The organism is Cytobacillus firmus DS1, from assembly GCF_000565285.1.
Lineage (GTDB): Bacteria > Bacillota > Bacilli > Bacillales > Cytobacillaceae > Cytobacillus > Cytobacillus firmus_A.
Genome location: NZ_APVL01000016.1, coordinates 1 through 85323 on the forward strand (window position 1 = coordinate 1; position 85323 = coordinate 85323).

An 85323-nucleotide genomic window follows, 5' to 3' on the forward strand; every position below is an offset into this window, starting at 1 on the left:
TAAACGTTGACGTTTTGTTCGTTCAGTTTTCAAAGATCAATCAGTAAGTTTGGAGCGGGTGAAGGGAATCGAACCCTCATCATCAGCTTGGAAGGCTGAGGTTTTACCACTAAACTACACCCGCATATAGAATTGTTATTTCCCGAATGGTCGGGAAGACAGGATTCGAACCTGCGACCCCTTGGTCCCAAACCAAGTGCTCTACCAAGCTGAGCTACTCCCCGTATAATGGCGCGCCCGAGAGGAGTCGAACCCCTAACCTTTTGATCCGTAGTCAAACGCTCTATCCAATTGAGCTACGGGCGCATCTATTAAAGCAACTCTTATATTATAACGATCTTAAATTCAAATGTCAATAACTTTTTTGGTGCGGCCGAGAGGACTTGAACCTCCACGGGGTTGCCCCCACTAGGCCCTCAACCTAGCGCGTCTGCCATTCCGCCACGACCGCTTAATAAAGCGACAAGCAACATCGTATCAAAACGAAATGCTTAATTCAATGGTAATTAATGGTGCGGGTGAAGGGAGTCGAACCCCCACGCCTTGCGGCGCCAGATCCTAAGTCTGGTGCGTCTGCCAATTCCGCCACACCCGCAATATGAAAATTAAAATGGTGAGCCATGAAGGACTCGAACCTTCGACCCTCTGATTAAAAGTCAGATGCTCTACCGACTGAGCTAATGGCTCATAATAATGATGTTCCTAAAATTCAATACTGCTGAGTCAGATGTTCCAAAGCACTTTGTGCTTTGTCACAGATTTCTATTCGGGTGAAGAAATTCACTGAAGCTGCAATCTGCTCTACCGACTGAGCTAATGGCTCATTAAAAATGGCTGGGCTAGCAGGATTCGAACCTGCGAGTGACGGAGTCAAAGTCCGGTGCCTTACCGCTTGGCTATAGCCCAATAATAAAATGGCGGTCCCGACGGGAATCGAACCCGCGATCTCCTGCGTGACAGGCAGGCATGTTAACCGCTACACCACGGGACCATCCACAAAAACCGTCGGAAATAAAAAAAGTGACCCGTACGGGATTCGAACCCGTGTTACCGCCGTGAAAGGGCGGTGTCTTAACCGCTTGACCAACGGGCCATTGTTAGAATTTTCTGGCGGAGAAGGAGGGATTTGAACCCTCGCGCCGCTTACGCGACCTACACCCTTAGCAGGGGCGCCTCTTCAGCCACTTGAGTACTTCCCCAAATATGGCTCCGCAGGCAGGATTCGAACCTGCGACCGTTCGGTTAACAGCCGAATGCTCTACCACTGAGCTACTGCGGAATAAAAATAAACTAGATCAATAAAACAGTTAACATCTTATCGACTCTTCATATTATAAGGACGCGGACTATAAAAGTCAAGCATCTTTTTAGAAGAATTTATTATCCGTTTGTCCTGTATTGACCTGCGACAATTAATAAATATAATGCGTACTTAATCTAATGTCAATTCTTTTTTGAACACTAATTTCCCTTTACATTTACCGCAGACAAATTTCTTCGTATCTACTTTTCTTTTTCTCTGAAAAATTTGGCCGCATTCTTTGCAAACATAAACAAGAATCTTAACGGATTTATTTGTTTTAGGGCGATCAGGCAAAGCTGAACAAAATCGGGGTGCTCCCACTTTCTTCATTAGCAGTCTGAAATCCTGATCACGATGTTTATATCCTTTTCCCTCTAAGTGCAAATGATAATGACAGAGCTCATGCTTAATAATTCCCACTAATTCCTCATGCCCAAGCTGCTCATAATACTTTTTGTTTATTTCAACATGATGGGAATTCAGCATATATCTTCCGCCAGTGGATTTTAGGCGTGAATTAAAATATGCTTTGTGGCAAAAGGGCTTGCCGAAGCTTTCTAATGATATCTTTTCAACAAGTTTCTGAAGCTCCTGGTCATTCATCGCAATTTTTTTCCTCTCTTATCGTAAACCTGACAACCTATTATAGCATACATTATATATACCTTTTACAGCTCTGAACTCCTTGCAGAACGAGGGAGCCATTAGCAGATTCCAATTAACGGGAGGTAAATCGTATGCCTGTATGGTTTCAAAATCAAATCCAGCGTGCTTTTTATGAAAAAGACCGCTATCAGATCAAACTGCTGAATCAGTGCTGGTTTTTCTATAGAAAAAAACACTGCTCATAAAAAATCGGTGAGACGAAGGTCAATTCAGCTAAACCCGGCCGCACCATCCTGGACATATGCCGAAATGCCCTTAGTCCAGCGAAACTCATTCATTTCATCCATCATAAGCATAAGCCAAATCACGCTAGAAATAGTGATTTCCGGTGTGATTTGACTTATGACTCGAAATGAACTGTGAAGCTATTAATTTCTATTAATTAGAATGTCCCAGCATTGTTAAGGCGACTCTTCCCTTGTGTTTATCTACAGAGTCAACCCAGACTGTTACCACATCACCTACGGAAACGACGTCCAGCGGGTGTTTGACAAATTGACGGCTGAGTTTGGAAATATGAACAAGGCCATCCTGTTTGACTCCAATATCGACAAAGGCGCCAAAATCCACAACATTCCGCACTGTCCCTTGCAGTTCCATTCCTTCCTGCAGGTCCTCAAGCTTTAGAACTTCTTTTTTCAAAAGAGGCTTCGGCAGCTCATCACGCGGATCCCTTTCCGGTCTCATTAATGCGTCTATGATATCTTTCAGTGTCAGCTCTCCAATTTCAAGCTCCCGGGCTGTTCGGCTGATATCTATGCCTTTGAGCGCTTCTCTTAGCGATGGTGAACCAAGGTCATTTGATTTAAAGCCGAGATTAGCCAGCAATTTATTTACTTCTGCATATGTTTCCGGATGAATTCCCGTCCGGTCCAGAGGCTCTTTTCCATCGATAATTCGCAGGAAGCCTATTGCCTGTTCATAGGTTTTGGCACCAAGTCGGGGGATTTTTTTCAATTGCTTGCGGTCCGTGAACTTTCCTTCCTCATCCCGTTTTCTGATTATATTTATGGCAACTGTTTTTGACAGGCCTGCTACATGCTGCAGCAATGAAGATGATGCTGTATTTACATTGACACCCACCTGGTTTACCGCTGTCTCTACAACAAAAGAAAGGGATTCGGACAGCTTTTTCTGGGATACGTCATGCTGATATTGACCAACCCCAACTGACTTCGGATCAATCTTAACCAATTCTGCAAGAGGATCCTGGAGGCGTCGGGCGATTGATACGGCACTTCTTTCTTCCACTTGATAATCAGGAAATTCTTCTCTGGCAAGATCCGAGGCAGAGTAAACGCTCGCTCCCGCTTCATTGACTATCAGGTAGAATATCTCCTCTTTCATGTCCTTTAATATATCTGCGATGAACTGTTCGGTTTCCCTTGAAGCGGTACCATTACCGATAGCAACCATTTTTACTTTATAGGTTTTGAGAATTTGAATTACTTTCTCTCGAGCCTGATTCGTTTTAGAAACAGGCGGATGCGGATATATGACTCCGATATCAAGTACTTTTCCAGTTTCATCTACGACAGCCAACTTGCACCCTGTTCTGTAGGCAGGGTCTACCCCAAGTACGATTTTTCCTTTTAACGGAGGCTGAAGCAGCAGTTTTCTGAGGTTTTCAGAAAAAATCATTATTGCCTGTTCTTCTGCTTTTTCAGTCAACTCATTGCGTATTTCACGTTCAATCGATGGCATGATCAGACGCTTGTAGCCATCATCAATGGCTTCCTTTACAATGGTGCCTGCAGGAGAACGCTCATCCTTTACCCACTTTTTATATAAGTACTTTAAAATGAATTCGGTATTTGGCTTAATGCTAATCTTTAATACTTCCTCTTTTTCACCGCGGTTTAATGCAAGTGTGCGGTGTGGAACAATCTTGCTCACTGGTTCCTCATACTCGTAATACATTTCATAAACGCCTTTTTCGTCATTCTCTTTATTTCTCACAGAGGACTCAATGGTCCCCTTTTTGGCTGTTTCCATTCGGATCCATTTTCTGCTCTCCGCTTCATCTGATACCCATTCTGCGATAATATCTTTTGCTCCAGTGATTGCTTCTTCCGGTGTGGTTACTTCCTTTTCATCAGATAAGAATTCTTTGGCTTTTGCAGCAGGGGTTTCATTTAGCGAAAAGGTAAGAATCCACTCAGCAAAGGGTTCCAGCCCCTTTTCTTTTGCGGCAGTTGCTTTTGTGCGGCGTTTTTGCTTATATGGCCGGTATAAGTCTTCTACTTCCTGCAGCTTCACTGCTTTGTTTATTTTGACTTCTAGCTCTTCGGTCAATTTGCCTTGTTCTTCTATTAAGCGGACTACCTCTTCTTTACGCTGATTTAGGTTTTGTATGTATTGCCAGCGCTCCATGATATCACGGATTTGAACTTCATCCAGTGCTCCTGTCTGTTCCTTTCTGTATCGGGCAATAAACGGGACTGTATTTCCCTCTTCCAGTAAGCTGATTGTATTTTTTACTTGTTGGATGCTTATTGATAGTTCCCCAGCGATTAGGTTTAGTATTTGATCTTGTTTATCCAATGTTTTTTCCAAGTTCATTCCTCCAACATAGAGTCTCAATATTCATTTTATCAAAAGAACAAACAAAAAGCTTACCCTGTCTAGAGTAAGCTTCCAAGTATGAAAGTAGCATCATCTGAAGTAGATGGATACTGCTTCTTTATATCTTCCGAGATAAGATCAATAGGGAGAAATGCTTTCAGCAAAGATTTAACCCCATGGATATTAAAGCCATCCGAGTATATCAAAAATTTAGACTCCGCTTCATACGTAAACCGCTGGGTATGAAACACCTGCGGCCTTCCTGACAGATATCCTGTTACAGGCAGGGGATAAGTGAGTTTTCCTGCAGATGAATAAAGGAAAAATCGAATATTCCCTACACAGCTGTATACAAATTCCCTGGAAGCAAAATGCACTTTAAACAGCGCGACTGCCGCTCCTCTTTTTTGCAAAAGAATTTCGTTGCAGAGCTTCATAAGCGTATCTACATCTTTTTCATGATGCTGCTCTACAACGGAAACAACAGCAGAAGAAGCTTCATACGCATATTCCCCGCTACCAAGGCCATCTGCCAGTACACATACAAAATATTCATCCGTTGCGGTAAAATAATATCCATCTCCGCAGAAAGACTTGCCTTCTTTAGCTGTCTGGTGTGCAATCACTTCGATGTTATCTCTAACCAATTTGGTCATGAAAGGCACTCCGAGTTATTTGTTTCCGAGTGGATCGCTTCCTGAAGCTTTTTGATTGCACGGCGCTGAAGTCGTGAGACATGCATTTGGGAAATCCCCAGTTTATCTCCAGCTTCCTTTTGGCTCATATTCTCAAGATATGTGTATTGTATAATTAATTTCTCTCTCTCAGACAGGACATGCAGGACTTTTTCAAGCACCAGCATTTGATTTACTTTTTCAAAGCCCTCATCCACATTTCCGACGATATCCAAAAGGGTGACCGTTCCGCCATCAGAATCAGCTTCGATAGAATGGTCAACAGAAAGAGCCTGATAGCTTTTCCCCATTTCCATCGCTTCCAGCACTTCTTCTTCTGAAACACCAAGCGCATCAGCTATTTCGTCTACTCTTGGCGACCTATGAAGCTCTGTTGTAAGCTCTTCAACGGTAGCTTTAATTTTCGGGCCCAATTCCTTTATGCGGCGCGGAACATGAACGCTCCAGGTCTTATCCCTTAAGAAGCGCTTAATTTCCCCAATAATGGTAGGAACAGCAAAGGCCTCAAATGTTTTGCCGAAAGACTCATCATAGCGGCGGATGGCACCCAATAAGCCGATAATGCCTACCTGGACAATATCCTCATGATAGGATCTCCCTTTTGAGTACTTGCGGGCAATAGCTTCAACTAAATTCTGATATTGAAGAACCAGGGTATTTTGAGCATCTTCGTCCTGGTGAAGCTGGTAGGCTTTGATTAAAGCATTTGTTTCTTCTTTGGATTTTTGGTTAGGTTGAGATTGTTTTTGCATCCCTCTCCACCTGCTCCCCTTCTAGGTATTTGGTCATAAAGACCGTAACACCCTCTTTGTGATGAATTCTTACTTCATCCATCAATGTTTCAATCAGGTATAGACCCAAGCCTCCTTCACGCAGAAATTCCACAGAATCCGTCTGGTCATATGGCCCAATGCCTTGTCTGGCAGATTGGAAATCAAAGCTTTTTCCGCTGTCAGCGACCATTACCTCAAGCCGATCAGAGTATAAACCGAACCCGATGACCACTTCCCCTTGCTCATTCTGTTTGTATGCGTGTTGAACTGCATTGGTGCAAGCTTCACTTGTAGCGATCTTAAGGTCTTCAATTTCTTCATATGCAAATCCCATTCTGCTGGCAATCCCTGATAATGTCAGGCGGATTACCCCAACAAATTCCGGCTTGGCCGGAATTTTCACCTCTATATAATCAAATGGCTCGTTCATTGTACTCCACCTTCAATCCCGCTGTTAATATCGATAATATCCGCCAGGCCTGTAATTTCGAAAAGTCTCTTTAAACGGTCCGACAAGCCAACAATCTGGAATTTGCCGTTATTGGCACGGACATTTTTAAATACACCAACAAATACGCCTAAGCCGGTACTATCCATATAAGAGACTTCAGATAGGTTGACCACCATTTCTACGCCTTCCTTTTCTGTTAAAGGAAAAAGCTCTTCACGGAGTTTAGGTGCCGTATACGCATCAATTTCTCCGCTTATCATTGCTTCAATCAGCATATCATTTTCTTTTACATCTATAGTAATATTCATAACTGACCCACCTCTTTACATGTCAACTGCTTTTTACTAGTTACCCGCTTTTAAAACCCATTAAACATTTCTTTTTAAAATAATTAAGGTAAAATCATCCCGCAATTGAAAATGCTGAAGTTTTTCAAGTTCTTTGTATACACTATTAACTATTTCCTGTGCATTTAAATGAATATATTTCTTAATTAATTCCAGCAATGATTCCTTTTCTATAAACCCTTCTTCTGTACGGCATTCAGTAACCCCATCTGACATTAATATAATCATATCCCCGGGATTTACTCCTTTTTCGTACTGACGGTATTTAGTTTTTTTATCAATACCGAGAAGCAGTCCTTTCGCAGTCAGCTCGGTAAATTGCTCAGTCCCGGCATTATAGAACAGTCCCGGCTCATGTCCTGCAGAACCATATGAAAACATATGGCTGTTTGTATCATATATTCCATAAAACATGGTAATGAACATCGTTAAATCTACATTCTGTTCTACTACCCGATTAAGATTTTCAAGGACCGTTTTAGGGTCATTACGGTTTTCAGGCACACTGTCCATAGCATATTTAATCATGGACATACAAAGGGCTGCCGGAAGCCCTTTGCCGATTACATCAGCAATGGCGATGCTGATTGTACTGTTTTCATCCTGAACAAAGTGGAAATAATCACCGTTCATATGCTTGGCAGGTACACTGATTGCGCCGATATCCAGTCCTTCAACAGAAGGAACCTGCGTCCCCAGCAAGGTTTGCTGAACGTTCGCAGCTATCTCCATTTCTGTCCTGAGTTCCTGTTGAATATGTTTTAAGCTCTGATGTTCTCTATAGGCAAAACCATAGCCTATCATGACTTCCAGAAGGATATCAAAAGAATGGTGAACATACTCAGGCAAGTCCGGATAAAGTTCACCCATCAGACTTTTATGAACGCTGATAATCTCTTCAGGTGAGATTTTGTGCTCGATCGACTTCCTGCTGAACTTTTGGCCCTGATACAAGGCCTGTTCAGATTGTTCCTTAATATAATTCTCAAGAATATCCCGATACTTTGATTCCATCATTTCTCGGAAATCCATAACGCTTCCCCCTAACGAAGCCACTTAGTTGCTTTTATATCTGTTCCGGTCCCGGGATTGGAGTCAATTAAGAACTCATCCATTAACCGCTTCACACCTGGCAGGCCGGCTCCTAATCCCCCTGATGTCGAGTATCCATCTTCCATTACTTGGCGTAAATCATTGATTCCAGGGCCGCTGTCTACCGCAACTATACGCAATCCCGCTTTTCCGCCGTCGTATATTTTCTCAATACAGATTTGACCTTGTCCGGCGTATAAGTAAATATTCCGGGCAAGCTCACTAATGGCTGTAGTGATTCTAGCCTGGTCAACTGTACCAAAACCAAGCTCTTTAGCAACATTCCGCCCAAGCTGGCGGGCTGCAACGATGTCCCATTCGTTTATGATTTTAACGCAGGATTGGTTTTCCATACAGTTACTCCCCCAATTCCTGTTGTAATTTCTCCAAACCTTTTTCTAGATCTAATGCAGTAAGGACATCATCTAACCCAATACCTAACTCAATAAGCGTAATTGCTACGGCAGGCTGTATCCCGGTTATGACTACTTTTGCACCCATCAGTTTGGACATATTTATTACGTCGCCTAGAACTTTAGCGATGAATGAATCAATAAAGTCAATGGATGTTAAATCGATCACGACTCCATTTGCACTCGTCTCATGGATTTTATGGAGCAGATCCTCCTGAAACTGCAGAGCAGTCTGATCATCCAATTCCCACTGGATGGAGACTAACAGGCAATCGTTCAGCTTTAAAATTGGGATTCTCACTCTCATTCCGCTCCCTCCACATTCACAATTTTGCGGCTGGTTAACTCAAGAGCCGCTTCTACTCCCTTTTTCAAGGTGTTTTTTGTGGTAAACTGATTTAAATCAATTCCCAGGTTTACAATGGTCTGGGCAATCTCCGGGCGTATGCCTACGAGCATGCATTTCGCACCGACAAGTCTTACAGCATCTGCTGCCTGTATGATATGATGGGCTACCATCGTATCGACAACCGGCACACCCGTTATATCTATAAGGACCACTTCTGAACGGTGTTTAACTACTCCAGTTAAGAGGTTCTCCATAATCTGCTTCGCACGCTCAGTATCAATTGTACCTACAAGCGGCATAACCGTAATACCTTCGAATACAGGGATCAGCGGCGCAGATAGTTCCTGAAGGGCAATTTTTTGCAGGGACACAGTTCTTTCCCAAGTGGCCGAATACATATTTACCACTTCATTAACCATGGGAGTCATCCAGCCATCGAACTCGTAAATGACTTTCATCTGGTTTTCCTGGGTGACAATTCCGGCTTCCTGCATACCCTCGAACACAATCTTTCCGAATGTTTGAAGCCCTTTTGTCACAAAACTGAGCGGCCAGCCCAATCGCACAATTTTCTCAGAGAAATCACTCAATTTCGAAGTGAATTCCTCATTTGAACTTTTTATATTTGAAATAATCAGGTCAATGAATTCTCGGCTTGTCCCGATAAATACCTGATCAGAAACTACCTTTGTAACCCTTTCATCCGCATTTTCCTTGGTAGCCTTAAGCCAATGATTAAAAATAGAATCTTTATTATTTTGTATATAATTCAATATTGTCGAATTCATTAGTTCCTCCCTATTTTATTATATATCTATTATTAGCCTTCCAATTCCCCTTTATTGTAAAGAAGCAAAAAAATCTTCCTGTATTGTATATACCAATTAAATGATAACAATGAATGCCAGTCAAATGATACCTATATGCGTCTGCAATTAATATTTCCCATCTTTAGGCTAATTCGACAATTTCTTATGAAAACCCTTTTTCAAGTGCACTGGTTTCCCATCGAATAGGAGGTTACTCCCAGCCGGAAACGGGTATATTTACAAAACCAGACAATTTTATATATTAAACGACTTTCTTTTTTACCCTATTGAAAAGAAGCTAAACCTTTTTGGCTTAAAAAAATAAAAAACGCCCTTCAAAAGAGCGTTTGTTAAAATTCGATGAGGCCTAAGCTGATTTGCACGGCTTCATCCACTTTTTCCATCATTTCGTCATCGAGATGGGTTATTTTATCGGTTAGGCGTTGTTTATCAATTGTACGAATCTGTTCTAATAAGATGACCGAATCCCTTTCAAAACCATAACGCTTCGCATCAATTTCAACGTGAGTAGGCAGCTTTGCTTTTTGAATCTGAGCTGTGATTGCTGCAACAATTACTGTGGGACTAAACCGATTCCCGATGTCGTTTTGGATGACAAGCACTGGACGGACGCCGCCTTGTTCTGAACCAACAACAGGGGATAGGTCTGCAAAATAAACGTCACCACGTTTGACAATCAAGGGATTATCCTCCGCTAACTAGACGTTCAACTGTGTGTTCTGCCTCATATTCCGCTTGAAATGCTTCAGATGCAATCGTCAAATTTATTTTCGCCATCTCCATGTAGCCTCGCCTCATGGACTCGCGAATTTGTCTCTTTTTGCGTTCGCGCAAATACATTTTGGTTGCTTGATAAATGAATTCGCTCCGGTTAACGTTTTCCTGTTTAGCAAATCCGTCTAACTCGGTTAAAAGATGCTGCGGTAATTTTACCATTATCTCTGTTGTTGTGCTGGACTCAGACACAAACATACACCTCCACCATCACTACACACCATTTTTATATCTACCATTTTCAATATTACCATTAATACAACCCAATGCAAAGGGGATTCTTTAATTCTTCTGTATTATCGTCCAAAAAAATAGTATTTTATGCATGATTCCAGAAAAGCGGAAGCGCCTTTAGCACGAGGGAACGCTGACTAAGAACGCCACGTCCTGTGGCAGCGTCTGCATGACCCGCATCCTCCCAAAAGCTTGCTGACGAAGCCTTCCTTGTCCTGCGGGCCTCAAGCACAAGACGAGCCCTGCAAGCTTGTGACCTCGAGTGGGCAGGCGCTGGAGCTAGACAGTAAACTAACTTCAGAAATTTTCATTTTTATCTTTTCAAAAAGCCGCCGCGCTTATACCATCCCTTTCTCCGAGCGGAAGCGCTGCAGAACAGCAATTAATTTTTTTGATTATAGCAGATAGTTAATTCCCCCGATAATTTCACCATCTCTTTTATATATGCGGGGAACCCGGGAAGATACCATGCAGGTAACTTCATAGTTGATGGTTTCAAGCTTTTCAGCGATTTCGTCAACCGAAATCTTTTCTTTTCCCTGCTCGCCGATCAGGGTTATCTTTGTTCCGACAGGCATTTCATGAGGTATCTTAATCATGCATTGATCCATGCATATTCTCCCAATAATTGGTACCCTCAATCCTTCAGCAAGTACCTCCTGTCCCTGAAGCTTCCGGATCCAGCCATCCGCATAGCCAATTGGCAATGTCGCAATCCATTCTTCTTCTTGTGCTTCATAAGTCGCACCATAACTGACTTTCTCGCCTTTATGAAGCTTTTTCACATGGACAATAGCGGTATGGAGAGAAAAAGCTTCCTTTAGCTCGAATGGAAGTACAGGCTTTATTTCCAAGGATGGAGCCAGTCCATACATGCTGATCCCCATTCTGACAGCATGCAAATGCGCTTTTGGAAACCTCAGACCTGCCGCACTGTTGCTGGTGTGGACGTATTTAGGCAATACCTCAAGCCATCCGGTCATTTCTTCAAACCTGCTGAGCTGCGTTTCAAAATAAGTATTGTCCAACGAATCCGCTGTGGCGAAATGCGTAAATACTCCTTCAAGCTGAAAACGCTTGTCCTTTTTGATAACGCTCTCAATTCCCACAAGCTCATCCCGGCTGCGAATCCCCAGGCGGCCCATGCCGGTATCAAGCTTTAAATGAATATTCAGGGTTCCATCTTCTACATATTCAGTTGCTTTTGAGAGCCATTCCTGCTGAAAAACAGTGAGGGAGATATTATTTGCTGCGGCCTCGCCTGCATGCTCCGGACGGCTCGCTCCCATTACTAAAATCGGCGCTTCAATTTTTTTCTTTCTCAATGCCATTGCTTCATCCAGAGTCGCAACCGCCAGAGAGGATGCGCCGGCTTCCAGCGCCGCCTTCGCTACAGCTGCATCTCCATGCCCATACCCATTTGCCTTTACAACCGCAATGATTTTTGTTCCTTCTTTTACATGTCTTTTCATTGACTCTACATTATATGAAATATGGTCCAGATTTATCTCTGCCCAAGTGTCCCGAAACATTTTTGTCTGTTCATTCATCGATGTGCTCACGTCCTTTAGCCATTGCTTTATACATGTCGATTATCAAACTCGGCAGATGGTTTGTCAAATGGATATTTTTTTAACCGGGGTTTACTTTAGCTGGGTCTGGGAGCCTGGGCTTTTTTCGGACTTGGACTGCTTAAATCCGGGATGCTGAGTCAGAGCACGGACTCTACTTCGGACTCAGAATACGTAAACCTGTAGCGCCTTGTCCGAACCTTGGCCTACTTCTGACTCAGGATGCCAAATCACTGGCTTTGAGTCCGAACTTCAACCTTCTTCTGACTCAGAATGCCTAAACCTCAAGTCCTGTGTCCGAACCTGTATCCTGCTTCGAACTCACAAAGCTTTTAACCCGCGGGATCCAGTGTTCAAACCCATCCATCTTTCCATCCCAAACACAAAAAAAACAGGCCCCTATAGGACCTGCTTTAGGCAGTGATTTATTTCACCATTTCTCCTTGTACGGAGCGGGCAATATCGGACATTTCCTCAGGTGATAAATCGTTGGATGCGATCATATAATCCACGCCCTGGTAGGTCCAGGAGATGGTATTGTCAGAAAGTGCACCAATGGTGAAGCCAAGGTCAACCGGCTCGCCTTTAACAGATGTAACGACGGATGATGTCGGCATGACAGCAGCCTTTTCCTGTACAAGCGTAAATGATTTTTCTCCATCATATGTTAATACAACACGCTTGCCGTCTTCTGTTTGCATTTCCTGTTCATCAACCAGCTTAACATCTGCCAAATCCATCTGCGGATATTTAACTGTGAATTCCTGATCCTCCACCTCTGCCATGACCGGTACTTCGAGCTGGGCACCTGTCATGTTCTTCTGCATGTCAAAGTCTTTCTTATCGAAGCTTGCATTGAACTTTACATTTGAAAATTCTACTGTTACAAGTGCATTTTTATCAGGATCCATAACCTTAACACTGACTGGGGATAAATCGGACTTCTTGAGCTTGATTTCCTGTACAGGAAGCATCTGATTATTTTGATAGCGTGTTTTGGTTTCAAACACATAATGATCTTTTGTAGCGGAGAACTTGGCTTCCTTATCCTCCATAATGTCCTTGACTAATGATTCATATAAATAAGCCTGGCTGCTGTTCTGCGGCCAATCACTCTGGAAGCGGAAGCTTTTGTTCAGCGCAGGAGTGAGGACAAATACACCGTCATTGTTTCGGAGAATCATCTGGCTTTGTTCCTTTTGGGCGTTTTTCAGGTTTACCCGGTAAAAATCCGGATCTTTATGCCACACTTCTATTTCATATGTCTGCGGGTCAGTTCCCATCTGCAGAGTCATTTTTGCCTCTGCCTTGTATCCCTTAACGTCTTCGAGCTTTTTATCAAGATCCTTTACAACATCCTCCTGTGTTTTAGATCCACAGGCAGACAATGCAAGAACAACCAAAAGCCCGGCAAGCAGCATGAACCACTTTTTCTTCATTCCTTCAGCCCCTTTGTCTCATTTCAGTGAGATTGGCCGGACTTCCGGCCTGTCTCTCCTATCGCATTATGAATATATGAGACAACCTTAAGGAATATGCTAGGAGGAATGACAAGCTTCTGAAAATCTTCCCGCGGCATAAAGCGGGGGGCTTACTGCCCCCGTTAGACTGCGATAAAGTCATTCTTTTTCTATAACCACCTGAGCCACAGCGTAATCCCTGCTATGGGAAATCGACAAGTGAACCCCATCTTTAAATGGCTTAGAAATAAAGGGCTTACCCTTTTCATCCTTTTCAATTTCAATATCCTGAAAGGAAAGTTCTTCGCCAATCCCGGTTCCCCACGCCTTTGAAAAGGCTTCTTTAGCTGCAAATCTTCCTGCAAGAAACTCTGCGCGTCTTTTTTCCGGCAATTGCTGATAGCCATTCAACTCTTTTGCCGTTAAAATCCGTTCAGGAAACCTCTCCTGCCTGGCAATAATTTTTCGTATCCGCTCCAGATCTGCAATATCAATCCCAATACCGGAAATCATCTCTCATCTTCCTTCTATTTATATTATTCGATGCATAAAGAATACAGTAGAAGAAGGAATATGTACACTTTATCCGCTGAATAAGTGTTATGGCATGCTGAAAACCCGCTTTTCAGGCTATGATGTAGATATACGTTCAAACTATTTAAGCACGGAGGAGAGCCATGTTTACGAGAACCGAAAGCTTAAAGGAATTTATCCGCTACTACCCTGTTGTTACGGCTATCATTTGTATCCATATTATCATCTATTTATTGACTGTCATTCCCCTTTTCCCAAATTCACTTATTTTTGAGAAGCTGGCTGGTGTCAATTTATATATTGTGGAGGGTGAATACTGGCGGCTGCTGAGCCCGATCATCCTGCACAGCGGCTTTTCTCATGTTTTATTTAACAGCTTTTCACTCGTTCTATTCGGTCCTTTCCTGGAGAGGCTAATCGGGAAAACAAGATTCATTCTGCTTTATATTACCGCGGGGGCAGCCGCGAATATTGCTACCCTCATTCTTGAGCCATTAACGTATATACATGCGGGGGCAAGCGGTGCGATCTTTGGCCTGTTCGGCTACTTTGCGGCAATCCTGGTCTTTCGAAAAGAACTATTAACCAGGGAAAACTCACAAATCATCCTGACCATCACGATTATTGGGGTGATCATGACCTTCCTTCAGCCAAACATCAATGTGACGGCACATATATTCGGCCTGATTGCAGGCTTCCTGATTGGCGCAGCCTCCCTGGCAAAAGGCCGTACATCATCTTCATCCGGCATCATACGGCCAGGCGGACTTTCCGGCATCAGACCATCTTTAAAAGGAGTGCCTGCATCAAGGCTTGCTGTTTGGGGAGTCATCGTTATTTTAGCCATAGTGGGGTTTTTAGCCAGATAAGAAAAGCGAAAAGGCGCCTTCAGCTGGATAGTTAAACAAAAAAGCGCTCACGGGCGCTTTTCTTTTTGATTCAGTCCGGTATAAGAATACCATTTATAAATAGCATATACTTCTTTCCTGTCAAGATCCCTGACGGTTCCGCCTGTCCCGCCTGCCCCGGACATAGCCGCAGCTTCTATGGTAGCCAGACTGCTTTTTTTCTGAAAATAGCTTTCTTTCATGGAGAGGGACTGGATTCGATTTCTTCTCATAAAAACAGTTGTCCTCACTATTCCGCGATATCTGAGTGCTAGCTGCTGGGAGCTGATATCCCAGCCCGCATCCCTGTATTTGAGATACGACCATCCCAGCGCAAGGATCAGCAGAACCAATGAAAAATATCCCCATGGCCTGAAAAAGATGAGCGGCACAGCCACAACAGGCAGTATCCATAAAAAACCTCTCCATAAATAGCGGTTGAGCGCTCTTTTCGGAGCTTGAAAGAAGCCCGGCTGCAGTTCATACTGTGACAAGTGAGGCTTTAACAAACCGGCAATCCTTGTTTTTTTCACGATCGGCAGGATCATAAGGCGCGAGCTTTCATTGTCTTCAATGGAACCTCCCGCACTTTCAATATAGACAGTCGCCAGTCCAAATGGCTGCCTAAGCAGATTTTCCCTGATCTGAATAGCCTGTATGCGGTTCAGCGGGATCGTCATTTGCCGCTTTTCGAGCAAGCCTTTGGTGACAATCAATTCCTTCTCACTTTTTATTAATGTAAAACCTGCATATTTCAGCATGCTCCCAATAAGAGCAATCAGCCATGCCATTAGGAAAACAAAGAATAACAGTATACTCACAAAGATCATTCCATTGGCAATAAACCCTTCGAGCCCGTCAAACACTTTTTCATAGGGAATGATTTCTTCAAATTGAAATACAAAAGCAAAGACAGCTGAAATGACGACGCCTGCCCCCCCTGAAGTTGATGCCAGCAAGAACAATTCGCCAGGTGTAATTTTATAAATCACTTCCCGGATCTGCAATGCTGTTTCCGGTTCTGAAGGGTTATTTTTGGCAGCTGAAAATGCCTGCTGAATGAAATTTGCATCTTCCTTGGAAATAGCCGTCAATACCGCTTCTGCCTCACCCGCACCACTTGAGCCCGCTGTCTCCACCTTCATTTTCACAAGTCCAAAGGGCCTTTGCAGCAAGCCTTCCGATAAGTCGAGACTTTGGATTCTTTCAAGCGGAATATATCTTTTCTTCCTTACAAGAACACCATACTCGATTCGAAGCTCGCCTTCCTCCAGTCTATAGGTATATCTCCACCAGGTAAGGATCCCGATTATAAAGACCGCGATTATGACCCCTATAGACAGGACAAGCTGAACAATTTCCCCATTTCCTCCTCTGCTTCCAAAGACGACAAAAATAAGAAAAGGCACCAGGATTTCCTTTAGGTGTTTCAGGAAATTGACTGCCGCGGATATTGGGTGCAGCCGTTTCGGATTAGACATCATTTTCTGCAGCCCTTGCCAGCTGAGAAATAATAAAGCGCAGTTCCTCGGCTTCATCCACATCCAATGCCGGTATTTCATGAACGGTAGCTGCTGTCGAGATAGTGAGAGTAGCCAGGCGATATTTACGTAATATCGGCCCTTGCCTCGTATCCACATGCTGAACCCGAATCATGGGGACAAGCGTCCTTTTTATCACGAACAGTCCATTTTTAAGCTCTATTTCATTTTCCCGGACCTCATACCTCCATCTTTTCCACCTTAAAGATGGGAAAGTCATAATGACCAGGTAGGCATAGGCGGAAAAAAACATTAAAGAAGCCCCAACAACCCAAATAGGCCAATTAAACAGGATGGCAGCAGCAATAGCGCCTCCTGACAACACAAAAGGAAAAACAGAGTGGAGCGTGCCGGAGATTTTCCAGGCAAGCAGCCCCCTTGCCGGGATCCTTTTATGCGGCTCTGTAATCATGCAGTACCCCCCGCAATTCCATAAAATTAATAGCTGTTCAAAAACACCAAACCCTATCAGTGCTTTTAATCCGCTCTTTCACTTCTATTAGTATACATGACAGAAAAAAGAAGTGTCTCCCTTTTATGAAAAAAGTGGGGGTACTGGTTATATTTCAAAGCTGGATGAGTCAATAAAAGTCAGATTGGGGTTCATTTTCAAATCCTCAGCAAGCTTAAACAGGGCGCTGTCCTTCATTTTCGCTTCGATCATGCAATGAATCTCAGGCACAGACCCCTTAATATTCTGCAAAAACTCCATGAACATATCCGCATCAATATAATCTGCATGCGCTCTGAAGTCTTTGTCTGATTTGGGGCTGGAAATATGCATTTTCACAGGCAGTTCAGAATGGCCCCATGTCGCTGCGACCCTTTCCCATTGCCCTATCCAGTCATCATTCTTGAAATTGGCAAGGTGGTGGTGGTAATCAAATACAAGCGGAATCCCAAGCTTTTCACAAAGGTAAAGCGTATCATCAAGTGTAAAGGTGGTATCGTCATTCTCGAGAATAATCATCTGCTGGATTCCGGATGGCGTAAAGCCCCAATTATGGATAAATTGCTCGAGAGCTTTTTCTTTATCATCGTATCCTCCGCCTACATGCAGGACACAGCGGTGAGCCGGATTCAGACGCATGCCTTTCAGCAGGGCCTCATGCATTGCCAGCGTTTTGATGGACATATTCAATGTGTCAACTTTCGGTGTATTTAGGAGCACAAAATGGTCAGGATGAAAATCCACACGCATGGGATGTTCATCCAGAAAATCGCCGATGCCCGACAGAATTTCTTTGAGTGGACGCATATACTTCCAATCAGAAAGTTCCTCATGATTAGCAAGGGGAATCAGCCGTGAACTGAAGCGAAAAAAATGGATTTCATGGGCTGCATTGTGCTTTAGCAGCCTCAGACAATTCTCCAAATTTGAAACGGCAATCCGCTCCAGTCTTTCTATAGCAGCCTCCCGGTCTTTAAGACTTGAGAATTGTTTGAACGTCATCGTTTGCGATGGCGATGCGTTTTTCAGATTCATACTCATCGCGACATATCCAAGGCGTACAATCGTCATGTCGATCCCTCCCGTACAGCATTTCCCTTAGTATGTACGGCGGCCGCTGAGAAATTGCATGTGTGGACGGCTCTGCCTGCAGACAAACAAAAAAGGAGAGCAGAATTTCTGCTCTCCAAATTTCTTATCTATAGCTGCTGCTGTTTGAACGGTTGTTATTGTGGCTTGGGCGTTTTCCAGTGTGGCCTTGGCGGGATTTGTATGATCCTTTTTGGCCGCCCTGTCTGCCTCTTCCATTATATCCTCCGCGGCTGCGGTCATTTGGCTTTCTGTCGCGCTTAGATGGAAGCGGCTTTTCCTCTGTTAATTTAACAGGCGTAGTATCCGGTTCCTTTGTCAGCATCTTCAGCACTGCCTGAACAACTGTTGAAGCGTCCTTTTGTGCCAGAAGCTGATCCGCCGCTTCTTTATAGCTTCCAAGATTGTTTTCCTCAATGGTTTGCATGATTTTTTCCATTACCGCTTTTTGCTGGCCCTCAAGCGCCTCATCCAGTGTTGGAGCATCCATGCGTTCCATTTTTTTCTTGGTTGTACGTTCTACAACATGCAGATACGATTTTTCGCGCGGATTGATGAATGTCATCGCGACACCCGTTTTTCCAGCACGTCCCGTCCGGCCGATGCGATGAACATAGCTTTCAGGATCCTGAGGAATGTCAAAATTGTATACATGCGTTACGCCGGAGATATCCAATCCGCGCGCCGCAACATCTGTTGCCACAAGGACGTCAATGCTTCCCTCTTTGAACTTCCTGAGAACAGAAATCCGTTTAGCCTGGCTTAAGTCACCATGGATTCCTTCAGCCATGTATCCGCGAAGATTTAAGGCTTCAGCCAGTTCATCAACACGGCGCTTTGTACGTCCGAATACGATTGCCAATTCAGGTGATTGAATATCAAGAAGTCTTGTCAGCACATCAAATTTATTTTTTTCATGCACTTCAACATAGAATTGTTCAATAGATGAAACAGTCATTTCCTTAGCTTTTACTCGGACAATCTGAGGGTCCTTCATAAAGCGTTCTGCCATTCTGCGGATTGGCGCAGGCATTGTAGCAGAGAAAAGCAGTGTTTGGCGCTCTTCAGGAATTTGTGCAAGAATCGCTTCAATATCGTCAATGAATCCCATATTAAGCATTTCATCCGCTTCGTCAAGGATGGCTGTATGGACATGGTCCAAACGCAACGTTTTGCGGTTTATGTGGTCCAAAATACGTCCCGGTGTTCCAACGATAATATGCGGTTTGTTCTTTAAAGCGCGGATTTGGCGGTTAATATCCTGGCCGCCATAGATAGAAAGGACTTTCGTTCTTTTCCCGTAGCCGATTTTATATAGTTCTTCCGATACTTGAATTGCCAGCTCACGTGTTGGGGCAATAACAATTCCCTGAATGAAATCTTTCGTGTTGTCGATTTTATCGATCATCGGGATTCCGAATGCAGCCGTTTTTCCTGTTCCTGTCTGCGCCTGCCCGATCAGGTCTTTATTCTCCAAACTTAACGGAATGGTCTGGGTCTGAATAGGAGTCGCTTCTTCAAATCCCATTCGTTTCAGTGATTTCATTGTCTCCGGGCTGATGCCCAAGTCTTGAAACTTTGTCAATGTATTCATTCTCCTTCTAATCATAGAAAAATTTTGTCCCTGCAAACCTGCAGGCAGGAGTTCTCCTGAAAAATTGGCCTATGAGTCACTCTTCCGGACGATTATAAGAAATGTTATGGCACCCTGTAAGGAGCCTTTTTACCGGCAGTACCCGGCATCTAGATGCTGTAACTTCTCATTTTTATAAAAAGTGCGGTTATGTTTCGTTAAGAAGAGTCCCACTCACTATGAAACCCGCTTGAGGAAAGGATGAGGGTAAATTCTATCCAAGTTATTCACGGACAATCAGGTCTCTAAAGATGAGTTCTATCAACGAGAAAGCACTCATCTATTTATGGCCATACTGAAGTATGACATTCTCAGCAATACCTCTGTATTTAATGAAAAAAGACATTCTCCTGCTGGAGCATGTCCGGGTTCTCAAAAGAAGTTCCTGTTGGCACTTTGGTGTTTATATTACCATTTTCAAGTAAGCATTGCAAACTTGAAGGCTGGCTGAAAACCTTATTATTCCGGCCTTTTTTGAAGGAAACCAAGGATTTCCTGAAAGAGGCGTTCCCCTTCCCCGCAATGGCAGATAAGATGTTTCGAGTCCTTTATAAAAATTAATTTTTTGGCAGATGAACTTATATTATTATATAAATATCTGGCACTTCTTGGTGGCACAACACCATCACTTTCGCCTTGCGCAATTAATGTCGGCACAGTGATCTGATTTAAAATAGGTTTGATAGAGGCCACAAGCCTGCGGAATTGAAGAGTTGCCGTAATTGGTGTCGCACTTATTTTCCGCTTATATCTGACGAACATCTCATTGTCAGCCAGGTTCCCTTTAAAGGCATCCCTTGCCATCTCTTTGATATCGAAGAAAAGCTGTTTTGGATTTACGTAATAAGCAGCAGCACTAAGCAGAACAAGCTTATCCACAGGGTAATGCACTGTTAAGTAGCTGGCGATCAGGCCGCCCATCGAAAAACCGACTACATACACTTTCTCACAGCGGCTTATCAGCCTTTTCAGTTCTTCCTCTGCATGCTCAATCCATTTGTTATAGGCAATCCCTTTCAGCTTCAATTCATCGCCATGACCCGGCAATGTCGGCACGGAAACCTCCCAGTCTGTATGCTCTTTTAAATACTCTGCCAAAGGTTCTACTTCAAATGGAGCTCCTGTAAAACCATGTATGCACATGCAGCCAATCATCCTCGAGTCACCGCCATTTTTTATAATTTAAGTCAATTCTATTTTACACTTTTTCCTTTTTGCCATACTAATCAAACCTGTTGGAAGATAAAAATTACAACGAAGGAACTATTTAAAGTGAAACTTCAATCAGTGGGGTCTTTCTTTTCCCCACTGATTGTTAGTTGAGGCCCACAGGAAGTGGGTCACAAAGACGTTGCCACAGGATGTGGAGTTTTTAGTCTTTGTTCTCCCTTTTCGGGCTATTCGGACAGTTGTCCCCCCACTTATCCTCCTTTGATTCCTCTGAGTCTTGAAGTGGGGGTCCTCCTGCCCGGTAGACTGCGATAAGAATAACTTAAACCCCTGTTTCACGTGAAACAGGGGTTTATTTCCTATAATAACAGATATATACATTTGTTTGTTATTCAAAAATGAAATTGCTGAGAATCTTCAGGCTGTATCAGTCCTGCACTTCTTCTGTTAAAGCTAAAAGGCTACCTAAGATCTATTGAAGAGCTGATACAACTTCTTCAAGTTTCATGCCACGGGATGCCTTAACCAGCACAATGGTTTCCTGGTCGACATGTTTCTTCAGTTCTTGAATCAGATTCTGTTTGTCAGTAAAGGCTGCCACCCGTTCCTGAGGCAGGACTTCCTTCGCCCCCTTGGCGATAAATTCGCCAAGCTTGCCGAAAGTAAACACGTAATCAACCTTTTTTGCATCCACAGATTTTCCAATGGAGTAATGGAAATCCTCCTCCTGCGGACCAAGCTCCAGCATATCACCAAGAACGAGAACTTTCTTTTTATAACCAGGCAGATTTGCGACCAGCTCAATGGCCGCATTCATGGATGTCGGACTGGCATTATAGGCATCATTAATGATTTTTTCACCCATTTTGCCCTCGAGAAGCTCCATTCTCATATTCGTCAGCTTTAAGCTTGCAAAGCCTTCGTTCATCTTTTCGTACGGAACGCCGAAATGAGATGCTGCAATCATCGCTGCCAGGGCATTGAGAACATTATGGGTGCCCAGCACAGGGAGGTAAAATTCCTCGCTGGATGCATTGATCCCGAATGTGCTGCCGCTGTCATTCTGCTTGATATCCACCGGATATACGTCGTTTTTCCCGGTTCTCCCAAAAGTTCTTAATGCAGCCGAACCATTGTAGGTCTTCAAATTTTCATCAAGAAGAGGCTCATCACCATAATAAATAACCAGTCCATTTTCCCGAAGGCCATTTATGATCTCCAGCTTCGCTTCTGCAATTCCTTCTCTGGAACCTAAATCCTGCAGATGGGATTCACCTATATTCGTAATGATCACTGCGTCCGGCCGGGCAAGCTTCGTAAGAAAATCGATTTCTCCCCTGCCGCTCATTCCCATTTCCAGCACGGCGATTTCTGTATCATCCTCAAGTGCCAGAATGGTTAATGGCAGACCGATATGGTTGTTATAGTTGCCTTCCGTTTTTTGAACCTTATATTTTAGTGACAGAAGGTTTGCGGTCATATCCTTGGTCGTTGTTTTGCCGTTGCTTCCTGTAATTCCTGCGACCTTTACCTTTAATTCATTACGATAGCTTCTTGCCAATTCCTGAAGAGCCGTCAGGGTATCTTCGACGATCAGGATTGGAAGATGAAGAGGGGGATTAGGAACATCCTTTTGCCAAAAAGCCGCGGCTGCCCCCTTTTCAATGGCATCTTCTACAAATCGGTGGCCGTCCGAATTTTCCCCTTTGAACGGGACGAACAAATTACCCCGCCCGATTTTTCTGGAGTCAATGCTGACGCCCTGTATGGATGTATTGTGAAAAGATGAAACATCATTCTCAATCTTTATCATTTGTTCAATTTCCTGAAGTGTTTTCTTTATCATATGGCGCCTCCTATTTCGGCATTATGAGCTCATAATGCCAGTTATGTATGAACAAAAGGAACACGACAAAAATGCCGTGTTTCCTTCAACAATTATGTCTTATTACATTGTGTGTTTAATGCTTTGTTTCTCAGCATGGCGTTCGATGGCCAGATTGACCAGCCTTTCGATCAGCTGAGGATATTCTACTCCCGTATGCTTCCACAGAAGAGGAAACATGCTGAAAGGTGTAAAGCCTGGCATTGTATTGACTTCATTAATGTATAGCTTACCCTCTCTTGTTAAAAAGAAATCCGCTCTGACCAGACCTGAGCAGTCAAGGGCTTTAAATGCTTTAATGGCCATGTCCCTCAGTTCACTGTACTCAATTTCTGAGATTTCAGCAGGAATGATCAATGCAGTGTCCCCATCTTCATATTTGGCTTTATAGTCATAGAATTCAACTTTCGGGACAATCTCGCCGGCAACAGAGCATTCCGGATTATCATTCCCCAGCACGCCAGCTTCAATTTCTCTTGCAGTGACGCCTTCTTCGATAATGATTTTACGGTCAAATTGGAAAGCTTCTTTAAATGCTCCCTCAAGCTCTGAGCGGTTCATGCACTTGCTGATGCCCACACTGGAACCCAGGTTGGCCGGTTTTACGAAACACGGGTAGCCGAGTTCTTTTTCCACTTTTTCATACGCTGCCTCTGTTTCATTTTCCCACTCACTGCGGATAAACCAGACATACTTCACCTGCGGCAGGCCAGCCTGTGCAAATATATTCTTCATGATGACCTTATCCATGCCCGCAGATGAAGCCAATACTCCATTCCCCACATATGGCAGGTTTAAGAGCTCCAGCAGCCCCTGAACTGTGCCGTCTTCCCCATTCGGACCGTGAAGCAGCGGGAAGATGACATCAAATGGGCCTTTCTCCTGAGCATCCTGGAAAAGGGTCGGTGCCAATGCTGTTGGAGGAAGTGCTTCCCCATGGGAGAATTCCAGCTCCTTTACATTGGAAACAGGCCCTTGCAATTGAGGTCCTTTCACCCATCGGCCTTCTTCTGATATATAAATAGGATGAATTTCAAATTTCTCTAAATCCAATGCTTTAATGACAGCCATTGCAGTTTGCATAGATACTTTATGCTCTGCAGATTTTCCGCCGTATAAAAGGCCAACCTTTGTTTTCATAAAAAGAACCTCCAATATTCAATAACCGGCTTCTCAAGCCGTTTTATTTTTCTTAAGGATTTATATGTTCATTCAAGCTACTCTATATTGTAACACTTTCACATTTAAGAAAGGGAGTGATTACATGTTCAATTCTTCAGGAATTTTTTTCTGCACGTACGCCCATATTTCTATATGTATGACAGAGCGCTGAAAAAGGAAACTTAAACAAAATAATTTCCTTTTCTGGCAATAATTATTTTAGGAAAACGTTTACCTGCCTCCCTTAGTGCAAATCCCTTAATCCTCAAGTAATAATCAGAGTTTTTTTATTATTATAACAAAAGTTTTATCTATTAACTTTTACAGCAAAACAGGATATAATCCCCCTAACAAAAACAATTGTATTTTTTAGGAGGACAAAAATAATGAAGTTCGGTTTGCTTCCCAGAATTATTGCAGCTATTGCATTAGGTATTTTAATAGGTTCTTTTTCTCCCCAATGGCTTATTCAGGTATTTGCTACTTTTAATGGGCTGTTCGGAAACTTTCTTGGTTTCGCGATTCCGTTAATTATTATCGGGTTCATCGCGCCAGGAATCGGCAGCATGGGAAAAGGCGCAGGGAAACTGCTTGGGATTACAACCGGTTTTGCCTATGCTTCTACGATCTCTGCCGGTTTAGTCGCCTATTTTTCTGCGACGGTGTTATATCCTGTTCTATTAAAAAACCAAAGCTTCAAAGAGTTTGAGAATCCTGAGGATGCTTTGCTTGCCCCCTTTTTCCAGGTGGACATGCCTCCTGTAATGGGGGTCATGACGGCACTGCTGATTTCTTTCACCTTAGGTCTGGGATTGGCCGCAATCAAAGGAAACACTCTGCAAAATGCAATGAATGATTTCCGTGATATTATTGAAAAACTGATTGAAAAGGTCATCATTCCATTGCTTCCTGTCCATATCTTTGGGATTTTCGCCAATATGACGCAGGGCGGCCAGGTCGGCTCCATTATTTCTGTATTTGCCAAAGTCTTTGTCATGATTATTGCACTTCATCTTTTATTTTTACTGCTTCAATATTCAGCGGCTGGCAGCCTGATGAAAGCCAATCCGCTAAGGCTAATGAAAAATATGATGCCTGCTTACTTTACGGCTCTTGGAACCCAGTCATCCGCCTCCACGATTCCTGTTACGCTTAAACAAGTTAAAAAGCTTGGTGCACGCGAAAAAGTTGCGGATTTCTCTGTTCCATTACTTGCAACGATTCATCTCTCCGGAAGCACAATCACCATTGTGAGCTGTGCGATCGCCGTAATGATGCTGCAGGGTCAAACAACATCATTTGCAGAAATCCTGCCTTTCATCTTAATGCTTGGAATCACAATGATCGCGGCTCCAGGTGTTCCTGGAGGAGCTGTCATGGCCGCACTGGGTCTGCTTGAAAGCATGCTCGGATTCAATGAAACCATGCTTGCGCTAATGATTGCCCTTTACCTTGCCCAGGACAGCTTCGGAACTGCGTGCAATGTAACAGGGGACGGTGCGCTGACCCTGCTGTCTGATAAGGTAAGCGGCAAAGAGAAGAAGCTTCAGCCCCAATCGGCTGTGAAAGCTGGCTGATTGAAAAAAAGATGTCCCTGTTGGGGCATCTTTTTTTGGTGTTACTATTTTCACTGCTGAGATTTGCAGGCTTATGGTCACTTGGCGCGGCATCCGTAACTGGGGAAGTGCAAAAAATATATATATTTTCTGGATTTTACTTAACAATCAAAACAGGAGCTTTCACACGTTTGGCTATTTTATGGCTGACACTTCCGAGCACCATTTCCTGGAGCGTATTCAGACCCCGGCTGCCCACTACAGCAACATCAAAATCCATTTTGTTGGCAAATTCCACAATAGCTGGTCCAGGCTCTCCCAGCAGGATCTTTATTTCATATGAAATGTCCTTTTCTTTTAATAATTTTTCTATTGGCTCTAAACGCTTTTTCCTCACCTGGTCCACTATACTTTTATCAAAATGATGAAGGATATCTTCTTTTGAGGTCTGGCCATCAACGGCATACACTACGGTTATTTCAGAATCAGGATTCTGTTCAGCCAGTTGAATGGCTTTAGCGGCTGCCCGAATGGAATGATCAGATCCATCTGCAGCCATCAATATTTTTTTAAACACAGAGCCTCACCCCTAAAATATTCTTATAAAGAAAATACCACAGTCAGAGCTGACTGTGGTATTTATTACAATATTATTAATGGCCGGATAATTTCGCACCAGGTTTGCGGTGAACGGCCAACCGTTCAATCAAATTTAAGCTTGGCGCGTTTAACCCTGATAGGCGGACCAGCACACCATTGTCCCGAAGCTTTAATACAATCTTATCGATGGCAGCGACACCTGAGTCATCCCAGACATGCGCCTGTGAAAAGTCGATTTCTACTTCTTTTAATTCCTCATTAAAGTCGAATGCCGCTACAAGTTCATCTACAGAGGCAAAGAAAACCTGGCCTGTTACAGCGTATATTTTCTTATCTCCTTCAACTCGTGATGCAACATGCATTTTTGAAATTTTAGCCACAAAGAATATCGCACTCAGGATGATCCCAGCGAAAACTCCTTTTGATAAGTCATGAGTGAAAACAGTTGTAACAGTCGTTACTACCATTACAATCGAATCTGTGACAGGCGCCTTAGCAAGTCCCTTAATGGATGACCAGTCAAATGTTCCGATCGATACCATGATCATAACACCAACTAGGGCAGCCATCGGTATTTGCACGACAATATTACCTAATACTAGAATCAGAAACATCAGGAATGCACCCGCTACTATCGTTGACAATCTGCCTCTTCCGCCGGATTTCACATTTATAACGGACTGTCCAATCATGGCACAGCCTGCCATTCCGCCGAATAGACCTGCCACGATATTCGCAATTCCCTGTCCGCGGCTTTCCATATTCTTATCACTGGCCGTATCGGTCATGTCATCCACTATAGATGCAGTCAGCAAGGATTCAAGCAAGCCCACGATCGCAAGGGCAATAGAATAAGGGAAAATAATCTTCAGAGTCTCAAGGTTCAAAGGAACATCCGGTATAAAGAAGGCCGGAAGAGCTGATGTGATAGTCCCCATGTCGCCAACTGTACGCACATCACTCTTGGTCATGATGGCAATGATCGTAATAACAATAATTGCTACCAGAGGAGATGGCACAGCTTTAGTAAATCTCGGGAAAATATAAATTATCGCCAATGCACCGGCAACCATTACATACATTACCCATGTAGCATCTGTAAACTGTTCAAGCTGCGCCATGAAAATCAGTATTGCCAGTGCGTTCACAAATCCAATCATAACAGCACGGGGAATGAATTTCATAAAGCGGGCCAGCTTAAGCACACCAAATAAAATCTGCAGAACTCCCGTCAAAATGGTCGCAGCAAATAAATACTGCAGTCCGTGATCAGCTACCAATGTAACCATTAATAGTGCCATCGCCCCGGTTGCAGCAGAAATCATTCCAGGCCTTCCGCCAACTATTGCAATGGTTACAGCAATACAGAAAGAAGCATACAATCCAACCATTGGATCGACACCCGCAATAATTGAGAATGCAATCGCCTCAGGAATAAGCGCCAATGCTACTACGATTCCAGCAAGGATGTCTCCCTTCACATTGCCAAACCATTGTTCTTTTTTTGTTAAAACTCTCAAATAAACACCTCTTTTTAATAGATTTATAGTAATGACTTTGAACTCTCATCAAAGTCGGGCCGACAAAAACATATAGAATCATAACACATTTACTTATATTTACAAGACCGCATGTAAGCGTGAACACCCCTTAAAATCTTGTTTTTTCTTTTGAAATCTCACGATTACTATGTATCCAAAAAAAAACGACCCTGAAACAGAGTCATTTTTAACCGATAGGTGAACAAATCTCAATATAATGCCCATCCGGATCTTCTACATATGCCACTTTCTGTCCCCAAGGCTTTTCAACAGGCTCGAGCAGGACTGGCACCCCTGCGTCCTTGAGCTTTTCAACAACGGCTTCCACTTCTTCCGTCACAAAACCAAGCTCGAATGTCTGCTCCTTCCTCACTCCATCCGGTATCGGCAGCCCGGTGACTTCCCGTCCGCCTTCTCTCGTATTGAAGGAAAGAATGGTGCTGCCTGTATCATACTCGATGTAAGTTCCAAATTCATTTCTCAGCTTTAGGCCCAGCAATTCACCATAAAAATGTTTCGTTCTTTCCAGGCTTTCCGCATATAAAATGACATAACCCATCTTCAATTCCAATATGTTCACCTCTTCAAAATTTCTATTCATGATATGATTTCAATATGGGAGGTATTTTCTCCTTTTAAAAGAATGTATAAACTTTGGAATTATGATTAATAGAGGTGCAGTATTTTTACTAAAGTTTAATGGAGGTGTACCTGCTATGATCGAAAAGACAGCCCTGAGTGGAAAAAATGGGATGCTCCCTATTTTCCTCTTGAGCCCAAAAACTTTGAAACGTATAAACAGGAATTTCTCCAAAAAGCAGAAGAACAACCGCCTCTCAGCATGGTAATTGAAGCATCTGGAAAAGTGATCGGCACCGTGGGATATTACTGGGAGCATTGCGGTTCTAACTGGCTTGAAGCTGGAATTATTATTTACGATCCTGATTATTGGAATGGCGGGTATGGCACGGAAGCACTTACTCTCTGGGTGGATTATCTTTTTTCATCCCTCCCGCTTGCCCGGGTGGGCATTACCACCTGGTCCGGCAACAAAAGAATGATGAAAGCAGCTGAAAAGATTGGCATGCAGCTTGAAGGAAGAATGCGGAAGTGCCGGATTGTAAACGGGGCATATTATGATAGCATCCGGATGGGTGTACTGAGGGAAGAGTGGGAGAAAAGGACATCAGATAAATAAAAAGGCTCGATTTTTACGAGCCTTCAAGCATGTGAAGATAACCTCCTGCAATCTTACTGATTTCTTCGGATTTCCCCTCAGGAAAAACCGCGATAAAGCAAGTAGCAGGACCAGCTGATTTATTAAGGTCCAAATGGCTTTCAAAATCATTCTCCTTAAATTCCTTATTGGAGAACAGGCCATTCAGTTCCTTCAGTATTCCTTTTGAACCAATTGGAAGAGTTATAACCTCATCTATTGAATTTATGGCTTTAAATAGTTTTAGGGGCGCCGCCTCCGCCTCCCTCTCAATCAGCTCCAGGCCAACCAAAGGGGAACCGATCACCGCCATCCTTGTATTCTCTGTATAGATTAGGGTCTCAGCAGGAAGCTCTCCCTTCCTTTTGCCAAGTACAGATAAGCCTACCGCTGATTGAAGCAGGTTAAAGTTGCTTTCTGTACTGCCGGTGATTTGCAGTTCCGTAAGGCCTAATTCATCGGCCCCCTTTTTAATGCCCCGTATAAGCTGGCCCCAGGCATCATCTCCGCAGAAATTCTGAATGGCAGCAGCAAATGGCTGAGCACCAGCAGACATACATTCCATGACAGCGACACGGAATGAATAGTACGAAACGGTCTCGTAAGAAACCTGAACAGCATCCTGCTCTTTCTCGCCGATTGCTCCGCTGTTATCACTGGCTACCACAATCATTTCTTCAGAATTAAAAGGGAGGCTTAAGACATCCCTCACTGCTCAGCACCCGCTTTGGCCAAGGCCGGTCCCACAAGCTTGACAAGCCTTGGAATCGCTATATAAGCAATAATAGCATTAATGACAGAACCTATAAAAAGGGAAGGAACAATCGCCAGGTAAAAGGCCTGGCCCATTAAAAAGATAAACGGAAGCGGGGCTGCAAAGGCATTGCCGAGCACAAAAAGAATCCCTGCCAGAAAGAAGCGCCCTCTCTGGTATAATGAGCTGAAAACAAAGGCTAGAAATGCCATTTCAACAGCAATCAGGAGATGGAGAGGCCCTAGAGGCAAGCCTCCCAATAATGCTGACAGCAGATGACCGATGGCCGCAACGGCCGCTCCGCCATAGCCGCCAAGCAGCACGGCGGCAAGCAAAGCAGGAAAAGCATCCAGTGCCACGCTACCAATAACGGCAGGAACTTTAATCGCTGCACCGATTGCTGTCAGTGCAATCAGCATGGCGGCCATGCCCAATCGCATGCTTTTCATTATTTATCCTCCTTGCGCTTTCCTTCACGGAATACATTCGCACTGCGCACATATTCCACATCTTTTTGGTTAAGACGGAAATTAATCACTCTTGCCAGGGCAAAGAAGTAATCAGATAAGCGATTCAGGAATTTCAGTGCCACTGCAGAGGTTTCCGGATCCGCTTTTTTTAGCGAGACCACAAGACGCTCCGCTCTCCGGGTTACTGTCCTGGCAATATGAATGGATGCAGATGCTGGTGCTCCCCCAGGCAGAATAAACCTTTCCAGCTTTGGAGCTTCTTCAATCAATTTATCAATCTTAGTCTCCAAATAATCAACTGAACCCTTCGTCAATTTAAGCTCCCGTTTTTTCGTAACATTCGCAAGGTCGCCGCCACAGTCAAAAAGCTCATGCTGGATCTTCTCCAGATCCTCCAGGACATCCTGAAAAATGGCCGGATCCAGCTGCGTCATGGCCTGCCCGACAAAACAGTTGACTTCATCCACTGTTCCATAGGCTTCAACCCTTACATCATCCTTTTCCACCCTGCCTCCAATAATGCTTGTTTTTCCCTCATCACCAGTTCGTGTATAAAGTTTCATCAGCGATTCCCCATTTCATTTTATTTTTTGACTGATGCCATACCAAATCAAATCAACTCTATCTGCAGCAGCAGCGGCATCCTGAAAGGCCCATCCGGACGCATCCCGCCACTTTCGGTCAAACGCCTCCATCGGAACAATCCCTTTTGAAATATCAGATCCGATTAAAACAACTCTCCGGTTAACATCTGCTTTTTCCCATTGGAGCCACTTTTCCAGCATCTCCTGCCACTTTTCCCGAATCTCTTCAAACTCCAGTGCTTGTGACCACTCCCGAATCATTAGCTCAATTCCTTCAAAGACAATCAGGTTTCGATCAATATCGCCGGCCGACTCACCAAGATAAGCTGAAATCCATTTATGGGGAGTATCATCCAATTGATAAAATCCCTTCACCCATTCGGACTTCCCGTTAAACCTGCCTCCTGTAATGAAGTGCATCGCTCTCCCCTCCTAAACGCTTCCCATGTCCATCTAAGCTCATAGCCTCTTCCAAACGGAACTTGCCATTCCCAGAATTCTTTTTGCTCCGGTGCATACTTTCCAAGAAGATACCTTATGACTCCGCCGTGTGTAATAACGGCAGCACCATGGCTATCCTTCCGAAGCAATTGATCGGTTAAATTCTGCCACCCTTTATCCAATCTTGCTGTAAATGCTGAAAAGGACTCCCCGCCAGGCAGCACTCCTGAGAAAGGATTTTCCAGCCATTCTTGATAAGCAGGGTTATCTTTCAGTTCTTGATATGTCCTGCCTTCCCACTCGCCAAAATGCATCTCTCTCCATTCGGGACATGATTCAATAGAATGATCCGGGAAAAGAATAGCCGCTGTCTTCATGCACCTGCCTAAATCACTCGCAAAAATTCTTCTATAGTCTTGAGGCGCCGCGGCAAGCTTATCTCTGTGTGCCGGACACAGAGGAGAATCTGTCCATCCCAGATAAGCATGGGACTTATTGGCTTCTGTCAGCCCATGACGAAATAATGCAACAACCACAGTATCATCCATAAAAGCACCTCCGTTCCTTCCACACTGGCCCCAAGTACATCCCCTGTCATTCCGCCAAACCAGGCAATGACTTTCCTTGATAAGAATGCGAATAACAATATTGAAAAAAGAACCATGAAAAGAAATCCAACAATAGCCGGGTAACCAGACAGCCAGGCAGCTGCCGCGGCGGCCAGAAGGAAGATAGGGTAAATAGATAAGGTGGTTTTAGAAGCAGCCTGCTGAAATAATGAGCCCAGCCCCTCTTTTTTGGCTGCCTGAACTTTTATCAGCAACACCCCCATTACCATCTTGCTCAAAAAAGGAAGCACTGCGATTAAAAAATAGGAATATGGATTTGATAAAAGGACAATTTCATAGATAAATAGAAAACGGGTACTCAGCAATACGATGATGGACAGCACACCGAACGCCCCCACCCGGGGATCACTCATGATTTCCAGCCGCCTCTCCTGATCGCGATAGGAGAAAAACGCATCGCTCGCATCCATCCACCCATCAAGATGAATCCCGCCGGTCAGCAAAATCCCGGCCAGCCAGACAGCAAAGCCCGCTGCCAATAGGGAAAAAGGAGTCCATTCAAGAAAAGCATAGAGAATAAATGCGTATATGCTTCCCTGAATGAGACCGGCTATAGGAAAGGTTCTGATTGCCTTGTCCAAATGAGGCTTATCCATGGGCAGAGATATTGGAATGGGAATGCTTGTGAAGAATTGAAGGTTGATCAATAATCCTTTAAGCCATTTCATTCTGTTTTCTCCAGCTAAAGACGATTTCCTTTAATTTTTCCCAATCAAGATGCTTTAGCATCGCAATAGACAGTTCATCATATTTGCTGTCATCCACTGTTTCCAGATGAGCGGCTGCAGGTCCATCGGAAAGAGAATCTTCAACAGGAATGCCATGCTGGCCTATGTAAGGGAGAACAGCAAGTACCGGGAGCCCGGTTTTTTCTTCTATCCAGCTTTTCCCGTCCTCAAAAAGCTCCGGATTACCATGAAATTTATTAATAATGATGCCTTTTACCCTGTCTCGCTCCTGAGGACTTAACAGCTCCAGCGTTCCTATTATACTTGCGAAAATTCCCCCTCTTTCAATGTCAGCTGCCAAAATCACGGGAACATCTGCCAATTCCGCAGCCTTCATATTAGCAAGCTCTTTTTCCTTTAAATTGATCTCGACCGGACTCCCTGCTCCTTCCATTACCAGAATCTCATACTCTTCCCGCAGTTTTTGAAGTGACAGCGTAATCGCTTCAAGACCCTTTTTATAATAATCTTTCTGATAAGAGCTTCCTGAAACAACTTCCGCATGGTCCCCAAGCATGATAACCTCGGATCGGCAGCCAGGCATAGGCTTAAGCAAGATGGGATTCATCCATTCGTTCGCTTCAATCTTGGCGGCTTCTGCCTGCAGTCCCTGTGCTCTGCCGATTTCCTTTCCTTTGTTGGTTTGATACGTATAGTTGCACATATTCTGAGATTTAAATGGAGCAACGCGATATCCTTCATTCGCAAATGCCCTGCAAAGAGCGGTAGCAATCAGGCTTTTCCCGACATCGGATGAAGTCCCCTGAATCATGATCCCTTTCATGCCGGCTCTCCCTTCATTTGAATGGGAATGCCCGCTTCAACAAGTAAGGCTTTATCAGCCATCTTTACAATTTCCCTGTGAAGCATCCCCAATATTTTCGCATATGTAAACACCAATTCGTTTTCGCCAATTGGCTCATTCAAGACTTCGTTGCTGACAACGATCAAGGACCTGCATTTTTGGCGGATTTCATTGATGGCCCTGAGAATATCTGATGATAGTTTGTCCTCGAATTCTCTGTTCCGCCAACCGTCCTCCGCTCTAAAAAGCTCATTATTTAAGAGAGTGGTCAAGCAATCCAAAAGAATTATATCCTGATGGTTAAAGTTTCCCGAGATCTCTTCAAGTACGGAAGGCTTTTCCCAGGTTGTCCAGCCCAAGCCGCTCTTTTCCCGGTCATCCTGGTGCCTCTGAATCCGGGCCTCCATCTCGGAATCGTATGCTTTTCCGGCAGCAATGTAATGAAGCTTTCCGTCCGTTTTTTCTGCAAGCGCGGCTGCAGTCCTCTCCGCAAATGAGCTTTTTCCGCTCCGCACGCCCCCAGTGATAAAAATCAGCGAACCTTCCGCCATTCCTCCATCGCCTCCATCAGCCGATTATTGTCTTTCGGCCCCTTAATCGCAAAGCGCAGCCATCTTCCTTCCAGGCCGGGAAAATTCATCGTGTGCCTGGGGATAATGCCCATTTCCAGTAAAAATTGAAATAATGGGAGCTGATCATCCAGGCGGGGATCCCTCAATAAATAAAAGTTTACATCAGAAGGAGAAACAGCAAAATTCAAACTCCGATAAAATGAAACCAGCCTCTCTCTCTCCTGCCGGATCAAATTCTTTGTCAGCCTGACATGCTCATTGCTGTCCAGACACCACTCTCCCGCTTTTAATGCAAGGGCATTCACGCTCCAATGCGGTTTCAGGGCAGCCGCTCTTTCAATCAATCTCTCACCTGCCATCATGTATCCAAGGCGCAGGCCGGGTATCGAAAACATCTTCGTCATGGAGCGCAGCACCACCACATTCGTATCTTTTCCTATGAAAGGAACAATAGATTGATAGTCGCAGGCAAAGTCATAAAAAGCTTCATCCATAATAAGCAGACAGCTATGTTTCTGACACTCCTCTATCAGCTTCTCCACCAAAGCTTTGGGGTAGTATACGCCCGTCGGATTATTGGGATTGCAGAAGAAAACAGCATCAGCGGCTTTTAGCTTTTCAGATAACGCTTCCATATCCAGACCCCAGTTCCCGGGCTCCAGCTGGTAATAGGAGACTCTGCAATTATTTACCCGGCAGGCCTCTTCATATTCCGAAAAAGCCGGTTGAATAATCAGCGCATGTTTTCCAGCAATCATTCTGCCAATCAGGGTAATCAGCTCAGCGCCTCCATTTCCGACCAGAATCTGTGTTTCTTTTATACCCTCTGTTGCCGCAAGTTTGCTTTTTAAAAGAGCAGCATGGGGATCCGGATAATCGCTAATATATTGGAATAGGATTCCCCACCTGTCTTTAAATTCACGGGGAGGGCCAAGGGGATTGATATTGGCACTGAAATCAATCCGCTCCTCAGGCATTTGCTTATCAATCGCTTCATATAAATATTGCGGATTCGATCCGTGTGAAGGCCAAATCAAGGAACACCCCTCCTGTCCATAATAAAAGCAAGAATAAGAAAACCGTCTTGTTCATGATCGAAATACTTTTTATAATATGCGCTTTTTCAAGTTGCACCATAGGCTTTCCCATCGTGGCACGGTTTGAGATTACACCCTTATAAAAATTGATTCCGCCCAACTGAACCCCCAGAAGGGCTGCAACAGCCGCTTCGCCCCAGCCGCTATTCGGGCTCGGATGCTTAGGTGCATCTCTTAAAAGGATTCCCCATGCTTCCTCATATAGAGAATGCTCCGGTTTTTGCGTGAGCATGATGCAAAGTGATGTCAGCCGGCTCGGGATCCAGTTCGCGATATCATCCACTTTTGCAGAAGCCCATCCAAAATCCATATATCGTTCATTCATGTGGCCAACCATTGAATCACACGTATTAATGGCCCGGTAGATTATAGCCAGCGGCGCACCGCCGATCATGGTCCAAAATAATGGAGCAGTAATGCCATCACTTGTGTTTTCCGCCACTGTCTCCACGGCAGCCCGGACAATGCCTGGTTCATCCAGCCGATCTGTATCCCTGCCGACAATATATGAAAGCTTTGCTCTTGCTGCTTCCATATCACCTTTTGCCAGAGGCTCATATACCTCGAGCGCTGCCTCTTTTAAACTCCTTTGAGCAATGGCTGTGAATATAAGAATTCCTTCTGCCAAGATGCCCGCGAGCGGATGAATTTCATAGAAGAGCCGGGTAATGAAAAAGGTGATGCCACCTGCTGCCAGCAGAATGATCAATAGCATGAGGCTCCCTTTTAGTTTTCTTAAGCTGCCTTTATTCAAAGCTTGTTCAAGTTTATGTATCAGGGCACCCATCCACCTGACCGGATGCGGCCAGTTTGGCGGATCCCCTATCAGCTTATCCAGTATGCAGGCAAAGGTTAGCGCGAACAGGTGATATAAAATCATCTATTTATCCTGCTTTGCGATTTTTTTATCGCCTCAACGGTACATTCGTAGACACCCTTGCCAATCACTTTGCCAAGCGGTGTAATGGTACCCGCATACTCCAGGTTTTCTCCCTGCTGTGCGGCGGCAATCAAAATACTGTCAGTCGATGTTCCGGTCGCTATCGTCCCTGTGACGGTATCTATAACTTCCTGATCATATAGTGCTCTGGTCTTAGCTTCGGTTGCGGTCATAATGGATTGGATAAAGGCTTCCTCTGTCAGATGGCCATTAACGAAAATCCATGTATTGATTGTACCCGGAGTCAGATGATAAGAATGCTCTTCACTCTTCGAGGCATCAACCGCATTTCCGACACCAGCTGTCACGACCACAAACACAGAAAATGTATCTTCTTCATAAAATTTGCTGCTATAATCCTCAATATATACAGCGGTCATCATCCCCACAGTTTCCCCGGGTTCAAAGCCGATTTCCCGGACAAATTCCGCCATCTCTGCCCGATGATCACTGCAGTCATAATTCTTGCTCACATGCCGGTTAAGAAAAATCCGATTCCAGCCAGTCCCCGATCCGGTTACACCTGAAGACATGGTTTTAAGCGGAAATGGCGAGCGCAGGACCAGCAAGTCTTCTTTTACCTCCAGGCTGGATGGATGAATCCGCTTCTCTAATTGACTTTCTGCCTGTGAGCGCTCAGGCACCAGCACCATCTGAGGGGCCGCCACTCTTGGATGCGGCAGCTTCTCGATCTTCGTTCTGTAAACCTCCCGTATCCGCCCTTCTTTTAAAACTTCGTTAGGAACATGGTTAATATTCACTTCGCCATTCTCCAGCAGCAATAGGCGGTCACAGTACAGGCCGGCCAGATTCAAATCATGGAAGATAGAAATAACCGTCAGCCCGCAGTCCTTTGACCATACAGAAAGGAGATCAAGCAGCTCTTTTTGATAAGATAAATCAAGATGGTTAGTCGGCTCATCCAGCAATAATATTTCCGGCTCCTGGGCAAGGGCCTGAGCTAAAAACACCCTCTGTCTTTCACCGCCGGATAATTGCTGAATATCATTATCCTGAAATCCGGAGATGCCCGTCTGCTCCATGACCCGATTGACCGCTTCTTCATCTTTGCCGGACCAGCTCTGGAACCATCCCTTTTGATGAGCATACCGGCCAAGGGAAACGGTTTCCTTTACAGTATATGAAAAGGCCTGAGAGGAATGCTGAGGCAGAACAGCAATGATTTTCGCCAGTTCTTTCGGTGTATATTCTGAAAGGTTCTTACCTTTGATCACAATATCACCTGATGTATGGGGCAAAATGCCGCTCAGCATCTTCAGAATCGTCGTCTTCCCGCTTCCATTCGGCCCCAATATCCCGAAAAGCTCCCCTTTTTTCACTTCAAAACTGATATTTTTTACAACCGGCGCACCGGCATACCCGCCAGTGATTTGCTGGACTCTTAGCATGATTAATCACTTCTTTCTCAAGAAAAGCGCAAGCGCCTTTATGCGCTTAAAGTTTATTCTTTCTTTTCATTAAAATAATCCCAAAAGCGGGTGCACCGATTAAAGCTGTAATCACACCGATTGGAAGCTCGGCAGGAGCAATGATCGTACGTGAAACCAGATCGGCTATAATAAGGAAACCTGCTCCCACCAGAATGGATAGCGGCAATAAATGCCTATGATCCGGACCCCATAACATCCTGGTCAGATGAGGAATCACAAGTCCGACAAACCCTATCGTTCCAGACACAGCAACAGCCGCACCCGTTAAGATGGACCCTGCTATAAGGACCATCATCTTTCTCTTCTGAACGTCCACTCCGATATGCCGGGCCTTCTCTTCCCCGAAGCTCATGGCATTAAGCTCCTTGCTATTCACTAATAGAAGGATCGCACCTACCACAAAAAACGGAAGAATAATGTTAATATACGCCCAGCCTCTCATGGATACACTGCCAAGAAGCCAGCCAATAATCTGTCTAAGTTCCTCTCCAGTCAGGGCAATCATCAGAGAAATTAGAGCGCCAAGAAAAGAACTGAAGATAATGCCCGTTAAAATAATCGTTTCCACTTTCATGGATCTTTCAATATTTCTCGCAAATAGCAGAACGGCAAAAATGGTTAAAAAGGAAAATAAGATGCTGAATAAAGGCAGTGTAAACATTCCTGCAAACGGAATGGATAAGCCAAAAAACAAGGTTAAAACTGCCCCGAGTGAAGCCCCGGAAGAAACTCCAATGGTATATGGATCTGCCAGCGGGTTTCTTAATAAACCTTGAAAGGCGGCTCCCGCAATTGCAAGAGACGCCCCTACTAAGCCAGCCAGCAAAACGCGCGGCAGGCGAATGTTCATAATGATATTTGCATGCATGGCATCCGTGTTTCCCAATGAAATAAAAGGAAAAATCTCAGCGCTTATTACTCTGATAATCGTGCTGGGGTGAATGGACACTGTTCCAATTGAAATCCCAATCAGCATGGCACAAAGCAGGAAAGCCGCTGCCGTTAAATAAGCCAGTAATTTATTATTTAAATATGTCCGGATAGACTGCTTTTGCAAGTTCCTCGACTCCTTCAATAATACGAGGGCCAGAGCGGGTTACCATATCGGAATCAACATCCGCAACCTGCTTATTTTTCACTGCATTTATATCCTGCCAGCCATCGCGGCTTAAAACATTGCCAACAGCATCTTCAGTGTAATAGCCATGTGTTGTGATGATTACATCCGGATTCCGTTCGATAATCGCTTCCGGATCCATCTTCGGCCATCCTTCTTCCGTAATGATATTTTCTGCGTTGATGGCACTTAGCATTTCGTCCATGAATGTTTCAGTTCCTGCTGCATAGATTTCCGGAGCAGGCGAAACTTCAACCATTACCGATTTGCGGTCCTCTTCTTTTATACCCTGAGCTTTTGTTTTGATTTCCTCAAGCTGGCTCTTCATATCTGACACAAGCTGTTCTGCTTTTTCTTTCTCTCCCGCTGCAGTCCCAACCATTTCAATGGATTCAAACACCTGATCAAAGCTCTTCGCGTCATTGACAACAAGGACGGTCACACCCGCATCCCTTAATTGCTGAAGACCTGCTTCCGAACTTTGTGCACTTGAAGCGTGGGCAAGGACAAGGTCGGGATTTAAAGAGATCACTTTTTCTACATTAAATTCCAATCCGCCAATTTTTTCCTTTTCTGCGGCTTCTTGCGGGTAGTTATCAAAATCGGAAACCCCGACCACTTCTTCTCCAAGCCCCAATTCGAATGCTATTTCGGTGTTGCTTGGAATCACGGAAACGATTCTTTCAGGCTTGGCTTCAATGACCACTTCATTATCCAGCGCGTCATTTATCGTTACAGGAAAAGCAGCATTCTGCCCTTCTTCAACCTTTTTCTCTTCTTTTGGCTGTTCAGCACTCTCGCCGCAGCCTGCAAGCACTCCTGCAGCAAGCAGCATAGTTAATAAAAATGCATAAAACTTTCTCATACTCAGCAATCCTCCATTACTTTCGACAAAATTCGGGTAGTGCCTGTCACCACCGTTTTAAAAATAAAAAAACATCCCCTCTAACGGCAAGGAGATGTTGGTATGGTCATTTACAAAAAAATGCAGAATAGATGGCCGGACCAAACACCTCCCTATCCTCGTAGGTTTATGGGTGCTTAAGAATCAGGCAGGTCTCCTGGCTCATGGTCAATGCGTTCTGCTCCTTCCCATACTTGTGTGTACAGTGGATTTGCAGACAGCTACCATTTACAGTGGCGGGACCGCGCTGGAATTTCACCAGCTTCCCTATTAAGTCTTCAAAAGAGCTTGCTTTAAAGCCCTTTTGAGAAGACACCTGTTCTATTGCGGATATAAAATTTTCTATTTCCGATTATACACCATCCCGCAGAAAAAGTAATAGAAAATTGCTGAATGTTGTAAAAAAGTTCAGAATTCTAACGCGAGTATATTTTCCATTCCCTTGTCTTCTTATCGAACACAATCTTCGCCTCACATGGCTCTTTCACTATGGCTTCATACTCATCATACATATCATCCATATTCGCAAAATCGCCAATAATCCAAATTGGAATCTCGATCCTGACCCGATTCTGTTCAATATCCTTAATGGAAAGAACCGCTCCTTCTTTCATAAGGGGCTTTAATGAAAGCAGGACATCTCTGGTGATTGGAGGATATGTCTTTTTCTTTTTAATGCCAAGGAGCGTTTTTTCTACCTTCATCTGTCCCATTTTACCGGGTATTACTTCCCCAAGCATACGGTAAAAATCGTTCAGGTCGCGATAATATGTGCGGTTAAACCAGCCATCATCGTGGGCAAGATACACATACCGGTTGCTCAAATAATTGTAAAAAGGCGGCTTAAGATGTTCCTTAATATGGCCGAGATAAAGAAGCTCCGCAATTGTCTGGCCGGGAAGCTCATTCACCGCTTCCTCTTCCTCGAAGTCAATCCAGCAAAAATCGCCATAGCCGTATACATCATCCTCAACCAGCCTGCCCAGCTTGTCCCTTGACACATAATCGAACATCGTGTGGGTATTAAAGTCCCCATGTTCAAAACGATGCTTTAACATCAGCAGATTGTTAATTGAATCTGAAAGAGTTTGGGCAAACTCTGCAAACTCAATTCCATAAGTCAACACATACTGATCCTGTTCATTAAGATGGATGTAGATGAGATCACGAATAGTTTGATTCCTTCTTTTCAATGACGAAACCTCCGAACCGTAGCCAAATTGATAAAAAGACAGCTTCTTATGAAACTGCCTGCCAAACTTCCAGTAATTTATTCTCTTATTGTAGCAAATATATCTGAAAATATCTTTGCTGATGAGAAAATATTTCAAAACGGTTTTTTGAAAATACAGGAAACCATCTTGGTGGTTTTTTCGTCTAACTAATGAAATCTCTTTCTCCATTGTAAGGTACATTCTTCTCTGATAGGATAAAGTGAAACTTCAATCAGTGGGGGGTCCTTTATCCCCACTGATTGTTAGTCGCATTTTAGTGTCGCTATGATCTCCGCTAGCGCTTCGATCAATCGACACTACGAACCCGATTGGTTCAACTAAGCCTCTGCCTGCGCCTCGGCAAGTTTCACTGTATCTCACCAATCGGGCCTTTACGGGCAGTTTGACCCCCACTTATCCTCCTTTGATTCCTCTGAGTCTTGAATGGGGGGCTTACTGCCCGTTAGACTGCGATAAAAATGTAAAAAGGTAAAGAAACCAGGTGTATATAATGAACCAGAATAATAGATTCTCAGATCGATTCGATTGGACGTTATGCTTTCTTCTGCTGCTGTTTTTTCTGATCAGCTGCATTGCGATTTACAGCGGACAATCCTCCAATCAATATGAAGGGAATTTTGTCATCTCACAAATTAAAAATTATATTGTTGGAGCTGTTATTGTAGGAATTGTCATGTATTTTGACAGCGAGCAAATCCGGAGACTCACATGGCTTCTGTACGGTTTAGGCATCCTATTGCTTGTCGGGCTATTCATTGCACCGGAAAGCATCGCACCAGAGCGCAAAGGGGCTACATTGTGGTATATCATCCCCGGACTCGGCTCTGTGCAGCCTTCAGAATTTGTAAAGGTGTTCCTTATTATCGCCCTCAGCAAAATCATCGCTGACCACCATCTCAAGTATCAGGTTAAGACTGCCGGCACGGACTTTTTTCTCCTAATTAAACTAGGAGCAGCCACATTGCCTCCATTAGGAATGATTATTATCGAAGACCTGGGTACCGCCCTTGTCATCATCGCGATATTAGCGGGAATCATCCTTGTATCCGGAATCACCTGGAAAATCCTTGTTCCGATTTATGGAGTCCTTGGTGCTTTCGCAGGTACTGTTCTATACCTGGTGATCATAGCACCGGATATTTTAGAGAAGTACCTGGGGATAGACCCCTATCAATTCAGCAGAATTTATTCATGGCTTGACCCGGTTAATCACAAGCAAGGAGCCGGAATGCAGCTGTACAACTCCATGCTCGCAATTGGCTCAGGATTAATATCCGGAAAAGGGTTTACTGACAGACAGGTATATGTGCCTGATGCCCATACTGATTTTATTTTTAGCGTCATTGGCGAGGAGTACGGCTTCTTTGGTGCCAGTGTAGTAATCAGCCTTTTCTTTCTGCTTATCTATCACTTAACTAAAACCGGCTTGGAGACGACCGACCCTTTTAATACCTATATTTGCGTCGGGGTCATCAGTATGATCACCTTCCATGTATTTCAAAATATCGGTATGACTATTCAGGTACTGCCAATCACCGGCATTCCGCTGCCGTTTATCAGTTACGGCGGGAGCTCGCTTATGGGAAACATGATGGCAATGGGACTGATATTCAGCATTCGCTACCATCACAAAAACTATATGTTTTCAACCGATTCAAATTATGTTGCAAAATAATTCCAACCGCGTATAATAACAGTATTATATTTAGTGTCTATGATGAAGAGAGTAGCAAAGGGCTCTTTCCCAAAAGCGAGACAGGGCCGGTGCAAGCCTGTCGGAAACCCTATTTGTGAAGCGCACTTCGGAGATGCATAGCTGAAAGAAAAGTAGGCTGTGCCGGGTAAGGAGTCCCGTTACCAAACCCCTAAAGGAATGTGTTCAAATAATTGAAAGTCCTTTCGCAAGAGGTCCTTTGGACAATCAGAGTGGTACCGCGGGCAGAGTCAGCTCGTCTCTATTTTATATAGAGACGGGCTTTTTTTATTTTCTTAGGAGGTGTAATATGATCAATTTCAAAGCTATTTTCACAGATCAGCTGGCTTCTGTGCTGAATGGGCAGCTTTCAGAGGAAGCCATTTCAGACTTAATTGAAACGCCAAAGAATCCGGCACATGGTGATCTTGCTTTTCCATGTTTCACACTGGCAAAAGCATTCAGAAAATCACCTGCCTCCATTGCTGAAGAGACTGCGGGCCTGATACAGGGACCGCATATCGAAAAAGCAGAGGCTGCGGGTCCTTACATTAACATCTTCTTTTCTAAAGAGTCAGCCGGTGCAATCATAATGGAAAAAATCCTGAAAGAAGGAAACGAATTTGGACTGCTGAAGGATGGCGCAGGCAAAACAGCCGTGCTAGATTTCTCTTCGCCCAACATCGCAAAGCCCTTTTCCATGGGCCATCTCCGGTCAACCGTCATTGGAAATGCCCTCGGAAACCTGGCCGAAAAATGTGGTTATACCGCGGTCAGAATCAACCACTTAGGTGACTGGGGCACACAATTCGGCAAGCTGATCACCGCTTATAAAAAATGGGGCAATCCGGATAAAGTGAAGGAACATCCGATCAAGGAGCTCCTCAGCCTTTATATACAGTTCCATGAAGAAGCAGAGACAGATCCAGCCCTTGAAGATGAGGCACGTTCCTGGTTCAAAGAGCTTGAAAACGGAAATAAAGAAGCACAGGCACTATGGAACTGGTTTAGAGATGAATCATTGAAAGAATTTCAGCGGGTTTACGACAGGCTTGGCATTCATTTCAACTCATACAATGGCGAAGCTTTTTATAACGATAAAATGAAACCCGTCATAGAGGTGCTGATGGAAAAAGACCTGCTGGCTGAATCAGATGGTGCAGAGGTCGTTCAGCTGCCTGATGAAGACCTGCCTCCCTGCCTGATCAAAAAATCCGACGGAGCGACTCTGTATGCAACACGGGACCTGGCTGCAGCATTTTACAGAAAAGAAACCTATCAGTTTGATCACTCCCTATACATCGTCGGTCAGGAACAAAGCATCCATTTCAGGCAGGTTAAAAGCGTTATCAAAAAAATGGGCTATGAGTGGGCGGATAATATGACACATGTCCCGTTCGGCCTCTATTTGAAAGATGGAAAAAAGATGTCTACCAGAAAAGGCAGGGTCATACTTCTGGAGGAGGTTCTGGATGAAGCAGTTCTTCTCGCAAAGAACAGCATCGAGTCTAAAAATCCCGGCCTGAAAAATAAAAATGAAGTCGCTGAAGCAGTCGGCATCGGAGCCATTTTGTTCCATGATCTGAAAAATGACCGCATGAACAATATTGAATTTTCACTTGAAGATATGCTGACATTTGAAGGAGAGACAGGTCCCTATCTGCAATATACCAATGCCCGGGCCTATTCCCTTCTCCGCAAGAGTGACCATCTCCCATCTGCCGCAAGCGGGCTATCCGATCCTTACAGCTGGGAAATTATTAAGCTGCTCTATCAATATCCTGAGAAAATCAGACAATCTTATAGGCAGCTTTCCCCTTCCTTTCTCGCTAAATATCTGATTGGTGTGGCCCAGGCCTTCAATAAATATTACGGGCAGGTAAGAATACTGGAGAAGGATGCCGGAATCCAGGCAAGACTTGCCCTCGTCAAAGCAGTCACTATTATTCTTACAGATGGCATGCAGACACTCGGCATGAAGGTGCCCCGGCAAATGTAAAAGGAGAAGCCGTTATGGCCTCTCCTTCCTTGCCTTTATGCGGGCTTTTGCTTTCTGCATTTTCGCAAGGCTCCGTACTAGAAATCCGCCGACAAAAATGGCCATCAGCACTAATCCGGTATAATTCAAATGCATTAATTTCAGAATAACACTTGCCACCGTAGCCATATATAAAGCCCCAAGCATATAGGTGATCTCTTCATTTTCAAAATAGGAGGTAAGCTTCGCTCCAAACTGTGAGCCAATGAGGCCTCCTCCTACGAGTGAAAGGCCAATCCAATAATCAATGCTGACAGTGGAGGCGTATGACAGGAAGCCTGCGGATACGATTAACATGACAGCAAACAAGCTGGTCCCTACTGCTTTTTTCGGCATCATCCCTAAATAAGCGACCGATAAAGGCACCATAATAAAACCGCCGCCCACCCCTAATGTTGTAGAAACAAATCCTGCAAAAAATCCAATCAGCACCATCTTCACAATGGAAGGAGAATGTTCAGAAAAGTGAACGGCATTGGCTGACTTTTCCCTTCTTTTTAACATGCTCAAAGCAAAATAAGACAGCAATATGATATAAAAAACAGGCACTGCCCACGTGTCCCAGCCTTTATTCTCAAGAAACAGAACAAATGGATGGGCGGCCTGGGTAGCTGCCATTCCGCTTAATCCAAGTATCAGCCCCTGCTTAAGCTTTATATTCTTCAGCCTGATATGAGCGGAGATGCCTGAAAGCGACGTTCCAATCGAAAACAGCAAACTCGTGGTGATCGCTTCTACTGGAGAAAAACCAAAAAGCATAAGCGTTGGAGTAAGAATAAATCCCCCGCCTACCCCAAAAAAACCCGAGAGCACACTAATAAGCGCCCCGAGAGTAAAAAATAAAACATATTCCATTTATATTCCTCACTAACTGTCTCTGCTATCGGTACTATATCACTTTACCATAATTGGCCACAGTTATACTGAGGTTTTCTACTTTATTTATTTATAATTATTATAAATAAGTATTGATTATAATTTAATATCTGTTATAATAAATATATAAATTACTTAGGGGGAATTACGATGGAAAAATTACATGAGGCATTAAACATACAAATTGCTAACTGGAGTGTCCTTTATACGAAATTGCACCGCTACCACTGGTTTGTAAAAGGCCCGCTCTTCTTTACTCTTCATGAAAAGTTCGAAGAATTATATAATGAAGCAGCGGAAGTTGTAGATGAGGCAGCAGAACGCCTGCTTGCAATCGGCGGCTCACCGGCAGCAAGCTTAAAGGAATTCTTAAGCATTACGACTCTTGAAGAATCTAATGGGGAAAAGAAAGCTGAAGACATGGTTGCCGCTCTTGCTTCAGACTATAAACTTATTAAAGAACAATTAATTTCTTTAGCCCAGCTTGCCGAGGAGCAGGAAGATCAAGTGACAGGCGACTTCGCCATCGGGTTAATGGAAAAATTGGATACGCATATTTGGATGCTGCAAGCCTACTTAGGAGAATAATCGATTTTGGCAAGAGAGTCAGTGAGACTAATCACTGGCTCTTATTTTTGTGCTGAAAAATTTTTTGCCCTTTGGACACTCTGAGGTGTTATGATTGACCTGATTGTTTCATTTTATTTTCAGAAAGGAGACTCCATAATGGCAAACTTAAAATATTCATTCTTTATTTTTCTGGGCGCATGCAGTTATGGCATTCTGGCATCCATTGTTAAGCTCGGACTCCAAGCCGGCCACTCTGTTCCCGAACTGACCGGAAGCCAATATTTAATTGGGCTCCTTTTATTATTGCTTTCTTTTCCATTTATCAAAAGAACGAAAATCACCCTTAAACAAGCGGCAGCTTTGTTATTGACCGGTGCCTCCTTAAGCTTAACGGGCATTCTGTATGGAATGAGCCTTGATCGGAACCCGGCCTCCATCGCTGTTGTTCTTTTATTTCAGTTCACCTGGATTGGAATTCTTTTCGAAGCACTATATGAAAAAAAGATGCCCAGCAAAGCAAAAGTCATTTCTTCGAGTTTACTTATTATAGGAACCGTATTTGCAAGCAATCTGATTAATTCCGGATCACATGCTATTCAGGCGGATGGCCTGATTTATGGTTTATTATCTGCTGTTACTTTTGCCGTGTTCATTTTTTCAAGCGGCAAGGCAGGCAAAGGAATTCCAACCATCCAGAGAAGCATCTTCATCACATTTGGCGGACTTCTTCTGGTTGCAGCTGTTTCAGGCCCCGTCTTAATAAGCGGCGATATTCAGCTTGGGGGACTATGGAAATTCGGGCTGCTGATGGCATTGTTCGGCGCCATTTTCCCTATTATATTCTTTGCAATCGGATCACCCCACTTAGAATCAGGGCTTGCCACGATTGTAGGCTCTGCCGAACTTCCGGCCGCTGTTGCTGCCGCCATGCTGATCCTTGGCGAGAGAATATCAGAAGCACAGACTTTCGGGATAGTACTGATCCTGATCGGAATTAGCATACCGCAGTTTTCATTTAGAAAAGCAGCAAAAAATCGTTTGAGCACGTAGGATTTTTTATAGCGGGATTCGCTGGGCACCGCCTTGGCCGGCGATCTGCTTGACGAAAGGAGGCTTTGGATGTCATTCCAGGGCCTTTTTCTATGGAGGCTGTTTTTTTGCGGGCATTTATTGCTCTTGCAGCTGGGTTCGGACTTTGGATTGATCTTTTCTGCTTTCTATGTCTCGAGTTGGCGCGGGTTCTGACTCTGACCGGCTCTTTTCTCCTTTCTGTGTCTGAAGTTGAACCGGGTTCTGACTCTGCCTGCTCTTTTCTCCTTTCTGTGTCCGAAGTTGAACCGGGTTCTGACTCTGGTGCTCCTCTTTCCGCTCTCTGTGTCCGAAGTTGAACCGGGTTCTGACTCTGACGCTTCTCTATCCTCTTTCTCTGTCCGAAGTAGAACCAGATCCCGTCCGGTTCCATTCCGGCTGATTTCCAGGCTTTTTCTCTTCACAAAATCAAACAACTTCAGTAAACTATTAATACCCATAAAACCAATGAGAAAGGTCGGAAAATAAATGGCAAATACACCGGTTTCGATTCCCCGTCCACTCGTAAGAACCAATCAATGGTCAATTGTATTAAGTGTTTTAGCTTCGTGGTTTACCGGAGAAGCATGGATTCTCGCCATTCCCCTGCTTGCAGGCGCAATGGGCCTATTGTTCGGTTTCAATCCAATTATGCGTACAGCAAGGCATTTTCTTAAAAAGAGTCCTTCTGAGTACATTCCCGAAGACTGGGAGCAGCAGCAATTTAATCAGGTGATTGCCGTTGCCTGCCTGGCCCTTGGTCTGCTCAGCTTTCTGCTGGGCTGGACAGCTGCAGGGTATGTTTTTACAGCTATGGTCGCACTTTCAGCATTTATTGCCATTCTGGGATTTTGCATCGGCTGTTTTATCCGCTTTCAGCTTAACCAATATAAATACCGAAAATCGTAAGGCAGCCATCACGGCTGTCTTTTTCGTTTCCTTTTACACCCAGCTAGTTTCAAAGGACTTTTTAAGGGGTACCTATTTCATAAGTAAATCATTTTGAGGTGAAAAAATGAAAACTGCCAGTAAGTTTTTTTTAACAAAAGAAGATATGACTAACCCCGAGATTGTGCCTGAGTGGGTTATTCAAGAATATAAAACATTTCATGATACAGTTACAGATAAAACCTTCCCGTGCTATTTTGGAATGACTGCCGAAATGCGCGGTGAATTGAGATATGCCTATATCACAAAGGAAGACTGGTCTAATCTTCCGGAAGCTCTTGAAGCCTTCATAGAGCTCTTTGACGCACCAAAGCTTATTCGCCATGGCCTGTTTGTATTTGTGGAGCCGGAGAAAGATGAAAAACCGCTTGAACATTACAGAGAGAATTTCTGGAATATCCTTCAGTATTTGCATAAGGTTGATACAAAGCCTTGGCCGAAGGATTATCCGACAGATCCGGACCATCATTTATGGGCGTTTTCTTTTGCTGAGGAGCCATTCTTTGTGTTTGGCAATGCGCCTGCATACAAGCAGAGAAAGACGAGGGATCTGGGTAATAGTCTTGTGCTCGGATTCCAGCCGCGACGCATTTTTGAAGGTCTCGAAGGCACCACTAAAGGCGGCGTCATGTCCAGGGAAAAAGTAAGGGAACGTGTTGAAAAATGGGATGGCCTCCCTACCCATCCAAACATCAGCCACTATGGTGATCCTGAACACCGTGAGTGGAAACAATACTTCATCGGTGATGACGTTAAGCCAATTGAAGGGAAATGCCCTTTTCATCATAAATAATCTGGCAGTCCCGGTGCAAAGCTGCATACATAAACAAGGAACCGTTCTTAGTGATCGGTTCCTTATTTATGTGTAATATATTGATTAATGCGGCTGCCGATTGCGGACATTACTTCTTTGCCGGCCGCCGGATCTTGGAGCCTGTCCACAAGTACTGCAGCGCAGACTGTTTTTCCTTTATGGGTAAATAAGGCGCAATCATGCTCTATACCGGGAAGTTCGCCTGTTTTACCCGCAACCATGACTTTTTCCTCGTCTATCGTGTTGGCAAGTTTATTTTTAAACTGCTGGTTTTCCAATATATACAGTGCTTTTTCAGTATACTTCCCTGATAACAGCTTTTGCTCTGCCAATGCCTTTATGCCATACGCCATATCCCTGGCAGTTGTGGTGTTGTCAATGCCGCTTTTCAGTGCTTCAAAATCCATCATCTTTCTGCTTAATGATGTATTATTAAACCCCAAATCTTTGAAAAGCTGATTGATTTTCTCTATACCGATCAGCTCAATGATAAGATTAGTCGCTGTATTATCAGACACAATGATCATTAGTGTCATTAGGTCTGTCACCTTGATCTTCAAATCTCTGGCCATAGCTTGCAATACACCCGATCCGCCAACCCGGGCAGAAGCAGTAACTTCCACTTCCTCCTCAAGCTGAAGCAGCTCTTTCTCCGCCTGTAAAAGTCCCGCAAGTAAAATCGGCACCTTTATTAAGCTGGCCGAAGAGAAAACGGCATCGGCATCTTTTTCGATGGAACCATCCTCGGTATGGATATATACGGCAACGCGGCCTTTACAGCAGCTGGCCAATGTAAGAATTTCCGCTTTAAGAGTATGAAAGTCCATTTTATTTCGCAGCCGCTACTTGAGGCCGGTTATGATCCCCCGTTACTTTTTCATTATATAAATGGCAGGCCACAAAGTGATCCTTCTCAATCTCCTGCCACTCAGGCTTCATGGAAGCACAAGCCTCCATCGCATAAGGGCAGCGCGTGCGGAATACACAGCCGCTTGGCGGATTCATTGGACTTGGGAGCTCCCCTTCCAAAATGATTCTTTCCCGGTTATCCTCGACATCAGGGTCAGGGATGGGAATCGCCGACAACAAGGCCTGTGTATAAGGATGAAGCGGATTTTTATATAAGTTTTCGCTTGTGGTTAATTCCACTAGATGCCCTAAGTACATAACGCCGATTCTGTCGCTGATATGCTTAACCATTGAGAGATCATGGGCGATAAATAAGTAGGTCAGCCCTTTTTTCTTCTGGAGCCCCTTAAGCAGGTTCACCACCTGGGCTTGTACCGAAACATCAAGTGCTGAGATTGGCTCGTCAGCAATAATGAATTCCGGATCCAGCGCCAAAGCACGGGCAATTCCAATTCTTTGCCTCTGTCCGCCGCTGAATTCATGCGGATAACGGTTGGCATGATCGCGGTTAAGACCTACATCCTCCAGGAGCTGATAGACCCGCTCGAGGCGCTCCCTCTTATTCGGGTATAACCCATGAACCTCCATGGGCTCGGAAATAATCTCCTGTACGGTAGAACGCGGATTCAAGGAAGCATACGGATCCTGAAAAATCATCTGCATCTTCCTGTGAAAAGCAAACCTCTCTTTTTCAGTCATGTTATGGACGTTTTTCCCGTCATAAAGGACTTCACCTTCTGTACGGTTATATAAACCAATGATGGTACGCCCTGCAGTTGATTTTCCGCAGCCGGATTCACCGACAATCCCGAATGTTTCTCCCTGTTTGATATGGAAGGAGACATCATCAACAGCCTTCAGGGTTTGTCCTTTTCCCATTGAAAAATGCTTTTTAAGATTGTTGACCTGTAAAAGTGCTTCTTTTGCCATGTTTATTCCCCCGTCTCTTGCCAGTAACGTCTAGCTGCACATAGTTCCTTTTCATAGATGGTATCTTTCAAGTCGATAATTTCGATGTTTTTACCGGTATTAGGAGAATGAAGCAGCTTTCCACCACCATAATAGATGCCTACATGATGGAGTTTGCCTTTCCCTTCTTCATAAGCAAAGAATAATAGGTCCCCTGGTTCAATGGCATCCAGTTCGACCGGCTTCCCTGCTTCCGCCTGATCATGGGCATCACGGGGAATGATCACTCCATTTGCTTTGCACATCGAATAGCTGAACCCTGAACAGTCATATCCAAAGCTGCTCATGCCGCCCCATAGGTAAGGCAGGCCTAAAAATTGTTCACCCGCAGCGATGATGTCTCTGCCGCTGCCTTTCCGTATAGCCTCAATTGATTCAAAGACCTTTACGTCAGCAGATATTAAGAATCCTTCTCCTTCAGGTGTCTGCACCTGGATCCATTCGGCTTCTTCATTTAAGATTGGAAGTACAGTTTGATAACTTAGAATAAGTTCCGGCTCTCTGTCAATCGAATAGAGAGTTGCTTTTTTGTTCTGAATGACAGCAGCCTTTTCACTATCAAGCTTCCAACCTTCATTCTGAGTCAGCTGGGCCTTCGGCAACCAGCCGGGATATCCTCTCTCGTCCTTTGAAGAGGGCTGGCTCGGAACAACAACATGTACCCATCCACCCTTCTCCTCCAATACAATCACTTCTTCTCCGTACAGAACTTGTGATTGCACAAGATTCCCGTCGCAAAGCTCCAGCCGGGGCTCATAGGTGAGCTTTTCAAGCCAGGCATCCAGATTAACCGGATTGGTGATGGCTTCAAGGTCAATTTCTCTTGATGAATCGCTTGCTGTCCACAAGGTTGCAGCAGGAACCGAAACCAGCCATTTTTGCTTAATTGCCAAAACGAACTCCTCCTTTTTAAAATTGTCAGGATGTCAATTCCTGCTTGTTCACTGCCAATGATACATTTCTGATGCCAAGACCAGGTTCAGATGGCAGAGTAATTTTGCGGCCGGAATAGCGGATTCCGCCTTCCACAATTTCTTTTGCCATCATCAGCGGAGCGTCAAAGTCAAAGCGGGTTATATTCTTTTTGCTGGCTGCAAAATGGGCTGCGGCCGTAATGCCAATCTTGGTTTCAATCATGCTGCCTACCATGCATTCCATCCCGCATACTTCAGCAAGCTGATTAATGATCTGCGCCTGATAGATGCCGCCTGACTTCATCAGCTTGATATTAATCAGGTCAGCACTTCGCGTTTTAATGACTTCAAATGCCTGCTTCGGGGTAAAAACACTCTCGTCTGCCATAATCGGTGTATCAACCGCATCTGTAACCTGCTTAAGCCCCTCTATATCCCAAGCCTTTACCGGCTGTTCGACAAGCTCAATGTTCAAGTCCAGTGCTTCCATTTTCCGGATGGCATAAATAGCATCCTTTGGTTTCCAGCCTTGATTGGCATCCAGGCGGATTTTAATTTTCGATCCTACCCGGGTGCGGATTTCCCGTATTCTCTCTATATCTGTTAAAATATCATCCTTGCCGACCTTTACCTTAAGGACATCGAAGCCTTGCTGAACATAGGAAACCGCATCTTCCCCCATTTCTTCCGGACCATTGACGCTTACTGTATAATCCGTTTCCACCTCATTTTTATGACCGCCCAGAAATTGGTAAAGAGGCAGTTTGCATTGCTGTGCAAGACAATCGTATAAGGCCATATCCACAGCTGCCTTTGCACTCGAATTTCCTATTAAAGCGGACTGAATCCCCTGGAATATCTCCTCATAGTTTAGAAGACTCTTATTGATCAGCATTGGCTTCAATACATGATGAATGGCTGACTCTATGCTTGAAAGACTGTCTCCAGTAATCACCACAGTGGGAGGTGCTTCTCCCCACCCGGCTATCCCGTTATCGCATGTTACTTTTACAACAAGCGTTTCAGCTGTCTCAACTGTTCTCAATGCTGTTTTAAATGGTTTTTTCAGTGGTACCGCAGCTCTAAATGTTTCGATCGTGTTTATTTTCATCTATACCACCCTTTTACTTAACTCCGCTTTCAATTGTCAGCTTTTTACCGGCTGCATCCAATTCTGCCCTTACACCTAATGGCACAGAAATATGCGGAGAGCAATGGCCGATATGAAAGCCTTTAACTGCAGGCTTATTCACCCTTTTAATATACGTATCCAGAACTTCATCCAATCCCAGGGAAAGTTCTCTTTCCGGAACACAATTATTAAAGTCCCCAATGATAAAGCCGGCCGCATCCGAAAGCTTCCCGGCCATATGCAGCTGGTTTAACATGCGGTCGACCGCACGGGGCTCTTCATTGATGTCTTCAATAAGCACAAGTTTATCTTTTGTATCAATTTCAAATGGTGTTCCGATTGTACTGGCCATAAGAGACAGATTTCCGCCCGTTAAGATACCAGCGGCCCTCCCGTTCACCATCGTCTCCAGTTCTGAAATTCCTTCTGGATAGTCAAGCGTAACCGGCTCAAATAACTGGTTAAAATATTGCTTGGATAGCGGATCCGCATCCTCTTTGCCAATATCAGAGGCGAGCATCGGCCCATGGAAGGTGACCAATCCTGTCTGCTGGCGGATGGCGGTGTGCAGGAATGTTATATCACTGTATCCCCAGAAAATTTTCGGGTTTTCTTTAATCAGACTGTAGTCGATTTGGGACGCAATTCTCCCTGTTCCATAACCTCCGCCTGCACAAATGATGGCTTTGACTTCCTTATCCGCAAACATGTTATGTAAATCCGCCAGACGGTCTTCATCCTTCCCGGCCAGGTAACCATATTGATCTGTCACATGCTCGCCCATCTTTACCTTTACACCAAGCTCTTCCAAAAAAGAAAGGGATCGTTTCAGGTTCTCCTGATTAGGCGGGCTTGCCGGTGCTATAATTCCAATCGCATCACCTTTTTTCAGGCGCTGAGGTTTGATTGCCATGCTGTCACATCCTTTTCGTTTTATTAGCATTATATGCTCCTGCAGCAAAAGCATTATTTGGGAAATGAAATAATTGTCGAGGATATAAGCTAAATTTCGGGAAAATGTATTATTTTTCGGGAAATAAATAAGAAAAGCGCAAGCGCCTTGCCCACCCCCGACAAGCACAAGACGAGCCTCCCGGAAAGGCGTTCTTTGCCTTTTTGGGAGGATTGGCTTGTGACCTCGAGGGGGTAGGCGCTGGAGCTAGACAGTTATCGACGTTCAAAATTTTATACTTTCTTACCTTTCTAAAAAAGCGCAGAGCGCCCGCTTATCGGCGACAAGCTTAAGACCTCGAGCCGATGGCGCTCGGAGCTAGACAGATATCAAGGTTCAAAGATCCTTATTCATCAAAAAAATTATACTTCTGAAAAAAAGGGATGTTCACACGAACACCCCTTTTTCCTGTCACTTTCACATCAAGCCGAAGAAGTATTACTTCTTATCTGCCCATTTAAGCTCCAGGTATCCAACCGGATGGCGGACGATTCCTGAAACAGCATCATTATAGAGATAAACCTGGTTGTAGAAATGGATAGGGATAATCGGCATTTCTTCGAATAAGATTTTTTCCGCTTCATACATCAGTTCAAAGCGCTTTGCTTCGTCTGCTTCATTCTTCGCATCCTTGATCAGCTGATCGTACTTCTCACTGCTCCAGCCAGTGCGGTTCATGGAATGTCCTGTCTGGAAGTTTTCAAGGAAGTTGATTGGGTCAGCATAGTCAGCAAGGAATGAGCTGCGTGATAATTGGAATTTAAGGGCTTTTTGCTCTTCAGCGAATACATTCCATTCCATGTTGGCAAGCTTTACTTCAACGCCAAGATTTTCTTTGAACATTTGCTGAAGTGCTTCTGCGATCTTTTTGTGAGAATCACTTGTGCTATACGTTAATGTAACTTCAGGAAGGGTTTCATAGCCTTCCTCTTCCATACCTTTTTTCAGAAGAGTCTTGGCTTCTTCCAGATTCGTCTGAACAAGATCTCCTGCTGTTTCACGGAAATCCTTGCCATCAGCATCCTTAAATCCATAGGATACAAATCCGTATGCAGGCTTTTCTCCATTCTTGGTTACAAAGTCAACGATTTGCTTCTGGTCCACTGCCATTGCGAAAGCTTTACGGATGTTTTCGTTCTGGAATGGCTCCATATTTACGTTAAAACGGTAGAAATAATCACCGGCCTGGTCTTCAACCTTTGCTTCACCTAATAGCTGTTCACTCAGCTCAGATGGAACAGCCGATACATCAAGCTCTCCGGTTTGATACATTTGGTATTCTGTATTGGTATCATCAATGATCGCCCAATTAATTTTATCCAGTTTTACATTTTCAGCATCCCAGTACTGATCGTTTTTCTCCATTACAAAGTGGCTGTCATGCTCCCATTCTGTCAGGTTGAAAGGACCGTTGCCCACAAAAGATTCTGCTTCAGCAAACCACTGAGGGTTTTCTGTTGCCACTTTTTCATTGATCGGGAAAAATGCAGGGTTGGTGATTACACTTAAGAAATAAGCCTGCGGACTAACTAAAGTCACTTCAAATGTTTTGTCATCAACGGCTTTTACTTTTACATCATCAGCTGATCCTTCCCCGTTGTTATAAGCTTCTCCGCCTTCAATAAAGTAGCCGAGGAAAGCGGCTGAAGAACCTGTATCAGGATTTAAAAGACGCTTCCAGGCAAATTCGAAATCACCTGCTGTTACAGGATCGCCATTTGACCATTTTGCATCTTCACGGATTTGGAATGTATAAGTCTTTCCATCTTCTGAGATATCCCATTTTTCAGCAATTGCTGCTTCTGGCTCATGATTTTGTCCCAGACGTGTCAAACCTTCCATTAAGTTGTTAAGTGCGCTCCAGGAAACAGAGTCAAAGCCGATTGGAGGGTCAAACGAAGTCGGCTCCTGGCCATTGTTCAAATAAAGCACTTTTTCAGCACTTTCTTCTTCTTTCTTGCCATCATCCTTGCTGTCTGTTTCTTTACCGGCATTTTCATTTGCCGTACAGGCTGCCATGACAAATAGCAGCACACCTGCAAGCAGCAGCGATAAAAACTTTTTCATTCCTTTTCCCCCTCTTAAAATATATTTCTTTACCTATCAGATGCCTGTCTGACAGCTGATAGAATCATAACTTTCACCGTACCGGATCCGGCACTGTGAAAGGAAAAACCTATTTTACACCTGCAAGCATTTTCTGTGCCCGTTCATCCTGAAGCCAGCAGTCTACATGATGATCGCGGCTTAAATGCGTTTTATATGGATAAACCCGGTCACATACTTCCATTGCATATCCGCAGCGGGCTGCAAATGGACAGCCAGCCGGCGGAGCGAATAAATCCGGAGGCGATCCGCCAATAGGAACAAGATCGGCTCCATCCAGGTCAAGGCGCGGAACGGAATTCAGCAGACCCTTTGTATAGGGATGCTGAGGATTATAGAAGATTTCCCTTCGTTCTCCGGCCTCCACTATTTTTCCTGCATACATGACAGCGATGCGGTCTGCTACTTGAGCGACAACCCCCAGGTCATGAGTGATGATTATGATGGATACTCCCGTTTTCTTCTGGATGTCTTTAAATAAATCCAATATTTGCGCTTGAATCGTTACATCAAGTGCTGTGGTGGGTTCATCGGCAATCAGCACTTCCGGCTCACAGACAAGGGCCATGGCAATCACAATTCGCTGCCTCATCCCTCCGCTGAATTGGTGAGGATAATGCTTCAATCTTTCAGATGGATTAGGAATCCCAACTAAATTAAGCATTTCCAGAGCCTTTTTACGGGCATCCTGCCGGGATATGGTTTCATGCTGCATAATTCCTTCTATAATTTGCTCCCCGATGGTAATGGTAGGGTTTAAAGCCGTCATTGGATCCTGAAAGATCATTGAAATGTCTGCGCCGCGGATATCCCGCATTTCAGACTCTTTTAGTTTTGTCAGATCCTTCCCTTTAAAGAGGACAGCACCGTCTGCTATTCTCCCGGGAGGGGATGGAATCAGCCGCATGATGCTTTGGGACGTCACACTTTTCCCGCAGCCGGATTCACCGACAATCGCCAGGGTTTCCCCCTTGAAGAGATCAAATGATACACCTCTTACAGCCTGGACTTCCCCGCCATAAGTGGTAAATGTGACATGCAGGTCTTTTACTTCAAGTACTTTCTCCATGCTGCTACCTCCTTAACTTCGGATCGAGGGCATCCTGCAATCCGTCTCCAAGCACATTAAATGAAAACATGGTCAGGGAGATGAAAAAGGCAGGGAAAAACAGGCGCCACCAGTGACCTGATAGAATCGTAGACAGCCCATCATTGGCCATGGAACCCCAGCTGGCAAAAGGCGGCTGAATGCCTAATCCCAGAAAGCTCAGGAACGCCTCTGCAAATATAGCCGACGGCACTGTAAGAGTCATCTGTACAATGATAGGGCCCATCGTGTTCGGCAGCAGGTTTTTCTTTATAATCCTCGACGTTTTTGTTCCGAAAGTCTTTGATGCCAGTACAAATTCATAGTTCTTAATCTGCAGAACCTGTCCGCGGACAATCCGGGCCATTCCGACCCAGCCCGTTACGGAAAGGGCGAATATTATGGTGAACAAACCAGGTCCCATTACGACACTGATTAAAATAACAACCAGTAAATAAGGAAGTCCATAAAGAATTTCCACTACCCTCATCATGGCATTATCTGTTCTGCCGCCTTTATATCCGGCAATACCTCCGTAAATGACTCCAATTGCAAAATCAATCATGGCTGCCACAATTCCGACGAATAAGGAAATCCTTGCTCCGTACCATGTTCTAGCGAAAACATCCCGGCCCAATTCATCTGTTCCGAACCAGTATTTTGAAGATGGCGGAAGATTCTGATTGGCCAATGACTGCTCGGATACATTATGCGGGGAAATCATCGGGCCAAATATGGCCATAAAGGCTAAAGCAATAAGAAAGAATAGCCCTGCCATCGCCAATTTGTTTTTCAAAAGCCGGCGCCATGCATCCTGCCAATAAGAAAGGCTTGGCCTTACAACTGCTTCCGCTGCATCCTCGTCTTTGGCCTTTGGCACAAACCAATCATCCGGAATATCGGGTGCCAGGTTGCGGTTATCATGCTGTTTGCGCAGTTCCATTAGCTCGCCTCCTTTTTGTGAAGCTTAATTCTCGGGTCTAGAACTCCGTATGCAATGTCCACCAGGAACAGCATAATAATCAAAATGGAGCTGTAAAAAACGGTGGTTCCCATTATGACGGGGTAATCTCGTGTATTGATGCTTTCTACGAAATACTTTCCCATTCCGGGAATGGCAAATATTTTTTCAATAACAAAGGTGCCTGTCAAAATGCTGGCAGCAAGCGACCCCAATACAGTTACAACAGGCAGCAGGGCATTTCTCAGTGCGTGTTTAAAAACGATTTTCACCGGTGACAGGCCTTTAGCTTTGGCGGTTTTGATGTAATCCTGTGTCAGCACTTCCAGCATGCTTGAACGTGTCAGACGGGCGATAATCGCCATGGGACCGGTCGCAAGCGCCAGAGTCGGCAGAATCATATGCTTTGGGCTTGACCATGTAGCCACCGGGAGGATTGCCAGGTTGACAGCAAGCTGCTGAATTAAGAGTGTGGCAAGCACAAAGTTTGGCACCGATATTCCCAGAACTGCTATGGTCATCGCTAAATAATCAATAAAGCCATTGTGCCGGAGGGCTGCTATGATTCCGAGGGCAATCCCTGAGAAAACAGCCACAATCAACGTGACAATTCCCAGTTCAAACGACACCGGGAACCCCCGTCCCAGCATTTCATTAACCGTCTGGGAGGACTTTTTAATAGATGGTCCAAAGTCAAATGTTGCAACGGATTTCAAGTACATCCCATATTGGACATACAGCGGTTCATCCAAATGATAGAATTTCTCCAGATTCCGCTGGACCGCTTCACTGGTGTTTCTTTCTTCATTAAATGGCGACCCGGGTATGGAGTGCATTAAGAAAAACGTCAGAGTGATAATGAACCAAAGTGTGACGACCATTGCGATGAGGCGTTTTATTATGTATCCAGTCATTCATTAACACTTCCTAACAGAATGTAGTTCTCATGGCCAGCTCAGTCATCACGAGCATAGCCTGGTATGCTTCAAGAATATCTTTTGCCTGATAGCGGACAATGGTTGTATTTTCTTCTATCTCTGCACCAGGCATTAAAGCGGCCCACTCAGCCTGGCCGTAGTTGGCAAATTCAATTTTCAATACTGGGTTTTCCGGAGGCACGAGCGGCTTGACAAGATCTTTTTTGCTAAGCGCCTCTGCCGCTTTTTCTCTTAAAAGCTGGCCGGCTTTCGCCGGAGTAAGCGATTTCACTGCTGATCGTGATATCGTCTCTTTTACAACAGCTGTTGTAACATTCGGGATCAATTTCTCTGCTTCCAATGCCGCCTGGTCATCTCCGGCCACCATTAGGACCGGCACGCCATGATAGCCAGCCACATAAGCATTGAAGCCCATTTCTCCAATGGCATGATCATTGATGTACATATGTCTTACACCAAAAATCATGGAGTGGGACATAACACCTTTCATGGAAGCACGCGCATGATATCCAACAAACATGGCTCCGCTGAAGCTTGAATCCAGGCCCTGAACCATTGAATATGGCTTAACATCACCAGTAATCAGCTGTGTCTCAGGGTGCATTCTTTCAATCAGCAGGTTGTTCATTTTCGAGTGGCTGTCATTGACAATCACCTCACTGCAGCCTTCTTCAAAGGCGGCTGTTACCACATGGTTTGCCTCATCAGTCATAATCACCCTGCTGCGTTCATAATTGTGCTTCGATGAGCCGACATGAGTATGATCAGCCAGACCCGTAATTCCCTCCATATCAACTGATAAATAAAGCTTCATTTAAAATCCCCCAAAATATTATATTATTATAGTTTTCTATATTGCGTATTATTTCTATATTTTCTGTAAATTAAATCTGCAATTTATTTCATAAAATCTAAATACAAAAAATCCAGCTATCGGAGATGTTCTCTGATAGCTGGATTTCATCTGCGGAAAACAGAAAAAGCAGCTCATTTATTCATAATTTGTGTATATTTTATATGGGCATTTTTAAAGGCAACCATCAGGGCCTTTTGCGAGGAGCCGAAGTAGCGGCTTTCGATTTCTTCCATTACCTTGTCTGCTTCCAATATGGATTTGCCGACAAATATCGATTTAATAAATAATGAGGTTAAATTAATGGTAGATGAACATTCTGCATCTACAATTTCATCTGTTTCCCTGTCGATCACAAGACCGATAAAGAAGCCGTTATATTTTTGCATAATCGGATTGTTCAGTGATGTTTTGCTGTCTCCGATGATATAGACGGTATTTTGTCTGTACATGAAATTGCCTCCTGCAGACCGGATATTATATGAGGTGTTTATGAGGTTATCATAAACATTCATTATAATGCATGGCCCGTACCAAAATTGTAATACAACAGAAGCTGTATTACAATCATTTTTCAATACTTTTCTAAATATTTTATCAATTGAATGTGTCCTTTACATGCGGATTCAATTACTTTTGCCCTGCAAGTCTCAATGCATATTGCAGCAGGTCCTCCCCGCTCATGAGCCTGTCTCCCCCACCCTGTGCAAATTGCGGATTCCCGCCGCCTTTGCCGTTAATCTTCTGCAGCAGTTCTGCTGAGAGGCTCTTCATATCAGATTCCGAATCTGCTCCCCTGGCACAGACAAATTGGAGTTTATCTGTGGTTTCATTGACTAGGATAACATCGGCATTCTCAGATTGGGAGGCGGTTAAGCGTGCCAGTTTCTGCAGTTCCTGGATGGATCGTCCCTCAAAGACTTTGCTGATGCACTTTCCCTTTTCGGCTGTGATCATTTCTTTTGCCTCATAAGCTAACAGTGCTTCCTTTGCTGCTTCCAGCTGCTTCTCCAGGTCTTTTCCATTTTCAATCAGGCGGCTGGCAGCTGAAGGCAGGTCCTGTTCTGGTGCATTTAGGAGCTGACTAAGATTCCCGGTAATTTCATGTTTGGCCTGAAGATGCGTGAGAATCCGGGTGCCGCAGATGAACTGTACACGAATTTTCTTTTTTTGGCGCTCCCAGTCCAATATTTTTACACCGGCTACCTGGCCGGTTGAAGCTGGGTGTGTTCCGCCGCATCCGTTATAATCAAACTCCGGAATGATCACAAGCCGAATATCTTCACTGACAGACAGCTGCTTGCGGAGCGGAAATTGGGAAGCTTCCTCTGCACTCACCCACCTGGATTCAATAGGGCGATTCTCAAGTATAATGGAATTAGCCAATCTCTCCGCTTCCTCTGCATGCCGGCCTGGCAGTTCACTGATTTCCAGATCAATTGTTAATGTTTCTTTGCCTAAATGAAAGCTGACTGTCTTATAGCCGTAAAGCTCTTCAAATGCAGCCGATAATATATGCTGGCCGGCATGCTGCTGCATATGGTCAAACCGTCTGTTCCAATCGATCTCTCCTGATACTCCTGAAGTGGAAGGGTCCAATTCTCCTTCTAAATAATGACGGATTTCCCCTTCCGCTTCTTCCACATCTACCACTTTAATGCCATTGAGTGTCCCCTCATCGTGAGGCTGTCCTCCGCCAGTTGGATAAAAGGCCGTTTCTTTCAGGACTGCATATACCCTTTCCTTGTCGTCTGCCGCCTGATATACAAGTTCCGTTTCAAATGTTTTTATATATGGGTTTTCATAATAAAGTTTTTTCATAGAGATCAACCTTCCTTATGCCTGTTCTATTTTTAAAACTACCGATTTTGCAGTTACAGGTCAAGTCAGCTATCAGTCAAGGGGAAATTATTAGTAATTTTATCCACACGGTTTATGCTTGTGGCGAAAAAGGTATGTACACCAATAGATAAGCAAAAATTATTAAGGAGATGATGAACATGGCAACAAACAAGCATATTGTAGGTGCATACGATACAGAACAGGAAGCTATTCAAGCGGTTGAAGAGTTACGAGCAGATGGATACCGTCCTGAAGATATTTCCGTAATCAGTAAAAATAAAGACGATGTGGATGCCGTTACAGAAGAAACAGGCACAAAAACGGAAGAAGGATTAGCTGCCGGAGCAGCTACTGGCGGTGTTCTCGGAGGATTAACAGGTCTTCTGGCCGGTGTAGGGGCGTTGGCAATTCCCGGAATCGGGCCAATTGTGGCTGCCGGACCAATTGCGGCTACATTAACAGGAGCCGCTGTTGGGGCAGGTGCCGGCGGCATTGCCGGAGCACTTATCGGCATGGGCATTCCAGAAGAAGAAGCACATCGCTATGAAGCAGATGTCAAATCAGGAAAAATCCTTGTGTTAGTCGATCCTGATACGAAGTCTGCAGACTTTACTGACAGCTATACAAATACGGACCGCTCCGTTTTAGATGGAGACCGGACAACGTACACAAGCACTGATCCTCTAAACCCTGGCGAACTTGACCGCGGAACGAACGCTTTTAAGGATAACACCAGAAACGGCAGCGGTGTTTGGACAGATGAGAATCTCGATTTAAACCGTCCGCTAAGCGGAAATCCGGAAGAATTGAAAACAGATGACCGTACAGTTTCAGCCTATAACGATGATGTCGATACCCGCTATCGGGATGCTTATGACTTTAACAATGTCAGGGAGAACCGCAATAACCCTTATAAAGGATAATAAGAAAAGCGCAAGCGCCTTGCCCACGAAGGAACGCAGACTAAGAACGCCACGTCCTCCCAAAAGCTTCCGCTTTTGGGAGGCGATGATTATGCTGACGAAGCCTTCCTTGTCCTGCGGGCCACAGGCATAAGACGGTTCCTGTAAGAAGGCGTTTTTCCTTCTGAAAGGAAACGGCTTATGACCCCGAGTCCCTAGGAGCCGCAACAAGACAAGCTTGTGACCTCGAGGGGGTAGGCTGCTTGCGCAAGGCAGTTATCGACGTTCAAAGTTTTATACTTTCTTACCTTATGCAAAAAGAGCTATTCCCATATGTGGGAGTGGCTCTTTTTGCGCTAATATTGAAATTCGCAGCAGTTATATCGTATGAAAATTCCATATTTTTCACCTTTTTCCTCCTGATTTTCAAAGCTATACTTAAATGTAATGGAATGGAAAAATAGGAATCTAGCGGGGGGAAATAATAATGAGAAGAGTGTTGCCGGCACAAATTATTTCTCATAGTCAATTTGGTTATAGGAAGCTGCCATCAAGTGTCAGATGCGAGTGCCCAAAATGCAGCAAACCCAGCCTTTTTACGATTAAAGCAAATTATAATCATACAAGCAAATCCAGCATACTTTCCCATGGAAATTGTTCAGCCTGTAAGAAGGAATCCGTTTTTATCATGATACTCAATCAAGATGACCAATCAAGCGACGAGGCGATTCTTTATATCTATGATCCTAATTCAGCAAAGGAGCTCCTGACTCAGCTGGAGAAAATAAAGGAAGTGCCGGTTGACCTGACACGGGCTTACCGATCAGCTTTAAATGTCAGCTATTCCAAAGATACGATTGCAACAGCTGTTATGTCCAAGCGCGTCCTCGAGAGTATCCTGAAAAATTTTCTTGGTGAAGAGGTCAAAGGGCAAAACCTTTCAAAGCAATTTGAACTGCTGCCAAAACACGTAGATTTAGCAAGGCCCCTGCAGTCTTTAAGCCAACTGGCACAGCCAGGCAGCGCCTTTTACGAGATGCTTGATCTTGAAAAGGACATTGATCTGGATATGGCCTCCCTATTGATGGAGCTTTTAGAGAGTTTAATAGAGTACTTATTTGTCCTGCCAAATAAAATTGAAATGCTGCAGCAAAAACTAAATCATAAACTTCTCTGATCCCATATTTAACCCCCTTATCTTCCTGATTAAGGGGGTACTTTTTTACTTTTAATTATTCAACTGTCTTTTGATCTGGTCTTCTGCCTGCTTTAAAATTTCTTCGTCGCCGGCTTCTTTATTAGTGATGATATTTGTTTGATATTTTAAACCTTCATAGTCAACTGTAACTGTAATTTCTTTCATTTTTCCTGATCCTTTCCTGATGTTTTACTATATAAATACCAACAAAAGGACGATTTAAAACTTCTCTATACCGGTTTCATTTGCTCTTCCAAAATACGGGCCAGCCTTTCTTTCATTTCCTCTTCCGTTACAACCAGACTGTGGCTGGACATTTTTGTTTTAAGGATAAGTTCGCAGCCTTCATTTACTTCCGGAGAATATCCATAGTATTTGTGATTTAAATCTATTTTTTTGAACTGGAAGGACTTTAGGTTTTTCCATGGAACAAACCTGCTTCCGCTTATAAAGCCGTTATCATAGACGGCAAAGACATTCAGGAGATCTTTGGCATTGATTAAAGGGATGAACAGAAGATAGAGATATGTCCAGCTGAATTTCATATTATATTTACCGAGTATAAACATAATAACTAGAAATACCAGCATGACTGCATACATAATGAGCCCCAGCTTGTTCTTGGAGATAACAGGGCTGTCCGCTGTTTTTTGGGGGAATTTCCTTACTGCTCTCAGATCATTCCTATCTGAAGGAATAAGAGGAGTTTTCTTCATTTTTGTAATGAGGATTATATAGTGATAGCTGAAATAGATAATACATACCAGAAATAGGACCTCGAATATTATATTCATCGCACCCGCCTCCTTAATCATCTATACGATTCTAAATAGGAAAAGTTTCATCACTGAAAAAATATGATTGTGCAAACAAGCTAATTTGAATATAATCTAATTAGATATATATCTAATCATTTTCTATAGCCGACAAATTAGATAATTATCGAATCACTTTTCGCTGAGGTGCGTTAACATGACAAATTGGACTGTATGGAAACAGGAGAAAAATTATCAAAAGCTTTTTTGGGCTGGTGTCATTAATGGAATTGGAAATCGATTTACACAGGTTGCGCTGCTTGCGCTGCTCTACCACGTAACAGGCTCTGGTGTCGCAATCGGACTTTTATTCGCCATTCGCATGGCACCTTTTTTCTTCATTGCTCCAATAGGAGGCATGCTCGCAGACCGTTTTTCCAAGAAAGCCATTCTGGTAACAGTGGACCTGCTGAGAGTGCCAGCGGTCCTCTGCCTTCTTTTCGTAAGGGAACCAGGGGATCTATGGATTGTTTATACAAGCGCACTCCTGATCTCAATGGGCGAAGCCATCTATTCACCGGCCAGGATGTCTGCGATACCTGCGCTTGTAAAATCTGATCGGCTTATATATGTAAATGCGATTGAGCAAGTCATGGTCGGGGCAGTTCTGATTTTGGGATCAAGCACTGGCGGAATCCTCGCCTACTATCTGGGAAACCATGCTGCTTTTATAATTAACTGCCTTACCTTCCTGTTATCAGCGTATCTAATCTCAAGGATGGTTTTCCCATCAGTTTCTGAGGAAAATAGGAGGAAACCGGGAACATCGGCATCCATTTCACCAGGGAAACTGATTCTTGGCTCTTCCGCACTGGTTGCCTTTTTTATTATGATGCTGACCATGCCGCTCGCCAATGGAATAGACAATATTCTTGTCAGTATCTATGGACTGGAAGTTTTTGCTATGGGTGAGTTGGGTGTTGGGTTTATGTATGGCGCACTGGGGATTGGCCTTATTCTAAGCTCCTTTTTTTCTCATATGATGAAGCGCGGCCTCCTGGCACTTGCGATCATCTTCATCGCTTTAGAAGGCACAGGTCATATTTTACTAAGCCTCGCGCCAAGCTTTTACGCAGCTCTTTTCACTGTCGTGCTGATCACCTTTGCAGGCGGAATCGGCAACATCTGCCTTGATACCGTTATGATGAAGTTCATACCCCGGTCCAGGCAGGGAACTTTTTTCGGTTTAATGGAGATGATCTCAAACCTTTCCCTGGCTGTCTCCATGGGTACAGCAGGATTCCTGCTGGAGATATTTGCTCCAAGGACCCTTAGCCTGATCATTGGCCTGGCCTATCTTATTTTTGCTATTATGTATGCACTTTTATTTGCACGAGTAGATCTTGTAAAAGAAAAGAGGGAGTTTATCAGGGGAATTTAGCTGAATAAAGAGAAAAGCCCTGCAGGCATTCATCCTGCAGGGCTTCCTTTTAGTTTTCCTCGATTTCACTGCGGTTTTTCTTAAACATTTTAGATAATACTTCGTACACGATTGGCACAATGATAAGGGTCAATAGCGTCGAGCTTGCCAGACCGCCGATAACGGTAATCGCAAGGCCTTTGGAGATAAGCCCTCCGCCGCCGGAGCCAATGGCCAATGGAATTAATGCACCAATTGTAGCAATGGCTGTCATCAGGATTGGGCGAAGTCGGGTTGCTCCCGCTTCCAGCACCGCTTCCCTCATGACCAGACCGTCACGTTCCATATGGATGATCCGGTCCACCAGAACGATGGCATTAGTTACGACAATACCAATTAGCATTAATAGTCCCATCATGACCGATACAGAAATGGTTTCACCGGCAATCAACAACCCAACGAAAGAACCAATCACGGCAAACGGAAGGGAGAAGAGAACCGCAAATGGCGCCACTCCTTCACGGAATGTAACGACCAGAATGAAGTACACAATCGCGATGGCTGCAAGCATCGCAGCGCCAAGCTGCGTGAACGTCTCAGTCATATCTGCCTGAACGCCAGCAACTCCGACGGTTACACCCTTAGGCAGATCCAATTCATCAATAGCTTCATCTGTTTTAGAAGTAGCCTTTGAGATATCATCTCCTTTGACGGTACCTGACACGGTTGCGTAGTACTCGCCTTTACTGCGGGCAAGCGTATTATGGGTTGTGCCTTCTTTCACTGTGACAAGCTCGGAAAGAGGCATAGTTGTACCCATCGCTGTCGGCACCTGTGTTGCCAGGATATCATCAATGGATTTCGGCTGTTCCGCCTGCTCCTGCTGGACAATGACTTCAAGCGTCTCACCGTCTTTTTCAATCGTTGTCAGAACATCCTTGGTGTTCGAGGAATTCAGCATCATGACAATTTGTCCGGCTGTCAGACCGTACTGCAGCAGTTCATCCTGCTCCACATTGAAGGTATATTCAACAAAGGCGTCTTCTGCACTTGAAGAAACGTCCTCCAATTCTTCATTTTCCTTCATAACGTCTTCTACCATTTTGACAGAGTCATTCAGTTTATCTAAATCTTCACTGTAGAATGTGTAGCTGACTTCATTGGTTGAACCGGACATAGAAGTGAAGTTCTGGCTCTTCCATTCACCTGATTGTCCGATATTAAACACATACTCTTCTATTTCTTCACGGACTTCAGGGAAATTATCCATCTCAGGGTCAAAGATCAGGTACATTAAAGCTCCGCCTGCTCCCCCGCCCATCATGGCAGCCATCTGATCCGCTTCTTCGGTTACAGATATTTGAACGATGTCAATATCATCACGTTTAAGCATTTCTTCTTCTACTGCTTCAACGTTCTTTAAAGTTTCATCTTTAAGCTCTCCAGCTTCAGGTGTGTATGTCAGATACATCACTTTATCTTCTTCACTGCCCATAAAGCTGAATCCGATCATTGGTGTCAGAGCTAAGCTCCCCGCCAGCAATACTACCGCAATGATGGATGTAATAATCTTATGATTAAGAGATTTCTCAAGGATCCCTCTATACCATTTTGATAGCTTTCCAGCTTCTTTATGGCTGCCTTCCGTTTTTTCGCTGTACAATTTCTTTCTAAACAAGAAGTGAGACAGCGCTGGAACGATTGTAATGGCCACAAGCAGTGAGGCACCAAGCGCAAACGTCATCGTCAAAGCGAATGGCATAAACAGCTCGCCGACCATACCTCCTACAAAAATGAGCGGTGCAAATACAGCAACCGTAACTAATGTCGAGGAGAGGATTGGCTTGAACATCTCAATCGTAGCTTCACGGATAAGCGCCCGCCCTGTCAGTTTTTCTTCTTTTAAATGCAGGCGGCGGTAAATATTTTCAACTACAACGATAGAGTCATCAATTACACGGCCGATGGCAACCGTAATGGCTCCAAGAGTCATAATATTCAAGGTAATATTCATCCAGTTCAGCAGCAGCAAAGCCATGAAAATCGAAACTGGAATGGATACGATGGAAATAATAGTTGATTTAAAATCACGCAGGAACAGTAAAATAATCAAGACGGCGATCAGCCCGCCAAACACGGCCTTTTCAATCATGGTTGAAACGGATTCTTCAATCGGCTTGCCCTGGTCAAGTGAAAGATCTATAACAAGGCCCTCGACCTTTTCTTTTTCTTCCTTGATTAAATCTTTGACATTGTTGACCACTTCAACAGTGTTAGCCTGCTGTTCTTTAACGATTTGAATGGCAATGGCATCATCACCATTTGTACGGGATACAGATTGCACTCTGCCGACCGTATCAATCTCGGCAATGTCACTCAGCTTCACAAAAGGTGACTGGTTTTGGGCGGTCGGTGTTACCGGAATGAGCATATTCTTTAATTCATCCTCGGTCATGAACTTGCCGTCCACTGCGACAGCCTGCTCACCTTCTTCAAATTCGTAAAGTCCCAATGATACAGCCATGTTGCTTGCCTGGATCATTTCCTTTACTTTGTCTTCGGTCAGCTCAAGTTCAGCCAGTTTTTCTTCGTTGTATGTGAGCTGCACTTCTTCCACATGCTGACCAGTGATGGTCGCTGATGCTACACCATCTATTTTCTCAATTTTTGGCAGTATGATATCTTCTACAGTTGAGGTTAACTCCACAATATCCTCAGATTTACTGCTTACACTCAGTGCAGCAACCGGCATCATATTCATGCTGATGGCCGTAATGGTCGGTTCCTGTGCTCCTTCCGGCAGCTCCACTGCATCCAGAGCCGATTGAAGAGCACGCTTGGCTTCGTCCATATCAATACCATAGTCATATTCCACTTGGATATTTGCCATGTTAGAATATGAATTTGAGTAAACTGATTTCACATCTTCAAGGCCTTCTACGGCTTTCTCGATTGGGATGGACACATCATCCATCACTTTTTCAGGAGTTGCACCCGGATATACATCCATTACCATTAAGTAAGGAATCGAGACATCCGGAATGGTCTCCATATTCATCCGTGTACCTGAATAAATGCCAGATACCGTGATAATAATTGTTAACAGCCAGACTGCAAGTTTATTCTGCAGGACAAAATTCACTAACCCTTTCACTTGTGCACCTACCCTAAATTGACTTATTAGACTCAATTACATATAATAATGACCAGGTGGTCATTTGTCAATCATAAAGGAGTGACAATCTTACATGGGCAAGAAGCAGTTAATTATGGAAAGCGCTTTAGAACTCTTTGCCAAACAAGGATTTGAAGCTACCTCTGTTCAGCAGATCACCGTTCACTCCGGTATTTCCAAAGGAGCTTTCTACTTATCATTCAAATCAAAAGATGAATTGATCATGGCTTTGATCGATCAGTTTATGGATCAGTTCGTCTCAGATATTGACCAAATAGTCAAAGACCCGAATAACACAGGCGGAGAGCTTTTAAGGAAGTTTTATTACACCACTTTCCACTCCTTTCAAAAGCATTCAGACTTTGCCAAGGTTTTCATTAAAGAACAGGCACATACATTTAACGAGGAGCTTATATCAAAAGGCCGTCACTTTGACCAATTAATCGATGATATCACCCTATCGATGCTTGATCAGCTATATGGTGAGGCTGTCCAGCATACAAAATATGATTTAATTTATTGCATTAAAGGCTTCATGCATGTGTACTCTCATTTATTTCTATTTTTCAATGTGCCTTTGGATTTGGACCTTCTATGCCGGTCACTTGCGGAAAAAACGGACCTGCTGGCAAAGCACTCAGAAATTCCGTTTATTACAGACGAGCTCTATGACACGTTCAGGAAGGCCGGACACGAAGAAATGACTGACAGGCAAGTGATTGAAATCATAGAGCAGAAAATTGAGGAATTAGAAGATTCGATTGAAAAGGAATCCCTCATCCTCCTAAAGAAGGATGTACAGGAGCGCAGCCTGAGCCCTGCTATCGTACAAGGGCTGATTACAAATATCAGGAACAATCCTCAAAGCAGATGGATTGCTTATCTGCTTTTAAATTACTACGAGCTTTAGAAAATAAAAGGCAGAATGCTTTAGCGAGCATCCTGCCTTTTGTGTATAGTAAAGTCTTTATTTACTTTTGAGATTGTCAGTCCATCACCAATAGGAATAAGCACAGATTCCAATTGAGGATGGTCAGCCACTGTTTTATTAAATTTTTTCATGAATTCAGTATGACGTCCAGGTTCAGCACCCTCGTCTGCAACACTGCCTCTTGCCAATACATTATCACAAACAATTAATGCCCCATTTTCCGCTAGTCTGATGCAATAATTCAGATAGTTTTCGTAATTTTCTTTATCAGCATCGATAAAGAAAAAATCGAATTGCCTATTATCACTAACAAGCTGGTTGAGGCTTTGCAAAGCGGGTCCGATTAAATAGGATACTTGATCTCCAAAGCCGGCTTTTGCCAGATTGCTATGTGCTAATTCTGCGTAGCTCTCTACGAGCTCAAGGGATGTTAAATTTCCTGCCTGATTGAATCCCCTCGCTAAACAAATGCCGCTATATCCCCCAAGTGCCCCAATCTCAAGGACATTTTTTGCTCCTGACATGGATACCAGCAGCTTAAGAAGCTTGCCAGTAGAAGGAGAAACGGATATGGATCGCATGCCATTCTCTTTTATAGAAATAAGAACTTCCTCTAGAATATCATCATGGCTGCAGAAAACTGAATCGATGTATCTGTTAATTTGTTTCATATTTCCCGTCCCTTTATTAAAGTGGATTATTCTTATTAAAAATGGCCGCCGGAGAGTCAATTCAGATTCTCCAGACAGCCCTTATATAAATTATTTCAGCTCAGCTAAGACTTCTTCAATTTTAGCAAGTTCTGATTGTAAACCGCCTCCGCTCAGGTACCAAAGTGGTCCATCCAAGTAAACGATTTTTTTATTTTGATAAGCATCTGTTTTCTTAACGATATCATTTTCCATATCCGCTTCAATATTAGAGTCCCCGCCAACAGCTGCTGTACGGTCAATTACGAATAGCACTTGTGGATTAAATTCCAGGATGGCTTCAAAACCGAAGTTAGAACCGTGAGAAGAAGATTCGATATCTTCTGTTACCGGCTTGAATCCATAAATGTCATAAATGTAGCCAAAGCGGGAATTAGTTGAGAAACCTGATAATTTCCCTTCATTGTACATAGTTACTAAAGTGCTTTCATAGTTTCCGGCTAAAGCTTTGATTTCTTTTAAAGCTGAATCAAATTTTGCCGTGTATTCTTCGGCTTCTGCTTCTTTACCAAACATTTTCGCCGCCAGGTCTACAGAAGATTGAAATGTGTTCCAATAGTCATCCTGAGAAGTACCAACAAACACGACAGGAGCAATTTCTTTTAATTCTTCATAGAAAGCTGACTGGCGCCCGGAGATAAAGATTACATCCGGATCCATTTCAGCAATATCTTCAAGTAAAGGTTCTTTTAATCCGCCAACACTTTCATACTCATCTGAAGCATATTTTTCAAGGTGAGCAGGCAGGGTAGAATCCTTCGCAACCCCAACAATTCCTTCAACCCCAAGAGCATCTAATGTATCTAAGAAACCATAATCAAATACAGCAATTCTTTCCGGCATCTTTTCAAATTCTACATCTTCAAAATTGGTTGTACCGCCTTCATTGCCTTCTACTGAAGCAACTGTCGGAGAAACAGTCATTGGATATGCAGAGCTTCCTTCTTCAGTTCCAGATACATTTGTTTCTTCAGATTGGCCAGCTTTAGCTTCATCAGCTGATTCTTCTTTTGAAGCTTCTTCGGCAGATCCGCATGCGGCAAGCAATAATACCATTGCTGCTAACAGTGCATAAAATATTTTTTTCATTTTTTTACTCTCCCTTTTTCTGTTTATTGATATTGATTATCATTATCAACTATGGTGATAATTATTATTGAATAATCTCTATTAGTCAATAACTTTTTGTGAATTTTATTAAATTATTTTCCAATATTTCAAATAAATGATAAAAAAATAGCAGAAGCCTGGAGAAATACAGTAGAATTCTCCAGGAATATGTTATTTATATATGTGAGTTAAAATAGACACAAATCCTGCAGCCATTCTGTTCTTGAATGGGAATATCCATATCGTAAATTTCACGAAGCACATCAGAATTAATGATTTCACGGGTCGGCCCATTTTTCATCAGCCGGCCATTTTTTAACGCTACGATACGATCAGAATAAACAGATGCAAAATTTATGTCATGCAAAACAATGACAACGGTCTTTCCAAGTTCATCAACCAGCTTGCGCAAAATTTTCATAATCTGAACGGAATGCTTCATATCCAGGTTATTTAAAGGCTCATCCAGCAGGATGTAATCCGTATCCTGAGCAATGACCATGGCAATAAATGCCCGCTGCTTCTGACCGCCTGATAATTCATCTAAATATTTGTTTTCCATATCAGCTAAATTCATATAGTCAATTGCTTGATCAACAAACTTCTCGTCTTCAGCTGACAAACGTCCTTTTGAATAGGGATAGCGCCCAAATGACACAAGCTCACGCACTGTTAATCTCACATTAAGGTAGTTGGCCTGTTTCAAAATGGATACTCTCTTCGCAAAATCCGAAGACTTCCACTTTTTCACATTATTCTGATCGAGTAATACCTCACCTGTATCTGCTTCTAATAAACGGCTTACCATAGAAAGAAGTGTTGATTTACCAGCACCATTCGGTCCAATAAAAGAGGTGATGGTCCCAGGCTCGATTGTGACTGTAACATCCTCTACAACAGGCTTTTTACCAAATCGTTTTGTTAATCCTTTGATTTCAATCATCCTGCTGCCCTACTTTCCTTAAGTAATAGATATATAAAGTAAATACCGCCAATAAAGTTAATAATGACACTTAATGTGGTGCGCAGCTCAAAAATATGCTCCACAAGGAAATTACCGCCGACCAATGCAATGATACTGATCAGGCTTGCCCCTAATATATGGGTGGAATGTTTAAATGTCACCAGAAATTGATAAGAGAGATTGGCAACAATTAGTCCAAAAAAGGTAATTGGGCCAACAAGCGCAGTTGATGTGGCAATTAATACTGACGATAAAATTAAAATTCTCATAACCATACCGTCATAGTTAATGCCAAGATTTATCGCATTTTCACGGCCAAGCGACATCACATCCAGCTGCCCCATAATAAGGTAGCCATAAAGAAACGCCAGGGCCAGGATGCCAATTGAAATAAATAATAACTCTGTTTTTACATTTGTAAAGGTCGCAAACAACCGGCTTTGAAGACTTAAATATTCGACTGGATCTATCAGTACCTGCAGGAATGTGACAAAGCTTCCCAGGAGTGTTCCTATAATCATCCCTATTAAGAGAAGAAAATAAATGGGATGCTTATCCGCCCTGAACAAAAACCGATACAAAATCAGGGCGAAGACGACCATGGCAAAAATGGCTGCGCCAAAATTCAAGTATTTATTTAACACCCACACTGACATCGACCCTGCAAAAAAGTAGATTAAGGTCTGAACCACTTGATACATAGAATCAAGGCCCATAACAGAAGGGGTTAAAATGCGGTTATGTGTAATGGTCTGGAACACAACTGTGGAATAAGCAATTGCGATTCCTGTAATAATCATCGCTGTGACCCTTAGCATACGCTTTGGAAAAGCATAATCAAAGCCGCCTTTAATATCATAAAAGCCGTATAACAAAATAAACACAATGGCAATAGCTGCTAAAATCATCAGTTTTGTACTATTTCGCATATGCTCTCCCCCTTAGCAGCATCGTTAAGAAGATAGCACTGCCTATCACTGCCACTGTTACATTAACTGGAATTTCATAAGGATGAATAATGATGCGCCCCAGAATGTCACATATTAATAAGAAGACAATTCCCAGCACCGCTGTATGAGGAATCGTTTTACGCAGGTTGTCACCTAAATATAAGGAGACAATATTGGGAACTATTAGTCCTAAAAATGGAATAACCCCGACAGTAAGAACCACCGTTGTTGAGATAACCGCAACAAGGACCAGACCAATATTCAGTACCAGCTTATAGCTTAAGCCCAGATTTCTCGCAAAATCCTCACCCATTCCGGCAACCGTAAATTTATTCGCATAAAGATACGCCAGAATAATAGCTGGAATACTGACATATAAAAGCTCATATCGGCCGGCAATAATCAAAGTAAAGCTTCCCATAAGCCAGGAAGAAAGATTTTGCAGCAGATCTGCTTCATATCCAAGGAACGTTGTAATCGAAGATAGTATATTTCCATACATAATTCCGATTAACGGTACGAAAATAACATCTTTAAATTTTATGCGATCTAAAATCTGCATGAAGAGAAATGTTCCTGCTAAAGCAAAGGCAAAGCTAAAGATAACCTGCTGTGTATAAGTGACATTCGTAAAAAACAGCATGGAAATTAAAATACCCAGTTTTGCTGCATCCAATGTTCCGGCAGTAGTCGGTGATACAAACTTATTCCGGCTTAAAGACTGCATAATTAAACCGGCAATACTCATTCCTGCCCCCGCTAATATAATCGCCAATAGCCGTGGAATGCGGCTTATAAGGAAAATATGTGTTTCATCTGATTCCCAATTAAGCAGATCCTTAGGCGTTATATCTATTGCTCCGATAAACAGCGAGATAAAAGACAGAACGATGGCTGCAATTCCTAACATCCATAATTTCATTAGTAGCCCTCATAACTTGTATATTATCTATAAAACTATTTCCAAAAGAATGATAATCATTATCATCAAATGACAAAAAAAGAACCTTGATATGTATAGCACTCTATTGAAAATGATTATCAATCTCTAACACATTTAATGTATCACAAAAAATAATAAAAGAAAAGAGGCAGATAGAAAATTCCGGAAATTGTCTCAAATTATTCTCATTTTAGTGAAGCAACTTAAACGAAAAGGAGATCCAAACTCAAAAGTTGAATCTCCCATCTGTGCCTCTATAGTGTTTTAATCAGACCCCGAATAGCTTCAGATACGTCGATCTGCTTCTCCTGGCAGTGATTCGTCAGCTGACGATACGTTTCCTCATCTAACCTGACATGAACGGTATGAACATATTTTTCAGAATCCAGTTTTTTTGGTCTTCCTCTTGTTACTTTTCTTTTGCCGCTGCCATCTTTCCATACATTTATGATGACATATCCGTGTTTTTCCAGCCATTGATCACAATCATACTCTTTCCACATGGTTTTGGCCCTTTGCAGAAATTCAAGCTTGAATTTTTCCAGCTCATCTCCTTGAAGTCCCTTCATGACCGCTTTTTCCATCGCCTTATGCTCGTTAAATTGGAGAAATTGGCCGTAAGATTTGAATGTTAGTTCTTTCATTATTCCGCTCCCATAATCTATTATCTATAAAAATCATACCCTTTAAGAAAACGGTTGTAAATCCTGGCTGAGTTCGTAACTTCCTTTATTTTCACACCGACTGCAAAACTTTAGCAGCATGAATGAATACATCCTTAAAAAAAGACCCAATCCGCAATTGGATTGAGTCTTACTTGATCAGAATTATTATAGAATGCTGAGGAACAGCCATTCAAGCCGGCATCCAAAACTTTACTGACCTAATATTATTCCTTACTCCACAGTAACCGACTTAGCGAGGTTACGCGGCTTATCTACGTCACACTCGCGGTGCAGCGCAGCAAAGTAAGAGATTAATTGTAATGGTATTACAGAGATAAGAGGTGTTAATAACTCGTTCACTTCCGGAATGATAAAGCTGTCTTCTTCTGTTTCCAGCCCTTTCATGGAAATGATGCAAGGGTTTGCTCCTCGGGCAACAACCTCTTTGACGTTGCCGCGAATGCTCAGGTTAACACTTTCTTGAGTTGCCAGGGCAATGATTGGCGTACCGTTCTCGATTAGAGCAATGGTTCCGTGCTTTAATTCTCCGCCTGCAAAGCCTTCAGCTTGAATATATGAGATTTCTTTCAGTTTAAGTGCACCTTCAAGGCCAACATAGAAATCGATTCCACGGCCAATGAAGAACGCATTGCGTGTAGTGGAAAGGAATTTGCGTGCAATGTCTTCGAACTCTTCCTTCGCATCACAAAGAACTTCCATGGCATTCGCAACGATGCCGAGCTCCTGTACAAGGTTGAAGTCCAGCTCCAATCCGCGGCTTTTCGCAGTTACTTCTGCAAGAATGGATAATACAGCAATCTGGGCTGTATATGCCTTTGTAGAAGCAACGGCGATTTCAGGACCTGCATGAAGCAATAATGTGTAATCCGCTTCACGGGATAGAGTTGAACCTGGAACGTTTGTAATCGTTAACGCTTTATGGCCCATTTCCTTAATATTCACAAGCACGGCACGGCTGTCTGCTGTTTCACCGCTCTGAGAGATAAAGATAAATAGCGGCTTTTCTGAAAGCAATGGCATATTGTAGCCAAACTCACTTGAGATATGAACTTCGACTGGGATTTTTGCGATTTTTTCAATAAACTGCTTTCCAACAAGTCCTGCATGATAAGAAGTACCTGCAGCAATGATATAAATGCGGTCAGCATCGTTCATTGCGTCAACGATTTCCTGATCGATCGTCAGCTCGTTATTATCATTTTGATACTTCTGGATGATTTTGCGCATCACTAAAGGCTGCTCATCGATTTCTTTCAGCATGTAGTGAGGGTATGTTCCCTTTTCAATGTCGCTTGCATCCAATTCAGCTGTATATGGATCGCGGCTGACTGCCTCTCCATTCAGTGTCTGAATCTGAACAGCATCTTTTGTGACAATAACGATTTCTTTATCCATTAATTCAACATACTGATCTGTAACTTGCAGCATCGCCATTGCGTCAGAAGCGACTACATTGAATGTTTCACCTAATCCAACCAGAAGAGGGCTTTTGTTTTTCGCAACAAAAATCGTTTCATCGTTTTCGGCATCCAAAAGGGCAATTGCATAAGAGCCTTTTAAAAGTGTCAGCGTTTTACGGAACGCTTCTTCAGTACTTAATCCCCCGCTCACGAATAAATCAATCAGCTGAACGATGATTTCTGTATCTGTATCACTTTGAAGAGTTACTCCCTGCAAATATTCACGCTTTAAGATGTCATAGTTCTCAATAACCCCATTATGAACAAGCGTAAAACGGCCGGAATTGCTTTGATGAGGGTGGGCATTGACTGTGCTTGGAACTCCATGAGTCGCCCAGCGGGTGTGTCCAATTCCTGTGTTTGCCATTACATCTTCATCAACAATGTTGCGAAGGTCCGCAATGCGGCCTTTTTCCTTGAAAACCTGAACGCCGTTATCATTCATAACTGCGATTCCAGCTGAATCGTAGCCTCTATATTCAAGCTTTTCCAAGCCTTTTAATAAAATTTCCTTTGAATCTAAATTTCCGATATATCCAACGATTCCACACATACTTCTTTTCCTCCTAATAATGAAGGGGCAAGAAGCCTTTTCGGGGCAGTCCTGCCCCTTATCTCTGTTTTTTATATTTAGTTCGATGTCTAGCTACAGCGCCTAGGGGCTCGAGGTCATAAGTCGATTCCTTCCAGAAGGAAAGTACACCTTCTTACAGGAATCGTCTTATGCTTGAGGCCCACAGGATGTGGGTCATGCAGACGTTGCCACAGGACGTGGCGTTCTTAGTCTGCGTTCCTTCCTGGGCAAGGCGCTTCCGCTTTTCTAATTAGCATTCCCTTCTCTTTGTCCATTCAGTTGCCTGAATGTTTTAAAGAAGAAATCATCGGTTGTGCTTTCAACCGGGAGGCATCCGCCGAACATTCGATAAACCTCCTCCTCGTCAACTAATCCTTGCGTCCAGGATCAGTTCAGGCGCTTTAAATTAATATTCTTCCTCACTATCCACCTTTCTCTTCTTGAATAAAGATGTCCTGTATTCTTAAATACAAAAACAGGATTATCATACATCAAAGTCAGACATCCGTCAACAAATATAGAAAAGATGGAAGCTGCCATATATAAAAATATGCATAAGGGAGCTCAGAAGTTCCCTTATGCATATGAATTGTGCATTTTACTCTTTTAATCCCATTTCACTCTCTACAACAGCAGCAATGCGCTCTACATATGAAGCACATAGTTCACCTGTTGGCGCTTCTGCCATTACGCGGACCAGCGGCTCTGTACCAGAAGGACGGACAAGAATGCGGCCGTTTCCGTTCATTTCTTCTTCAACCTGTGCAATGACTTCTTTTACTTTTTCATTGTCTGTCACATGGTGCTTGTCTGTTACACGGATATTCACAAGCTTCTGCGGGAACTTCTTCATTTCGTTTGCAAGCTCAGATAATGGCTTTTTAGTTACCTTCATAATGTTCACAAGCTGAAGTCCAGTCAAAAGTCCATCCCCCGTTGTGATGTAGTCAAGGAAAATAATATGTCCTGACTGTTCTCCGCCAAGGTTGTAGCCATTCTTCTTCATTTCTTCCACAACATAGCGGTCGCCTACAGCTGTCTGCACACTTTCGACCCCATTGGCTTCCAGTCCTTTATAGAAGCCAAGATTGCTCATGACAGTAGAAACGACTGTGTTCTGCTTAAGTCTTCCCTGTTCTTTCATGTATTTTCCGCAAATATACATGATTTGGTCGCCGTCCACAATATCGCCATTTTCATCAATAGCAATCAAACGGTCTCCGTCTCCATCAAATGCCAGACCAACATCTGCTTCTCTTTCCTTTACAAAGGCAGATAGTGCCTCAGGATGAGTAGATCCGACTCCTGCATTGATATTTAAACCATTAGGAGATGCGCCCATCATGGATAGATCTGCATCAAGGTCAGCGAATAGGTGTGTGGCAAGCGGCGAAGTAGCTCCATGCGCACAATCAAGCGCAATGTGAATGCCCGAGAAATCTTCATCTACTGTCTGCTTTAAGTACTGAAGATATTTCTGTCCGCCTTCAAAGTAATCATTTACCTGCCCAAGGCTTCCTCCGACCGGTCTTGGAAGCTGGTCTTCTGCCATATCCATTAATTCCTCAATTTCCGCTTCCTGATCATCGGAAAGCTTAAACCCATCAGGGCCAAAGAACTTGATTCCGTTATCTTCAACCGGATTATGAGAAGCGGAAATCATGACTCCAGCCTCTGCCCCCAATGCTTTTGTTAAATAAGCGACACCAGGCGTTGAAATGACTCCAAGGCGCATAACTTCTGCTCCAATTGATAATAGCCCTGCTACAAGTGCGCCTTCCAGCATATGGCCTGAAATACGGGTATCCCGGCCGATTAATACTTTCGGACGATCATGGTCTTTCGTTAATACATAACCCCCAAAACGGCCCAGCTTAAAGGCCAGCTCCGGTGTCAATTCACTATTTGCAACTCCGCGTACTCCATCTGTACCGAAATATTTACCCATTTTATAATCGCTCCTTCTAACTTTAAAAACTATACTAAGCTTCGTCTTTTTTTGTTATCGTTATGGTCGCTTTACTTGCAGCAGGCTTTATATCCACACCTGAAGGGCCGTCTGCATTGATTGGCACCTCATGGTCACCTTCTCCAAGGTCTGCCAGGCTCAAATACAGATTAAAATCGTCCGCTTTGAGATCCTGAACCCGGCTGCTTTTCCCGGTAACCGTAATACTTGTCCTTCCGGAAGCAGGATTTTTAAGGGCTGCCTCATATTCTTCGGATAAGCCTGCTAAGTTAATGGCAAGGCTTGAAAAGGTCTTGGTTACCTCTTGATCCTGTGCCTGTGTTTCTTCTGCAGGCTCATCTGTGCTTCCCTCTTCTTCTTTGCCTGCATTCTCCTCAGTGCTAACGTCAACGGACGCCTTCACTGTTTTAGGATCTACGGCTGAAATGCCATCCGGAATAATAACCGGCAGGGTTAGTACAGTATCTTTCTCAATCTTGCTGACATCTACCTCTACCCTGACGCTTTCAGTCTCATTCAATATATCTTCCCGGCCCGTTATAGAAGCCTCATTAACATCCAGTTTAATCGAATTAATGGTTACCCCATCTTGCGGTTCCCCGTTCCGGACGATCGTAACAGGCACAGTCTTGCTTAATTGCTTAACCGGAACTGTTACCCGAATCACCTGAGGCTCCACAATGACATCAAGCTTATTCATCTCACGATCCAATACCCTGACTGTTGCATCATCAGCGATTGTCTCGGTTATAGGACCTTTGACATCAAGAGTTGCTTTAACAAAACTGATCCGCTCGATTACTTCTTTGGCTCCCGTGATTTTAACCGTTTTTGGTTCTGCAGATGCCGCTTCAGCCGTATAGCCCTCACCAAGAAGACTATTATTAAATTCTGCATCCACTTTAAATTCCTGGGTGACTTTCTCGTGGACGGTCACATCGGCATATTGAGGATTAATGGTCACATCCAGTTTATCTGAGATATCACGAATCTTAATTTCTACTCTTTGCGAGCCTATTTCTGCATTCGTCAAATCTACATATACTTCAAAGTTCTGCTGTTTTTTCGCTGACTCAAGGTGGCTTTTTGGACCCTCCAAACTCAAATCAACTGTGTCCGGTGTACCGGTTACGACCAGGTTTTCCGTATCATAATAGCTTTTCACCGGGACATCTTCAATAATGGCTGAATCCTGCTGGCCTGGAACGTTTATTTCCTTTAATTCCTTATCTGCATCATACACAGAATCAAATAGAAAAAGGGCAAGAATCAAGGCAACAATTTTCATAAACCAGCGGGTATCTACCATTTTATCAATTAACTTATCCATTCTTTTTCCCCCTCCAGTTCCAAAGACCTGAAGAAGTCTGCTTTATTTTCTGCTGAACAAGCAATTCACTTGAAAGCATGTCTTTAAAAGCCTCCGCTTTTAAATCACGGTGCAGCTCCCCGTTTTTGGTTAAGGAAACACTTCCTGTTTCCTCAGAAACGATAATGGTAATGCTGTCAGTCACTTCGCTTATGCCTAAGGCAGCTCTATGTCTGGTGCCCAGTTCTTTAGAGATGAAAGGACTTTCTGACAAAGGCAGATAACAGGCTGCTGCCGCCACACAATTCTTTTGAATGATAACGGCTCCATCATGCAGCGGTGTATTCGGTATAAATATATTAATCAGGAGCTCAGATGAAATTTTGGAATCCAGTCCAATACCAGTTTCAATATAATCGTTCAGCCCTGTTTCCCGCTCAACTGAAATTAGCGCGCCAATGCGCCGTTTAGCCATATAATCTACAGCCTTTGCAATAGACTCGACCAGTTTCTCCTGATTTTCCTCCTCCTGATTAGCCGTCCTTGAGAAGAACCTTCCTCTTCCCAACTGCTCCAGTGCTCTTCGCAGCTCCGGCTGGAAAATGATTATGATGGCCAGAAATCCCCATAAAAGCACTTGTTCCATCATCCATCCTAATGTTTGCAGATGGAACTTGTCGCTTGCTACTTTAACCAGGATAATGACAAAAATCCCCTTCAGCAATTGGACAGCCTTTGTTCCTTTAACAATCATTATGAGTTTATAGATGACGTACCAGACAAGGAGAATGTCTATTGTATTAGCCAACAATTTCAAAATAGAGAAATCCGCAAACGACATTATCCTTCCTCCAAATATATATTTCAAAAGCAAAAATGCCTAATGTTCCTTTATGTAACTTTCATATTATATCATATTCATCGTTAATTCCAATTTTGAAACAGCATATGCCATATGGAAAATTCAGCATTGTCCTTTGCATACTAAGAATCCCTGCTTTATAGCAGGGATTCTCTTTATGATAGACTACTTTTCTTTGTCTGTTTCTCCGGTTTCAAATACATTTACAGCATCCTTAGCTGCCGTTTTGATGTGATACCACAGCCATTCGAATATGGCATCAACCTCTTCGATTTCTCCAGTGACCTTGCCGGCCGAAGCCATATACTGCTGGCCATTGATAACTGTAACATTCCCCTCAATCTCACCCTGAATTTCCAAGTCGCCGTTCTTAACCACTACATCCCCTTTAACCACTTCACCTTCTGGTACAATCACCTTATCATTTTGCACCACAAGGTTCGGCTGCTTAGAAACGGATAATTGATGATCCTGATCCCAGGAAGATGCCACACTTCCCATCATCAGAACAAGGAAGAGTGATGCCGCAGTTAAAAGCGGATGATGCCTGAACCAGCGCTGAACCCCTACCTTCCGCTTTTCCTTTGGCAATTTCGCCATAACATTTGCCGTGAAATTTTCAGGTGCCTGTATATGTGAAGTGCTTTGGACTAAAGCGATCGTTTTCTTTAATTCATGGAAGTGGGTTTGACACTCCCCGCAGTTTTGCAGATGTGCCCTTAATTCCTTCTCATGTTCGGCTGAGATCTCTTCATCTAGGTACTCGTGCATATAAACAACCATTTCTGCTGGACATTTCAAAGTTCTCACCCTCTTTATTAAACATATCTTAATTGATTTCTAAGAGCTTCCCGGCCCCGGTGAATCCGGGTCTTTACGGTTCCCAATGGAAGGTCGAGCGTTTCACTGATCTCGTTCAGCGATAATTCTTCAATATATTTTAAAACAATAACCGAACGATATTTCTCTGGAAGCTTCGATATTTCTCTTTGGATTGTTTCCTGCAGTTCCAGGCTTTCTACATCATCCTCCGGCAGCCTCGCATCTGAAGCGATGTGAGAATACATGTTCAGCCCATCCGTTCCGGCGACCTCTGCATCCAGATAATAATCAGGTTTCTTTTTTCTGATTCTGTCTATACAAAGGTTAGTGGCAATCCGATAGAGCCATGTGGAAAATTTCAAGTCAATATTAAAGCTGGCAATGTTTACATAAGCTCTTAAGAAGGCCTCTTGAGCGATATCCTCTGCCTCATGCCTGTTTCCCAGCATTCTATAGCAAATCTGAAAAACTTTATCTTTGTATATCTCAACAACTTCAGCATAAGCATCCTGATCGCCTTTTAATACTTGCTTTATCCTCTTCTTTACGATTGTCTCCATTTTTTTACCTCCGCTCCAGTGCGGCTAATCGATAATACGAATCGATAGCGGAAAAGGTTTCGTTTTAATTAAAAAAACATTCAATTTCTATATTAGCAAATTTTTACTTATTCTGGTTTAATTTTTTTCTTTTAGGGTATAAAAGTACTAAATTTATCGAAAAGGGTTGGTTACGGTGTGTGTTAAGGATTTATTGAGAGATATTGAGGATTGCCGGACAAGAATGATTCAATTAGCAGCTTCCGGTTCTTTTACAGATCACATGGTAGTTGATACCAGCAGTAAACTCGATGAACTTCTAAATAAATATTATACACTTACAGCAAAAAAATGAGCAGAACTTGTCTATGTTCTGCTCATTTTTATTTTCCTTTATTATAGAAGCTTTTCGCCAAATAGTGAACCCATAAGTGCGACTGCTACAGTAGCTGTTTTGTTCTTGTCATCCAAAATGGGATTAACCTCTACAAATTCAGCCGATGTAATGATTTGTGCTTCTGCAAGCATCTCCATGGCCAAGTGGCTTTCACGGTAGCTGATGCCTCCAATAACCGGAGTTCCAACACCTGGTGCATCATGCGGATCCAGCCCATCCAAATCAAGAGACAGATGAACGCCATCTGTATTTCTTTCTTTTAAATATGTAATAGATTCTTCCATAACCTTTGTCATTCCAAGACGGTCAATTTCATGCATGGTGTACACTTTAATGCCTTTTTCCTTAATAAGCTCCCGTTCTCCTTCATCCAATGACCTTGCCCCAATAATGACAATATTCTCCGGCTTAACCTTTGGACCATATCCCCCTACATTGGTTAAAAGCGGATGGCCCATACCCAGGCTTACAGCAAGCGGCATGCCATGTATGTTTCCTGAAGGTGATGTTTCAGCTGTATTTAAATCCCCATGTGCATCATACCAGATTACCCCAAGATTGGTATAATGCTTCGATACTCCTGCCAATGTTCCAATCGCGATGCTGTGGTCCCCGCCGAGCACTAATGGAAAAGAACCGCCTTTAATTGCCTGATCAACTTTCTCTGCAAGCTTTTCTGTTTTTTCAGCAATAAGATGTAAGTTTCGAAGATTTGAATTTGGATCGATTTGGACCTCCGGGCGGCCGATGGCAATATCGCCCTGGTCATGAATTTCTTCAAATAAACATTTTAAACGTTCGTTCACCCCGGCATACCGAATCGCACTTGGCCCCATGTCCACACCGCGTCTCATCTGTCCAAGATCCATCGGCATTCCAATTATCGATAATTTCTGTCTATTCATAATACAAGTCCTCCCTTTCCCTTCATATGTATATTTTAACCGCTTTCAAACACATGACTCAACTCGACAAAATCGTGTATATATATGCGGCTTCAGGGAGTGGAACTCCTAATTTTCCGATGCTGATCCGATATTTATAAAATAAAAAATCCTTAAACCACATTGGTTTAAGGACTGGCCTATTTTGTATGTTGGTGGAGCCTAGCGGGATCGAACCGCTGACCTCCTGCGTGCAAAGCAGGCGCTCTCCCAGCTGAGCTAAGGCCCCATTTGGAGCGGAAGACGGGATTCGAACCCGCGACCCCCACCTTGGCAAGGTGATGTTCTACCACTGAACTACTTCCGCAGCATATTTATATTTACAAGTAAGACCTTCAGGACTCGATTCCCAAGGTCTGCGTTTTCTATTAAGTGAGCCATGAAGGACTCGAACCTTCGACCCTCTGATTAAAAGTCAGATGCTCTACCGACTGAGCTAATGGCTCATAATGAATTATGCTTCCTAAAGCATGATCCTGCTGAGTCAGATGTTCCAAAACACTTCGTGTTTTGTCACAGATTGCTATTCGGGTGAAGTGATTCACTGATGCTGCAATCTGCTCTACCGACTGAGCTAATGGCTCAAAAAATGGCTGGGCTAGCAGGATTCGAACCTGCGAGTGACGGAGTCAAAGTCCGGTGCCTTACCGCTTGGCTATAGCCCAATAATTTACAAAATAAAAAGGACATTCTTAGCTTGTCCAGTTTTTTGTGATTTTATTAAGTATAAGTGGTGGAGGGGGGCAGATTCGAACTGCCGAACCCGAAGGAGCGGATTTACAGTCCGCCGCGTTTAGCCACTTCGCTACCCCTCCATCTACGAAAACAGATGGTGCCGGCGAGAGGACTTGAACCCCCAACCTACTGATTACAAGTCAGTTGCTCTACCAATTGAGCTACACCGGCAAATATGGTGGAGGATGACGGGATCGAACCGCCGACCCTCTGCTTGTAAGGCAGATGCTCTCCCAGCTGAGCTAATCCTCCATTATGGTGACCCCTACGGGATTCGAACCCGTGTTACCGCCGTGAAAGGGCGGTGTCTTAACCGCTTGACCAAGGGGCCTAGTATTCTAGTTGTCTACATTAAGAGAGCTTCCAACCGGGCTCGAACCGGTGACCTCTTCCTTACCATGGAAGTGCTCTACCTGCTGAGCTATGGAAGCAGCAGCTCATAATTCCCATAAGGGGCTTTATGAAAATGGCTCCGCAGGCAGGATTCGAACCTGCGACCGTTCGGTTAACAGCCGAATGCTCTACCACTGAGCTACTGCGGAAAAGTGGTATTTTAAAACAGCCCGGCAGCGTCCTACTCTCACAAGGGGACAGCCCCTAACTACCATCGGCGCTGAGAAGCTTAACTTCCGTGTTCGGTATGGGAACGGGTGTGACCTTCTCGCTATCGCCACCAGACTATTTTCAAAAGACAAGTATGATTATACTTTCTTTTGTAGTTTTTTTCAAGAGGAAATTTCATTTTTTCGTTCCCTCAAAACTAGATAATGCATGAAGAAGCATT

Annotated in this window: 82 protein-coding genes, 21 tRNA genes, 1 rRNA gene, 1 pseudogene, 1 riboswitch and 1 other annotated feature; of the genes and pseudogenes, 15 read left to right on the forward strand and 90 right to left on the reverse strand. The window is 43.7% G+C overall.

The genetic code is table 11. The features are described 5' to 3' along the window. Positions 1 to 50 precede the first annotated feature (50 nt). The 12 genes from PBF_RS18415 to PBF_RS18470 form a co-directional block, all read right to left on the reverse strand. Positions 51 to 124 (reverse strand) — tRNA-Gly (locus PBF_RS18415). A 23-nt stretch (positions 125 to 147) separates the two neighbouring features. Then, positions 148 to 224 (reverse strand) — tRNA-Pro (locus tag PBF_RS18420). A gap of 5 nt (positions 225 to 229) precedes the next feature. Then, positions 230 to 306: transfer RNA gene (locus PBF_RS18425), tRNA-Arg, on the reverse strand. Between the two features lie 59 nt (positions 307 to 365). Then, positions 366 to 451 (reverse strand) — tRNA-Leu (locus PBF_RS18430). A 59-nt stretch (positions 452 to 510) separates the two neighbouring features. Then, a tRNA-Leu gene (locus tag PBF_RS18435) sits at positions 511 to 595 on the reverse strand. A gap of 16 nt (positions 596 to 611) precedes the next feature. Continuing rightward, positions 612 to 687: transfer RNA gene (locus PBF_RS18440), tRNA-Lys, on the reverse strand. A 144-nt stretch (positions 688 to 831) separates the two neighbouring features. Beyond that, positions 832 to 906, reverse strand: a tRNA-Gln gene (locus PBF_RS18445). 9 nt (positions 907 to 915) lie between these two features. Beyond that, a tRNA-Asp gene (locus PBF_RS18450) sits at positions 916 to 991 on the reverse strand. 30 nt (positions 992 to 1021) lie between these two features. Then, positions 1022 to 1093 (reverse strand) — tRNA-Glu (locus tag PBF_RS18455). Between the two features lie 15 nt (positions 1094 to 1108). Continuing rightward, positions 1109 to 1199: transfer RNA gene (locus PBF_RS18460), tRNA-Ser, on the reverse strand. Between the two features lie 5 nt (positions 1200 to 1204). Next, a tRNA-Asn gene (locus PBF_RS18465) sits at positions 1205 to 1279 on the reverse strand. 153 nt (positions 1280 to 1432) lie between these two features. Then, entirely contained in the window at positions 1433 to 1906 is a 474-nt protein-coding gene (locus PBF_RS18470) for a SprT family protein (protein WP_035331799.1), read from the reverse strand. Positions 1907 to 2040: 134 nt separating this feature from the next. Here PBF_RS18470 and cmpA point away from each other — a divergent pair, with 134 nt between their 5' ends. Then, complete coding sequence (gene cmpA / locus PBF_RS25950; RefSeq protein ID WP_009336300.1) at positions 2041 to 2154, forward strand: cortex morphogenetic protein CmpA; 114 nt, start codon at positions 2041 to 2043, stop codon at positions 2152 to 2154. 193 nt (positions 2155 to 2347) lie between these two features. On the opposite strand, the gene PBF_RS18475 is transcribed toward cmpA, so the two are convergent. The 14 genes from PBF_RS18475 to acpS all read right to left on the reverse strand — a co-directional run bounded on the left by PBF_RS18475 (position 2348) and on the right by acpS (position 14036). Then, the gene (locus tag PBF_RS18475) at positions 2348 to 4525 is read right to left on the reverse strand and encodes a Tex family protein (RefSeq protein WP_035331800.1); all 2178 of its coding nucleotides are present in this window, start codon (positions 4523 to 4525) and stop codon (positions 2348 to 2350) included. A gap of 68 nt (positions 4526 to 4593) precedes the next feature. After that, positions 4594 to 5190, reverse strand: a complete 597-nt coding sequence (locus PBF_RS18480) for a PP2C family serine/threonine-protein phosphatase (protein WP_035331803.1) — start codon at positions 5188 to 5190, stop codon at positions 4594 to 4596. After that, positions 5187 to 5981 (reverse strand): RNA polymerase sigma factor SigB, encoded by a 795-nt coding sequence (sigB, locus tag PBF_RS18485; RefSeq protein ID WP_035331804.1) that lies wholly within the window; start codon positions 5979 to 5981, stop codon positions 5187 to 5189. The genes PBF_RS18480 and sigB overlap by 4 nt, the downstream gene beginning before the upstream one ends. Continuing rightward, positions 5959 to 6432: an anti-sigma B factor RsbW gene (gene rsbW / locus PBF_RS18490; RefSeq protein WP_035331806.1), complete on the reverse strand. Its 474-nt coding sequence runs from the start codon at positions 6430 to 6432 to the stop codon at positions 5959 to 5961. Before rsbW ends, sigB begins: the two co-directional genes overlap by 23 nt. Beyond that, on the reverse strand, positions 6429 to 6761 hold the full coding sequence (locus PBF_RS18495; protein WP_035331808.1) for an anti-sigma factor antagonist: 333 nt from the start codon (positions 6759 to 6761) through the stop codon (positions 6429 to 6431). Before PBF_RS18495 ends, rsbW begins: the two co-directional genes overlap by 4 nt. Positions 6762 to 6821: 60 nt before the next feature. After that, a complete protein-coding gene (locus PBF_RS18500; RefSeq protein WP_035331809.1) occupies positions 6822 to 7832 on the reverse strand; it encodes a PP2C family protein-serine/threonine phosphatase in 1011 nt (336 codons plus the stop codon). Positions 7833 to 7843: 11 nt separating this feature from the next. Further along, positions 7844 to 8245 (reverse strand): anti-sigma regulatory factor, encoded by a 402-nt coding sequence (locus PBF_RS18505; RefSeq protein ID WP_035331811.1) that lies wholly within the window; start codon positions 8243 to 8245, stop codon positions 7844 to 7846. A 4-nt stretch (positions 8246 to 8249) separates the two neighbouring features. Next, positions 8250 to 8612, reverse strand: coding sequence for an STAS domain-containing protein (locus PBF_RS18510; protein ID WP_009336309.1), 363 nt, complete (start codon positions 8610 to 8612; stop codon positions 8250 to 8252). Beyond that, on the reverse strand, positions 8609 to 9442 hold the full coding sequence (locus PBF_RS18515; RefSeq protein WP_035331813.1) for an RsbT co-antagonist protein RsbRA: 834 nt from the start codon (positions 9440 to 9442) through the stop codon (positions 8609 to 8611). Before PBF_RS18515 ends, PBF_RS18510 begins: the two co-directional genes overlap by 4 nt. A 371-nt stretch (positions 9443 to 9813) precedes the next feature. Beyond that, a complete protein-coding gene (ndoA, locus tag PBF_RS18520) occupies positions 9814 to 10164 on the reverse strand; it encodes a type II toxin-antitoxin system endoribonuclease NdoA (RefSeq protein ID WP_009336311.1) in 351 nt (116 codons plus the stop codon). Between the two features lie 4 nt (positions 10165 to 10168). Further along, the gene (locus PBF_RS18525; RefSeq protein WP_035331931.1) at positions 10169 to 10450 is read right to left on the reverse strand and encodes a CopG family ribbon-helix-helix protein; all 282 of its coding nucleotides are present in this window, start codon (positions 10448 to 10450) and stop codon (positions 10169 to 10171) included. A gap of 437 nt (positions 10451 to 10887) precedes the next feature. Continuing rightward, positions 10888 to 12042 carry an alanine racemase gene (gene alr / locus PBF_RS18530; protein WP_035331815.1) on the reverse strand — a complete coding sequence of 385 codons (1155 nt, stop codon included), beginning with the start codon at positions 12040 to 12042 and terminating at the stop codon, positions 10888 to 10890. A 446-nt stretch (positions 12043 to 12488) separates the two neighbouring features. Further along, entirely contained in the window at positions 12489 to 13502 is a 1014-nt protein-coding gene (locus PBF_RS18535; RefSeq protein WP_035331816.1) for a LolA family protein, read from the reverse strand. A 180-nt stretch (positions 13503 to 13682) separates the two neighbouring features. Further along, positions 13683 to 14036 carry a holo-ACP synthase gene (acpS, locus tag PBF_RS18540; protein ID WP_035331817.1) on the reverse strand — a complete coding sequence of 118 codons (354 nt, stop codon included), beginning with the start codon at positions 14034 to 14036 and terminating at the stop codon, positions 13683 to 13685. 164 nt (positions 14037 to 14200) lie between these two features. Between acpS and PBF_RS18545 the strand changes: the two genes are divergently transcribed. Beyond that, positions 14201 to 14926 (forward strand): rhomboid family intramembrane serine protease, encoded by a 726-nt coding sequence (locus tag PBF_RS18545; RefSeq protein WP_035331818.1) that lies wholly within the window; start codon positions 14201 to 14203, stop codon positions 14924 to 14926. A 47-nt stretch (positions 14927 to 14973) separates the two neighbouring features. Here the strand turns inward: PBF_RS18545 and PBF_RS18550 are convergent, their stop codons facing one another. The 7 genes from PBF_RS18550 to PBF_RS18580 all read right to left on the reverse strand — a co-directional run bounded on the left by PBF_RS18550 (position 14974) and on the right by PBF_RS18580 (position 23853). Beyond that, positions 14974 to 16428: a PH domain-containing protein gene (locus PBF_RS18550; protein ID WP_081757317.1), complete on the reverse strand. Its 1455-nt coding sequence runs from the start codon at positions 16426 to 16428 to the stop codon at positions 14974 to 14976. Continuing rightward, entirely contained in the window at positions 16418 to 16897 is a 480-nt protein-coding gene (locus PBF_RS18555; RefSeq protein WP_035331819.1) for a PH domain-containing protein, read from the reverse strand. The genes PBF_RS18550 and PBF_RS18555 overlap by 11 nt, the downstream gene beginning before the upstream one ends. A 147-nt stretch (positions 16898 to 17044) precedes the next feature. Next, a complete protein-coding gene (uvsE, locus tag PBF_RS18560; protein WP_035331820.1) occupies positions 17045 to 18007 on the reverse strand; it encodes a UV DNA damage repair endonuclease UvsE in 963 nt (320 codons plus the stop codon). Between the two features lie 124 nt (positions 18008 to 18131). Further along, complete coding sequence (locus PBF_RS18565; RefSeq protein ID WP_035331821.1) at positions 18132 to 19610, reverse strand: DEAD/DEAH box helicase; 1479 nt, start codon at positions 19608 to 19610, stop codon at positions 18132 to 18134. A gap of 507 nt (positions 19611 to 20117) precedes the next feature. Then, positions 20118 to 20813, reverse strand: a complete 696-nt coding sequence (locus tag PBF_RS18570) for an alpha/beta hydrolase (RefSeq protein WP_035331822.1) — start codon at positions 20811 to 20813, stop codon at positions 20118 to 20120. A gap of 487 nt (positions 20814 to 21300) precedes the next feature. Beyond that, positions 21301 to 22674, reverse strand: coding sequence for a UDP-N-acetylmuramoyl-tripeptide--D-alanyl-D-alanine ligase (locus PBF_RS18575; RefSeq protein ID WP_035331823.1), 1374 nt, complete (start codon positions 22672 to 22674; stop codon positions 21301 to 21303). 102 nt (positions 22675 to 22776) lie between these two features. Beyond that, positions 22777 to 23853, reverse strand: a complete 1077-nt coding sequence (locus PBF_RS18580) for a D-alanine--D-alanine ligase (protein WP_035331824.1) — start codon at positions 23851 to 23853, stop codon at positions 22777 to 22779. A gap of 407 nt (positions 23854 to 24260) precedes the next feature. Between PBF_RS18580 and PBF_RS18585 the strand changes: the two genes are divergently transcribed. Beyond that, the gene (locus PBF_RS18585) at positions 24261 to 25451 is read left to right on the forward strand and encodes a dicarboxylate/amino acid:cation symporter (protein WP_035331825.1); all 1191 of its coding nucleotides are present in this window, start codon (positions 24261 to 24263) and stop codon (positions 25449 to 25451) included. 136 nt (positions 25452 to 25587) lie between these two features. Here PBF_RS18585 and PBF_RS18590 read toward each other — a convergent pair whose 3' ends face one another. From PBF_RS18590 to PBF_RS18600, 3 genes are all read right to left on the reverse strand, one after another. Then, positions 25588 to 26007, reverse strand: a complete 420-nt coding sequence (locus PBF_RS18590) for a universal stress protein (protein ID WP_035331826.1) — start codon at positions 26005 to 26007, stop codon at positions 25588 to 25590. A 76-nt stretch (positions 26008 to 26083) separates the two neighbouring features. Further along, complete coding sequence (locus PBF_RS18595) at positions 26084 to 27550, reverse strand: SulP family inorganic anion transporter (protein ID WP_035331827.1); 1467 nt, start codon at positions 27548 to 27550, stop codon at positions 26084 to 26086. A 208-nt stretch (positions 27551 to 27758) separates the two neighbouring features. Then, a complete protein-coding gene (locus PBF_RS18600) occupies positions 27759 to 28142 on the reverse strand; it encodes a VOC family protein (RefSeq protein WP_035331934.1) in 384 nt (127 codons plus the stop codon). Positions 28143 to 28304: 162 nt separating this feature from the next. Here PBF_RS18600 and PBF_RS18605 point away from each other — a divergent pair. Then, a pseudogene (locus PBF_RS18605) lies at positions 28305 to 28769 on the forward strand (GNAT family N-acetyltransferase); the annotation flags it as partial. Between the two features lie 13 nt (positions 28770 to 28782). On the opposite strand, the gene PBF_RS18610 reads toward PBF_RS18605, so the two are convergent. The 14 genes from PBF_RS18610 to PBF_RS18675 form a co-directional block, all read right to left on the reverse strand. Beyond that, positions 28783 to 29499, reverse strand: a complete 717-nt coding sequence (locus tag PBF_RS18610; RefSeq protein WP_035331829.1) for a hypothetical protein — start codon at positions 29497 to 29499, stop codon at positions 28783 to 28785. Further along, positions 29496 to 29990, reverse strand: coding sequence for an ECF transporter S component (locus tag PBF_RS18615; protein ID WP_035331831.1), 495 nt, complete (start codon positions 29988 to 29990; stop codon positions 29496 to 29498). Before PBF_RS18615 ends, PBF_RS18610 begins: the two co-directional genes overlap by 4 nt. Then, complete coding sequence (locus PBF_RS18620) at positions 29990 to 30574, reverse strand: cob(I)yrinic acid a,c-diamide adenosyltransferase (protein WP_035331833.1); 585 nt, start codon at positions 30572 to 30574, stop codon at positions 29990 to 29992. The genes PBF_RS18615 and PBF_RS18620 overlap by 1 nt, the downstream gene beginning before the upstream one ends. Positions 30575 to 30589: 15 nt before the next feature. Then, positions 30590 to 31015, reverse strand: coding sequence for a bifunctional adenosylcobinamide kinase/adenosylcobinamide-phosphate guanylyltransferase (locus tag PBF_RS18625; protein ID WP_035331834.1), 426 nt, complete (start codon positions 31013 to 31015; stop codon positions 30590 to 30592). Continuing rightward, a complete protein-coding gene (locus PBF_RS18630) occupies positions 30967 to 31584 on the reverse strand; it encodes a histidine phosphatase family protein (protein ID WP_035331835.1) in 618 nt (205 codons plus the stop codon). Before PBF_RS18630 ends, PBF_RS18625 begins: the two co-directional genes overlap by 49 nt. Then, the gene (gene cobS, locus PBF_RS18635) at positions 31542 to 32333 is read right to left on the reverse strand and encodes an adenosylcobinamide-GDP ribazoletransferase (RefSeq protein ID WP_035331836.1); all 792 of its coding nucleotides are present in this window, start codon (positions 32331 to 32333) and stop codon (positions 31542 to 31544) included. Before cobS ends, PBF_RS18630 begins: the two co-directional genes overlap by 43 nt. Next, positions 32320 to 33177 (reverse strand): cobyric acid synthase, encoded by an 858-nt coding sequence (locus PBF_RS18640; RefSeq protein WP_051488946.1) that lies wholly within the window; start codon positions 33175 to 33177, stop codon positions 32320 to 32322. Before PBF_RS18640 ends, cobS begins: the two co-directional genes overlap by 14 nt. Further along, on the reverse strand, positions 33174 to 33749 hold the full coding sequence (locus PBF_RS18645) for a bifunctional adenosylcobinamide kinase/adenosylcobinamide-phosphate guanylyltransferase (RefSeq protein ID WP_035331838.1): 576 nt from the start codon (positions 33747 to 33749) through the stop codon (positions 33174 to 33176). Before PBF_RS18645 ends, PBF_RS18640 begins: the two co-directional genes overlap by 4 nt. Next, entirely contained in the window at positions 33731 to 34807 is a 1077-nt protein-coding gene (gene cobD / locus PBF_RS18650) for a threonine-phosphate decarboxylase CobD (protein WP_035331839.1), read from the reverse strand. Before cobD ends, PBF_RS18645 begins: the two co-directional genes overlap by 19 nt. Continuing rightward, positions 34764 to 35747 (reverse strand): adenosylcobinamide-phosphate synthase CbiB, encoded by a 984-nt coding sequence (cbiB, locus tag PBF_RS18655; RefSeq protein ID WP_035331842.1) that lies wholly within the window; start codon positions 35745 to 35747, stop codon positions 34764 to 34766. The genes cobD and cbiB overlap by 44 nt, the downstream gene beginning before the upstream one ends. Further along, the gene (locus PBF_RS18660) at positions 35744 to 37216 is read right to left on the reverse strand and encodes an adenosylcobinamide amidohydrolase (RefSeq protein WP_035331843.1); all 1473 of its coding nucleotides are present in this window, start codon (positions 37214 to 37216) and stop codon (positions 35744 to 35746) included. Before PBF_RS18660 ends, cbiB begins: the two co-directional genes overlap by 4 nt. A gap of 46 nt (positions 37217 to 37262) precedes the next feature. After that, complete coding sequence (locus PBF_RS18665; RefSeq protein WP_035331845.1) at positions 37263 to 38315, reverse strand: FecCD family ABC transporter permease; 1053 nt, start codon at positions 38313 to 38315, stop codon at positions 37263 to 37265. After that, a complete protein-coding gene (locus PBF_RS18670; RefSeq protein WP_035331848.1) occupies positions 38281 to 39240 on the reverse strand; it encodes an ABC transporter substrate-binding protein in 960 nt (319 codons plus the stop codon). The genes PBF_RS18665 and PBF_RS18670 overlap by 35 nt, the downstream gene beginning before the upstream one ends. Positions 39241 to 39409: 169 nt before the next feature. Beyond that, positions 39410 to 39614: riboswitch (cobalamin riboswitch) on the reverse strand. Positions 39615 to 39695: 81 nt separating this feature from the next. Then, positions 39696 to 40472: a hypothetical protein gene (locus PBF_RS18675; RefSeq protein ID WP_035331937.1), complete on the reverse strand. Its 777-nt coding sequence runs from the start codon at positions 40470 to 40472 to the stop codon at positions 39696 to 39698. Positions 40473 to 41004: 532 nt separating this feature from the next. Here PBF_RS18675 and PBF_RS18685 point away from each other — a divergent pair. Together PBF_RS18685 and argS are read left to right on the forward strand one after the other, a co-directional pair. Continuing rightward, positions 41005 to 42189, forward strand: a complete 1185-nt coding sequence (locus PBF_RS18685) for an FtsW/RodA/SpoVE family cell cycle protein (protein ID WP_035331855.1) — start codon at positions 41005 to 41007, stop codon at positions 42187 to 42189. 30 nt (positions 42190 to 42219) lie between these two features. Beyond that, positions 42220 to 42474: a binding site (T-box leader), on the forward strand. A gap of 46 nt (positions 42475 to 42520) precedes the next feature. Beyond that, the gene (gene argS, locus PBF_RS18690; RefSeq protein WP_200870070.1) at positions 42521 to 44206 is read left to right on the forward strand and encodes an arginine--tRNA ligase; all 1686 of its coding nucleotides are present in this window, start codon (positions 42521 to 42523) and stop codon (positions 44204 to 44206) included. Between the two features lie 12 nt (positions 44207 to 44218). On the opposite strand, the gene PBF_RS18695 is transcribed toward argS, so the two are convergent. Beyond that, the gene (locus PBF_RS18695; RefSeq protein ID WP_035331857.1) at positions 44219 to 45100 is read right to left on the reverse strand and encodes a sulfite exporter TauE/SafE family protein; all 882 of its coding nucleotides are present in this window, start codon (positions 45098 to 45100) and stop codon (positions 44219 to 44221) included. 171 nt (positions 45101 to 45271) lie between these two features. Between PBF_RS18695 and PBF_RS18700 the strand changes: the two genes are divergently transcribed. The 4 genes from PBF_RS18700 (at position 45272) to PBF_RS18720 (ending at position 48500) form a co-directional block, all read left to right on the forward strand. Then, on the forward strand, positions 45272 to 45709 hold the full coding sequence (locus PBF_RS18700; RefSeq protein ID WP_035331859.1) for a Dps family protein: 438 nt from the start codon (positions 45272 to 45274) through the stop codon (positions 45707 to 45709). Between the two features lie 138 nt (positions 45710 to 45847). Continuing rightward, complete coding sequence (locus tag PBF_RS18705; protein WP_035331861.1) at positions 45848 to 46741, forward strand: EamA family transporter; 894 nt, start codon at positions 45848 to 45850, stop codon at positions 46739 to 46741. 507 nt (positions 46742 to 47248) lie between these two features. Beyond that, complete coding sequence (locus PBF_RS18715) at positions 47249 to 47668, forward strand: DUF4395 domain-containing protein (RefSeq protein WP_035331865.1); 420 nt, start codon at positions 47249 to 47251, stop codon at positions 47666 to 47668. Between the two features lie 106 nt (positions 47669 to 47774). Continuing rightward, on the forward strand, positions 47775 to 48500 hold the full coding sequence (locus tag PBF_RS18720; protein WP_035331866.1) for a YqcI/YcgG family protein: 726 nt from the start codon (positions 47775 to 47777) through the stop codon (positions 48498 to 48500). A gap of 62 nt (positions 48501 to 48562) precedes the next feature. Here PBF_RS18720 and PBF_RS18725 read toward each other — a convergent pair whose 3' ends face one another. The 12 genes from PBF_RS18725 to PBF_RS18780 form a co-directional block, all read right to left on the reverse strand. Then, positions 48563 to 49348: a serine hydrolase gene (locus tag PBF_RS18725; protein WP_035331868.1), complete on the reverse strand. Its 786-nt coding sequence runs from the start codon at positions 49346 to 49348 to the stop codon at positions 48563 to 48565. A gap of 1 nt (position 49349) precedes the next feature. Beyond that, a complete protein-coding gene (locus tag PBF_RS18730; protein ID WP_035331870.1) occupies positions 49350 to 50360 on the reverse strand; it encodes an ABC transporter ATP-binding protein in 1011 nt (336 codons plus the stop codon). Positions 50361 to 50362: 2 nt separating this feature from the next. Then, positions 50363 to 51292: a C40 family peptidase gene (locus PBF_RS18735; protein ID WP_035331873.1), complete on the reverse strand. Its 930-nt coding sequence runs from the start codon at positions 51290 to 51292 to the stop codon at positions 50363 to 50365. A gap of 25 nt (positions 51293 to 51317) precedes the next feature. Continuing rightward, positions 51318 to 52424, reverse strand: a complete 1107-nt coding sequence (locus PBF_RS18740) for a dipeptide epimerase (protein ID WP_035331882.1) — start codon at positions 52422 to 52424, stop codon at positions 51318 to 51320. 13 nt (positions 52425 to 52437) lie between these two features. Next, positions 52438 to 53358, reverse strand: a complete 921-nt coding sequence (locus PBF_RS18745) for a S66 peptidase family protein (RefSeq protein ID WP_035331938.1) — start codon at positions 53356 to 53358, stop codon at positions 52438 to 52440. Positions 53359 to 53835: 477 nt separating this feature from the next. Then, the gene (locus PBF_RS18750) at positions 53836 to 55464 is read right to left on the reverse strand and encodes a peptide ABC transporter substrate-binding protein (protein WP_035331884.1); all 1629 of its coding nucleotides are present in this window, start codon (positions 55462 to 55464) and stop codon (positions 53836 to 53838) included. Positions 55465 to 55573: 109 nt separating this feature from the next. Beyond that, positions 55574 to 56572, reverse strand: a complete 999-nt coding sequence (locus tag PBF_RS18755) for an ABC transporter ATP-binding protein (protein WP_035331885.1) — start codon at positions 56570 to 56572, stop codon at positions 55574 to 55576. 4 nt (positions 56573 to 56576) lie between these two features. Beyond that, positions 56577 to 57533 (reverse strand): ABC transporter permease, encoded by a 957-nt coding sequence (locus PBF_RS18760; protein WP_035331886.1) that lies wholly within the window; start codon positions 57531 to 57533, stop codon positions 56577 to 56579. Beyond that, a complete protein-coding gene (locus PBF_RS18765; protein ID WP_035331887.1) occupies positions 57533 to 58465 on the reverse strand; it encodes an ABC transporter permease in 933 nt (310 codons plus the stop codon). Before PBF_RS18765 ends, PBF_RS18760 begins: the two co-directional genes overlap by 1 nt. Positions 58466 to 58478: 13 nt before the next feature. Then, positions 58479 to 59303 (reverse strand): M55 family metallopeptidase, encoded by an 825-nt coding sequence (locus PBF_RS18770; RefSeq protein ID WP_035331888.1) that lies wholly within the window; start codon positions 59301 to 59303, stop codon positions 58479 to 58481. 173 nt (positions 59304 to 59476) lie between these two features. Then, positions 59477 to 59794 carry a DUF3870 domain-containing protein gene (locus tag PBF_RS18775; RefSeq protein WP_035331889.1) on the reverse strand — a complete coding sequence of 106 codons (318 nt, stop codon included), beginning with the start codon at positions 59792 to 59794 and terminating at the stop codon, positions 59477 to 59479. A 178-nt stretch (positions 59795 to 59972) separates the two neighbouring features. Further along, positions 59973 to 61163: a serine-tRNA(Ala) deacylase AlaX gene (locus tag PBF_RS18780; RefSeq protein WP_035331890.1), complete on the reverse strand. Its 1191-nt coding sequence runs from the start codon at positions 61161 to 61163 to the stop codon at positions 59973 to 59975. Positions 61164 to 61342: 179 nt separating this feature from the next. Here PBF_RS18780 and PBF_RS18785 point away from each other — a divergent pair, with 179 nt between their 5' ends. Both PBF_RS18785 and PBF_RS18795 read left to right on the forward strand, forming a co-directional pair. Continuing rightward, positions 61343 to 62107 (forward strand): general stress protein, encoded by a 765-nt coding sequence (locus tag PBF_RS18785; protein WP_035331891.1) that lies wholly within the window; start codon positions 61343 to 61345, stop codon positions 62105 to 62107. A 466-nt stretch (positions 62108 to 62573) separates the two neighbouring features. Continuing rightward, positions 62574 to 63263 (forward strand): hypothetical protein, encoded by a 690-nt coding sequence (locus PBF_RS18795; protein ID WP_035331894.1) that lies wholly within the window; start codon positions 62574 to 62576, stop codon positions 63261 to 63263. A 51-nt stretch (positions 63264 to 63314) separates the two neighbouring features. Here PBF_RS18795 and PBF_RS25955 read toward each other — a convergent pair whose 3' ends face one another. Then, positions 63315 to 63449 (reverse strand): BA3454 family stress response protein, encoded by a 135-nt coding sequence (locus tag PBF_RS25955; RefSeq protein ID WP_019381209.1) that lies wholly within the window; start codon positions 63447 to 63449, stop codon positions 63315 to 63317. 65 nt (positions 63450 to 63514) lie between these two features. Then, positions 63515 to 64078: a hypothetical protein gene (locus PBF_RS18800; RefSeq protein WP_035331896.1), complete on the reverse strand. Its 564-nt coding sequence runs from the start codon at positions 64076 to 64078 to the stop codon at positions 63515 to 63517. A 178-nt stretch (positions 64079 to 64256) separates the two neighbouring features. On the opposite strand from PBF_RS18800, the gene PBF_RS18805 reads away from it, so the two are divergent. Beyond that, on the forward strand, positions 64257 to 65480 hold the full coding sequence (locus tag PBF_RS18805) for an MFS transporter (RefSeq protein ID WP_035331898.1): 1224 nt from the start codon (positions 64257 to 64259) through the stop codon (positions 65478 to 65480). Between the two features lie 49 nt (positions 65481 to 65529). Here PBF_RS18805 and PBF_RS18810 read toward each other — a convergent pair whose 3' ends face one another. Then, positions 65530 to 68613 carry an efflux RND transporter permease subunit gene (locus PBF_RS18810; protein WP_035331900.1) on the reverse strand — a complete coding sequence of 1028 codons (3084 nt, stop codon included), beginning with the start codon at positions 68611 to 68613 and terminating at the stop codon, positions 65530 to 65532. 94 nt (positions 68614 to 68707) lie between these two features. Here PBF_RS18810 and PBF_RS18815 point away from each other — a divergent pair, with 94 nt between their 5' ends. Further along, positions 68708 to 69544: a TetR/AcrR family transcriptional regulator gene (locus PBF_RS18815; RefSeq protein ID WP_035331902.1), complete on the forward strand. Its 837-nt coding sequence runs from the start codon at positions 68708 to 68710 to the stop codon at positions 69542 to 69544. Positions 69545 to 69564: 20 nt separating this feature from the next. On the opposite strand, the gene PBF_RS18820 is transcribed toward PBF_RS18815, so the two are convergent. The 12 genes from PBF_RS18820 to sigW form a co-directional block, all read right to left on the reverse strand. Then, the gene (locus PBF_RS18820; RefSeq protein ID WP_051488947.1) at positions 69565 to 70236 is read right to left on the reverse strand and encodes an O-methyltransferase; all 672 of its coding nucleotides are present in this window, start codon (positions 70234 to 70236) and stop codon (positions 69565 to 69567) included. 90 nt (positions 70237 to 70326) lie between these two features. After that, positions 70327 to 71364: a siderophore ABC transporter substrate-binding protein gene (locus tag PBF_RS18825; RefSeq protein WP_035331903.1), complete on the reverse strand. Its 1038-nt coding sequence runs from the start codon at positions 71362 to 71364 to the stop codon at positions 70327 to 70329. Between the two features lie 196 nt (positions 71365 to 71560). Continuing rightward, on the reverse strand, positions 71561 to 72328 hold the full coding sequence (locus PBF_RS18830; protein ID WP_035331905.1) for an ABC transporter ATP-binding protein: 768 nt from the start codon (positions 72326 to 72328) through the stop codon (positions 71561 to 71563). Continuing rightward, on the reverse strand, positions 72325 to 73278 hold the full coding sequence (locus tag PBF_RS18835; RefSeq protein WP_035331907.1) for an iron chelate uptake ABC transporter family permease subunit: 954 nt from the start codon (positions 73276 to 73278) through the stop codon (positions 72325 to 72327). The genes PBF_RS18830 and PBF_RS18835 overlap by 4 nt, the downstream gene beginning before the upstream one ends. Continuing rightward, entirely contained in the window at positions 73268 to 74221 is a 954-nt protein-coding gene (locus PBF_RS18840; RefSeq protein ID WP_035331908.1) for an ABC transporter permease, read from the reverse strand. The genes PBF_RS18835 and PBF_RS18840 overlap by 11 nt, the downstream gene beginning before the upstream one ends. A 275-nt stretch (positions 74222 to 74496) precedes the next feature. Further along, a complete protein-coding gene (locus tag PBF_RS18845) occupies positions 74497 to 74886 on the reverse strand; it encodes a hypothetical protein (protein WP_035331910.1) in 390 nt (129 codons plus the stop codon). A gap of 252 nt (positions 74887 to 75138) precedes the next feature. Then, a complete protein-coding gene (gene glmS / locus PBF_RS18850; protein WP_035331916.1) occupies positions 75139 to 76941 on the reverse strand; it encodes a glutamine--fructose-6-phosphate transaminase (isomerizing) in 1803 nt (600 codons plus the stop codon). Positions 76942 to 77560: 619 nt separating this feature from the next. Further along, positions 77561 to 78910, reverse strand: a complete 1350-nt coding sequence (glmM, locus tag PBF_RS18855) for a phosphoglucosamine mutase (RefSeq protein WP_035331918.1) — start codon at positions 78908 to 78910, stop codon at positions 77561 to 77563. 34 nt (positions 78911 to 78944) lie between these two features. Further along, complete coding sequence (locus PBF_RS18860; RefSeq protein WP_035331920.1) at positions 78945 to 80261, reverse strand: CdaR family protein; 1317 nt, start codon at positions 80259 to 80261, stop codon at positions 78945 to 78947. Further along, the gene (gene cdaA / locus PBF_RS18865; RefSeq protein ID WP_035331922.1) at positions 80254 to 81081 is read right to left on the reverse strand and encodes a diadenylate cyclase CdaA; all 828 of its coding nucleotides are present in this window, start codon (positions 81079 to 81081) and stop codon (positions 80254 to 80256) included. The genes PBF_RS18860 and cdaA overlap by 8 nt, the downstream gene beginning before the upstream one ends. Positions 81082 to 81267: 186 nt before the next feature. Further along, the gene (locus tag PBF_RS18870) at positions 81268 to 81903 is read right to left on the reverse strand and encodes an anti-sigma factor family protein (RefSeq protein WP_035331924.1); all 636 of its coding nucleotides are present in this window, start codon (positions 81901 to 81903) and stop codon (positions 81268 to 81270) included. Between the two features lie 17 nt (positions 81904 to 81920). Then, complete coding sequence (gene sigW / locus PBF_RS18875) at positions 81921 to 82484, reverse strand: RNA polymerase sigma factor SigW (protein WP_035331927.1); 564 nt, start codon at positions 82482 to 82484, stop codon at positions 81921 to 81923. 175 nt (positions 82485 to 82659) lie between these two features. Here sigW and PBF_RS25550 point away from each other — a divergent pair, with 175 nt between their 5' ends. Then, a complete protein-coding gene (locus PBF_RS25550) occupies positions 82660 to 82818 on the forward strand; it encodes an aspartyl-phosphate phosphatase Spo0E family protein (protein ID WP_081757319.1) in 159 nt (52 codons plus the stop codon). A gap of 41 nt (positions 82819 to 82859) precedes the next feature. Here PBF_RS25550 and rocF read toward each other — a convergent pair whose 3' ends face one another. The 12 genes from rocF to rrf all read right to left on the reverse strand — a co-directional run bounded on the left by rocF (position 82860) and on the right by rrf (position 85217). Next, complete coding sequence (gene rocF / locus PBF_RS18880; RefSeq protein WP_035331929.1) at positions 82860 to 83765, reverse strand: arginase; 906 nt, start codon at positions 83763 to 83765, stop codon at positions 82860 to 82862. 192 nt (positions 83766 to 83957) lie between these two features. Then, positions 83958 to 84033, reverse strand: a tRNA-Ala gene (locus PBF_RS18885). A gap of 3 nt (positions 84034 to 84036) precedes the next feature. Next, positions 84037 to 84111: transfer RNA gene (locus tag PBF_RS18890), tRNA-Gly, on the reverse strand. Positions 84112 to 84177: 66 nt separating this feature from the next. Beyond that, positions 84178 to 84250 (reverse strand) — tRNA-Lys (locus tag PBF_RS18895). A gap of 144 nt (positions 84251 to 84394) precedes the next feature. After that, positions 84395 to 84469: transfer RNA gene (locus tag PBF_RS18900), tRNA-Gln, on the reverse strand. A 66-nt stretch (positions 84470 to 84535) separates the two neighbouring features. Next, positions 84536 to 84619 (reverse strand) — tRNA-Tyr (locus PBF_RS18905). Positions 84620 to 84634: 15 nt separating this feature from the next. Further along, positions 84635 to 84710 (reverse strand) — tRNA-Thr (locus PBF_RS18910). A 5-nt stretch (positions 84711 to 84715) separates the two neighbouring features. After that, positions 84716 to 84791: transfer RNA gene (locus PBF_RS18915), tRNA-Val, on the reverse strand. A gap of 4 nt (positions 84792 to 84795) precedes the next feature. Next, a tRNA-Glu gene (locus PBF_RS18920) sits at positions 84796 to 84870 on the reverse strand. Positions 84871 to 84897: 27 nt separating this feature from the next. Continuing rightward, positions 84898 to 84970, reverse strand: a tRNA-Thr gene (locus PBF_RS18925). 36 nt (positions 84971 to 85006) lie between these two features. Then, a tRNA-Asn gene (locus PBF_RS18930) sits at positions 85007 to 85081 on the reverse strand. A 19-nt stretch (positions 85082 to 85100) separates the two neighbouring features. Next, a 5S ribosomal RNA gene (rrf, locus tag PBF_RS18935) occupies positions 85101 to 85217 on the reverse strand. Between the last annotated feature and the right edge of the window lie 106 nt (positions 85218 to 85323).

What these genes read in the sequence shown, in the direction of transcription:
- PBF_RS18470 (WP_035331799.1), bottom strand. Translation starts at nt 1,906, where the DNA reads ATGAATGACCAGGAGCTTCAGAAACTTGTTGAAAAGATATCATTAGAA.
- cmpA (WP_009336300.1), top strand. Translation starts at nt 2,041, where the DNA reads ATGCCTGTATGGTTTCAAAATCAAATCCAGCGTGCTTTTTATGAAAAA.
- PBF_RS18480 (WP_035331803.1), bottom strand. Translation starts at nt 5,190, where the DNA reads ATGACCAAATTGGTTAGAGATAACATCGAAGTGATTGCACACCAGACA.
- sigB (WP_035331804.1), bottom strand. Translation starts at nt 5,981, where the DNA reads ATGCAAAAACAATCTCAACCTAACCAAAAATCCAAAGAAGAAACAAAT.
- rsbW (WP_035331806.1), bottom strand. Translation starts at nt 6,432, where the DNA reads ATGAACGAGCCATTTGATTATATAGAGGTGAAAATTCCGGCCAAGCCG.
- PBF_RS18495 (WP_035331808.1), bottom strand. Translation starts at nt 6,761, where the DNA reads ATGAATATTACTATAGATGTAAAAGAAAATGATATGCTGATTGAAGCA.
- PBF_RS18500 (WP_035331809.1), bottom strand. Translation starts at nt 7,832, where the DNA reads ATGGATTTCCGAGAAATGATGGAATCAAAGTATCGGGATATTCTTGAG.
- PBF_RS18505 (WP_035331811.1), bottom strand. Translation starts at nt 8,245, where the DNA reads ATGGAAAACCAATCCTGCGTTAAAATCATAAACGAATGGGACATCGTT.
- PBF_RS18510 (WP_009336309.1), bottom strand. Translation starts at nt 8,612, where the DNA reads ATGAGAGTGAGAATCCCAATTTTAAAGCTGAACGATTGCCTGTTAGTC.
- PBF_RS18515 (WP_035331813.1), bottom strand. Translation starts at nt 9,442, where the DNA reads ATGAATTCGACAATATTGAATTATATACAAAATAATAAAGATTCTATT.
- alr (WP_035331815.1), bottom strand. Translation starts at nt 12,042, where the DNA reads ATGAATGAACAGACAAAAATGTTTCGGGACACTTGGGCAGAGATAAAT.
- PBF_RS18535 (WP_035331816.1), bottom strand. Translation starts at nt 13,502, where the DNA reads ATGAAGAAAAAGTGGTTCATGCTGCTTGCCGGGCTTTTGGTTGTTCTT.
- acpS (WP_035331817.1), bottom strand. Translation starts at nt 14,036, where the DNA reads ATGATTTCCGGTATTGGGATTGATATTGCAGATCTGGAGCGGATACGA.
- PBF_RS18545 (WP_035331818.1), top strand. Translation starts at nt 14,201, where the DNA reads ATGTTTACGAGAACCGAAAGCTTAAAGGAATTTATCCGCTACTACCCT.
- PBF_RS18550 (WP_081757317.1), bottom strand. Translation starts at nt 16,428, where the DNA reads ATGATGTCTAATCCGAAACGGCTGCACCCAATATCCGCGGCAGTCAAT.
- PBF_RS18555 (WP_035331819.1), bottom strand. Translation starts at nt 16,897, where the DNA reads ATGATTACAGAGCCGCATAAAAGGATCCCGGCAAGGGGGCTGCTTGCC.
- uvsE (WP_035331820.1), bottom strand. Translation starts at nt 18,007, where the DNA reads ATGACGATTGTACGCCTTGGATATGTCGCGATGAGTATGAATCTGAAA.
- PBF_RS18570 (WP_035331822.1), bottom strand. Translation starts at nt 20,813, where the DNA reads ATGATTGGCTGCATGTGCATACATGGTTTTACAGGAGCTCCATTTGAA.
- PBF_RS18575 (WP_035331823.1), bottom strand. Translation starts at nt 22,674, where the DNA reads ATGATAAAGAAAACACTTCAGGAAATTGAACAAATGATAAAGATTGAG.
- PBF_RS18580 (WP_035331824.1), bottom strand. Translation starts at nt 23,853, where the DNA reads ATGAAAACAAAGGTTGGCCTTTTATACGGCGGAAAATCTGCAGAGCAT.
- PBF_RS18585 (WP_035331825.1), top strand. Translation starts at nt 24,261, where the DNA reads ATGAAGTTCGGTTTGCTTCCCAGAATTATTGCAGCTATTGCATTAGGT.
- PBF_RS18615 (WP_035331831.1), bottom strand. Translation starts at nt 29,990, where the DNA reads ATGAAAAGCATGCGATTGGGCATGGCCGCCATGCTGATTGCACTGACA.
- PBF_RS18620 (WP_035331833.1), bottom strand. Translation starts at nt 30,574, where the DNA reads ATGAAACTTTATACACGAACTGGTGATGAGGGAAAAACAAGCATTATT.
- PBF_RS18625 (WP_035331834.1), bottom strand. Translation starts at nt 31,015, where the DNA reads ATGCACTTCATTACAGGAGGCAGGTTTAACGGGAAGTCCGAATGGGTG.
- PBF_RS18630 (WP_035331835.1), bottom strand. Translation starts at nt 31,584, where the DNA reads ATGGATGATACTGTGGTTGTTGCATTATTTCGTCATGGGCTGACAGAA.
- cobS (WP_035331836.1), bottom strand. Translation starts at nt 32,333, where the DNA reads ATGAAATGGCTTAAAGGATTATTGATCAACCTTCAATTCTTCACAAGC.
- PBF_RS18640 (WP_051488946.1), bottom strand. Translation starts at nt 33,177, where the DNA reads ATGAAAGGGATCATGATTCAGGGGACTTCATCCGATGTCGGGAAAAGC.
- PBF_RS18645 (WP_035331838.1), bottom strand. Translation starts at nt 33,749, where the DNA reads ATGGCGGAAGGTTCGCTGATTTTTATCACTGGGGGCGTGCGGAGCGGA.
- cbiB (WP_035331842.1), bottom strand. Translation starts at nt 35,747, where the DNA reads ATGATTTTATATCACCTGTTCGCGCTAACCTTTGCCTGCATACTGGAT.
- PBF_RS18660 (WP_035331843.1), bottom strand. Translation starts at nt 37,216, where the DNA reads ATGCTAAGAGTCCAGCAAATCACTGGCGGGTATGCCGGTGCGCCGGTT.
- PBF_RS18670 (WP_035331848.1), bottom strand. Translation starts at nt 39,240, where the DNA reads ATGAGAAAGTTTTATGCATTTTTATTAACTATGCTGCTTGCTGCAGGA.
- PBF_RS18685 (WP_035331855.1), top strand. Translation starts at nt 41,005, where the DNA reads ATGAACCAGAATAATAGATTCTCAGATCGATTCGATTGGACGTTATGC.
- PBF_RS18695 (WP_035331857.1), bottom strand. Translation starts at nt 45,100, where the DNA reads ATGGAATATGTTTTATTTTTTACTCTCGGGGCGCTTATTAGTGTGCTC.
- PBF_RS18700 (WP_035331859.1), top strand. Translation starts at nt 45,272, where the DNA reads ATGGAAAAATTACATGAGGCATTAAACATACAAATTGCTAACTGGAGT.
- PBF_RS18705 (WP_035331861.1), top strand. Translation starts at nt 45,848, where the DNA reads ATGGCAAACTTAAAATATTCATTCTTTATTTTTCTGGGCGCATGCAGT.
- PBF_RS18715 (WP_035331865.1), top strand. Translation starts at nt 47,249, where the DNA reads ATGGCAAATACACCGGTTTCGATTCCCCGTCCACTCGTAAGAACCAAT.
- PBF_RS18720 (WP_035331866.1), top strand. Translation starts at nt 47,775, where the DNA reads ATGAAAACTGCCAGTAAGTTTTTTTTAACAAAAGAAGATATGACTAAC.
- PBF_RS18725 (WP_035331868.1), bottom strand. Translation starts at nt 49,348, where the DNA reads ATGGACTTTCATACTCTTAAAGCGGAAATTCTTACATTGGCCAGCTGC.
- PBF_RS18730 (WP_035331870.1), bottom strand. Translation starts at nt 50,360, where the DNA reads ATGGCAAAAGAAGCACTTTTACAGGTCAACAATCTTAAAAAGCATTTT.
- PBF_RS18740 (WP_035331882.1), bottom strand. Translation starts at nt 52,424, where the DNA reads ATGAAAATAAACACGATCGAAACATTTAGAGCTGCGGTACCACTGAAA.
- PBF_RS18745 (WP_035331938.1), bottom strand. Translation starts at nt 53,358, where the DNA reads ATGGCAATCAAACCTCAGCGCCTGAAAAAAGGTGATGCGATTGGAATT.
- PBF_RS18750 (WP_035331884.1), bottom strand. Translation starts at nt 55,464, where the DNA reads ATGAAAAAGTTTTTATCGCTGCTGCTTGCAGGTGTGCTGCTATTTGTC.
- PBF_RS18755 (WP_035331885.1), bottom strand. Translation starts at nt 56,572, where the DNA reads ATGGAGAAAGTACTTGAAGTAAAAGACCTGCATGTCACATTTACCACT.
- PBF_RS18760 (WP_035331886.1), bottom strand. Translation starts at nt 57,533, where the DNA reads ATGGAACTGCGCAAACAGCATGATAACCGCAACCTGGCACCCGATATT.
- PBF_RS18765 (WP_035331887.1), bottom strand. Translation starts at nt 58,465, where the DNA reads ATGACTGGATACATAATAAAACGCCTCATCGCAATGGTCGTCACACTT.
- PBF_RS18770 (WP_035331888.1), bottom strand. Translation starts at nt 59,303, where the DNA reads ATGAAGCTTTATTTATCAGTTGATATGGAGGGAATTACGGGTCTGGCT.
- PBF_RS18775 (WP_035331889.1), bottom strand. Translation starts at nt 59,794, where the DNA reads ATGTACAGACAAAATACCGTCTATATCATCGGAGACAGCAAAACATCA.
- PBF_RS18780 (WP_035331890.1), bottom strand. Translation starts at nt 61,163, where the DNA reads ATGAAAAAACTTTATTATGAAAACCCATATATAAAAACATTTGAAACG.
- PBF_RS18785 (WP_035331891.1), top strand. Translation starts at nt 61,343, where the DNA reads ATGGCAACAAACAAGCATATTGTAGGTGCATACGATACAGAACAGGAA.
- PBF_RS18795 (WP_035331894.1), top strand. Translation starts at nt 62,574, where the DNA reads ATGAGAAGAGTGTTGCCGGCACAAATTATTTCTCATAGTCAATTTGGT.
- PBF_RS25955 (WP_019381209.1), bottom strand. Translation starts at nt 63,449, where the DNA reads ATGAAAGAAATTACAGTTACAGTTGACTATGAAGGTTTAAAATATCAA.
- PBF_RS18800 (WP_035331896.1), bottom strand. Translation starts at nt 64,078, where the DNA reads ATGAATATAATATTCGAGGTCCTATTTCTGGTATGTATTATCTATTTC.
- PBF_RS18805 (WP_035331898.1), top strand. Translation starts at nt 64,257, where the DNA reads ATGACAAATTGGACTGTATGGAAACAGGAGAAAAATTATCAAAAGCTT.
- PBF_RS18815 (WP_035331902.1), top strand. Translation starts at nt 68,708, where the DNA reads ATGGGCAAGAAGCAGTTAATTATGGAAAGCGCTTTAGAACTCTTTGCC.
- PBF_RS18820 (WP_051488947.1), bottom strand. Translation starts at nt 70,236, where the DNA reads ATGAAACAAATTAACAGATACATCGATTCAGTTTTCTGCAGCCATGAT.
- PBF_RS18825 (WP_035331903.1), bottom strand. Translation starts at nt 71,364, where the DNA reads ATGAAAAAAATATTTTATGCACTGTTAGCAGCAATGGTATTATTGCTT.
- PBF_RS18830 (WP_035331905.1), bottom strand. Translation starts at nt 72,328, where the DNA reads ATGATTGAAATCAAAGGATTAACAAAACGATTTGGTAAAAAGCCTGTT.
- PBF_RS18835 (WP_035331907.1), bottom strand. Translation starts at nt 73,278, where the DNA reads ATGCGAAATAGTACAAAACTGATGATTTTAGCAGCTATTGCCATTGTG.
- PBF_RS18840 (WP_035331908.1), bottom strand. Translation starts at nt 74,221, where the DNA reads ATGAAATTATGGATGTTAGGAATTGCAGCCATCGTTCTGTCTTTTATC.
- PBF_RS18845 (WP_035331910.1), bottom strand. Translation starts at nt 74,886, where the DNA reads ATGAAAGAACTAACATTCAAATCTTACGGCCAATTTCTCCAATTTAAC.
- glmS (WP_035331916.1), bottom strand. Translation starts at nt 76,941, where the DNA reads ATGTGTGGAATCGTTGGATATATCGGAAATTTAGATTCAAAGGAAATT.
- glmM (WP_035331918.1), bottom strand. Translation starts at nt 78,910, where the DNA reads ATGGGTAAATATTTCGGTACAGATGGAGTACGCGGAGTTGCAAATAGT.
- PBF_RS18860 (WP_035331920.1), bottom strand. Translation starts at nt 80,261, where the DNA reads ATGGATAAGTTAATTGATAAAATGGTAGATACCCGCTGGTTTATGAAA.
- cdaA (WP_035331922.1), bottom strand. Translation starts at nt 81,081, where the DNA reads ATGTCGTTTGCGGATTTCTCTATTTTGAAATTGTTGGCTAATACAATA.
- sigW (WP_035331927.1), bottom strand. Translation starts at nt 82,484, where the DNA reads ATGGAGACAATCGTAAAGAAGAGGATAAAGCAAGTATTAAAAGGCGAT.
- rocF (WP_035331929.1), bottom strand. Translation starts at nt 83,765, where the DNA reads ATGAATAGACAGAAATTATCGATAATTGGAATGCCGATGGATCTTGGA.